At 57.9% G+C, this 115343-nt stretch carries 102 protein-coding genes and 1 pseudogene (2 of these 103 cut by a window edge); 24 read left to right on the forward strand and 79 right to left on the reverse strand.

Annotated features, from left to right (window positions below):
• From lexA to I6J19_RS08860, 5 genes are all read left to right on the forward strand, one after another.
• Positions 1 to 443 carry the 3' portion of a transcriptional repressor LexA gene (gene lexA, locus I6J19_RS08840; RefSeq protein WP_038628778.1) on the forward strand. The gene continues 259 nt to the left of window position 1, outside the view, so the window shows 443 of its 702 coding nt (coding positions 260–702); the start codon falls outside the window, past its left edge; it ends in the stop codon at positions 441 to 443.
• A gap of 93 nt (positions 444 to 536) precedes the next feature.
• Entirely contained in the window at positions 537 to 1316 is a 780-nt protein-coding gene (locus I6J19_RS08845; protein ID WP_016422628.1) for a DeoR/GlpR family DNA-binding transcription regulator, read from the forward strand.
• Positions 1313 to 2284 (forward strand): 1-phosphofructokinase family hexose kinase, encoded by a 972-nt coding sequence (locus tag I6J19_RS08850; RefSeq protein ID WP_038628776.1) that lies wholly within the window; start codon positions 1313 to 1315, stop codon positions 2282 to 2284. Before I6J19_RS08845 ends, I6J19_RS08850 begins: the two co-directional genes overlap by 4 nt.
• Positions 2285 to 2319: 35 nt before the next feature.
• Positions 2320 to 4479 carry a PTS fructose transporter subunit IIABC gene (locus I6J19_RS08855; RefSeq protein WP_052155605.1) on the forward strand — a complete coding sequence of 720 codons (2160 nt, stop codon included), beginning with the start codon at positions 2320 to 2322 and terminating at the stop codon, positions 4477 to 4479.
• Positions 4480 to 4619: 140 nt separating this feature from the next.
• A complete protein-coding gene (locus I6J19_RS08860; protein WP_038628774.1) occupies positions 4620 to 4892 on the forward strand; it encodes an HPr family phosphocarrier protein in 273 nt (90 codons plus the stop codon).
• A 91-nt stretch (positions 4893 to 4983) separates the two neighbouring features.
• Here the strand turns inward: I6J19_RS08860 and I6J19_RS08865 are convergent, their stop codons facing one another.
• From I6J19_RS08865 to I6J19_RS08885, 5 genes are all read right to left on the reverse strand, one after another.
• The gene (locus I6J19_RS08865) at positions 4984 to 6327 is read right to left on the reverse strand and encodes a uracil-xanthine permease family protein (RefSeq protein WP_080972883.1); all 1344 of its coding nucleotides are present in this window, start codon (positions 6325 to 6327) and stop codon (positions 4984 to 4986) included.
• Between the two features lie 36 nt (positions 6328 to 6363).
• Complete coding sequence (gene hflX, locus I6J19_RS08870; protein ID WP_224786652.1) at positions 6364 to 7917, reverse strand: GTPase HflX; 1554 nt, start codon at positions 7915 to 7917, stop codon at positions 6364 to 6366.
• A gap of 75 nt (positions 7918 to 7992) precedes the next feature.
• Positions 7993 to 8310 (reverse strand): hypothetical protein, encoded by a 318-nt coding sequence (locus I6J19_RS08875; protein WP_141737497.1) that lies wholly within the window; start codon positions 8308 to 8310, stop codon positions 7993 to 7995.
• 102 nt (positions 8311 to 8412) lie between these two features.
• Complete coding sequence (gene feoB, locus I6J19_RS08880; protein WP_038628772.1) at positions 8413 to 10398, reverse strand: ferrous iron transport protein B; 1986 nt, start codon at positions 10396 to 10398, stop codon at positions 8413 to 8415.
• 44 nt (positions 10399 to 10442) lie between these two features.
• Complete coding sequence (locus I6J19_RS08885) at positions 10443 to 10700, reverse strand: FeoA family protein (protein ID WP_052155604.1); 258 nt, start codon at positions 10698 to 10700, stop codon at positions 10443 to 10445.
• A gap of 280 nt (positions 10701 to 10980) precedes the next feature.
• Here I6J19_RS08885 and I6J19_RS08890 point away from each other — a divergent pair, with 280 nt between their 5' ends.
• A complete protein-coding gene (locus I6J19_RS08890; protein ID WP_038628770.1) occupies positions 10981 to 11760 on the forward strand; it encodes a hypothetical protein in 780 nt (259 codons plus the stop codon).
• Between the two features lie 60 nt (positions 11761 to 11820).
• On the opposite strand, the gene dapF is transcribed toward I6J19_RS08890, so the two are convergent.
• Genes dapF through I6J19_RS08905 form a run of 3 tightly spaced genes read right to left on the reverse strand, consistent with a single transcriptional unit; the run spans position 11821 to position 14450 of the window.
• A complete protein-coding gene (gene dapF, locus I6J19_RS08895) occupies positions 11821 to 12744 on the reverse strand; it encodes a diaminopimelate epimerase (protein ID WP_038628768.1) in 924 nt (307 codons plus the stop codon).
• Between the two features lie 31 nt (positions 12745 to 12775).
• Positions 12776 to 13702: a tRNA (adenosine(37)-N6)-dimethylallyltransferase MiaA gene (gene miaA, locus I6J19_RS08900; RefSeq protein ID WP_081914046.1), complete on the reverse strand. Its 927-nt coding sequence runs from the start codon at positions 13700 to 13702 to the stop codon at positions 12776 to 12778.
• Between the two features lie 43 nt (positions 13703 to 13745).
• Positions 13746 to 14450: a class III extradiol ring-cleavage dioxygenase family protein gene (locus I6J19_RS08905; protein ID WP_038628766.1), complete on the reverse strand. Its 705-nt coding sequence runs from the start codon at positions 14448 to 14450 to the stop codon at positions 13746 to 13748.
• A 161-nt stretch (positions 14451 to 14611) separates the two neighbouring features.
• On the opposite strand from I6J19_RS08905, the gene I6J19_RS08910 reads away from it, so the two are divergent.
• Positions 14612 to 15976 (forward strand): DUF349 domain-containing protein, encoded by a 1365-nt coding sequence (locus I6J19_RS08910; RefSeq protein WP_038628764.1) that lies wholly within the window; start codon positions 14612 to 14614, stop codon positions 15974 to 15976.
• 169 nt (positions 15977 to 16145) lie between these two features.
• Here I6J19_RS08910 and I6J19_RS08915 read toward each other — a convergent pair whose 3' ends face one another.
• From I6J19_RS08915 to I6J19_RS08935, 5 genes are all read right to left on the reverse strand, one after another.
• The gene (locus I6J19_RS08915) at positions 16146 to 16895 is read right to left on the reverse strand and encodes an Rv2732c family membrane protein (RefSeq protein WP_224786671.1); all 750 of its coding nucleotides are present in this window, start codon (positions 16893 to 16895) and stop codon (positions 16146 to 16148) included.
• Entirely contained in the window at positions 16888 to 18360 is a 1473-nt protein-coding gene (gene miaB, locus I6J19_RS08920; RefSeq protein WP_235191293.1) for a tRNA (N6-isopentenyl adenosine(37)-C2)-methylthiotransferase MiaB, read from the reverse strand. The genes I6J19_RS08915 and miaB overlap by 8 nt, the downstream gene beginning before the upstream one ends.
• A 181-nt stretch (positions 18361 to 18541) precedes the next feature.
• Complete coding sequence (locus tag I6J19_RS08925; protein ID WP_038628760.1) at positions 18542 to 19150, reverse strand: regulatory protein RecX; 609 nt, start codon at positions 19148 to 19150, stop codon at positions 18542 to 18544.
• A 43-nt stretch (positions 19151 to 19193) separates the two neighbouring features.
• Positions 19194 to 20297 (reverse strand): recombinase RecA, encoded by a 1104-nt coding sequence (gene recA / locus I6J19_RS08930; RefSeq protein ID WP_038628758.1) that lies wholly within the window; start codon positions 20295 to 20297, stop codon positions 19194 to 19196.
• A 304-nt stretch (positions 20298 to 20601) separates the two neighbouring features.
• Positions 20602 to 20835 carry a DUF3046 domain-containing protein gene (locus I6J19_RS08935; protein WP_080972864.1) on the reverse strand — a complete coding sequence of 78 codons (234 nt, stop codon included), beginning with the start codon at positions 20833 to 20835 and terminating at the stop codon, positions 20602 to 20604.
• A gap of 79 nt (positions 20836 to 20914) precedes the next feature.
• Between I6J19_RS08935 and I6J19_RS08940 the strand changes: the two genes are divergently transcribed.
• The 3 genes from I6J19_RS08940 to I6J19_RS08950 are packed head-to-tail and all read left to right on the forward strand — an operon-like array spanning position 20915 to position 22884.
• Positions 20915 to 21532 (forward strand): biotin transporter BioY, encoded by a 618-nt coding sequence (locus tag I6J19_RS08940; RefSeq protein ID WP_038628756.1) that lies wholly within the window; start codon positions 20915 to 20917, stop codon positions 21530 to 21532.
• Positions 21533 to 21565: 33 nt separating this feature from the next.
• A complete protein-coding gene (locus tag I6J19_RS08945) occupies positions 21566 to 22267 on the forward strand; it encodes an energy-coupling factor ABC transporter ATP-binding protein (RefSeq protein ID WP_038628754.1) in 702 nt (233 codons plus the stop codon).
• Positions 22264 to 22884 carry an energy-coupling factor transporter transmembrane component T family protein gene (locus I6J19_RS08950; RefSeq protein WP_038628752.1) on the forward strand — a complete coding sequence of 207 codons (621 nt, stop codon included), beginning with the start codon at positions 22264 to 22266 and terminating at the stop codon, positions 22882 to 22884. The genes I6J19_RS08945 and I6J19_RS08950 overlap by 4 nt, the downstream gene beginning before the upstream one ends.
• Before the next feature lie 5 nt (positions 22885 to 22889).
• Here I6J19_RS08950 and I6J19_RS08955 read toward each other — a convergent pair whose 3' ends face one another.
• From I6J19_RS08955 to dapB, 11 genes and pseudogenes are all read right to left on the reverse strand, one after another.
• Positions 22890 to 23717 (reverse strand): PspA/IM30 family protein, encoded by an 828-nt coding sequence (locus I6J19_RS08955; RefSeq protein WP_038628750.1) that lies wholly within the window; start codon positions 23715 to 23717, stop codon positions 22890 to 22892.
• 141 nt (positions 23718 to 23858) lie between these two features.
• Entirely contained in the window at positions 23859 to 24293 is a 435-nt protein-coding gene (locus I6J19_RS08960; RefSeq protein WP_187402602.1) for a helix-turn-helix domain-containing protein, read from the reverse strand.
• A gap of 51 nt (positions 24294 to 24344) precedes the next feature.
• Positions 24345 to 24887: a CinA family protein gene (locus I6J19_RS08965; RefSeq protein ID WP_038629583.1), complete on the reverse strand. Its 543-nt coding sequence runs from the start codon at positions 24885 to 24887 to the stop codon at positions 24345 to 24347.
• Positions 24888 to 24911: 24 nt separating this feature from the next.
• Positions 24912 to 25478: a CDP-diacylglycerol--glycerol-3-phosphate 3-phosphatidyltransferase gene (pgsA, locus tag I6J19_RS08970; RefSeq protein WP_016422605.1), complete on the reverse strand. Its 567-nt coding sequence runs from the start codon at positions 25476 to 25478 to the stop codon at positions 24912 to 24914.
• A gap of 31 nt (positions 25479 to 25509) precedes the next feature.
• The gene (locus I6J19_RS08975) at positions 25510 to 26643 is read right to left on the reverse strand and encodes a TerC family protein (RefSeq protein ID WP_016422604.1); all 1134 of its coding nucleotides are present in this window, start codon (positions 26641 to 26643) and stop codon (positions 25510 to 25512) included.
• Positions 26644 to 26879: 236 nt separating this feature from the next.
• A pseudogene (locus tag I6J19_RS11055) lies at positions 26880 to 28418 on the reverse strand (DNA translocase FtsK); the annotation flags it as partial.
• A gap of 1863 nt (positions 28419 to 30281) precedes the next feature.
• Positions 30282 to 30899, reverse strand: a complete 618-nt coding sequence (locus I6J19_RS08985) for a TIGR03085 family metal-binding protein (RefSeq protein WP_016422602.1) — start codon at positions 30897 to 30899, stop codon at positions 30282 to 30284.
• 89 nt (positions 30900 to 30988) lie between these two features.
• Positions 30989 to 33088, reverse strand: a complete 2100-nt coding sequence (locus I6J19_RS08990; RefSeq protein WP_038628746.1) for a ribonuclease J — start codon at positions 33086 to 33088, stop codon at positions 30989 to 30991.
• On the reverse strand, positions 33088 to 33993 hold the full coding sequence (gene dapA, locus I6J19_RS08995; protein ID WP_038628744.1) for a 4-hydroxy-tetrahydrodipicolinate synthase: 906 nt from the start codon (positions 33991 to 33993) through the stop codon (positions 33088 to 33090). Before dapA ends, I6J19_RS08990 begins: the two co-directional genes overlap by 1 nt.
• A gap of 58 nt (positions 33994 to 34051) precedes the next feature.
• A complete protein-coding gene (gene thyX, locus I6J19_RS09000) occupies positions 34052 to 34804 on the reverse strand; it encodes an FAD-dependent thymidylate synthase (RefSeq protein ID WP_038628740.1) in 753 nt (250 codons plus the stop codon).
• A gap of 20 nt (positions 34805 to 34824) precedes the next feature.
• Positions 34825 to 35577: a 4-hydroxy-tetrahydrodipicolinate reductase gene (gene dapB, locus I6J19_RS09005; RefSeq protein ID WP_038629577.1), complete on the reverse strand. Its 753-nt coding sequence runs from the start codon at positions 35575 to 35577 to the stop codon at positions 34825 to 34827.
• A 266-nt stretch (positions 35578 to 35843) separates the two neighbouring features.
• Between dapB and I6J19_RS09010 the strand changes: the two genes are divergently transcribed.
• The gene (locus I6J19_RS09010; protein ID WP_235191250.1) at positions 35844 to 37232 is read left to right on the forward strand and encodes a DHA2 family efflux MFS transporter permease subunit; all 1389 of its coding nucleotides are present in this window, start codon (positions 35844 to 35846) and stop codon (positions 37230 to 37232) included.
• 27 nt (positions 37233 to 37259) lie between these two features.
• Here the strand turns inward: I6J19_RS09010 and galK are convergent, their stop codons facing one another.
• The 7 genes from galK to I6J19_RS09045 all read right to left on the reverse strand — a co-directional run bounded on the left by galK (position 37260) and on the right by I6J19_RS09045 (position 47217).
• On the reverse strand, positions 37260 to 39671 hold the full coding sequence (galK, locus tag I6J19_RS11060) for a galactokinase (protein WP_081914019.1): 2412 nt from the start codon (positions 39669 to 39671) through the stop codon (positions 37260 to 37262).
• 9 nt (positions 39672 to 39680) lie between these two features.
• A complete protein-coding gene (locus tag I6J19_RS09020; RefSeq protein ID WP_038628733.1) occupies positions 39681 to 39962 on the reverse strand; it encodes a hypothetical protein in 282 nt (93 codons plus the stop codon).
• A 16-nt stretch (positions 39963 to 39978) separates the two neighbouring features.
• The gene (locus I6J19_RS09025; RefSeq protein ID WP_187402601.1) at positions 39979 to 41640 is read right to left on the reverse strand and encodes a sodium:solute symporter family protein; all 1662 of its coding nucleotides are present in this window, start codon (positions 41638 to 41640) and stop codon (positions 39979 to 39981) included.
• 282 nt (positions 41641 to 41922) lie between these two features.
• The gene (locus I6J19_RS09030) at positions 41923 to 42879 is read right to left on the reverse strand and encodes an aldose 1-epimerase family protein (protein ID WP_049181206.1); all 957 of its coding nucleotides are present in this window, start codon (positions 42877 to 42879) and stop codon (positions 41923 to 41925) included.
• Positions 42880 to 43037: 158 nt separating this feature from the next.
• Positions 43038 to 45305: a polyribonucleotide nucleotidyltransferase gene (locus I6J19_RS09035; protein WP_038628721.1), complete on the reverse strand. Its 2268-nt coding sequence runs from the start codon at positions 45303 to 45305 to the stop codon at positions 43038 to 43040.
• 505 nt (positions 45306 to 45810) lie between these two features.
• Complete coding sequence (gene rpsO / locus I6J19_RS09040) at positions 45811 to 46080, reverse strand: 30S ribosomal protein S15 (protein WP_016422594.1); 270 nt, start codon at positions 46078 to 46080, stop codon at positions 45811 to 45813.
• A 141-nt stretch (positions 46081 to 46221) separates the two neighbouring features.
• Entirely contained in the window at positions 46222 to 47217 is a 996-nt protein-coding gene (locus I6J19_RS09045; protein WP_038628719.1) for a bifunctional riboflavin kinase/FAD synthetase, read from the reverse strand.
• A 64-nt stretch (positions 47218 to 47281) separates the two neighbouring features.
• Between I6J19_RS09045 and truB the strand changes: the two genes are divergently transcribed.
• On the forward strand, positions 47282 to 48268 hold the full coding sequence (gene truB, locus I6J19_RS09050) for a tRNA pseudouridine(55) synthase TruB (protein WP_038628717.1): 987 nt from the start codon (positions 47282 to 47284) through the stop codon (positions 48266 to 48268).
• A 16-nt stretch (positions 48269 to 48284) separates the two neighbouring features.
• Here the strand turns inward: truB and I6J19_RS09055 are convergent, their stop codons facing one another.
• From I6J19_RS09055 to rimP, 9 genes are all read right to left on the reverse strand, one after another.
• Positions 48285 to 48998: a 4'-phosphopantetheinyl transferase family protein gene (locus I6J19_RS09055; RefSeq protein WP_038628715.1), complete on the reverse strand. Its 714-nt coding sequence runs from the start codon at positions 48996 to 48998 to the stop codon at positions 48285 to 48287.
• Positions 48977 to 50353, reverse strand: coding sequence for an MATE family efflux transporter (locus tag I6J19_RS09060; RefSeq protein ID WP_080972860.1), 1377 nt, complete (start codon positions 50351 to 50353; stop codon positions 48977 to 48979). The genes I6J19_RS09055 and I6J19_RS09060 overlap by 22 nt, the downstream gene beginning before the upstream one ends.
• A 4-nt stretch (positions 50354 to 50357) precedes the next feature.
• Positions 50358 to 51419: a DHH family phosphoesterase gene (locus I6J19_RS09065; protein WP_038628714.1), complete on the reverse strand. Its 1062-nt coding sequence runs from the start codon at positions 51417 to 51419 to the stop codon at positions 50358 to 50360.
• Between the two features lie 42 nt (positions 51420 to 51461).
• The gene (gene rbfA, locus I6J19_RS09070) at positions 51462 to 51893 is read right to left on the reverse strand and encodes a 30S ribosome-binding factor RbfA (protein WP_016422588.1); all 432 of its coding nucleotides are present in this window, start codon (positions 51891 to 51893) and stop codon (positions 51462 to 51464) included.
• Positions 51894 to 52348: 455 nt separating this feature from the next.
• Positions 52349 to 53077 (reverse strand): hypothetical protein, encoded by a 729-nt coding sequence (locus tag I6J19_RS09075; RefSeq protein WP_049181202.1) that lies wholly within the window; start codon positions 53075 to 53077, stop codon positions 52349 to 52351.
• A gap of 20 nt (positions 53078 to 53097) precedes the next feature.
• Positions 53098 to 55995 carry a translation initiation factor IF-2 gene (gene infB / locus I6J19_RS09080; RefSeq protein ID WP_204086171.1) on the reverse strand — a complete coding sequence of 966 codons (2898 nt, stop codon included), beginning with the start codon at positions 55993 to 55995 and terminating at the stop codon, positions 53098 to 53100.
• 129 nt (positions 55996 to 56124) lie between these two features.
• Entirely contained in the window at positions 56125 to 56517 is a 393-nt protein-coding gene (locus tag I6J19_RS09085; protein WP_038628710.1) for a YlxR family protein, read from the reverse strand.
• Positions 56518 to 56688: 171 nt separating this feature from the next.
• Positions 56689 to 57675: a transcription termination factor NusA gene (gene nusA / locus I6J19_RS09090; protein WP_038628709.1), complete on the reverse strand. Its 987-nt coding sequence runs from the start codon at positions 57673 to 57675 to the stop codon at positions 56689 to 56691.
• Positions 57672 to 58244 (reverse strand): ribosome maturation factor RimP, encoded by a 573-nt coding sequence (gene rimP / locus I6J19_RS09095; RefSeq protein WP_038628707.1) that lies wholly within the window; start codon positions 58242 to 58244, stop codon positions 57672 to 57674. Before rimP ends, nusA begins: the two co-directional genes overlap by 4 nt.
• A 101-nt stretch (positions 58245 to 58345) precedes the next feature.
• Between rimP and I6J19_RS09100 the strand changes: the two genes are divergently transcribed.
• Positions 58346 to 59311 (forward strand): DUF4439 domain-containing protein, encoded by a 966-nt coding sequence (locus I6J19_RS09100; RefSeq protein WP_224786669.1) that lies wholly within the window; start codon positions 58346 to 58348, stop codon positions 59309 to 59311.
• On the opposite strand, the gene I6J19_RS09105 is transcribed toward I6J19_RS09100, so the two are convergent.
• Positions 59308 to 61080 (reverse strand): proline--tRNA ligase, encoded by a 1773-nt coding sequence (locus I6J19_RS09105; protein ID WP_038628703.1) that lies wholly within the window; start codon positions 61078 to 61080, stop codon positions 59308 to 59310. The two genes, I6J19_RS09100 and I6J19_RS09105, sit on opposite strands and share 4 nt — an antisense overlap.
• Positions 61081 to 61140: 60 nt before the next feature.
• Between I6J19_RS09105 and I6J19_RS09110 the strand changes: the two genes are divergently transcribed.
• The gene (locus I6J19_RS09110; RefSeq protein WP_052155635.1) at positions 61141 to 61878 is read left to right on the forward strand and encodes a YaaA family protein; all 738 of its coding nucleotides are present in this window, start codon (positions 61141 to 61143) and stop codon (positions 61876 to 61878) included.
• Here I6J19_RS09110 and I6J19_RS09115 read toward each other — a convergent pair.
• From I6J19_RS09115 to mqo, 7 genes are all read right to left on the reverse strand, one after another.
• Positions 61875 to 62156 (reverse strand): hypothetical protein, encoded by a 282-nt coding sequence (locus I6J19_RS09115; RefSeq protein ID WP_224786668.1) that lies wholly within the window; start codon positions 62154 to 62156, stop codon positions 61875 to 61877. The genes I6J19_RS09110 and I6J19_RS09115 overlap by 4 nt on opposite strands.
• Positions 62149 to 63240, reverse strand: coding sequence for a uroporphyrinogen-III C-methyltransferase (gene cobA / locus I6J19_RS09120; RefSeq protein WP_038628700.1), 1092 nt, complete (start codon positions 63238 to 63240; stop codon positions 62149 to 62151). The genes I6J19_RS09115 and cobA overlap by 8 nt, the downstream gene beginning before the upstream one ends.
• Before the next feature lie 10 nt (positions 63241 to 63250).
• Entirely contained in the window at positions 63251 to 64627 is a 1377-nt protein-coding gene (locus I6J19_RS09125; RefSeq protein ID WP_038628698.1) for a cobyrinic acid a,c-diamide synthase CobB, read from the reverse strand.
• Positions 64621 to 65241 (reverse strand): cob(I)yrinic acid a,c-diamide adenosyltransferase, encoded by a 621-nt coding sequence (gene cobO / locus I6J19_RS09130; protein ID WP_038629567.1) that lies wholly within the window; start codon positions 65239 to 65241, stop codon positions 64621 to 64623. The genes I6J19_RS09125 and cobO overlap by 7 nt, the downstream gene beginning before the upstream one ends.
• Positions 65222 to 65899, reverse strand: coding sequence for a vWA domain-containing protein (locus I6J19_RS09135; RefSeq protein WP_224786679.1), 678 nt, complete (start codon positions 65897 to 65899; stop codon positions 65222 to 65224). Before I6J19_RS09135 ends, cobO begins: the two co-directional genes overlap by 20 nt.
• Before the next feature lie 106 nt (positions 65900 to 66005).
• The gene (locus tag I6J19_RS09140; RefSeq protein WP_038628694.1) at positions 66006 to 67157 is read right to left on the reverse strand and encodes a magnesium chelatase ATPase subunit I; all 1152 of its coding nucleotides are present in this window, start codon (positions 67155 to 67157) and stop codon (positions 66006 to 66008) included.
• Positions 67158 to 67250: 93 nt separating this feature from the next.
• The gene (gene mqo, locus I6J19_RS09145) at positions 67251 to 68747 is read right to left on the reverse strand and encodes a malate dehydrogenase (quinone) (RefSeq protein ID WP_038628692.1); all 1497 of its coding nucleotides are present in this window, start codon (positions 68745 to 68747) and stop codon (positions 67251 to 67253) included.
• A 165-nt stretch (positions 68748 to 68912) separates the two neighbouring features.
• Here mqo and I6J19_RS09150 point away from each other — a divergent pair, with 165 nt between their 5' ends.
• The gene (locus I6J19_RS09150) at positions 68913 to 69953 is read left to right on the forward strand and encodes an alpha/beta hydrolase (RefSeq protein ID WP_187402578.1); all 1041 of its coding nucleotides are present in this window, start codon (positions 68913 to 68915) and stop codon (positions 69951 to 69953) included.
• A gap of 54 nt (positions 69954 to 70007) precedes the next feature.
• Positions 70008 to 71447 carry a mycothione reductase gene (gene mtr, locus I6J19_RS09155; RefSeq protein WP_049181461.1) on the forward strand — a complete coding sequence of 480 codons (1440 nt, stop codon included), beginning with the start codon at positions 70008 to 70010 and terminating at the stop codon, positions 71445 to 71447.
• On the opposite strand, the gene I6J19_RS09160 is transcribed toward mtr, so the two are convergent.
• The 4 genes from I6J19_RS09160 to I6J19_RS09175 form a co-directional block, all read right to left on the reverse strand.
• The gene (locus tag I6J19_RS09160; protein WP_187402577.1) at positions 71444 to 72910 is read right to left on the reverse strand and encodes a cobyric acid synthase; all 1467 of its coding nucleotides are present in this window, start codon (positions 72908 to 72910) and stop codon (positions 71444 to 71446) included. The genes mtr and I6J19_RS09160 overlap by 4 nt on opposite strands.
• Positions 72911 to 72913: 3 nt before the next feature.
• Entirely contained in the window at positions 72914 to 73825 is a 912-nt protein-coding gene (gene map / locus I6J19_RS09165) for a type I methionyl aminopeptidase (RefSeq protein ID WP_038628686.1), read from the reverse strand.
• A 68-nt stretch (positions 73826 to 73893) separates the two neighbouring features.
• Positions 73894 to 75741, reverse strand: a complete 1848-nt coding sequence (locus I6J19_RS09170; RefSeq protein WP_049181465.1) for a penicillin-binding transpeptidase domain-containing protein — start codon at positions 75739 to 75741, stop codon at positions 73894 to 73896.
• Positions 75742 to 75800: 59 nt separating this feature from the next.
• Positions 75801 to 77033, reverse strand: a complete 1233-nt coding sequence (locus I6J19_RS09175) for a M50 family metallopeptidase (protein WP_038628684.1) — start codon at positions 77031 to 77033, stop codon at positions 75801 to 75803.
• Between the two features lie 215 nt (positions 77034 to 77248).
• Here I6J19_RS09175 and I6J19_RS09180 point away from each other — a divergent pair, with 215 nt between their 5' ends.
• On the forward strand, positions 77249 to 77650 hold the full coding sequence (locus tag I6J19_RS09180; RefSeq protein ID WP_038628682.1) for a DUF2631 domain-containing protein: 402 nt from the start codon (positions 77249 to 77251) through the stop codon (positions 77648 to 77650).
• 101 nt (positions 77651 to 77751) lie between these two features.
• On the opposite strand, the gene rlmN is transcribed toward I6J19_RS09180, so the two are convergent.
• Positions 77752 to 78849 carry a dual-specificity RNA methyltransferase RlmN gene (rlmN, locus tag I6J19_RS09185; protein ID WP_038628681.1) on the reverse strand — a complete coding sequence of 366 codons (1098 nt, stop codon included), beginning with the start codon at positions 78847 to 78849 and terminating at the stop codon, positions 77752 to 77754.
• Positions 78850 to 78966: 117 nt separating this feature from the next.
• Between rlmN and I6J19_RS09190 the strand changes: the two genes are divergently transcribed.
• The gene (locus tag I6J19_RS09190) at positions 78967 to 79395 is read left to right on the forward strand and encodes a lipopolysaccharide assembly protein LapA domain-containing protein (protein ID WP_038628679.1); all 429 of its coding nucleotides are present in this window, start codon (positions 78967 to 78969) and stop codon (positions 79393 to 79395) included.
• 21 nt (positions 79396 to 79416) lie between these two features.
• Here the strand turns inward: I6J19_RS09190 and I6J19_RS09195 are convergent, their stop codons facing one another.
• The 5 genes from I6J19_RS09195 to rpsB form a co-directional block, all read right to left on the reverse strand.
• Entirely contained in the window at positions 79417 to 80322 is a 906-nt protein-coding gene (locus I6J19_RS09195; RefSeq protein ID WP_038628677.1) for a phosphatidate cytidylyltransferase, read from the reverse strand.
• Between the two features lie 39 nt (positions 80323 to 80361).
• Complete coding sequence (frr, locus tag I6J19_RS09200) at positions 80362 to 80919, reverse strand: ribosome recycling factor (RefSeq protein ID WP_038628675.1); 558 nt, start codon at positions 80917 to 80919, stop codon at positions 80362 to 80364.
• A gap of 83 nt (positions 80920 to 81002) precedes the next feature.
• Complete coding sequence (gene pyrH, locus I6J19_RS09205) at positions 81003 to 81728, reverse strand: UMP kinase (protein ID WP_005509726.1); 726 nt, start codon at positions 81726 to 81728, stop codon at positions 81003 to 81005.
• Positions 81729 to 81910: 182 nt separating this feature from the next.
• A complete protein-coding gene (tsf, locus tag I6J19_RS09210; protein WP_038628673.1) occupies positions 81911 to 82738 on the reverse strand; it encodes a translation elongation factor Ts in 828 nt (275 codons plus the stop codon).
• Between the two features lie 55 nt (positions 82739 to 82793).
• Complete coding sequence (rpsB, locus tag I6J19_RS09215) at positions 82794 to 83615, reverse strand: 30S ribosomal protein S2 (protein WP_038628671.1); 822 nt, start codon at positions 83613 to 83615, stop codon at positions 82794 to 82796.
• Positions 83616 to 83991: 376 nt separating this feature from the next.
• Between rpsB and I6J19_RS09220 the strand changes: the two genes are divergently transcribed.
• Positions 83992 to 84513 carry a murein hydrolase activator EnvC family protein gene (locus tag I6J19_RS09220; protein ID WP_239122775.1) on the forward strand — a complete coding sequence of 174 codons (522 nt, stop codon included), beginning with the start codon at positions 83992 to 83994 and terminating at the stop codon, positions 84511 to 84513.
• Here I6J19_RS09220 and I6J19_RS09225 read toward each other — a convergent pair.
• The 9 genes from I6J19_RS09225 to I6J19_RS09265 all read right to left on the reverse strand — a co-directional run bounded on the left by I6J19_RS09225 (position 84510) and on the right by I6J19_RS09265 (position 92795).
• A complete protein-coding gene (locus tag I6J19_RS09225; protein ID WP_038629556.1) occupies positions 84510 to 85424 on the reverse strand; it encodes a tyrosine recombinase XerC in 915 nt (304 codons plus the stop codon). The genes I6J19_RS09220 and I6J19_RS09225 overlap by 4 nt on opposite strands.
• Positions 85425 to 85654: 230 nt before the next feature.
• On the reverse strand, positions 85655 to 86791 hold the full coding sequence (dprA, locus tag I6J19_RS09230; RefSeq protein ID WP_038628669.1) for a DNA-processing protein DprA: 1137 nt from the start codon (positions 86789 to 86791) through the stop codon (positions 85655 to 85657).
• A 30-nt stretch (positions 86792 to 86821) separates the two neighbouring features.
• Positions 86822 to 88354, reverse strand: a complete 1533-nt coding sequence (locus tag I6J19_RS09235) for a YifB family Mg chelatase-like AAA ATPase (protein ID WP_038628667.1) — start codon at positions 88352 to 88354, stop codon at positions 86822 to 86824.
• On the reverse strand, positions 88355 to 88777 hold the full coding sequence (locus I6J19_RS09240; protein WP_052155602.1) for a YraN family protein: 423 nt from the start codon (positions 88775 to 88777) through the stop codon (positions 88355 to 88357).
• 210 nt (positions 88778 to 88987) lie between these two features.
• Positions 88988 to 89290: a DUF2469 domain-containing protein gene (locus I6J19_RS09245; RefSeq protein ID WP_005509529.1), complete on the reverse strand. Its 303-nt coding sequence runs from the start codon at positions 89288 to 89290 to the stop codon at positions 88988 to 88990.
• A 54-nt stretch (positions 89291 to 89344) separates the two neighbouring features.
• Complete coding sequence (locus I6J19_RS09250; RefSeq protein WP_080972877.1) at positions 89345 to 90064, reverse strand: ribonuclease HII; 720 nt, start codon at positions 90062 to 90064, stop codon at positions 89345 to 89347.
• Entirely contained in the window at positions 90039 to 90836 is a 798-nt protein-coding gene (lepB, locus tag I6J19_RS09255) for a signal peptidase I (RefSeq protein WP_038628662.1), read from the reverse strand. Before lepB ends, I6J19_RS09250 begins: the two co-directional genes overlap by 26 nt.
• 74 nt (positions 90837 to 90910) lie before the next feature.
• Positions 90911 to 91252, reverse strand: coding sequence for a 50S ribosomal protein L19 (gene rplS / locus I6J19_RS09260; protein ID WP_038628660.1), 342 nt, complete (start codon positions 91250 to 91252; stop codon positions 90911 to 90913).
• Positions 91253 to 91391: 139 nt separating this feature from the next.
• Entirely contained in the window at positions 91392 to 92795 is a 1404-nt protein-coding gene (locus tag I6J19_RS09265) for an HNH endonuclease signature motif containing protein (RefSeq protein ID WP_222867216.1), read from the reverse strand.
• Between the two features lie 227 nt (positions 92796 to 93022).
• On the opposite strand from I6J19_RS09265, the gene I6J19_RS09270 reads away from it, so the two are divergent.
• Positions 93023 to 94003 (forward strand): DUF1648 domain-containing protein, encoded by a 981-nt coding sequence (locus I6J19_RS09270; protein WP_038628658.1) that lies wholly within the window; start codon positions 93023 to 93025, stop codon positions 94001 to 94003.
• A gap of 26 nt (positions 94004 to 94029) precedes the next feature.
• Here I6J19_RS09270 and I6J19_RS09275 read toward each other — a convergent pair whose 3' ends face one another.
• Positions 94030 to 96348, reverse strand: coding sequence for a Tex family protein (locus I6J19_RS09275; protein WP_187402576.1), 2319 nt, complete (start codon positions 96346 to 96348; stop codon positions 94030 to 94032).
• Positions 96349 to 96430: 82 nt separating this feature from the next.
• On the opposite strand from I6J19_RS09275, the gene I6J19_RS09280 reads away from it, so the two are divergent.
• The gene (locus I6J19_RS09280) at positions 96431 to 96925 is read left to right on the forward strand and encodes a DUF1877 family protein (RefSeq protein WP_038628654.1); all 495 of its coding nucleotides are present in this window, start codon (positions 96431 to 96433) and stop codon (positions 96923 to 96925) included.
• Here the strand turns inward: I6J19_RS09280 and I6J19_RS09285 are convergent.
• The 4 genes from I6J19_RS09285 to rpsP all read right to left on the reverse strand — a co-directional run bounded on the left by I6J19_RS09285 (position 96885) and on the right by rpsP (position 99536).
• Entirely contained in the window at positions 96885 to 97532 is a 648-nt protein-coding gene (locus tag I6J19_RS09285; protein WP_038628652.1) for a phosphatase PAP2 family protein, read from the reverse strand. The genes I6J19_RS09280 and I6J19_RS09285 overlap by 41 nt on opposite strands.
• On the reverse strand, positions 97532 to 98419 hold the full coding sequence (gene trmD, locus I6J19_RS09290) for a tRNA (guanosine(37)-N1)-methyltransferase TrmD (protein ID WP_038628650.1): 888 nt from the start codon (positions 98417 to 98419) through the stop codon (positions 97532 to 97534). Before trmD ends, I6J19_RS09285 begins: the two co-directional genes overlap by 1 nt.
• The gene (gene rimM / locus I6J19_RS09295) at positions 98416 to 98910 is read right to left on the reverse strand and encodes a ribosome maturation factor RimM (protein WP_038629546.1); all 495 of its coding nucleotides are present in this window, start codon (positions 98908 to 98910) and stop codon (positions 98416 to 98418) included. The genes trmD and rimM overlap by 4 nt, the downstream gene beginning before the upstream one ends.
• 143 nt (positions 98911 to 99053) lie before the next feature.
• Positions 99054 to 99536 (reverse strand): 30S ribosomal protein S16, encoded by a 483-nt coding sequence (rpsP, locus tag I6J19_RS09300; RefSeq protein ID WP_038628648.1) that lies wholly within the window; start codon positions 99534 to 99536, stop codon positions 99054 to 99056.
• A gap of 298 nt (positions 99537 to 99834) precedes the next feature.
• On the opposite strand from rpsP, the gene I6J19_RS09305 reads away from it, so the two are divergent.
• Positions 99835 to 101985 (forward strand): acyltransferase family protein, encoded by a 2151-nt coding sequence (locus tag I6J19_RS09305; protein WP_038628646.1) that lies wholly within the window; start codon positions 99835 to 99837, stop codon positions 101983 to 101985.
• Between the two features lie 16 nt (positions 101986 to 102001).
• On the opposite strand, the gene ffh is transcribed toward I6J19_RS09305, so the two are convergent.
• Positions 102002 to 103597 carry a signal recognition particle protein gene (gene ffh / locus I6J19_RS09310; protein ID WP_038628644.1) on the reverse strand — a complete coding sequence of 532 codons (1596 nt, stop codon included), beginning with the start codon at positions 103595 to 103597 and terminating at the stop codon, positions 102002 to 102004.
• Positions 103598 to 104202: 605 nt separating this feature from the next.
• Between ffh and I6J19_RS09315 the strand changes: the two genes are divergently transcribed.
• Entirely contained in the window at positions 104203 to 105042 is an 840-nt protein-coding gene (locus tag I6J19_RS09315) for a hypothetical protein (protein WP_187402575.1), read from the forward strand.
• 523 nt (positions 105043 to 105565) lie between these two features.
• On the forward strand, positions 105566 to 106297 hold the full coding sequence (locus I6J19_RS09320) for a hypothetical protein (RefSeq protein ID WP_038628640.1): 732 nt from the start codon (positions 105566 to 105568) through the stop codon (positions 106295 to 106297).
• Between the two features lie 172 nt (positions 106298 to 106469).
• On the opposite strand, the gene ftsY is transcribed toward I6J19_RS09320, so the two are convergent.
• The 6 genes from ftsY to mutM form a co-directional block, all read right to left on the reverse strand.
• A complete protein-coding gene (gene ftsY, locus I6J19_RS09325) occupies positions 106470 to 108038 on the reverse strand; it encodes a signal recognition particle-docking protein FtsY (protein WP_038628638.1) in 1569 nt (522 codons plus the stop codon).
• Between the two features lie 47 nt (positions 108039 to 108085).
• Positions 108086 to 111580 (reverse strand): chromosome segregation protein SMC, encoded by a 3495-nt coding sequence (gene smc / locus I6J19_RS09330; protein ID WP_038628636.1) that lies wholly within the window; start codon positions 111578 to 111580, stop codon positions 108086 to 108088.
• An 88-nt stretch (positions 111581 to 111668) separates the two neighbouring features.
• On the reverse strand, positions 111669 to 112985 hold the full coding sequence (locus tag I6J19_RS09335; RefSeq protein WP_038628634.1) for an ammonium transporter: 1317 nt from the start codon (positions 112983 to 112985) through the stop codon (positions 111669 to 111671).
• Between the two features lie 257 nt (positions 112986 to 113242).
• On the reverse strand, positions 113243 to 113524 hold the full coding sequence (locus tag I6J19_RS09340) for an acylphosphatase (protein WP_081914014.1): 282 nt from the start codon (positions 113522 to 113524) through the stop codon (positions 113243 to 113245).
• A complete protein-coding gene (locus I6J19_RS09345; RefSeq protein WP_038629544.1) occupies positions 113514 to 114974 on the reverse strand; it encodes an alanine/glycine:cation symporter family protein in 1461 nt (486 codons plus the stop codon). Before I6J19_RS09345 ends, I6J19_RS09340 begins: the two co-directional genes overlap by 11 nt.
• An 18-nt stretch (positions 114975 to 114992) precedes the next feature.
• Positions 114993 to 115343: the 3' end of a bifunctional DNA-formamidopyrimidine glycosylase/DNA-(apurinic or apyrimidinic site) lyase gene (gene mutM / locus I6J19_RS09350; protein WP_038628632.1), read on the reverse strand. It continues 513 nt past the right edge of the window; the window shows 351 of its 864 coding nt (coding positions 514–864); its start codon lies off the right edge, out of view; the stop codon is at positions 114993 to 114995.

Below are 115343 nucleotides of genomic sequence, written 5' to 3' on the forward strand. Positions count from 1 at the left end.
CTCCGGTAAAGCCTGGGCCAAAGGCCACTGGCAGCACCCAAACTCCCGAGATACCAGAGGACATGCCAGAGCCAATCTTCGTTCCTATCGTTGGACAGATTGCGGCTGGCAACCCCATTTTGGCGGAACAGCATGTGGAAAGTCATATGGCACTTCCGATGGAGATTACGGGCTCTGGTCAGCTGTACCTACTCAAGGTCGTGGGTGATTCCATGGTTGACGCAGGCATTCTCGACGGAGACTGGGTGGTAGTCCGTTCCCAAGACGTGGTCGAACAGGGCGACTTTGTTGCAGCCCTGTTTGAAGATGAAGCAACAGTCAAGGAATGGCACGAAGACGCTGCTGGCAAGTGGCTAATGCCCCATAATCGCGCATTTGACCCGCTCCCCGCAGAGCACGCCAAGATCCTCGGCAAGATTGTCAGCGTCCTACGCAGTCTCTAATTTCCCACATTTTCGTTGCCCGAAACAGACACAAACGGGCATACTGGAAACAGGTAGTAAAGCTGAGAATTCTTAACAGCTAAGGAGCGGGGAATGTACGCAGAGGAACGCCGCCGGAAGATTGCGTCTTTGACAGCAGTCGAAGGGCGCGTGACGGTCGCTGATCTTGCGGAAGCTTTCGATGTCACAGCAGAGACGATTCGCCGTGACCTAGCTCAGTTGGATGCAGAGGGCGCAGTTCACCGTGTACACGGTGGCGCTGTAGCTACTCGTTCTTTTCAGACTGTTGAGTTTTCAGTTGCCGCTCGAAAGAACGCGCAGAAAGACGCGAAGCTCTCTATTGCCCGCTGTGCTGCCGATTTTCTACCTGACTCTGGTGGTGGAATTTTTCTCGATGCCGGAACTACCACCGAGGCTCTTGCAGAGCTGATGGTCCACTCCCCTGATAACCGCCGTTGGTCGGTTGTCACAAACTCTCTTCCCAACGCCATCACACTCGCAGGATCGAACCGCATTGAGCTTCAACTCCTTGGCGGCCAAGTCCGCGTCATTACTCAGGCGGTTGCTGGCGATACCGCACTCCGTACTCTTGCGGTTATGCGTGCCGATGTCGCTTTCATTGGTTCTAATGCCTTGACAATTGACCACGGTCTTTCTACTGCTGATCCGCAGGAAGCAGCGGTAAAGCGCGCGATGATCACGAATGCGCGCAAGGTCATCGTTATGGCGGACTCGACGAAACTCGGCCGTGACTTCCTTGTCAGTTTTGCGGCATTGGAAGATATCGACGTCGTGATTACAGATTCCTCTGCCCCGGAGCAATTCGTGAACGATCTCAGGGAGCAAGGTGTCGAGGTCGTGGTTGCTTCATGATCCTGACCTTGACTGTAAATCCGTCAATCGATCGACTTGCTCGCCTCGATACGGAGCTCAAGCGAGGTGGAGTGTTCCGCCTACCAATGGCTGAGGACATGGCTGGCGGCAAGGGAATTAATGTGTCCAAGGCGTTGCACTACGCGGGAGAAAAGACGCTCGCGCTCTACCCGGCATCAGACTCCGGAAAATTCACACGTCTGTTGGAAGTCTCTGGCATCCCCCACGAAGCCATCAACACGACTAACGAAGCCCGCGTTAATCTCACACTCGCAGAGCCAGATGGGACGACCACCAAGCTCAATTCCCCTGGCATGACATTGACAAAAGCGCACCGTAGACGTGTCCTGGAGAAGCTTATCCACCATGCTAAACGCGCCACGTGGGTAGTTTTCGCAGGTTCACTGCCCCCTGGCGTCCCCCGGGATTTTTACGTTCAATGCACCGAAGCGGTGTATTCGGTCAACCCGAATATTCGTGTTGCTATGGACACTAGCGACGGCCCACTGACTGAGGTCGTTCGCGCATTTCCGAAGGTGCGGCCTTTTTTGATGAAGCCAAACGCCTACGAACTTGGCCAAATCATTGATCAGGACGGCGAAGAACTTGAGGCCGCTGCAGCCGAAGGGAACTATCTTCCCGTAGCGCAAGCTGCTCGTGCACTGAACGAACTTGGTGTTTCCGAAGTCCTTGCCACTCTCGGCGAGGCAGGGGCGGTACTTTCAGTGAAGTCAGGCGGTTGTTTCGCTGCTACCTCACCCTCGATAGTCGCTCAGTCCACGGTCGGTGCTGGAGACTGTGCTTTGGCCGGCTACGTTATGTCCCGCGAACGCGGTGATAGTCACCAAGATTCACTAACCACCGCCGTGGCTTATGGGGCGGCGGCAACCAGTCTTCCCGGTACGACCATCCCCTATCCAGAACAGGTTCGCCCCGAGGCTGGCCGGTTATGGCAGCTCGACGCTTAGCTTTTCGATGCCTAGATAAGGAACATTAGAAAACCATGTCTTCTTCGGCAGATTCTTCCGCTATTGCATCAGACCTGGCCGATGAGTCGACAGTGTACCTTGACCTAGATGTCGGTCCACAAAAGGAGAAGATCCTTAACTACCTCATCGCTAAAGCCGTAGAGACCGGCCGCGCCACCGACAGCAACGGCATCGTCGCGGCAGCCCTCAAACGCGAAGAGAAGGCCCCGACAGGTCTGCCGGGCGGAATAGCCATCCCCCACTGCCGCCATGAGGACTGGTCGACGCCGACCCTGATGTTTGTCCGCTTAACAAGCGCTACGGAATTCACCACACCAGATGGGCCGGCGGACCTGCTTTTTTTCATTGGTGTCCCAGCCAGCAACAGCGATGTCCACGTCGATATTCTGGCTGCACTCGCAAAAGCACTTCGCGATAAGGGGTTTCGAGCAGCTCTTCGCGGTGCTGAAAGCGATGAAGAGGCCGCCCGGATTATTAGCGAGCACATCACCAAGGCGCCTCGTCGGAAAGCGAAAAAACCTCCGGCGAAGACCAATATTGTCGCCATTACGGCCTGCCCCACGGGCATCGCTCACACTTATTTGGCAGCCGAAGCGCTTACTGGCGCGGCAGAAAGCATGGCTGATGTCACGCTAACTGTAGAGACTCAGGGCTCGGCAGGAACCCAGGAAGCCCCCGCAGAAGCAATTGACCGGGCCGACGTGCTAGTAATCGCAGCCGATATTGGAGTTACGGGGCTTAAGCGCTTCAGCGATAAACCACAGGTCAAAGTGCCAATTCGTAAGGCAGTCAATGAGCCCACTGCGGTTATTGAACAAGCGAAGGCGGTAGCAGAACAATCACGTGTTCGCGCCTACGACCGAAAGGCGCCGCAACCTAAGAATGACCACGACAAAGAGGCCGCTTCGCAAACCGGTAATGCAGGTGCAGGCCCTACATCTGAGAGGGTACGAGCAACTACGAAGGTGGGGGCGCGTAAATCGTCGTTAAGCGGCGATAAAGCCTTCGGACACTGGGTTCGTGACGCCATTATGACCGGTGTCAGCTATATGGTGCCGTTCGTAGCCGCTTCGGGGTTGTTGATTGCGCTGGGATTCCTCGTCGGCGGTCATCAGGTTGGTCTAGTAGCTGACGCCGTGACTAGGGATTTGCGGCTGCCGGAGGTTATCGGACTCGATGCTCCGATTACTGTGCCGACAGAAAATCTCGGCACCGTGCTAGTTGACCGTAGTGGGCTGTGGCTGTATCTCGGCTCGACGCTTTTTGCAATCGGTAACCACGGCATGCAGGTCATTGTGGCTGTAATGAGTGCTTATATCGCCTTTGGCATGGCTGGCAGAGCCGGTATTGCACCCGGCTTCATTGGCGGTGCCATCGCGGTCACGGTTGGCGCCGGCTTCCTTGGGGGCCTGGTGACAGGCATTCTGGCGGGACTAGTTGTAGCCCTACTGTTGAGGATGAAGGTCCCGGACTGGCTGCGACCGCTGATGCCGGTTGTCGTGATTCCTATGCTCGGGGCTATGGCCGTTGGGCTCACCATGTACCTGCTTCTCGGGATGCCGCTGGCATGGCTGATGACGGCCCTGCAGCAGTGGCTGCAATCACTGGATACGACAGCGGCGTTCCTGTTCGGTGGTCTTCTCGGCGCAATGATGTGCGTAGATATGGGCGGAATGATCAACAAGGCTGCTTATCTTTTTGCCGTCGCAAACATCGCCTCGGAAGATCCAGCATCATGGAAGATTATGGCCGCTGTGATGGCGGCGGGCATGGTACCTCCGTTGGCGACATCGCTGGCAGTTGTACTCCGACCAAAGCTGTTCAGTTCAGCTGAGCGTCAAAACGGCAAAGCGGGCTGGGTGCTCGGTGCGGCCTTCATTTCAGAGGGAGTGATTCCCTTCGCCGCCGCAGATCCGCTGCGAGTGATTCCGTCGATTGTGATTGGCGGTGCCGTCACCGGTGGCACTTCAATGGTTTTAGGAGCCGCCACACGCGTTCCACACGGAGGTATTTTCGTGCTGTTTGCAATCGACAATCCTGTCGCATGGCTTGCTGCAATCGTCTTGGGCAGCATAGTGGCAGCAATTCTCGTTGTGGCAGCTAAAAGCCTGTGTCCGCGGCAAGTCAGTACCGATAATCAAAACCTAGAAGCAGACATTTCAGCGGACGCCTAAATTCTTTCGCTAAACCCAGCTGCGTCCGCAGAAGCATTCCTGCAAACTTCACCAAACATGCCCCATCCCAACCTGCCAAGCGATTAAGCTCTGAACAGGTGTCGAGGAAATCGAGAAGCAGAAAGGCAAGGTGCCGCCCCATGGCTACGCAACACGTCCACGTCGGCTCCAAGGTGGGTATTCACGCCCGCCCCGCGTCGGTAATCGCTGAGCGTGCCTCCCGATTTCAGGAAGAAATACTGATCGAACTCATTGATTCACCCGAACCCGACAACGAACCGGCTGATGCTTCCTCAACGTTGATGCTGATGGCACTCGGCGCAGGATATGGCGATGAAGTCACAATCACCAGTACAAACGCGGTTGCGGTGGAGCAGATTGCACAGCTGATCGCCCAAGATTTGAGCGATTAAAAGCAATATGCTTAACGACGGAACATCGTGGCAACGGTCACGGGGTTCCGTCGTAAAGCATTCGTACAAGATCCTGCTCTGGACGGGTGGCCTACGAGCGGTTCTCGCCGATGCGGTTATAGAGCCAGTTTAAAATTGGATAGCCGATAATAATGCCGACCGAACCCCAAGCAATGCCCTCCAGCGTCAGCGAACCGATGTCGAGGGTGAGGTTGCCGATACCCGCAATCAGCGCGGTGGCGGCAGCGGTGAGATTGACCGGGTTGTTGAAGTCGACCTTTTCGTCCATCCAGATGCGCACACCGAGCAGACCAATCAGGCCGTAGAGCACCATCGTTGCCCCACCGAGCACGCCGGTAGGAATGGTCAAAATGAGTGCGCCGAACTTTGGAATGAAAGCCAGTGCAATGGCCGTGAAAGCTGCCACCCAGTAAGCGGCAGTCGAATAGACACGGGTAGCGGCCATAACCCCGATATTCTCAGCGTAGGTAGTGGTACCAGAACCACCAGCTGAACCGGCGATGGTGGTGGCTAGACCGTCTGCAATAAGAGCATCGCCAGCGATGTCATCGAGGTTTCGGCCGGTCATGGCAGCAACAGCCTTGACGTGACCGACATTCTCGGCGATGAGCACTACGATGACGGGCAGACCAATCAGCATCGCATTGAAGTGGAACTCCGGCGCGTGGAATGCGGGCAGACCAATCCAGGCGGCATTGCCGACGGTTTCTGTAGCCTCGGGCGAGAGATTTCCGGTGGCAGCGGCGAAGACCCAGCCGATTAGTACGCCGATGAGAACACCCAGACGGCTGACCATACCGCGGCCAGCGACGGTTGCAAAGACAATGGATACCATCGTGACAAATGCGACCAACGGCTGAGTGGCGAAGTTCTCCGTGGCAGCAGGCGCCAGGTTAAGTCCGATGAGAGCGACGATGCTTCCTGTTACTGCAGGTGGCATCACTGCATCGAGGACACGCTTGCCGGCGAACTTTACTACGAAGCCAACGAGCATGAGCGCGATGCCGGCGCAGAGCACGACACCGAGCTGAACACTAATGCCCTGCGCCTGTGTCGCGGTCAGTGGCGCGATGAAGGCAAACGACGAGCCCAGGTAAGAGGGCAAGCGATTTCGGGTTATCAGCAGGAAGACAATCGTGCCGATACCCGAGAACAGCAGTGTGGTGTTGACTGGAAAGCCGGTCAACAGCGGCACCAGAAGAGTTGCACCGAACATGGCAATGACGTGCTGTGCGCCAATGCCAATCGTGCGAGGCCAATCGAGGCGTTCGTTGGGAGCCACCACGGCTCCCGGTGCAATCTTTCGACCGTCACCGTGAATATCCCAACCGAAAAGACGGCCACGTTCGGCATTTTCAGCAGGCGGATTTGCGGAGGTTCCCTGTTGGGTCTCCGCGTCAGAAGTAGAATTCATGGTTGTAATGCTAGTGGATGCCCACCGCAGTTCCCGCTACGGTTCGATGTGGTATGCCGACAGTTCATCCGCGAGGCTAGTGGGCAAACGCACGTCCATCTGGGTGCCTTGCTCCGTCCATGTTTCCGACAGCACGGTCGCATCTTCGTGGAGCATGGAGACAATATTGCCCTTGTCATAGGGGATCAACATGTGAACGTGAGACTCCAGCTCATTGAGAGCAAGCTCGAGTCGGGTCTCCAGTTCACCAATCCCCTCACCCGTTCGCGCAGAGACAAAGACCGCATCATCGAGCTGGTGGCGTAGCTGGGCCAGAGTGATGCCATCGGCCTTGTCAACCTTGTTGACTACCAACAGTTCGGGCGGAATCTCGGCGTTTTCTTCCTCCGCGATTTCGTTGATGACTTTGTTGACAGCCTTAATCTGCTCCAGCGGGAATGGGTCAGAGGAGTCTACGACGTGCATGATGACGTCGGCTTCGAGTACCTCTTCCAAGGTCGAGCGAAAAGCTTCAATGAGCTGCGTCGGCAAGTGACGCACAAATCCGACCGTATCGGTCATAATCACCGTGCGACCGTCGCGAAGCTTGGTGCGACGAGTCGTCGGATCTAGCGTTGCAAACAGCGCGTCCTCCACCAGCACACCAGCGCCTGTCAGTGCGTTGAGCAACGAAGACTTCCCCGCGTTGGTGTAGCCGACAATTGCCACGCGCGGCAGGTGACCAGCCTTACGACGTGCGCGCTTAATCTCACGCGCAGTTTTCATACCAGCCAATTCCTTGCGAATCCGCGCCATATCTTGGCGTAGTCGCTGACGATCGGTTTCGATCTTAGTTTCACCTGGACCACGCAGACCCACGCCGCCGTTGGAGCCCGCGCGACCACCAGCCTGACGCGACAGGTTGCCACCCCAACCGCGCAGACGCGTGTAGAGGTACTGCATCTGTGCCAGCGAAACCTGCGCCTTGCCCTCCTTGGACTTCGCGTGCTGAGCGAAGATGTCCAGAATCAGCATGGTGCGGTCAATAACCTTGGCGTCAAGCCGGTCCTCCAGCGCCACCAATTGGCCAGGAGACAGCTCACCGTCGCAAATAACTGTATCTGCGCCGGTAGAGGCGACAATATCGCGAAGCTCGTTAAGCTTGCCGGATCCCACGTAAGTACCAGGGTCTGGCTTATCGCGGCGCTGCAGCACCATCTCTAGAACTTCCGAACCTGCAGTCTCCGCCAGCGCAGCGAGCTCCTCCATCGCCACTTCGGCTTCCTGTAGGGTCCCGGATGTCCAGACACCGAGCAGCACAACGCGTTCCAGTCGGAGCTGACGGTACTCGACCATCACCTCTTCAGACTCAGTATGCGCTACTGACCTGGTCAGCCGGCGCAGAGAGGATCGCGCCTCCAGATCCAAGTCACCGACGGTAGGTTCCCTTTGCGTGCCGACGTTCGTCGCGAACGCATCCCCGGAGGCACTATCGGCGTTTTTGTCAGCATCATTAGCGTCGATGAAAAAATCGTCCATCTCGTGCGAGGTGCTGGCTTGCTGCGACATTGCGTCGCTGACCTCATCAAAGTTGTTGGAAAAATTCGTCATACTAGCTGCTATTGTCGCATGACAAGCCAAATTCTCCGCATTGTGCGCGGAGAATACCGAGCCGAAGCTCAAGACTTAGGCTGCAGAAGGTGGCCTGCGAGTCAGAACCAGTGCGACCGGACCACTATTAGAACTACCGCCAGCACACGTACCACTGTCGGACATTCCGCAGTTGGAGCAGCCTCCGCCTGGGCACATGCCGCCGAGGGATTCCCTTCGCAGTTGTCCGGTGTATTCCATTCGGTCAAGGATGAGGTCTACCGTTGTTCGCTGCAGGCCGGTGATTTCGCAGATTTTGCGTCGGGAGCTAATACCCTGCGCAATTGCATCTTGGACAGCTTCTGAAGGCCGACGAGTGACCGTCGTATTCTTCTTGGCTCTAAAGAGTCCCACGGCGATAGCTCCTTTCCGTATCGGGATTCTTGTTGGACCTGATTTCTAGTTCGCAAGTGTGACTTAGTAGCTTGGCCGAAGCTACTAGGAATCTACGAGGCTTTACAGGAACAGTTTCAACCCTTGAAAAACAATCACGGCCAGTGCCCATGCTACGACCAGCTGCGCTAGCAAACCGAAGCCCGTCCACTTCCAGCCGATCTCGCGACGTTGTGCCGCGAGCGTAGCCACGCATGGTGTGTAAGCCAGCAGGAAGATCATGTATGCCCAGACTGCTGCCAATCCGTGTCCATCGGATGCATTGTCAAAATCACGTCGAATATTGTCCGCGAGTGGACTGGAGGCCTGTTCGGTCGAATCCGAGTCGGTGACGTCCTCTACTGCATAGGTCTGTGCCCAGGTAGAAATGACGGCTTCCTTGGCCACAAAGCCCGTCACCAACGGACCTGTCAGGGACCATGTGCCGAAACCTGCCGGGTTAAACACAGGAGCAATAGTTGCGCTGACTGCACCGTATGCGGAGTCCTGCGGTGCCAGATCTTCATCGGCAAAGGAGTGCCCGGAGACAACCGGGATAGACATCAGTAGCCAAACGACGATGACAGTGCTGACGATGATTCCACTAGCGGTCTGCAGGAAGCCCTTCAGGCGCATCCACATCACAGATAGTGCCAGTCGTGCGGTCGGTAACTGATAGGTTGGCAGATCAATGACCAGCGGTTCCGACGGCATGGTGCGCCACAAGGTATTACGCAGTGCAAGGCCGGTCAGAACGATCAACAGAATCGAGATCACGTACATAGCGAAGACAACTGTGCCCGCGTGTTCCGGGAAGAACACCGCACCCAACATGACATAAACGGTTAGGCGCGCCGAGCAGGAGGTAAACGGAACCAGTAGTGCCGTCAATATGCGGTGGCGCGGATTACTCAGCACACGTGTCGCCGAAATCGCTGGCACGTTACAACCAAAGCCGACGATGAGCGGAATAAATGCCTTCCCCGGAAGACCAATTGCTCGCATGACACGATCGGCCACCACGGCTGCACGCGCCATATACCCTGAATCCTCGAGCACCGCAAGGCACAGGAACATGAGTGCCATCAGAGGAACGAAGGTCAGCACCATGCCGACACCGCCGATGATGCCGTTCACAAGCAGCCCCGTGACAATCGGATGGTCCCATCCCATTGCTTCCAATCCACGGGTAACCAGATCTGCGAAATTACCGGTAATAAGGGTTTCCAAACCGTCCTGCAACGGTGCTGCAACCGTCGTCGTGATCTGGAAGACTGTCCACATAACTGCCAGGAACACAATCGGTCCGAGCACCGGATGGAGAACCACGTTATCAATACGGTCGGAGAAAGTCTGGCGATCTTCTACCCCGCCCGTAGATGCCGCAACCGCCGCATCAATCGCGGCAAAGCGTGCGTCGTCCAGGCGTTCAATCGATTCACCATCGGCCTGGCGAATCGGTGACGACACCGAACTGCATCCGTCCAGAGCCGCTGCTACCGCGTCGGCCAATCGTGCCATTCCCGCTTTACGACGGGGATCCAGCGCCACCACTGGCATCCCCATAGCTGACTGCAATGCGTTCGGATTCACATCGATGCCCTTGGCCTTGGCCACATCGAGTTTGGTCAGCGCCAGAACGATGCGCTGAGGCTGCTCCGCCAATTCCGCGGCCATGTAGAGGCCACGCCCCAGTGCCGTGGCATCGACAACAACGACGACGAGATCCGGGCGTTCTTCTTCCGGTTTCTCGATGAGCATCTCGCGAGTGAGCTCTTCGTCCGGGCTCATGGCATCCAACGAGTAGGCGCCCGGGAAGTCGATGACATCGTACTCAGCGGCATCGGTCTTCCACGCGCCACGGCTGACCTCCACGGTCGTACCAGGCCAATTGCCCATCTGCGCTTTCGCGCCAGTCAAACTATTGAACAGTGTTGACTTACCGGAGTTCGGTGCGCCTACGACTGCGACAACAGGTGCACCATCCTTTGCTGGTGCTCCGCCGCTGCATGCATGGCAGCTGGGCGTGGATGCGAATTTTCGCGTTGAGGAATCCGTAGGTGTTGTCATTGTTAACTTTCAGGAGGGAGGTGAGAAAAAGAGTTGTAGGGGACCTAACCCACGACGGACATCTTGTGCAGCGTACTGGCGTCGATGGCGTAGCGCGTTGCGCCTGCATGGACGATTCGCCCACCGCCGCTGGTGCTCCGTCCCACCGTGACACTCATTCCAGGACGAAGCCCCAATTGCGAAAGCCTGCGACACAGGCGCTCATCCACATGCGACACCCCCAGAGTGACGGTTTCCCCCACCGGGACGTCGGCAAGCGACTGAATGTCATCCGACTGTTTTCGCGACCGTAATCCGAGCATGAGAAACCTCGCCTATATAGATAAGAATTAAGCTAAGCAAATGATGTTTACAGGGACGAGCCTACTCTTAGGTATGCCTAAATGGAATAAACCGGGCGCACCTAAGGAAAGTTATTTATGCCACACTTAACATTTGCTTATTTAGCGTGGCAGAATTGTTAGTCCCATCCGAATAGTTGCCGCGGTGTGAAGGAATGGTTTTAGGTACCCCAGAGCACAATGTGCTCACGTGCGATTCGTTAGTTCGCAGATGAAGATATGGGAAGTATCATCGAAAAGTATGACTACTGACTTGCGAAGCATTGGCATGGACTACCCCAGCTGGCGAGACGCGATGGAAGCCGCGATTGCCAGTGAAAATCTGTCGGTCATCGGCGAGGTCCGCGGTGGCCAGCTGGTCCGTTTCGAAGATTCCTCTGGTGCGCGTTTGCACATCCTTGGTGTTGAACCATATTCTACCTACGCTGGCTTCGCGGGCAGCCCGACCGTCACCGCCCATGTATCCAGCGTGGACGACGTCTTGGCACTCGTGGAAATCGTCGAGGATGATCCCTCCTCTGATGACTTTGACAAGGTCATCGAGGTAGCCAGCTGCCTGCTGTCACAGGGGCCAATGATTGTTGATGCCGGAACTCAGACTTTTGAGCATGTCGCGCTGTCAGCTCTGGCAACCGATTTCACCCTCGACGCATCCGCTGAGGAGTACGAAAAGCGCACTGGGGCGACCCCGACATCATTGGACTTCGAAGGTGCTAAGGCGATTGTCGGAGATCAGGTCGGCAAGGCATCGCCTAGCGCAACCGTGAAACTGGCTGGTGTTATCAATAACTCCCGCAAGCATGTCAATGAGCTAACCGGAAAGAAGTTCTGGGTGCTCAACCTTGCTCTGCCGACTCCCATGGACGTACTTGTCCCCGGCGGCGACGAAGCTCCCCAGCCGGGCATGGTCGTCTCCGGCACCTTCTTGCTGACGGGTGAAATTATCCCGCCGCAGGGCTGTGGCGGCGGTTGTGGCGATGGTGGCTGCGGCTGTGGCGATAGTGGCTGCGGCGGACACTAGTCCGCTAACTCCCCACTGCTTCCGCTACCCTGCTAGTTCTCCTGCTGCACTAGCTACCAGTCACAGGGCTTCCAGTTCAATATCGCCGAGAGTGTGAATCACGCTCGGTCCAGTTAACGTTGCTGAGAAGGCCCCATCAGTATTGCTGGCCTTGCGTACATCCACAGTCACCGCTCCACCGGGCACCTTGACTGTCACAGCTCCCTCGGTCCGGCCGGCATCGGCCAGCGCGGCAATAGCTGCCGCAACCGTGCCGGTGCCACACGAGCGGGTTTCACCAACTCCGCGTTCAATTACTCGCATGGACACCGAATCAGAGGCATCCAGCGGGGTGACAATTTCCACGTTGAGGCCGTTCGGGAACATGGCTTCGTCGGCACGCACTGGCTTCGCAGCACTACCCGCCGCTTCCAATTCTAGCTCCGCCAGAGCGGCGGCATTCAGACCAGGAATGACACAGGCCAAATGCGGATTTCCCACGTCGACACCAATCCCGGCGAATTTCTGCGCGTTGTTGCCCGAACCGATGAACGCAGTAGCGAGGCCGAGGACCTCCGGCTGCCCCATGTCCACCCCGACAACCGCATGCCGACCGCTGAGCTCATCAATCGAGACAGCGCGCAGTCCTGCTCGAGTGCCCACCCGCAATGTTCCGTCGACGACACTGTCCGGGCTGTGAATCGCGGCAATATAGTGTGCAAAGACACGCACGCCATTACCGCACATCTCAGCAATAGAACCGTCACTATTGCGGTAGTCCATAAACCAATCGTCGGCTTCAACCCCCTCCGGCAATGCCGTCAAAACACCGGCATCCACGAGTTTCCCCGCACGGGCAACCCGCAGGACGCCGTCAGCGCCAAGACCACGTTGTCGATCGCACACTGCTGCGACCAATGATTCGGTCAATTCGATCGACACCAAATCATCTGGAAAAATCAAAAAATCGTTTTGCGTACCGTGACCTTTGGCAAATGAAACCATGCCCTCGATGCTAGCGGGACAGCCGAACCGGCTAAAGCCCAAGCGCAGAAAAAGCCTGTCCCGGCACGTCGCCGGCAGCGTCTAGCCACGTGATTCGATGATCACGGTTGAACCAAGAGCGCTGACGCCGCACATACCTGCGCGTACCAGTAATCGTGCGTTCACAAGCCGTATCCAGGTCGTAAACCCCATCGAAGTAGTCCAGCACCTGTGCATAGCCGATCGCGCGACTAGCGGTCACACCTTCGCGCAACCCTTGCGCCATCAAACTCTCAGTTTCCTCCACCAGACCAGCGGCAAACATGCCCCGCGTGCGCTGTTCAATCCGCGGATTTAGCCATTCCGCCTGCGTGCGCAATCCCAATATGCGGGTGTTCCACCGCGGCGGATTATCAATTGACGGTTTCGACGCTGCAAACGGCTTGCCTGTCAGCTCGATAACCTCTAAAGCTCGGACGGTGCGTCGCGGGTCGTTGGTCTCAATAATCGCCGCCGCATCCGGATCAATCTCTGCCAGCCGATCATGTAACGCCGCCGGACCGATCTCGTCCTGCACTGCCTCCCATTTCGCACGTACCTCAGGGTCCGTAGGCGGGAACTGCCAGTCGTCCACCAACGCCTGCACATACATCATCGACCCGCCGACAAGGATCGGGACTTTCCCCCGCGCGCGAATGGCCTCAACATCCGCGACCGCCTCACACTGATACGTCGCCACACTCGCCGGCTGCGTCACGTTCAGAACATCGAGTTGGTGGTGCGGAATCCCCCGCCGCTGATCTACCGACAGCTTTGCTGTTCCGATATCCATTCCTCGATACAGCTGCATCGAATCAACATTGACGACCTCACCGCCAAGCTGCTCCGCAAGTACCAGCCCCAAATCCGACTTTCCCGATGCCGTTGGCCCCACCACAGCAATCGGCACCGGCAAGCTCTCACTCTCGAAAGCCGTCACGACCCAGTTCACACTCCTGCACAAAAACTAAAAACGCGAGCTCTTACTCCGCAACACACTGCCAGCTGGCCACGTGGTAACCGATGCCATAAGGCGCTCCGTCATAGTAAGAACGCTTTACGACGGTCATTCCAGACCCCATCCAGCTTTCAGCAGCTTTACTCAGCTGCTGCCATAACTCGGCTGCGTACGCGCCGGGAGCTGGAAACACAATATTTTCCACGTTAACGGTGGAGCAGTCCTGCCCAGCAATCAGACTGCACAGCGCATCAACCTCCGCTGCACCCTCAATTACGCCGACCGGGGAATCGTCTGCAAGGCCGAATGCGCCGTCGACAAGCACAAGCAGACGCGTGTGACCGGCAGCGAGTGCCTCGTCGATAGACTCGAAGCACGTTGCCTGAATGACGCGGCCAGTGTGTCCTTCAGAATTCCGTCGCGCGTAGTCTTCGATAAGCCAGCGCCCCAGCAGCTCAGGTAATTCGGTTCCGCCGGACACCGTGACATCAACCCCATACGGGGAGAAACTGCCGGGTGTGCTGTTCTGATGCGGGGACTTCGCCTGCATTCTGCCAGTGATAATGGCGACCGCGCCGGGCTCCCCGGGTTCGTCATCTGTCCACAGCGTCGCAACAGTTTCACGGGTTTGACGGCGCAATTTCGTGGCGATAGCTGCAAAACCACCCAGCTCCTCGACGATGAGGAGCGCACGCGGAACGATAACAAGCCGAGGCAAACGCGAATTCACGTCCTCAACGCTACCGTGAGGGGCTAGTCGATGCCTTATTCCGGCGGTGTTACGCGCGCTGTGCCAAAATTTTTGGGATACTCGAGCACATACCGTAAGTGTTTGATGGCAGCCGTGTCGCGCGGCAGTTCTGCATGAAGATTGGAAGAGGTTTACCCACTATGACCGGTACCAGCAATTCCCCTAAGCCAGGTCCACGCCCGGGTCCACGTCCCGGACCTCGACCAGGCGCAATGCCGGCTCATCGTAAGGCCCCTGGAACCACTCAAGCGCTTGCGGGGTCGGCCGCTGTGACACATGCCGTCCACAATGATCCAAAGAAGTTTGGCCTCATTGACGAAGACGGCACTGTTTGGTTGGTCACCAACGCCGGAAAGCGCAATATTGGTTCCTGGCAGGCCGGCACCGTAGAAGAGGGTTATGCCCACTACGGCAAGCGCTACGAGGATCTGGCCACCGAGGTCGAGTTACTGGAATCTCGTGTAGTCTCCCACCCGCAGGAGGCAAAGACCATTTCCCACAACGCAGTTGAACTGCGTGAGAGCCTTTCCACCGCCGCAGTCCTCGGCGATATCGATGCGCTGGATAAGCGCCTTGCAGAGGTCATTGCCACCTCCCACGTCGCAGAGGAAAAAGTCGCTCACGACAAGGCAGAGCGCCGTAAGAACGCCATCGCACGTAAGGAAGAGCTCGCCGCAGAGGCCGAGGAGCTCGCAGAGAACTCCACCGAGTGGAAAGTCGCCGGCGACCGTATCCGCGAGATTCTCACGGAGTGGAAGCAGATTCGCGGCATCGACCGCAAAACTGATGATCAACTCTGGCGCCGTTACTCCCGCGCGCGTGATTCTTTCAACCGCCGCCGCGGTGCCCATTTTGCGGAACTGGACCGCAACCGTGCGGCTGCTCGCCGCGTTAAGGAGGACATCATTGAGCGAGCTGAGGCCCTGAAGACCTCCACTGATTGGGGTGGCACCGCTGCTGCCTTCCGCGACCTGATGGCTGAGTGGAAGGCCGCTGGTCGAGCGCCACGCGAGGTCGATGACAAGCTGTGGGCGCATTTCAAGGCCGCTCAGGATGAGTTCTTTGGTGCTCGCAACGCGGTCAACGAAGCTCGAGACAAGGAGTTCGAGGAAAACGCTGCGGCCAAGGACGCACTGCTGGCTGAATATGAAGACCGCATTGATCCGTCCAAGGGCCTCGATCACGCTCGCAACGAACTGCGTCAGTTGCAAGAGAAATGGGAGGCCATCGGCTTTGTGCCGCGTGGTCGTGTGCGTGAGTATGAAAACCGCATTGGTGCACTGGAAAAGCGCGTCTCCGATGCGGCTGATTCGCAGTGGCGCCGCACCGACCCCGAAGCACAGGCTCGCGTCCAGCAGTTCGCCGACCGCGCAGCGGAGTTTGAGCAGAAGGCCGCCGAACTCGAGGCGAAGGGCAAGGCTTCTCAGGCCGCCAAGGCTCGGGAGCAGGCCGAACAGTGGCGACAGTGGGCAGAGCAGGCCGCGGCGACTCTCAAGGAGCTCTAACAGAAGCTTGGCTCAGCTATGCTCTGGCAACGCGTGGATGATTAAAAGAAAGGGGCTCTCTTCCGTGAACTAGCCCCCGAAAGTTGGACTGAGAAATCAGTTACCGACTAGTGGGGAGCAGTGCAGTGGAAGAGAGCCCCTTTCTTACTGCGCTAGTTAAAGAATCTCACTACTCGTCGCTGATCTGCTCGTCCTGTTCGCCAGCCCGTTGAGAGACATTGTCCGCGCTACTGCCCTGCTGGCCACGATTGCGTCGGCGTGCGCGTTCACGGCGGTCGTCGACGACCTCTACATCAGTAGTTGTATTCGGTGTCAGGCCCGCACGCAGGTAAACCTGCTGCGCTCGCAGTACCGGATCGGTGTCAGCGTGCTTGCGACGTTTCGTCGCGATTGCGAGCTGCTCCTTACTGCGTCGGAAAGCGATGAAAGTCACGGAAATGGCCAGTAGAAAACTGCAGAAAATGCCGAGCATCAGGCCAAAGGAAATACCCTCGCCGGCCAGTTCCTGTGGACGAGACTGGCGCATCCAGCCAGCGAAGACTGAGTAGACCATCTGAATGCAGGCAAAAAACCAGGTGACAAACGCGAGAATCGTCGTCCGCGTAATCAGCGTGGCAATAGCCAGCAGTACGCCTACCACCACAAGAATGGAGTAAATTCGTTCCGGGCGCGTCGTGAAGTACTGATGTGCAACATCCGTATCCAGCAGCACATCAAAGCCCAAAACGACGCCCGAATGTGGAAGGAAGAAGCTCGTAATAAGGCCGATGACGGCAACCATCATCGGAATCACCGCACGGCCGAGATCCAGCTCGCCGGCGGCCTTGCGCTCCTGAACCCGCAATGCCTGCGCGGATTCCACGGACTGCTCGCTAGTGGATTCCATATCACTTTCCGGCGAAGCCTTGTCACTACTCACAACCGCATCCCTCACTTACCTTCGTTTTCTCCGGGCGCCCAATCTTTGGCAAGCCCAGACCAACTCCAATCGGAGCGGTCGTCGGAATCTGACCGACCTCCACATTATCCCCCGCTTTAGTGCGACGGTGCGTCAGCACGCCGGAGTCGGCAATCAGGAAGTGGGGTGCAGAGTCGGTCACGCACACTGTCACGTAGTCACCTGGGCGAATCTTTCGGTCAACGACACCAGGTTCGCTTTCCGACGGGCTGAAGTGCACCAGGCGACCATCCCGACTCCGACCTGACATGCGATGAGTCTCCGCATTCTTACGGCCATCGGACTGGCTGACCAGCAGCTCGACTTCCCGGCCGACTAGCTTGGCGTTTTCTTCCTCGGAAATACGCTCCTGAAGCGCTAGCAGCCGACCATAGCGTTCCTTCACTACCTCTGGTGGAACCTGCTCAGTCATGGTCGCCGCCGGAGTTCCCGGGCGGGGCGAGTATTGGAAGGTGAAAGCCGAGCTAAAGCGAGCCTTTTCCACCACGTCGAGAGTTTGCTGGAAGTCCTCTTCAGTCTCGCCAGGGAAACCGACAATGATGTCAGTGGTAATAGCCGCATCCGGCATTTTTTCCCTAACCTTCTCCAGAATTCCCAGGAATTTCTTGGTGCGGTAGGAACGGCGCATGTCTTTCAGCACTCGGTCGGAACCGGACTGTAGCGGCATGTGCAACTGATGAACCACGTTCGGTGTCTCCGCCATGGCGTCGATGACATCATCGGTGAACTCAGCTGGGTGCGGAGATGTAAAGCGCACCCGCTCCAGCCCCTCAATCTGGCCGCAGGCGCGCAGCAACTTGGAAAAAGCCGAGCGGTCGCGTTCCATGTCAGGGTCGGCGAAGTTAACACCATAGGCGTTGACATTCTGGCCGAGGAGGGTGACGTCAGTAACGCCCTGCTCCACGAGTGCCTGGACCTCAGCGAGAATCTCGCCTGGCCGACGATCGCGTTCCTTACCCCGCAAACTGGGGACGATGCAGAAGGTGCACGTGTTGTTGCAGCCTACGGAGATACTCACCCAACCTGCGTAAGTGGATTCACGCTTGGCCGGCAGCACCGAGGGAAATTCTTCCAGCGCGTCCTTAATCTCGACTTCAGCCCGGTCATTATGAGCGGCGCGTTCCAACAATGCTGGCAACGAACCCAAGTTATGCGTACCGAAGACGACGTCCACCCATGGGGCTTTCTTTACAACGACGTCCTTATCCTTCTGGGCCAAGCAGCCACCGACGGCAATCTGCATGCCTGGGTGAGCATCCTTGACCGGTTTGAGCTGTCCCAATGTGCCATAGAGTCGGTTGTCCGCATTCTCTCGAACGGCACAGGTGTTGAAAACGACCAGATCGGGATTCTCGCCTTCTGCAGCCGCTACATAACCGTTTTCTTCCAGCAAGCCAGACAGTCGTTCCGAGTCATGGACGTTCATCTGACAACCGAACGTACGCACCTCATATGTGCGAGGCGAAGACTGCTGCTGAGGGTTCAAAGAAGGGGTAGTCACGGCAGTTTAGGTTAGCTGTTTATGGCCCATTTCCCCAATCAGCGATTCCTTTAAACCTGACCGGTCCGCAGCCGGCGTGCTAATCCAGCGTGAAATGGTACCGGCGCTAATCTGTGTCCTCTTCGAGTTTCCGGTATCGCTCTTCTAACTGATCCCGAGCAATGCTCATGGACAATTCAGAGGGGAAACCGCGCCGCGCCAGCACACCGACAACTTTGCGTAAATCCTTTTGCTTGGAGTTGAAGTCAGGCGCTACTGATTTAATAGTGGCCGCCTTCTTCGCCGCTAGCTTCCGTGCGACTTCTTCTTCCGCGTTGTGCGTGATCTGCTCCAACGCATCAGCACGAAGCGAAGCATCAATACCCTTTTCCTGCAGCTCCCGGTTCAAAACCATCTTCGACTTGCCGCGACTGGCAAAGCGCTGCCGCACCCATTCGGATGCGAAAAGCTCGTCATTAACCAAACCACTTCGGGTCAGGTCATCAACGACTTCTTCAATCATCGAGGTTGGAAACTCCTCGACTGCCTCGAGCCTTTCTACGAGTTCCTTGCGGGAGCGCATTCGCTGATCGAGCAAGCGCAGCGCCTTAGCACGAATCGGAGCCTTGGATTCCTCACGACCCGCATCGTAGAGCGAACTACCGTCAGCTTCCGCAATCTGCTGAGCAAGCTTTTCGATAGTCTCCCGCACATCGCGGCCGTTACGATCCTCCACGGTCCTCACTTTTCATGTGTCCCGGCACTACGCCTCGAGCCAGCTAGTCTTCCAAATCATCGAAGTCGATGTCCGGCACGACATCGACAGGGGCATCGATATCGGTCTCGTCCTCGACCTCAGCGAATTCCCCGACCCCGAGTTTCTTCTTAATCTTGACTTCGATTTCCTGGGCAATTTCTGGATTCTCGCGCAGGTGCATACGAGCCTTTTCCTTGCCCTGGCCCAACTGATCGCCCTCGTAGGTAAACCACGAACCCGACTTCTTGACGATGCCGTTATCAACGCCCATGTCAATCAACGAGCCCTCACGCGAAATGCCCTCGCCGTAGATGATGTCAAACTCTGCCTGCTTGAACGGCGGCGACACCTTGTTCTTGACTACCTTCAAGCGCGTGCGGTTACCCACGGCATCCTGGCCGTCCTTCAACGTCTGAATTCGGCGTACGTCGCAGCGAACGGAAGCGTAGAACTTCAGTGCTTTACCACCCGTGGTGGTCTCAGGAGAGCCGAACATGACGCCAATCTTTTCACGCAGCTGGTTAATGAAGATGGCAGTGGTGCCGGTGTTAGACAGGGCGCCCGTCATCTTTCGCAGCGCCTGACTCATCAACCGCGCCTGCAGACCAACGTGGGAATCGCCCATTTCACCGTCGATTTCAGCCTTCGGAGTCAACGCGGCCACCGAGTCAACCACAATGATGTCAATAGCACCGGAACGCACCAACATATCTGTGATCTCAAGTGCCTGCTCACCGGTATCTGGTTGGGATACCAGAAGGTTGTCCGTATCTACTCCAAGCTTGCGCGCATAAACCGGATCCAGCGCATGCTCCGCATCAATAAATGCGGCAATACCGCCCTGCCGCTGTGCCTCTGCAATAGCATGCAGTGCGACTGTGGTCTTACCTGAGGATTCTGGACCATAGATCTCTACGATACGACCACGTGGGAACCCACCCAGGCCCAAAGCCACGTCGATAGCGATATTGCCGGAGGGAATAACCTGAATTGGAGGACGATTGTCATCCCCCAGGCGCATAACTGCACCTTTACCAAAGTCCTTCTCAATATTCGCCAGAGCTACATCGAGCGCCTTCAGGCGATCATTGCCCTGGTTCGAAGCCGTAGCCTTCTTACGAGCCATAGTTCGTTGTTCTTCCTCATTGTCATTGTCGCGTACGGTATCGGGTTCTGGAGCCGTACTCAGAGAATGTGTGTCCCGATTTTCATCCAAAACAGAAACTTCGCTCACACTTAATTAGGCGCGAAACTAGCCGTTCCGGTTCCAAATTGGTCCGCGACATCTCTACTGCCGGTTACACCCGGAAGTTATACCGAATCAGACGGATTGACTTCATCAGCACTTTCGATAATATGCGAAACCCTGTTCGAATGGCAACGACACGCAAGTGCCGTCGGCAAGCATTCGCCGTTGTCTACGCCGGAACCTATTCGTCAGGGCCGTACCAGCGGTCTTCAGGAATATCGTGTTCCCTACACAGCGCCCACCAGATATCTCGAGGTTCGACCCCGTCCTCAAGCAATTCCGCGGGAGTCTTTCCATATTCCATCAGCACGTGGGAATGCAACAGCCACGGGCCGTGCTGAGGCCCAAATTCGTAATTGACGAAGTTGTGAAAATCGGCCAATCGCATGAGACCAACGTACAAGATACCTGTCACTGATACCTACCTGGCCCCCTCTGTTCATAACCTAATCCCCGCTCCCCTGCCTGAACAGTGCTCAACCCAGGGGATTAAGATGAGAGCTGTGAATAATTCCAAGGTGTATGACCTCACTATTATCGCTGCTTTCGCAGCACTGATCATCGTACTCGGCGGGATTGCCATTCCCGTTGGCGGTCTCGGCGTGCCAATCGTGCTACAGAACATGGGCATCGCACTGGCAGGGATGATTCTCGGATTCAAACGCGGCGGCCTCGCCACTACCCTGTTCCTGGCTGTTGGGCTCGTGGGTGTCCCAAACATGGCGGGCTGGAAACCACTTCTCGCCGCACTCCCCGGCCCTACCGTGGGTTACATTGTCGGCTACTTAATTGCCGGTTTCGCAATCGGCGCGATTGCCCAGCAAGCACCGCGGGCGAAGGTTTCACGAATCAGCGTCTTCATCGGCGCGGGCCTCGTCGGAGTTCTACTGCAGTACTTCTTCGGATCTGTCGGCTTGGCATGGCGTATGGGACTTAGCTTCACCGACGCACTGATTACCAACGTCCCGTTTATCCCGGGCGACGTTGCAAAGGTTGTCGTAGCCGCGCTTATTGCTACTGCCGTACTGCAGGCTTTCCCTGATTTGCTTCCCGACGCTGCCAACCGTAAGCAAAGTCGTTTGGTTAAGGAAGCAGCCACCTCGGGCAATTAACCCACAGACTTAGAAAGGTCCTCGAGTCGCACTATGCCCACCATCGCTTTTGACCGCGCTTCCGCAACCTATTCGGGACGCCAGATATTGAGGCCAACCACGCTAACTCTCACAGAGAACCGTATCGGCATTATCGGCGAAAACGGTGGCGGTAAGTCCACGCTGGTGCGACTTATTAACGGCCTGGGCCCGGTCACTGGCGGCACGGTTACGTATGAGGGCATGAATGTCGCAAAGCAGGCAAAGGCAATTCGCAAGAAGGTCGGCTTCATCTTTTCTGATGCGGATAACCAAATTGTGATGCCGACAGTCGCAGAGGACATTGCCTTTTCACTACGCAAGCGAAAGCTAACAAAGGATGAGCGCAACCAGCTGGTGCAGGAAGCCCTCGAGCGATTTGGGCTCGCCGATCATGCTGACGCCTCGCCGCACGTGCTCTCGGGTGGACAAAAACAGCTTCTGGCGCTGGCGGCAGTGTTAATTCTTAATCCCACGACCATTATTGCCGATGAGCCCACTACGCTCCTCGACTTGCGTAATCGTCTCCACATTCGGAAAATTTTCGCCCAGCTTGAGCAGCAAATTATCGTGGTCACTCATGATCTGGATTTTCTTATGGACTTCGACCGGGTTATCCGTGTAAGCGCAGGAGAAATCGTCGACGACGGTGCGCCCAAGGAAGTTATTGACCGATACGTCAGCGATATGACTCGTGCAGAAGAAGGCCGCTCATGATTCATCCAGCCGATGTCCCGTTAGGGCTTTACCTCAACCATAAGTCGCCTGCGCACAGGCTCCCGACGGCCCCCAAGCTCATCATTGTCATCGCATTTTTATTGCTCACCGGGATCCTCGTGGATACCTGGTTAGGCGGGGCGATTGCCCTGGCAATTGTCACCCTCGCTTATGCGGTGGCCAAGGTGCCACCCATGGTTGCTTTCCGACAGCTCCGTGGAGCCGTAATCATTTTGGCGCTGCTTTCGCTTCTCCTATGGTGGCGCGCCGGGGGTGAGCAAGCGCTGACGACCTTCCTCGCGCTTCTCGCCGCAATCGCAGCGGCAATATTGCTAACGCTGACGACCCGCGTCAGCGACATCATGGATACTTTGACCACTGCGATGCAACCGTTCGCTCGTTTCGGCCTACCAGTCGACACCATCGCGCTCGCACTATCGCTGACGCTGCGTATGATTCCGCTTCAAGTTATGGCCGCTGCCGAGGTACTGGAGGCTCGAAAAGCCCGAGGGGCTGCCGGCTCAATCATCGCCTTCGGCGTACCTGTGGTCATCCGAACCATTAACCGCTCGAAGGCAATGGGTGATTCGCTAATCGCACGTGGCGAAGGTGAGTAGCAGAATTAATTGCCCTCACGCAGCTGGCGCATGCGCTCAGCAACAGCAGGGTCAACGTTGGAGGCAGCATTTCCCTCGATGGACTTCTGAGCCTCGCCACCAGAGAGCTCGTTGCCGCCGTTCATTTCTGCGCGAATCTGCTCCAGGCGAGAGTGCCCAGCAAGCTGAACGCCTGCGGCCTCTACCTCAGCCATACGCCCCTGAACCGAGTTCTGAGCCAGCTCAGCCTGGCCAAGAGCGTTAGCGTAACGACGCTCAATCTTGTCACGAACCTGATCCAGGTTAGGTGTAGCCCCCGAAGAAATCTGATTCATCGACTGCAAGGACTCAGAGACCTTCTCCTGCATCTTTGCTTGCTCCAGCTGGCTGAGGAGCTTTGCGCGCTCCGCGACCTTCTGCTGCAACTGCATGGAATTACGCTCGACGGCCTTCTTAGCCTGAGTTGCCTGCTGCAGCGACTGATCGTGCAGAGCCTTCAAATCTTCTACCGACTGCTCAGCAGTAACCAACTGAGCTGCGAAAGCCTCAGCTGCGTTCTCATACTCCGTAGCCTTGGCGGTATCCCCCTCAGCACGAGCCTTGTCAGCGAGCTGCAATGCCTGACGAGTGTTCCCCTGCAGCTTTTCAATTTCAGCGAGCTGGCGGTTAAGGCGCATTTCCAGCTGGCGCTGATTACCAATCACCGCCGCTGCCTGCTGCGATAGTTCCTGGTGCTGCCGCTGGGCATCCTCGATAGCCTGCTGAATCTGCACCTTCGGATCAGCGTTTTCCTCAATCTTGGAATCAAAAGCGGCCATCAAGTAATTCCACAGCTTTACAAATGGATTAGCCATAGCGTCCCATACACCTTTCTTATTGCAACTACCTCAAAGCAGGTCTGTGCTTATCGCGCACCCAATCTTAACTAAAGCCAAGCATCTTCGGGTGCTAAGTGCCGGAGCAGTGGAGTGAAATTCCACCGCCGCAACCAATTTCTACATCGCTGCCAATTCCGGGCTCGCCGAATGCAGAGCCATCGCTGTGGCCGCCTCCATCATCAAATCTGACACCGTCACACCAAGCGCCGCACATACGGACGCCAGCAGCTCAGATGAGACTTCTTTCCGTCCACGCTCAAGCTCGGACAAATAACCAGGGCTAATAGCCGCATGTTCAGAAAGCTCACGCAGCGTCTGTCCACTGCGCGAACGAATATCACGCAGCGTTTCCCCCAGTGCCTCTCGCAGGAGTGGCTCACGAGATTCTCCCCGTTCCGCCAAATCCTGTGCCGTTAACTTTGCAACCGATTCAGGCTGCTCCGCTACAGCCACCCGTGCCGACGGCGCTGTGGCATCCATGGAAGCCTGCAAAGCAGCAGCGCTATCTACCTCTGGGTAGCAAATGGTCATAAGTGCAGTATTGTTGGTCATCACTTTCTCTAACGCTTTAGAGGGCCGACCTGTTCCCAATTTTCAAAAATTCTACTCACCCTCGAGATTCTGCAACAACAGTTCTAACGCCAATACCACTGCTTGACGACGAATCTCCGCGCGCGACCCCTCTTTATTCACCGGCAACCTAACAGCAGTTACCCCATCAAGGTACGAAACTCCCGGCGGTTTCAGACCACACCAGACTTCACCTACTGGGTGCCCATCCTGCATCGCTGGACCAGCAACGCCAGTTAGCGAAATCCCCCAGTCCGCCACTGCTTTATTTGCCACTCCAAGTGCCATATACCGGGCCGTCAACTCGGACACGGGGCCATATGCGGCCAAAGCATCCTTTGGCACGTCGGCAAGCAATGCCTTCGTGTCAGTGGCGTAAGTGACCACGCCACCGCGGAGAACGGCGGAGGCTCCCGGTACGGAGGCAACTGTAGCGCAGAGAAGACCTGCGGTAAGTGATTCTGCGGCTGCAAAAGTCTCGCCACGAGCCGTAAGCGTTTGGACGAGTTGAAGCGAAACGCCATCGACACCGTCAGCGTTTTCGTCGCTCTGGGCGAGGCGTTCGACTGTGTTCACAGCTTTACCCTCCACTTAATTTCTCTACGAGACCTTTCGCGCATCCACAATGTACTGGATACCAGTACCGACGGTGACGACAATGGCGGCAACCATCACAATCCAGGACGGCCAGAACAACCAGTCCACTGGCATCAGGAAGAGCCCCACTGCTACAGACTGCAGGACCGTCTTTATCTTGCCGCCCCGAGAAGCCGGAACAACACGCCCCTGACGCAGGGCGAACATACGCCAGATGGTGATGCCACCTTCGCGAATCACGATGATGACAGTCACCCACCACGGCAGAATGTCGATGATGTTCATACCAATCAGCGCAGCCAGCATTAGAGCCTTATCGGCAATCGGATCGGCAATCTTGCCAAAGTCGGTAATGAGGTTACGGCTACGTGCGAGGTGCCCGTCCAACTTGTCAGTCGCCATCAGAAGCGCGAATACGACAAACGACCACCAGCGCCAATTGGTGGCTTCGCCGCCCTCCTGAAGAAGTACCCACAGGAACACCGGTACTCCGAGGATGCGAAGCACGGTCAGGAAATTGGGCAAGTTCCAGTTGGAAACACGGCTTGTATCAGCACTTGGAGCAGTCACAGTTGTTACCTTATCTCACAATCGTGTTCGATTAACGCCCAGGCTCGTTCTTACCGGTGTGTGAACCGTTAGTTTCGCTTCCGGCCGACGTTGACCCCTCACTGACAGAAGTAGAGGAGGCGTGAGAGCCGAGGCCATCGCGGCTTCCATCATCATCGTGGTGAACACGCGGAAGGGCAATCGCACCCATGTTTTCATCACGCTTGCTCTTGAGCCACGATGCCAGGACAGTCACCACCAGAACGATGACGATGACCGCCAGCGACGCCCAGGTCGATACTTCAGGCACCGACACGTTCTCACCGCTGTTGATAAACGGCAGGTTGTTTTCATGCAGTGCGTGCAACAGCAACTTCACACCAATAAAGGCCAGGATGACACCCAGGCCATAAGCCAGGTACACCAAGCGATCCAGCAGACCGTCGAGCAGGAAGTACATCTGTCGCAAACCCATGAGAGCAAGGGCATTTGCAGTAAAGACGATGTATGCCTCATCCGTCAGACCGTAGATAGCCGGGATAGAGTCAAACGCAAACATCACATCGATAAAACCGATGGACACCAGCGCGATGGCAAGTGGAGTCAAGTAACGCTTGCCGTTTTCCTTAACGGTCAACTTGTCCTTGTTGTAATGGTCCGAAATTGGGACGATTCGACGCAGCCATTGAATCAGCTTCATATCCGACGGATCGGGTTCCGGCTTATCGACGGCTTCGTCGTACACCGTCTTGATAGCCGTGTAAATCAGGAAGATTGCAAACAGGTAGAAAACGTCAGACCACTTGGCAATAACTGCCGCACCAGCCCAAATGAACAGGCCTCGGAATACCAGCGCCATCGCAATACCAAACAGCAAAACCTTTTGTTGGTACTGGCGCGGAATCTTGAATGCGCCGATGATGAGTGCAAAGACAAATAGGTTGTCTACGCTGAGCGCCTTTTCGGTGATATAGCCCGATAGAAACTCAATGCCTCGGTGGTGATCCCATAACAACCACACCATTCCGCCGAAAATTAATGCCAAGACTACGTAGAAAGCGGTCCAGATGCCGGCTTCCTTCATAGTTGGGTTATGCGGCGTGCGAACGTGTGCATAGAAGTCAAAGGCGATAAAACCCATGACGACCACAATGGTGATAATCCATACCAATGCGGGGACATGCATATTAAAAAAAGACCTCCGGTCGTGCGAACATGAACCGGAGGTCTCTCCTGCTTCTGCCATAGTGGCAAAAGTGACGGTACCGGGATTCGATGTGCACAAGACGAGTCTGTGCGTCCAATCCGTGCTGACGATAACCGTCACGGGCTAGCGGAAAACATCCGCTTTTACCGGGGATACTCCCCTCCACGTGTGCCGACTATACACGCAATCAGAAACGGCGGTAAGGCTGGGTCGTCCTACGCCATAGATTGATTCGGATCCGCGTCGACTACGTTTACTTCTTCCTTAGGAGCATCCTCCGGGTTTGCGCCCTTGATCATCCACTTAATGGTTTCGAGCTCCTCTGGCTTGACCAGCACCTCACGTGCCTTAGATCCCTCTGACGGTCCAACCACTCCGCGAGTTTCCATCAGATCCATCAGTCGACCGGCCTTGGCGAAACCGACTCGCATCTTGCGCTGCAACATCGAGGTCGACCCGTGCTGTGCGGTGACCACCAGCTCGACTGCCTGAAGCAAATCTTCCAGGTCATCTCCGATATCAGGGTCAATGTTGCGCTCAGCCTCAGCGCTCTTATCCTCCGTGACTCCCTCGGTGTAATCCGGCTCGGCCTGCGCCTTAGCTGCATCGACTACTGCCTGAATCTCTTCGTCTGTGACGAAGGCGCCCTGAAGACGTCGCGGCTTGCCTGCACCCTGTGGGATGAACAGGCCATCGCCCATACCAATGAGCTTTTCAGCACCGCCCTGGTCAAGAATGACGCGGGAGTCCGTGAGCGACGAGGTAGCGAATGCCAGTCTCGATGGCACGTTCGTCTTAATCAAGCCGGTGACCACATCCACAGACGGACGCTGCGTAGCCAGCACCAAGTGGATACCGGCGGCACGGGCCTTTTGCGTGATGCGCACAATCGCATCTTCGATATCGCGGGGTGCGGTCATCATCAGGTCTGCCAACTCGTCAACGACACAGACAATGTACGGGTACGGACGGTACTCGCGCTCCGAGCCAAGTGGGGTCGTAATCTCACCGGACTTGACCTTACGGTTGAAGTCCTTGATGTGACGGACGCGGGCGGCCTTCATGTCCATGTAGCGCTGTTCCATCTCTTCAACCAGCCACTGCAGAGCCGCCGCGGCCTTCTTCGGCTGAGTAATGATTGGCGTAATGAGGTGAGGAATCCCCTCATATGGAGTCAGCTCGACCATCTTCGGGTCCACCAGAATCAGGCGGACATCCTCCGGGGTCGCACGAGTCAGCAGTGACACCAACATCGAGTTTACGAATGCGGACTTACCCGAACCGGTCGAACCGGCAACGAGAAGGTGCGGCATTTTCTGGATGGAGTGCGAGATAAACTCGCCCTCAATATCCTTACCGAGACCAATCAGCATCGGGTCATCGTTCGCAACGGTCTTGGGCGCGTTGAGTACGTCGGCAAGCCGAACCATCTCACGGTCGTTGTTCGGCACCTCGATACCAACGGCCGACTTCCCCGGAATCGGAGTCAGTAAGCGGACATTGTCGGTCGCTACCGCGTAGGCAATGTTGGACTGCAGGTTCGTGATCTTCGAGACCTTCACGCCCGGGCCAAGCTCGACCTCGTAGCGAGTCACCGTCGGACCGCGAGAGAAACCAGTCACCGCAGCATCGACCTTGAATTCTGCGAATACTTCAGTAATCGCCTCGATCATGCGGTCGTTCGTCGCCGTACGTGTCTTGGGACGCTCACCTGGAATCAACAAGTTAGTCGATGGCAGGTGATAGTCAGATTCCGGCGTGCGTGCCGACGAACCGGAAGTACCCTCGGCATCCTTTTCCAATTCAGACTTCGGAGTTGTGGCCGGAATCTTAGAGGCATCGATACCAGAACGAGCAGCAATGGCATCCATTGTGCGGCGGGTAGCCTCAGACACTGCATCCCGCGAATCATCGACAGACGACTCGCCCTGCGGCGCGCTCGCCGGCTCTACGACCTCAGGTTGAACAGCGGGCTGTTTCGGAGCTCGGGAATCGGAAACACAATTCCGTTCGCTGTTACTAGCTGCAGCAGCCTCCTGCGTCGGGTACTCGGAGTACTCGTCATAATCCTCGTCGACAGCGTGGTAGTTCGTGCCCCCGACAGCTGGAATAGTCGATTCTGTCTCAGCGGTGTCGCGATGTACTGCATCCGACTGAGTTTCCTCCACGTACTCAGCTGCCGGAAACGCCGGCTCCACTGGGGAAACTCGATTGGAGTGCGGTGCCCCATTCCGGACATCGAACACTGTGGTCTTTGCCGAGTCGTAGTCGACATCCTCAACCTGACGGGCACGTCGCGGAGCCTGTCGGTTCCTCTGCGGCTCTTCGTTCAAAAGATCGTAGAGGTTACCGTCAGTATCCGGTTCGTCGTAAGGCGCGGGTTCGGGTGCGGACATACGGCTATCCGCGCCACGACGAGGCGCTCGGTAAGCAGAGCGATCGGTCGAACGAGACGAGGAATGTTGCGTGCGGCTGCTGTGGCTTGGGCGACGCTCAATTAGCTGCGTCGGCTGGTCAAAGTCCTCATCGGCATATGCGGTATCGGAATCCCAGCTCGCACGACGTTCCAGCATGTCATCGACATTGCCGTAAGGATCGTCCGATTCCGCCTCGTCGCCGGCACGACGCGAAGACCATTCGGAAAAATTGAAGTATTCCTTAGTGGCATCGATAAGCTGGCGCACCGTCGCGCCAGAGAGCACCAGAGCGCCGTAAAAAACGATACCCAGCAACAAAACCACGGCGACCCACGAGGTAAACCCGGCTGCTAGCGGCGAACCGATATAGCCACCAATTGCGCCACCGGCTGCACGTCGCCCCTGCCAGTCCGCAGGACGACCCGAGCCGATATGCACAATTGCGAGCAGCCCCACCACGATCAGCGAAGCTCCAGTGATGGTAGGTGTCAGACGTTCACGGCGTGGCATAGCATCCAGCATCATTAATACGGAAACAACACCGAGCAGCACCGGAAGTACAAAAGCGCCGATACCAATGAGCGTGCGCACTGCCGTTTCAATGAACTCCCCCACTGGCCCTGCCAGGTGGAACCATGTCGAGCCAGCGAGCACAATCGCCAACGCCAGCACGAGTAGTGCGAGGCCATCCTTCGATCCCGGATCGCCACCCTCATCGAAGTCTGCGTCGAACTCGTCAGCTGGCACGGAGGCCTGTGCCGGCGGTTCAATTACATCGTCATAGCCGCTAGCAGCTTTACGACGCTTCCTACGGGGCTTCGTCGAAAAATCGGCGTCACTTTCGCGCCGCGACATATTCTCCTCTTCATCTCGCTTATTTTTGCGACCGCCTACCCGACGGGCAAGACCGGCCACGCCGCGGGCAGTTTCAGTCCAGGCGCTGGCCAAGCTATTGCCCACGAACGACATGGCGCTAGGAGTGCGCTCGAATTCCTCCGTGGCACTGTGCACGGGGTATCGCCGCGTGGCATCTGTCTCCGCAGAGCGGGAAGATCCACGACGATTGTCAGTTCTGGTTCGGCTGGTCGCAGACATGACCATTACCTTACAGCTAACACCGGATCGTTTTCACATTAGTCACACGCATGTCATTGTTTAACAGGTGGGCTGCCACGACCGTCCAGAACTGAGAACGCGATCTTAAAGGCTGTTGCGCTTGATGCCCGATTCGTCGCCGTCGATGGTGACGCGTACCTCGTCACGGCCATAGAGCCACAACACCAGTTCCCCGACGCTACCGCGGACAGTCACAACCGGAGCACCTTTAGCGCTGTTGTCGATTAGGGTCACCGCAACCCCGTCGTCGCGCATTAGCACCACGGTCGAGGTCGACCCGCGCAACATCATACGGCCGGCAGTAGTGACCAGGCGCCACAGGTCTGAAACTCCGGAGGGTGGTAGCTGACGAACGGTCCAACCTTCCTGGGCACGACGGACATCCTCGTGGTGAACGAAGTTCTCCGCAGTGTTGACGTAGCGGTCTGCCCAGTTCATTGGATTCCATCGCGGAGCACCACTGCCCCACTTCCCCACCACTTCGACGTAGGGCATTCGATTGACCTCAGCGGTAACAGCATCGAGGCGTTCCGAAAGCGCCTTGACGAACATCCCGCCAGCGGCATCCAGACGGTTTTCGCGAATGTAAAGGTGGTTGGCCAAATCCCGGGTTGTCCAGCCCTCGCACAAGGTCGGTGCGTCGGGACCGACGCTGAGCAGTAGATTAGCTAGGTCTTCACGTTCCCGTTCAGCAAAAGTCATAGCTCCAGACTAGACCAGGCACGGAGAAGCCCGCATCCACACGGCTTTAGGTGGATGCGGGCTCTTACGCTAAAAGACCCTCTAGAAACTTAGATGCTTTCGCGCGACTCCTTGATTTCCTCATCGGTGACCTCTTCGGCTGCCTCTGAGGACATCGGCACGATGGTCGGAACAACCATCGGGCTGCGACGCCATTTCTGGTTAATGACGCGCTCGGTGCGGCGACGAACTTCCTGAGCCATACGGTATGGATTGTTCTCGCCACTGCCAGCCAGGTCAAAGAGAGTATCGTCAACTACCTGCTCGACGGTTGCGAGCACTTCCTTGGCGTCGTCCGAGTAACCGCGAGCCTGAGCCCGTGGCTTCTCCAACGGACGACCAGTGCGGTTATCAATGACGGCTGTGACGGTGATAAGACCACCTTCACGCATTTCAGCACGGTCTGCCAGCACGTCAGCGTCGACGTCACCCATGGTGACGCCATCAACGTAGAGGTTACCAACCGGAACCTGGCCAACTACACGAGCGCGGCCGTCAACGAGGTCGACAACCACACCGTTCTGAGCGAGGACAACGTTTTCTGGCTTCACACCAGTGGACACAGCCAGTTCCTTGTTGGCACGAATGTGGCGCCACTCACCGTGAATTGGCATGACATTCGACGGACGGGCTGCGTTGTAGAGGAACAGCAGCTCGCCGGCAAACCCGTGACCGGAGGTGTGAACCTTGGCTTCCTTGCCAGTGATAACCGTGGCACCAATCTGGGCCAACATGTTAATAACGCCGAAGACCGCCTCTTCATTACCCGGTACCAGCGAAGAACTGAGGATAATCAGGTCGCCATCACGAACGGTAATCTGACGGTGCTCACGACGGGCCATGCGAGACAGCGCAGCCATTGGCTCACCCTGCGTACCGGTAGTCACCAGCACGACCTTGTGGGGCGCCATGCGAGCGGCCTCGTTCATCTCCACGATGGTGTTCTCTGGCGCGGTCAGCAGACCCAACTCCTGCGCGATACGCATGTTGCGAATCATGGAGCGGCCGTTGAACGCGACCTTTCGTCCAGACTTGACAGCTGCATCGATAACAGCCTGAACGCGGTAGACATTCGACGCGAAGGCCGCGACGATAACGCGCTGCTTTGCGTCCATAATCAGACGACGCAGGGTCGGAGCCAACTCCGCCTCGGAACCGGAGAAGCCCGGGATTGTGGCGTTGGTGGACTCACACAAGAAGAGGTCGATTCCCTCATCACCGTAGCGGCTCAGCGCCGGCAGGTCAGTCGGCTTTCCGTCCGGCGGGGTCTGGTCCATCTTCACGTCACCGGTGTGGACAACCATGCCAGCTCCGGTCTTAATGACGATGCCAAGGCACTCCGGAATCGAGTGGTTGACATTGAAGAAACGCAGATCGAACGGACCACGCTGAATGTGGCTGGTGTCGTTGACCTCGATGACCTTCGGGCGCTGACGGTGCTCCTGTGTCTTGGCCTGAATCAGTGCCAAGGTAAAGCGGGAAGCAATAATCGGGATGTCCGCGCGCTGCTTGAGCAACCAAGGGATAGCACCGATGTGATCCTCGTGACCGTGGGTGACCACGAGAGCTTCCACGCGATCCCACTTGTCTTCCATGTAGGAGAAGTCAGGCAGAATCAGGTCAACACCCGGCTCATCCGAGCTCGGGAACAGCACGCCACAGTCGACGATAATCAGTCGGTTTTTGTACTCCAACACGGTCATATTGCGACCGATTTCGGAAATACCACCCAGCGCGACCACGCGCAGACCGTCCTTGGGGGCCTTTGGCGGCGCGGGCAGACGTTGCGTCAAGTCTGCACCCTGCATCGACTGCACTACGTTACGACGGTTACCGCCACGCCCGCCACGGCCACCCCGCGAATTATTTCCGCGGTTACCGCCACGGCCACCGCGACCACCACGAGAACCGCGGTTGGAAGAATTCGACGAACCTTGGGACTTCTTAGCGTTGCCGGCGTTCTTACGATCACCGGAACGCTCAGAGCGCTCGGAACGCTGCGAGGACTTCGAGCCGTTGGAATTAGCTCCACCCTTGTCGGAGCCCTTGGATGCAGAGTTCTTGGACTGCTCTGCTGCAGCCACGTCAGACTCGGAAGGCGGACCGGCCTTACGAGTTACCTTGCGGGCGCGATTGCGTCCTTCAGCCACTACAGAACACCTGCCTTCCGCATAGCTTCTTCAAGCACCTCAAGCTGCTGGTCATTTGCTGCAATTTGCGGCAAGCGTGGATCTCCTATCTCAATGCCCTGCAGACGCAGAGCGGACTTAGCAAAACTTACACCGCCAAGTGCAGCCTGAGCGGCAAACAGCGGAGTCATCTTTGCGTGGGCAGCCTGCGCACCAGCAAGGTCTCCCTTGTCAAAGCAAGAGCGCACCTCAGCCAGCAGCTGCGGGGCTGCATGTCCAATAACGGAAATGAACCCGGTGGCGCCAATCGACAGCCACGGAAGGTTCAGCACATCGTCACCGGAGTACCACGCCAAATCAGTATTAGCGATAATGCCGGCGGCAGCTCCCAAGTCCCCCTTGGCGTCCTTAACAGCCTGGATTCTCGGGTGCTCCGCCAACCGGTAAATGGTATCAACTTCAATCGGAATAACCGAACGCGGCGGAATGTCATACAGGCACACCGGAGCCTCGGTTGCGTCGGCCACCGCCGTAAAGTGGCGGTACAGGCCCTCCTGGGACGGCTTGGAGTAATACGGCGTGACGACGAGCAGCGCATCCGCGCCCGCCTCCACAGAAGCCTTTGCCAGCTCAATGGACCCGGCCGTGTCATTGGTGCCGGCACCGGCCACAAGCTTGACCTTATCGCCCATCTCTGCGCGGACAGCTCGGAGAAGCTCAAGCTTTTCCTCAACGGTCGTAGTAGGCGACTCGCCAGTAGTACCGGCCAGAATGAGTGCATCGCAGCCGCCGTCTACAAGATGCCCAGCGAGCTGCACACCTGCCTTGACATCGAGGTTTCCGTCCTTATCAAAAGGGGTCACCATAGCTACGGCGACAGTGCCGAAAATGTCAGCACCGCGAGTTGACGCAATTCCTGTGCTCATTGTTGACTACCTTTTCTTAAAAATCTCAATCGACTATATCTTCACACTGTACGTGCGATTACCCCTCGAAGGCGTAAGGACTCGACGCGACGACCGACCCATCCTTCAGAGTGTTGATCTCAAAATCCCCAAAAGCAACAGGAGCGCAGCGCTGCAGCTCCCGCAGACAAGCCACCGCCAACTCCCGAATTTCAGCATCGGCATGCTCGGTCGCACGCATCGAAATGAAGTGGCGCCAAGACCGGAAATTACCAGTAATCACGATTCGAGTTTCGGTGGCATTGGGCAAAACCGCCCGGGCTGCCTGGCGTGCCTGCTTTCGCCGCAAGATAGCGTTGGGCTCATCGGCCCACTTCTCTTCCAGTGCGTCTAATAACTCACCATAGGCGAAACGGGACTGATCAACCGCGCTTTCGAAAACTCGCAATAGATCCGGGTCCTCCGCAATTGCGGGAGGAACCACAACATTGTTGGAACTAGCCGGCACAAACCGCTGCGACAACTGCGAAAAGGAAAAGTGACGGTGCCGTGTGAGTTCATGTGCACACGAGCGCGACAGCCCACGGACATAGATGCTTGCACTTGCGTGTTCAAAAAGTGAGGTGTGGCCTACCTCGAGCACATGCCGCAGATATCCCCTATTCGTCGCAGTTCGCGGATTGGGCTTGTCCCACGTTTCATAACAAGCCCGGCCAGAGAACTCAATTAATGCTTCCCCACCGTCGGCATCGGTATCAAAGTCGATGTCCTCAGGTGGGAAGAAATTGGTCGAGGCAATCAGTTGCGCCTTGAGAGTGACGTTTTCAGACATTTTCAGTGAACTCCTGGCAATTACAGTCCCAGGAACGGCTCCAGTCCCACAGTCAGGCCCGGAAAATCCTCAATTTTACGCACGCCCAGCAGCACACCCGGCACAAAGCTGGTGCGCGAGTAGGAGTCCTGCTTGATGGTGAGCGACTGTCCTTCAGCGCCGAAGATAACGGTCTCGTGAGCCACCGAACCGGTCATGCGTACTGCGTGTACCGGAATGCCCTCCACATCAGAACCGCGAGCGCCCTCGAGCGTCTGTTCAGTGGCATCGGGCTGCTCCCCCATGCCTGCTTCCTTGCGAGCACGGGCAATAGCCTCAGCAGTGTGGATAGCGGTGCCCGAGGGGGCATCCTTTTTAAAAGGATGGTGCATTTCGATAACTTCAGCGGACTCGAAGTACGGAGCGGCTAGCTCTGCCATCTTCATGGTCAATACTGCAGAGATTGCGAAGTTCGGTGCAACAAGGACATTGGCGGCACCGTCGGCGTCGTCAAGCCAGCGCTGCACCTGATCGAGGCGCTCCTTGGTAAAGCCCGTGGTACCCACGACGGCGTTGATGCCATTCTTAATACAGAACTCAAGATTGCCCATCACAGCGTCGGGCTGAGTAAAGTCAACAATGGTCTGCACACCAGCGGTGACAAGTTCATTCAGGTCATCGCCCGAGTCGAGACCCGCTGCCAGCTCCAAATCGTCGGCGGCATCAACTGCCTCGCAGATGGTGGACCCTACCTTGCCCTTGGCGCCAAGTACGCCGACCTTGATATTGCTCACAGCTCTCTTGTCCTTTCCCAACGGGTTCATCTCTATCCCTTACCTTAGAATGTGTTGGGCAACATGTGTGCCAATGCCCCCCGTCGGCTTTGCCGTTTTGTCGGCTTACGATGGGGATTTTCTTGCGCTAAGCCGCAACATCTTTGAAAATTACTTTTTCAGTACCTATATCTAGAAAGTGACTTCTCTTGGTTTCTGAATCTGAAGATTCCGAATTGAGCCCAAGTTCGGAAGCAGCACAGGCCAAAGCGCCGAAAAACGCTTACATGGCCATTTATGTGCTACTAGCTGCGGCATTTATGGCTATCTTGAACGAGACGGTCATGAGTGTCGCAATTCCCGTCGTTAAGGCGGACCTTAACATCAGCGCAGCGACTGCCGGATGGCTGACAACGGCATTCCTGCTGACCATGGCTGTTGTCATTCCAGTCACTGGATTTCTCATTGCCTCAGTGCGCTTCCGCACTCTTTTCGCCATCAGCCAGGGGCTATTTGTCGTAGGCACTCTCATTGGTGCCTTCGCGCCAGGTTTTGCAATCGTGCTGCTCGCACGCGTTGTTCAAGCCTCCGGCACCGCAGTGTTGCTGCCACTACTGATGACCACGGTTCTCAATGTGGTACCGGAACATGAGCGCGGTCGCATGATGGGACGCATGAGCATAGTCATCGCCGTCGCACCTGCTATCGGCCCCACTTTCTCCGGTTTAATTCTGGAGATTGCAAACAACAATTGGCATGCGCTCTTCGACACGATGCTGCCGCTCGGCCTGATTGTGCTCGTGGTCGGTGTCATCCTCGTGCCCAACATCGAGGAAAACTCCGCCAAGCCCATCGATATTCTCTCGGTGTTCCTCAGCGCAGGCGCATTCGGTCCGCTCGTGTATGCGCTCAGCCGTGTGGGTGCCGAATTTTCGCTTATCGACGGAATCCTCTGCGCAGCCGGAATCGTGCTACTGGTGCTCTTCATCATGCGTCAGCGCCGCTTGGCACCACGAAACCGAGCTCTGCTGGACCTTCGGACCTTCCGTACCAAGAGCTTCACACTGTCCACAACCATCCTGACTTTCGGCTTTATGCTGATGTTCGGTGTGATCATCATTCTGCCGCTCTACCTCAACCTGCGCGGTGTTGATGTCAAGACCATTGGACTAATTGTGATGCCCGGCCCGCTGATTATGGGGCTTATGGGTCCGACTGTTGGCCGCCTTTTCGACACCTACGGTCCGCGTCCGCTGGCAATCCCTGGTTCTATTGTTCTCGCCCTCGGTCTCTTCGGGCTCGGCTTTATCTCGGCGTCCACTCCGCTGTGGTGGATTGTCGCCTGCCACATCGTCTTTGAGATCGGTCTGGGCCTGCTGTTTACTCCACTGTTCACATTCGGCCTTGGCGATCTTCCCAAGAACCTCTACCCGGATGGCTCAGCGATCCTGAACACGCTGCAGCAGGTTGCAGGCGCGGTTGGTACTGCACTTTTTGTCGCACTGTCGACTGTCATTGCCGCGGGTCTTTCCGGCGCTGGTGCAGCAGCTCCTGCAACCGCCGACCTGATTCGTGGCTATAGCATTGCGATGTTTACCGCCGCGGGGCTTGGCGTGGTGCTGATATTCCTGACCACGCTGCTCAAGCCGCAGCGGAAGAAGATCGCATTGCAGTAGCCCCCCCGAGACCGGGAGTAATACCGCCTAGACTAGGCGGCTTGCTCCCGGCCCCGGATTTCCAACGAAAAACTCCGGTTCCGGCATTCCTCGGTCACGGAAAGCCGACGCAACTGCATTCGCTGCAGCATTGACACGGTCGTGTGGCAGCAGCGCAATGGCACTGCCACCAAAGCCACCGCCAGTCATTCGGGCACCGAGCGCGCCCTGCTCAAGCGCTACGTCTACAGCAATATCCAGCTCTGGACAGGAAACTTCGTAGTCATCCCTCAGCGAAAGATGGCTTGCCACCATCAAAGTGCCAAAAGCCTCGAAGTCCCCCTCGGAAAGCTTTTCAATCGCCTGTGCCGTCCGGTCAATTTCGGTAACAACGTGACGCACTCGGCGCGCCACCGTATCAACCCACTGATCCCTATCTGCCTCAGCTGGGACGTTCTCCTTCGCCCAATTGATAGCAGCACCAACTGCATCATCCAGGCCGCGGAAATCAGATGCCCCAACACCATTTTTCACGGCATCAATGATTCCGCGACGCGTCGCATACTGACCATCCGAGAGACTATGTCGAACATTGGTGTTGATCACCAAAATTTCTAGATCCTCGTCTGCGAAAGCAGCCTTGACAAGCTGGTCAGAACTCTTCGCAAAGTCAATGGCCAGTGCATGTTTTTCCTTGCCCTTGATGGATATACGCTGATCCAGACCGCCGGTAGAGGCACCAACGACCTCATTTTCTGCGCGGATAGCCGCCTCAACAATTCCCTGCTGCTCTTCATCGTTTGGTGCACGACCGTGGACGAGTTCAAAGGCTGCAACGCCGACAGAACACTCCAGAGCGGCGGAGCTAGACAACCCAGAGCCGACCGGCACATCGGAAGAAATCGCAATGTCAAGGCTTGGGCAATCTGCAGGCAACAGCCCTGCCTCACGCATAGCCCAGATAGTGCCAACTGCGTATCCCGTCCAATTTGCAGGAGAGTTCGGACCGACATCGGACATTGCGATATTAACCGGCCTGTCACCGTCTGCGGCATCGTCCTTGTCCATCAAGTCCGAAACGATTCGCACTGTCCACGAGTCCCTGGCATTCTGAGCACCCACCGCTGCAAAAGTACTCTGCGCCAACGCGAATGGCAGACAGATGCCATCGGCATAATCGACATGTTCGCCAACTAGGTTGACTCTGCCTGGGGCGCGAAAGACACCCTGTGGTTCCGAACCGAAGCTGCGCCGAAATTGCTCTGTTACATCAGATACGGCCTGCTTATGGGGACGAGTGCGCAGCCAGCGAGTCTGGCCAAGCTCCCGGAAGCGGTCAGCGATTGCCTCTGGTGTTGTATCCGAAATCCAGGCTCCTTGCCCGGACTCTGAACCAGCGAGGAATTTCATGCGTCCTGCAGAGCGCATCATGGAATAGAGCTGCAAATGGAGGCGCCCAAACTGGTGATCCTCGCCTACCGGAGCTTGGTTCCAGGCAGCGATGTACGGCGTTTTATCGATGCCGGGGAAGAATCGGTCAATACGTCGCAGCAGGTCAAGATACATTGCTGCCAGTTCGTCCTTTTCCGCATCGGTCAGCTCCTGGAAGTCACCGACAGCGCGATTTGCCATCAGCATGACTTCGACTGGCCACTTAGCTGCAGCTGGGACGAATGCGGTGAAGTACTCCCCTTCTGCGATGATTCGTCGACCTGAAGCCTTTTCGGCCTCCAGGACATCATCAAAAAGGTCGCGGCCGGTGGTTTCAAAGTGAGCCTTCGCGCGTGCAGCGATGGCCGCCGCACGAGATGGCAGATAGGGGTAGGAGTAAATCTGCCCATGGGGATGCTGCAGTGTTACCCCAATTTCCTTGCCCCTGTTTTCAAAGGGGAACACCAACCGCACACCTTCGAGCTTGCTGAGTTCCGCAGTGCGGTGCGCCCACGCTTCAATAACGGTGCGAGCACGAGTGAAAGTCAGATCCCGGAAGGAGTCCGAAACATTCGGGGTAAAGCAGACAACCTCACACCGAGCCAAGGCCGGCTTCCGCGGGAAAATCTCGGCGCCGTCGACAGTCTGAGCAAAGTCATCCGGAACTTCCATGTGCATAGAAAGCGATGGGAATCGGTTTTCAAAAACCACCACGTCGTAGTCGCTGGCAGGCACCTCTGTGGGAAGTTGTCCCGGCAGCGTCGGAGCTAAGGGGTTCTCGCCAGCAGGAGGCATAAAGGTGCGGTTCATGCGGTGTGCCGCGTAGCAGTACCAATCACCTGTCAGCGGATCTTGGCGCAGCTCCGACTCTGTAATCGCCTGTGGCAAATCACGTTCGTCGGTTAATTTTCGGGTCTTCTTGCCCGAGACATAGTCCGGTTCATCGTCGAAGTAGATTAGCTCGCGACCGTCGGCAAGCGTAGTGCGCGTTACCGAAAAAGCGTGAGAGTGCTGGTCGTCGGTTGTCATTTATCCTCCTTATGATTCTTCGACAACCGTTGGGCGTAGTTTTGCCCAGGCATAGAAAACGATTGCAAAGAGGAGCAGGGCTATTCCGCTGTACAGGTTATACGTCGGCTCTTTGGCAACATTGGTCTCAGGGTTGACCCCAGGATCGAGGAACAACCACGATAGCAGCAAAATGATGCCGTAAAGACCAAGCATCGCCCCAATGACGTTGCGAATGTCAAAGGCACCTGCTTTCTTTTTACCGGCGCTGACAGTCGCTTTTACAGTTGAGTTGTTTTGCGTCCGTGACATGATTTCTCACTAGCTCCTATGCGAAAACGATGTTGAGAACTACGGCCATCACCAGGCACAAGATACCCAGCGGAACAGTTCGCTGTAGCAATGGCAGCTCTGCCTCAGCAGCGTCTGTGAAGTGAGCCTTTGGGGTGACGGATTTGACGAAACCGACCAGCTCCTCATCGGGTTTCGGCCTTGTCATGAGAGAAACGACGACGGCCACCACAATATCGACGACGAATGCCACGGAGGCGGCAGCGAACGCAGTGCCCTGCCCCGGTAGCTCAAAGATAGTTGCGCTTGCCGACGTGAACTCGGAGATGTACCAGTACAAGATTGCAGCGCCCGTTCCTGCAAGCAGAGACGTCCAACCTGCTGTCGGCGTCATGCGCTTCCAGAACATACCGATAAGGAAGGTAGCGAACAACGGTGCGTTGAAGAAGCCGAATAGAGTCTGCAAGTAGTCCATGACATTGCCGAAATTATCGGCAATCAGTGCGGTGAACACTGCGATGCCGGTCGCGCCAATGGTAGCGATACGGCCAACCTTGAGGTAGTAATCATCTGCTCGATTCTTCACGACGTAGGTCTGCCAAATGTCGTAGCTAAAGACTGTATTGAACGCGGAAATATTCGCCGCCATACCTGCCATAAAAGCTGCTAGCAGCCCTGCAATAGCGATGCCCAGCAGGCCGTTGGGAAGCAGATCTCTCATTAGGTACAGAATTGCGTCGTTAGGCTTGGCGGTCTGATCCATGATGGGTGCGACGGTGGCGCCGGCGATCATGCCCGGCAGCACGACGATGAACGGGATGAACATCTTCGGGAAAGCACCGATGATTGGAGTCTTGCGGGCGGCCGACAGTGAGTCGGCGGCCATGGAGCGCTGAACTTCCACGAAGTTGGTTGTCCAGTAGCCAAACGACAGCACGAAGCCGAGGCCAAAGACCAGTCCAATGACGGAAATCACGGGGTTATCAAAACCGGAAATATCCGTGCCCGGCCAAGTGTGGAAGTGCGATTCAGTGGCAACTTTTTCCTTCAGCCCGGACCATCCGCCGACGCTGTGCAGGCCGATCAGAGTCAGTGGCAACAGAGCTGCGACAATCACGAAGAACTGAAGTACCTCGTTGTAGATTGCTGCGGACAGTCCGCCCAGCGTGATGTAGGACAGCACGATGACTGCGGCGACTACCAACGTCAGCCACAGCGGCCAGCCGAGTAGCGCATTGACCACTTTGGCCAGAAGCAGAAGGTTAATGCCTGCAATCAGCAGCTGCGCGATAGCGAAAGAGATTGCATTGACCAGGTGTGCACCGGGACCAAAACGACGCAGCATGAACTCCGGAACTGAGCGAACCTTGGAGCCATAGTAGAAGGGCATCATGACAATGCCCAAAAACACCATGGCTGGGACGGCACCAATCCAGAAGTAGTGCATGGTCTGGAAACCGTATTGCACACCATTTGCGGACATGCCCACGATTTCCACGGCACCGAGATTGGCTGAGATGAACGCCAACCCCGTCACCCAAGCCGGCAGTGAGCGCCCCGAGAGGAAAAAGTCAATGGAGCTGGACACTTTGGCTCGTGCAGCCCAGCCAATACCGAGGACGAATAGGAAGTACAGAGCAACGATGGAGTAATCCACCCATGTCGCGTCGAGTCTTAAGGCTGATTGCGCCACTATCACGACGGCCTCCTTGCGGTTAGGCGGTTGATACGTATTCAGAAAATGCACGAATAGGGATTTCCCTTATTTCGGCACCTGATATGGCGCACGCCCAACAATGGCCATGAAAGTGGCTAGACCTACCGCAAACCGTAGGGGCAAATCGCCACTACCCTGCACAAAAGGAAGACCTATTCTTTTACATTCGTCCCCTAGTGTAGTTTCCTTTCTTAATTCAAGGTGAATTAATTAAGACGGATTTAACCCAGTTGAGGGGGCTGCAGTCCTCTGAGCTGAGTAAAACTATTTTCCGCCCGTCTCCGCGCGCAGTCCCATGGCAAGAGTTTTTGTCTCTCCAGCCTGAAGTCGCAGCAACCCGGTTCCGGAGCGGAGCGCATCTGGCGGACATGTCATTGGTTCCACCGCAATCGCATTCCCGTGCCCAGGGAATCCTTCTCGTCGTCCAGCGTCGGCAACATAGACCTGGAAGAACCGGAATTCATCATCGGCCCAGAGCACAGCACCCTTGCCATTTGGTCCAACCAAATGCGCTTCACGACGGCGCGGTGAGCCATTCTCGGCTGTTTCCTCGGCAGCAAGGAAGCAGTGATCCAGCCACAGTCCATCCAGAGATACTCCCTCTCGAAGGCTGGGAATCACTGTCTCCGCTGGCACCGCTGGGCCAGCGGGCAGGTTTCGAATTGGTTCCAGTGGCAGGTTTTTATCAACGGGCAACCGAAGTGTGCAACTGTCGAAATCAGCGCCCAAAGCGCTTAGGTAAGGATGCCAGCCCAGACCAAACGGGCACTCCCTATCGCTGCGATTATGCACTGTGAACTCAGCCGATAGGCCGTCTGTAGCGGTGACTTGCCAACGCACGGTCATACCGAGTTCCCAAGGCCAGCCCGACTGCGGCTCAACTTCCACATGCAAGGTGACGCTGCTGTCATCAGCATCGACCACGGTCCAAATGCGATCTGCAACAAACCCGTGAATAGCATTCGCCCGGGACGGCTCCGAAATATCTAACCGATGGACTTCCCCACCGAAGATAAACACTCCGTCAGCGACCCTGTTCGGCCACGGAGCCAGGAGCGTACCTGCGGACAACGGTGGATTGAATCCCTTGGGATAGTCTGTCAGCAGTGGCAGACCACAGTACTCCAGTGATCTCGGGCCACCACCGAACTGGGAAATACTTGCGACGTAGTCACCGGCGGAAATGTCGATGAATTCATGATCGTGCGCGACAAGTTGCATGCGCAAATCACCTTCCACGTGGGTTCGAAAATTAATCCCTTCGAAACCCGAGATTAACCCAAAACAAAAAGCGCGGTTAGGTCAATTTGTGACCTAACCGCGCCATCGCTACTCGCGTTGTCGGAGGCTACATACAGCACATCCTCCGTCGCCAAGCATTAGTCGTCCTCGACTGGAACCAACGAAATCTTGCCGCGGTTGTCGATATCAGCGATTTCGACCTGAATCTTGTCGCCGACATTGATGACATCCTCAACCTTCTCGATGCGCTTGTCGCCACCGAGCTTGGAAATGTGAATCAGACCGTCACGGCCCGGAGTCAGGGAGACGAAAGCACCGAAAGCGACAGTCTTCACGACAGTTCCCAGGTAGCGCTCGCCCACCTTCGGCAGTTGCGGGTTAGCGATTGCATTAATCTGCTCAATTGCAGCGTCCGCAGCCTTACCGGAAGTTGCCGAGACAAATACGGTGCCATCGTCCTCGATGGAGATATCAGCACCGGTTTCCTCGGTGATGCCGTTGATTGTCTTGCCCTTCGGGCCGATGAGCTCACCGATCTTGGACGCCGGAACCTTAACGGTGGTGATCTTCGGAGCAAGACCGCTCATCTCGTCCGGAGACTCGATGACCTCGGCCATGGTGGACAGGATGGCCAGACGTGCGTCACGAGCCTGGGACAGGGCATCGGCCAGAACCTTCGACGGAATACCGTCGAGCTTGGTGTCCAGCTGCAGTGCGGTAATGAAGTCCGCAGTACCAGCGACCTTGAAGTCCATGTCACCGAATGCGTCCTCGGCACCGAGGATATCGGTCAGCGCGACGAAGCGGTTCTCACCGTCAACCTCGCCGGAAACCAGGCCCATGGCGATACCGGCAACCGGAGCCTTCAGCGGCACACCGGCGTTGTACAGCGACAGAGTCGAAGCACAGACCGAACCCATGGACGTCGAACCATTAGATCCAAGGGCCTCGGAGACCTGGCGAATGGTATACGGGAACTCCTCACGGGACGGCACGACCGGCAGCAGAGCGCGCTCAGCCAGTGCCCCGTGACCAATCTCGCGGCGCTTCGGAGAGCCAACACGACCGGTCTCGCCGGTGGAGTACGGCGGGAAGTTGTAGTGATGGATGTAGCGCTTGGAAGTAACCGGGGTCAGCGAGTCAATCTGCTGTTCCATCTTCAGCATGTCCAAAGTGGTGACACCCAGAATCTGGGTCTCGCCGCGCTCAAACAGCGAAGAGCCGTGGGCACGCGGAATCAAGCCGACCTCAACGCCCAGGTCACGAATGTCGGTAACACCGCGACCATCGATGCGGAAGCCCTCAGCCAGAATCTTCTCACGGACAATCTGCTTCATCACTGCGTTGTATGCAGCGCGAATCTGCTTAGATGCAGCCTGCTCGTCGACATCATCGGAGACGAAGCGCTCCAGCAGCTGCCCCTCGACGTCCTCCATGTACTCGTTGGTGGCGTCATCTCGATCCTGCTTACCCGGGATGGTGAGCAGCTTGGCCAGCTTCTTAGCAGACTTCTTCTCGACTGCATCAAAAATCTCATCGCTGTATGCCGGGAACAGCGGGAACTCCTGCGTTTCCTTCGCTGCGCGCTCAGCCAGCCCCTTCTGTGCCTCACACAGAACCTTGATGTGCGGCTTTGCAGCCTCGAGGCCCGCGGCGACGATGTCCTCAGTCGGTGCCGGTGCGCCGTCAGAAATACGCTTGACGACGGTCTCCCCTGCTCCGGCCTCCACCATCATGATGGCGACATCTTCGACGTTCTTACCGCGACGCTTACGGGTGACGATGCGGCCAGCGACGACCATCTCGAACAGAGCCTGCTCGTGCTGCTCCTCGGTCGGGAAAGCGACCCATGCACCCTCCGGATGCTTGTCATCGGCGACAAGCGCGATGCGGACACCACCGACAGCGCCGGAAACCGGCAGCCCGGAAAGCTGAGTTGCAGCTGACGCGCCGTTGATTGCGACGACGTCGTAGCAATCCTTCGGATCCCAGGACATGACGGTGACGACAACCTGTACCTCGTTGCGCAGGCCCTTGACGAAGGTCGGGCGCAGCGGACGGTCAATCAGACGACATGCCAGGATGGCGTCGGTGGACGGGCGGCCCTCACGGCGGAAGAACGAACCCGGAATCTTGCCCGCAGCGTACATACGCTCTTCAACGTCGACGGTCAGCGGGAAGAAGTCAAAGCCCTCGCGGGGCTGGTTGGAAGCGGTGACGGTGGACAGGAGCATGGTCTCCTCGTCCAGGTAGGTGGTCACCGAACCATCGGCCTGACGAGCCAGCTGACCCGTTTCAAAGCGAATGGTGCGGGTGCCGAAATCACCATTGTCGATGGTAGCAACGGCCTCGGTAATACCGAAATCCTCATCAAAGAAAAATTCAACAGCCTTGCTGTTGGCCATAGGTTTCTTACTCCTAGAAATAGCGGCGATCATCGATGTCGCCTGTAAAAGATCGAATGAACTTCGTTTGCGTCACGCATTCTACCAGCTAACGCAGAAAGTTCTCGTATTGGACGGATCGGAGATCTCTCACTGCCATCTGGGTTCTTGCACCTACGCGGGGTTCTAGGAGTTTGCGGAGCGGGGGCACTTATCGATGACTTCTCTTCACTCATCGATGGATTACCGTGTCTTGTCGACGAATTACCGTGTCTTATCGATGGTGCCCCGACACTTATGCGCACGCTGTCGATCAGCCCCCTCCACATGTCGATGAGGTATTCACTTGTGGCCACGCTACAGCGCATCGATGAGTGAATACCACAACGACAAGTGACCAAAAAGACCCGCCGTGAGCTTCCATTCAATGGAAATCCAAACGGCGGGTCTAAAAGCTTAAAAGCCTTGAATTAACAGAGCAACTTACACCAATGACGCTCTGACAAACAGGACCTTAAGGGAAACCTTAGCGGCGCAGACCAAGGCGCTCGATCAGCTTACGGTAGCGCTCAACGTCATTGTCCTGCAGGTACTGCAGCAGGCCCTTGCGGCGACCGACCAGCAGCAGCAGACCACGACGAGAGTGGTGATCGTGCTTGTGGAACTTCAGGTGCTCGGTCAGCTGACGAATACGAGCGGTCAGCAGTGCAACCTGAGCCTCCGGGGAACCGGTGTCGGTCTCGTGCAGGCCGAACTCCTTGAGAATCTCAGCCTTTTCTGCAGTGTTCAAAGCCATGTAAATCTAACTCCTTGAATCAAATTATGGTCGTTTTTTCAGTCCACATTCTCGGCTTTCCCGGAACCAAACAGCGTCTGGCAGCTGGTTCCTCGCAACTACTTGTGGACCGCAGTCACAGCCGACGTTTTACTTTAACAGCTAATCGGTCTTTGCCAAAATGGCCTCGGTGTCTACTACGTCCTGGTTCATCCGGTCAATGAGCTCCTCGACCGAGTCGAACTTCTCCATTCCGCGAATCCGATCGACAAACTCAACCTGCCCGGCGATGCCGTAGAGGTCCGCGTGACGGTCAATCACGTAGGCCTCGACCGTTCGATCAGTGTCTCCAAAGGTCACATTAGTGCCCACCGACACGGCTGCTGGGTAGCGCACCCCAAACTCGATATCGCCCTTCGGGTCCGGCTCCGGGCGGGCTGCCGTCGGCTGAGCCGTAAACCATGCCGCGTAGACACCATCAGCCGGGACTGCCAAGCCCTCAGCGAAGTCAATATTGGCGGTCGGAAAACCCAGCTGCGCTCCCCCACGCCCCTGACCGGGAATAACGTCACCATCGACACGGTAGAAGTACCCGAGACACGAGGCGGCTGCGGACACCGCTCCGTCGGCAAGCAAACCGCGAATACGTGTCGACGAAACGCGTTCGGTCGAATCCGCGGCAGTGACGTCGAGGAGGTCGACGATGGTGACGTCGACCCCACACTTACGGCCGTGCTCCGGCATAGTCTCGGCAGTACCTGCGGCCTTCTGCCCATAGGTGAAGTTCTGGCCAACAAAGACGGCCTGTGCATTCAGCTTGTCGCGGATAACGGTGCGTACAAAGTCTTCTGGGGGGATGCTGGAGAAGTTCTTGTCGAAGGGCACGACGAGCATGGCATCAATTCCCTCCGCTTCTGCCAGCTCGGCACGACGGGACACGGTGGACAGTGCCGGCGGCACCTTATCCGGGGCAAACAGCGCTACGGGGTTGGGGTCGAAAGTCATCAACAGCGACTTCACGCCACGAGCGCGAGCGTCACTGACCGCAGCAGCTATCAGGCGCTTATGCCCTAGATGAATACCATCGAACACTCCGATGGTTACGACCGTGTCCCCCAGGTCTTCGGGTGCATTGTCCAAGCCATACCAAATCTCCACAAAGAGCTAGTGTAACTGGTCACCGTTTAACACACCGCATATAGCGCAACATAGGATTGCGTCTATGACCGACTTCGATCCGATTGCAGACTCCGGCATTGTCATCGTCGACAAGCCCCAAGGCTGGACAAGCCACGATGTAGTGGGCAAACTCCGTCGAATCTTCCGCACCAAGAAGGTCGGCCACTCCGGCACCCTCGACCCAATGGCCACCGGTGTGCTCGTCCTCGGCATCGGCCGCGGCACGCGTTTCCTACCCCATGTCCACGCGGACACGAAGTCCTACCAAGCCACCATTCGGCTCGGCGCTGCCACACTTACCGACGACGCCGAAGGCGAGTTGCTCTCCGAATCGTCAGCGGCATCGGTGACCGATGAAATGGTTCGAGAGGAAATTGCGAAGTTCACCGGCACGATCATGCAAAAACCTGCGGCGGCATCCGCAGTGAAGATTGACGGTGTCCGCGCCTACGAGCGCATCCGCCGTGGCGAGAAGGTCGATATCCCAGCGCGCCCGGTGACAATCACCCGCTATGAGGTTCTGGACATCCGCCACGACTCCAATCCTTCCCGTCCCGGGGAGTGCATCGATATCGACGTGGAGGTCGACTGCTCTGCTGGCACTTTCATCCGCGCCTTAGCTCGTGACTTGGGGGATGCACTGGGAGTCGGTGGTCATCTCACCGCTCTGCGACGTACTGCCGCCGGCGTTTTCACTATTGAAGAAGCATTGACTATCGACGAGCTCACAGCGAAAGCCGAGCAATTCGACACCGCCAATCCAGAAATTGCTGAGATGCGACGCCCCCTTCCGGAGCGCGCCGCTTCCTTGCTGCCGATGAGTCTGGACGCGGCCTGCCTGCGTTGCTTTGATTCCCGCGAAATAACTGAACAGCAGGCGGCTGATTTGGCTCAGGGCAAGTGGCTGGAGCCAATCGGAAAACCTGGAGTCTATGCGGCGGTGTCTCCGACGGGAAAGGTCCCGGCGCTGCTCACAGAATCCGGCAAACGGGCCAAGACGGTCTTCGTGGTACGCCCGGCCACGCTGTAACTACTTCTCAAGGCTTTTAACACTGCTCGAGCCACACCGCGGTGGCAACGACGCCTGCGCCGCGGGCCCAGAAGCCCTTTACTCCGCGGAAGGCGTCGGGAATCTCACGGTGAAATGTTAGCTGTAGAGGTCCGCCTGCGAGTCCTCGGGAAAAACCTCGCGCTGCTATCCGTCTCTTCCTCGGTTGCACGGAAACTTCGTCGAAGTCTAGCCACTGCCCGACTATCGGCTCCCAGAGTTTGTACACTGATTCCTTGGCGCTAAATTGCACCAGCGGATCCAGGCGAGCTTCGTCAGTGCGCAAGACTGCATCGATGATTCCTAACTCTAGAGTCTGCTCGACCTCGACATCGATGCCAATCCCCTGCAGCTGTTCAGCGCTCGCGGACACAGCTGCCACGGCCCCGTCGCAGTGGCTAATTGACCCCACGACTCCTCGCGGCCACAGCGGCGCTCCAGTGGTCGACACGCCAATCCCACCTGGGGCAGACTCTCCTAGCCGTTGCAACGCCTCATGTGCAGCGAGGCGTCCTCGGGTGAAATCACGGATTCGAGCAGGTGCTGCACTATCAGACAGCCTCAATTCAGCACTACGGAGCTGCTGCAATTCCGCATCACTAAAAGGACGCTCGGCATTGGAGTCAATGACCAGCCGGCTACCGGCGGGTAAATGCCCGGCCAGGTACTCCTGAACGTCGGCAAGCACACTCATGCGCTGATGCCGTACCATTTCTCTCCACGGAAACGGGTAGCGACAAAGATGAGTCGCAGAATCATGAATGCCAAGAGACCACACCATACGCCGGTCAGCCCCCAACCAAATGCCTGAGCCAGCCAGACCGGCGGGAGGAATCCGCACAGGACCGCGCTAACGGTGGCGTTACGGAGGAAGGCTGCATCGCCGGCGCCGAGCAACACGCCATCGAGCGCGAAGACGACACCGCCGATAGGAATCATTGCGACAAGAATCCACCATGGTCCGGCGGTGACTGCGTCAATCACGCCTATGGAGTCGGTAAAAATGCGGACGATATTGGCATTACCCACTGCGAAGACGGCCGCTAGGCCGAGAGCAATGACGCTTGACCAGACAGTAACTCGCTTGCCAGTCCAGCGGGCAACGGCCGTGGAGCTACCGCCCAACGCTGCACCGACGAGCGTCTGTGCAGCAATCGCTAGCGAGTCGAGCACCAACGAGATCAGATTCCACAGTTGCAGCATGACCTGGTGCCCACCTAGCGTGGTCGGCCCAACGCGGCCAGCAACCGCGGCGGCAGAGAGGAACGCTACCTGGAAGGACAAGGAGCGAACGATGAGATCGCGACCGAGGACCAGCTGGCTTTTGATAATGGCGCCATTCGGGCGCATGGAGAGCTTGCGGTTAGAGCACTCCTTGAAAAGACTGCGGAGGAACAGCCCGCCGGTAATCAATTCGCCGAAAAGGACGGCCATTGCAGAGCCCTCGAGACCGAAGGCGCGGACTAGAGGCACAATCACAATGGCGGCCGGAACAAGGCCTGAGAGCACAAATAGCAGCGGCGAGCGGGTGTTTTGGATACCTCGTAACCAACCATTTCCAGCCTGCGCAATCAACGTCAGCGGAATGGCGAAAGCAGCAACTCGCAACCATTGCCCGGCATCATGAGCGACCTCCGGATGAGGAGCTAACCAACCGGTAAATACCGGTGCCAACCCCACGATGATGGCAAAGAGGCTAAGGCCCACAAAGATGGCGACCCACGTCGCTTGCACCCCCTCTTCGACCGCCTCGTCCACGTTGCCCCTGCCAAAGGCTCGCGCTGATCGGGCAGTCGTGCCGTAAGCCAAGAAAGTAAGCTGCGTAGTTACCACGGAAAATACCGTCGAACCAGCAGCAAGCGCCGCAAGCTGGACGGCTCCGAGCCGACCGATGACAGCCGTATCCAGCAGCACATAGAGTGCGGGCGCAGCAAGAACGCCCAACGCTGGCAGCGCCAGCGAAACGATTGCGCGAAGGCTGACATCTGACTTCGCACTGTGCCCGGTTCGCTCTATGCCAGTTTGCTCAATCTCAGTGCGCTCCTGAGTTTCTCGCGAGTCCGACAATCCCCTAGGCCTCGCTTGTGCCTCGGCGTGCCTGGGCTGCGACATCGCTGGTGTCCAGGATGGCTTGCAACAGCTCATCCTTGCTGCACTCGCGAGTCAGGCCGGCTGCGCGCTCGTGGCCACCGCCGCCAATTTCCAGGGCGACCTGGGAGACATCGACAAGCTCGCGAGAACGCAGCGAGACCGCCCACTGGCCTGGCTCATACTCCTTAAGTACCGCACAGACATCGGCCGCATTGGTCGTACGCACAATGTCCACGACGGATTCAATCTCATCGTGGCCAACTTCGGCGGTCTGGTCGTACTCAATGACGACGTGGATTAGGCCTGCGCCGTCGCCCCACTCGGGCACCAATGTCGCGGTGGAAAGCACCGTGCCCAGGAACGGCAGGTAGGCAAACGGATGCTCTTCCAGCAGCTGTGCACCAATCGTGCGCGGATCGAGCCCCTTATCCAGCAGGCGCGCCGCTGCAGTGTGCATGCGAGAACGGCCGAACTGGAACGACGCGGTATCCGTCAACAGCCCGGCGTAGAGAGCATGAGCCATCGGCGTGGTCAGCTTGATACCCCAGACCCCAAAGAAGTCCAGGAGCACCATGGTCGAGGACTCTGCGAGTTCATCAATCATGTTGACGGACCCAAAGCGAGTGTTGGTCGCGTGATGGTCAACATTGATAACGCGATCGGAGGCCATCACGCGATCTTCGAGCGCACCGAGACGCCCCGGGCTTGCGCAGTCGACAGTCACCCACGTGTCAATGTCTTCATCCAGGTCCGTGTACTCGACGAAGCGTTCCCATCCGGGGATGGTCAGCAGCGACTTGGCAGGCAAATCGCTCTCACCGTAGCTGGCGACAGCCGAAATGCCACGCTGTACAAGTGCCATGACCATCGCAGATGCGGCACCAATCGCATCCGCATCAGGGTGAACATGGGCAATGACGCCGACTTTCTTAGCGTCGGCAAGCATATCCTGCATCTGCTGAATCGGCTTGGACATGCGGCGATTAATCGCCTGGGAAAGCTGGTGAGCTGCCTGCTCCTGAGCCTGCGGAGAAGTGGTCACGTGGGTGCCCCTTTCATCGATAGATGTGGCCGGTGGAGAGTTTTACTCCTCGTCGCGGTATGGGTTGGCATCGCCTGCGGGCTTTGCGTTTCTGGCCTGCTCAGCCAATTCCGCGTCGCGCGCGCGAGTCTTATCAAGCAGCTCCTCAAGGTGCGCGGAGATCTCCGGCACCGTGTCAACCTCAAAAGCCAGCGTCGGTGTGTAGCGCACACCGGTGCCACGACCGACTAGGGAACGCAGCTGCCCCTTTGCCTTTTCCAGCGCTGCTGCTGCCGACTCGTAGTCCGGTTCCTCGTCGAGTGTACGTCCGCGCACAGTGTAAAAGACTGTGGCGTCGTGCAAATCGCCGGTGACGCGGCAGTCGGTGATAGTCACAAACTCCAGACGCCGGTCCTTAATCTCACGCTCGATTGCGCTGGCGACAATCTCCTGAATACGCTTGGACAGCCTGCGCGCGCGTGCTGGATCTGCCATTTTCGGCTACTCCCTATCTATCTATATCTGTGCGCAACCATTCGTAGCTAGACCCCATATAGCGTGAGGCCTGAAGTGCCCCTTCGCTGACAAAGACCCATTTGGGATCCGGCAAAAACGGTTCAATACAAAGGACTGCTAATACTAACACGCAAAACACTACTCAACTTCGAACCGCATTTTTCGCGACTTCGCCTAAGCCCGTCTACCGGGTGCAGCCACTTGCTTCGCCGCACGCTCGCCCTTTGTTAATAGCCTATTAATCATCACGACAACACTGCCGCCATCATCGATGTCATCGACGGCTTGGGGTCGCTACCACGGAATTGCGCAGCTGAAACGTGGTCTCCTCAAAAGCAAAGCCCGCTGCCCCACACCAATTCAACGGTCGGAAAAGTCACGCCAGGGAGCAGCTCAGAATCTTTGCCTACAGCTAACGGCCTACCCGTATGCTCTTAACGGCGCTCCACGAAGTTGTACATCGGTAACCCATTAACATGAGAACAGTCAGGCAGTGAATCCATCACGCTGTCCTGCAATGGTGTTTCTCCCTCGATACCGAAAATCCATTTAACCGCAGCATTACCTAGCTCCAGCGGATGAAAAAGATAACTTACCTCACCGTTTTTATCCTTGGGCGCTACGCTGCCATGGGTTTGTTCCCATTCAGCCACATCCGTCGGATGTAGTACCTCGACGTGTTCACCGTTAGCGAACGGTACCTCGAAATCCAACAATCTTCCCGAGCTGAAAAACCGCTGCATGTCAAAATCATAGTCTTCGCAGCTTGCCCCTAATTCTCTGGTGGGAGTCGTATAGTGGCACGAATCGACAACACTATTGATGCATAGTGACCAACTTGCACGCGGATCATTCGCCAACGCTGCGTCCTCAATTAGGTCGTATACGTCGTCGGTCCCGAAAAGCAGCGTTGGCCCAAACGCTACCGCGTGGAAGTACCAATTATGACCATCCTCAATGGTTACTTCGGAATCAAAGGCGAACTTCCCTGGCCAAATCTTGTCCAATTGCGCAAGAGTCTCCTCTGCGCTCGCAGGAGGATAACTCAAAATATTCGTTCGCGGCAGCTCATCCGAGAGCGCAAAGAGATTAGTTTTTAAGCCCATAACGAGCACCATACGCAAAAAGGCGCTCCCCGAAGGGAGCGCCTTATCAAAGTTCACGCAGTGTTTAGCCTACGTTGCTACGTGCGCGGAACCTCGACCATCTCGTAGACCTCGATAACGTCGTCCACCTGGATGTCCGGGTAAGACAGCACCATACCGCACTCGTAACCGGCTGCCACCTCGGTAGCATCGTCCTTCTCTCGCTTCAGCGACTCGATAGTCGCCGAATCCGTAATGACGTTGCCGTCACGAACCAGGCGAGCCTTCGCGTTGCGGCGGACCTTGCCGGACTCGACCATACAGCCGGCGATGAGGCCAACTGCGGAGGACTTGAAGATGGCGCGAATCTCTGCACGACCAATCTCCTTCTCCTCGTAGACCGGCTTGAGCATGCCCTTCAGAGCAGCCTCGACATCCTCGATAGCACGGTAAATCACCGTGTAGTAGCGGATGTCAACGCCCTCAGCGTTGGCAACCTCGGTGGCCTTGCCCTCGGAGCGAACGTTGAAGCCGATGATGACGGCGTCAGACGCAGCAGCCAGCGTGACGTTGGTCTGAGTAACAGCACCGACACCACGGTCGATGATGTTCAGTGCGACCTCGTCGTCGACCTCAATCTTGAGCAAGGCTTCTTCCAGTGCCTCGACGGTACCGGCGTTGTCGCCCTTCAGGATCAGGTTGAGGGTGTTGGTCTCCTTCAGGATCTCGTCCAGGTTCTCCAGGGAGACGCGCTTGCGACGACGTGCCTGCAGTGCATTACGACGACGTGCGTCGCGGCGGTCTGCAATCTGGCGGGCCGTACGATCCTCGTCAACAACCAGGAGGTTGTCACCAGCACCCGGCACGGAGGTCAGGCCGAGCACCTGAACCGGACGGGAGGGACCGGCCTCATCGACGTCGTTGCCGTACTCATCGACCATGCGGCGAACACGACCATATGCGTCACCGACAACGATGGAGTCACCGACGCGCAACGTACCGCGCTGAACGATAACGGTTGCCACCGGACCACGGCCGCGGTCAAGGTGAGCCTCGATGGCGACACCCTGAGCGTCCATATCCGGGTTGGCGCGCAAATCCAACGAAGCGTCGGCAGTCAACAGCACTGCTTCGAGAAGCTGATCGATGTTGAGGCCCTGCTTAGCGGAAATATCGACGAACATAGTGTCGCCGCCCCACTCTTCGTCAGTGAGACCGTATTCAGTCAGCTGACCACGAATCTTCTGCGGATCTGCAGTTTCCTTATCAATCTTGTTGACTGCAACGACAATCGGCACATCAGCGGCCTTGGCGTGGTTAATAGCCTCAACCGTCTGCGGCATGACGCCGTCATCAGCTGCAACAACCAGAATCGCGATATCGGTCGACTTGGCACCACGAGCACGCATGGCGGTAAACGCCTCGTGACCAGGGGTATCCAAGAAGGTAACCTTGCGCTTCTCGCCGTCGAGCTCCACCGGCACCTGGTAGGCACCGATGTGCTGGGTAATACCACCGGACTCGTGGCCACCAACGTTGGCCTTACGAATCGTGTCCAACAGGCGCGTCTTACCGTGGTCGACGTGACCCATCACAGTTACCACTGGCGGGCGTTGTTCCAGGTCCTCATCGTCGCCTTCATCCTCACCGAATTGGAGGTCGAAGGATTCAAGCAGTTCGCGGTCCTCATCCTCTGGCGAAACAACCTGGACCTTGTAGTCCATCTCGTCGCCGAGCAGCTGCAGGGTCTCGTCGGATACCGATGCAGTTGCCGTAACCATTTCACCGAGGTTGAACAATGCCTGAACCAGTGCTGCGGCATCGGCATTGATCTTCTCAGCGAAGTCAGACAACGATGCGCCGCGTGCGAGGCGAATGGTCTTGCCCTTACCGTTAGGCAGCTTGACGCCACCCACCACGGATGGTGCCTGCATCGCCTCGTACTCGTTGCGCTTCTGACGCTTCGACTTGCGTCCGCGACGCGGGGCGCCTCCTGGCCGCCCGAATGCACCTGCAGTTCCACCGCGACGTCCGCCGCGACCACCGCGCGGTCCACCACCCGGACCACCCGGGCCGCGACCACGGCCGCCGAAGCCGCCGCCGCCACCGCGGCTTGCCTTTGCAGGCATCTGTCCCGGGTTCGGGTGCGAAGGCATCATCGCCGGAGTCGGGCGATTGCCGCCCGGCTTATTACCGCGGCCCTGTCCACCTTGTGGACGCGGGCCACCCTGACGTGCTCCTGGCTTCGGCCCCGGACGGCCGTTTCCGCCCTGCGGGCGAGGACCACCCTGGCGTCCACCCGGCTTCGGCCCCGGACGGCCAGGACCGCCCTGCGGACGCGGCATGTTGGACGGCCGCGGTGCCGGACGGGAAGATCCGCCGGTCGAGAATGGGTTGTTCGCCACACGCGGTGCGCGTGCGCCTGGCTTCGGCCCCGGCTTCGGGCCAGCAGGCTTCGGCGGGCGTGGCATTTCCTGTCCCGGCTTCGGCGAACGGGACGGTGCTGCTGGCTTGGCACCTGGCTTTGCCGCCGCTGGTGCAGCCGGCTTAGCGCCTGGCTTTGCTGCTGGCTTGGCACCTGGCTTTGCCGCCGCTGGTGCAGCCGGCTTAGCGCCTGGCTTTGCTGCTGGCTTGGCACCTGGCTTTGCCGCCGCTGGTGCAGCCGGCTTAGCGCCTGGCTTTGCTGCTGGCTTGGCACCCGGCTTTGCCGCCGCTGGTGCAGCCGGCTTAGCGCCTGGCTTAGCTGCTGGCTTGGCACCCGACTTAGCAGCAGGCTTAGCTGCAGCCTTCGTAGCTGGGGTCTGTGCAGACGCGTCAGCACCTGCACCAGCATTCTTCTCTTCGTAGACCTTCTTCATCTTCCTGACGACGGGTGGTTCCACCGTCGAAGAAGCGGTCTTAACAAACTCGCCCTGAGCCTTCAGCTCGGCGAGTAGTTCCTTGCTGGTGACCCCGAGCTGCTTAGCGAGCTCATGGACACGTAGCTTTCCGGACACTGCTCTCCTCACTAGTGGGGGCCGAGCAGCGCCCGATGGCGGATTCGTCCACGCACCGAGAGCGCCTGCAGGGCTCCCTCTTATCTATTGCCGTTCATCGCTGATGCTTCATCGTGTGCTCATCAGTGTTCAGGTCTTTCTGTTGTCATTTTTCCTGCCTCCCTGCTTAGCGACACGCACATCGCCAGCGGGGGCGAAAACCTCCGCCGCTTCGTAGTGCGTGGCGATAAACTGTTTAACCGGAAACGCATCTACCTGCGTAGATACCTTCAGTGCGCGGCCAAATGCACGGCGCTTGTCGGCGATCTCCCAAGCTTTTAGTGTTGGGGTAATCCAGGCACCTCGTCCCTGCATCCGACGACGCGGATCAGCAACGACGGCTACTGAGCCATCTGAACGGGTGGTAGCGACAATGCGCAGCAGCTCCGAGCAATTGCGACGCTGCTTAGTTGCAATACAGGTACGTGTGGGTGCAGGTGTATGAGTTGTCGAATTCGGGTTTGTCACCCGCGAAGCCGTCATACTCCTGACGCACCCACCTTCCTGCTAAGAAATTCAGCGCGAAAATTCGCATAGAAAAATCACGCCTTGTCGTTTGGCCACTTCCCAGCATAACCCGAAAAGGCGGAAAAGTGCCAACCCCCTAGGCACTTTCCCGCCACTTTCGCAACCGCTGGGACGCTGACGTTGCGTCTACTCCGCGTCGGAGTGGATATCGATTCGCCAGCCGGTCAGACGAGCCGCCAGACGGGCATTCTGTCCCTCCTTGCCGATAGCAAGCGAGAGCTGGTAGTCGGGCACCACAACATGTGCACGGCGCTCATCCATGTCTAAAATCTTGACACTAACGACCTTGGCTGGCGCCAGCGAGTTACCAACGAACTTCGCCGGATCCTCGTCGTAGTCGATGATGTCAATCTTCTCGCCCTTGAGCTCATTCATAATCGAGCTCACACGCTGACCGCGCGGCCCAATGCAGGCGCCCTTAGCGTTGAGCCCCTTGACCGTGGGACGTACAGCAACCTTGGTGCGGTGACCAGCCTCGCGTGCAATCGAAATCAATTCCACTGCCCCATCGGCAACTTCCGGAACTTCAAGTTCGAAGAGCTTACGAATGAGCTCCGGGTGCGTGCGTGACAGGTGAATCGCGACACCCCGCGGTGTCTTGTTCACACCGACGACGTAGCACTTGATGCGGTCACCGTGCTTGAGTTCCTCACCTGGCAGCTGCTCAGCCGGCATCAGAATACCGTCGCGACCATTGGCCTCCGAACCGATGTGGACGACGACAATGCCCTTTTCATTGGCATAGACATCGCGCTGGACCACGCCGGAAATGACCTGGTTAGACAGGTCTGCGTATTCGTCGAGAACCTTGTCGCTTTCCGCATCCCGCAGACGCGAAAGGATGGTCTGACGAACAGCGAATGCAGCGGTACGCTCAAAGTCCTCCGGAGTATCGTCCCATTCGGAGATGAGATTGCCCTCGTCGTCTCGCTCCTGAGCAAAGACTATGACGTCACCGGTCTCACGGTCGATTTCGACGCGCGCATACTGTGCCGGTGCGGTGGTATTACGGTAACTTTCACGCAATGCCCGGGCGACCAGTCCCAGCATTTCGTCGACAGGAATACCCTTTTCCCTTTCCAAGGTTCGCAGGGCAGCTAATTCAATCTTCACTTGTTATCCTCCAGCCTGGTCAAGGCATCGTCATAGTCTAGTCCCGCAAAATCTTTCTCGGCTGCGGGCGGATTAGAGAATTCAACTTGTACCACTGCACGGGCCACATTGGTTAATTGGACACGCTGACCAACAGCCTTCAACCGCCCCTTTGGCCCTTTAGAGGTAACGAGAATGATGGATTCTTCATCCGGCGACAGCGCACCAATGCGGGCTGCAATCGCGGAACCGTCGGCAAGCGAAATTTCCGCAATGCGACCACGGTTACGGCGCCAGTGTCGTGGCTGCGTCAGCGGTGCGTCAATACCAGGAGTGGAAACTTCCAAGGTGTAGCCCTGAGCGCCGAAGTCGGCTTCGCCACGTGCCTCCGCGGCATCCAGAGCGGAAGATACTTCATGCGTGGCCTGTTCCAGAACATCGAGGTCAGGACGCTCATCTGCGTCAACCAACACAATGACCTGTGACTTTGCGCCGGCGCGAACGACCTTGACATCTTCCACAGCCAGGCCGATTTGTGCGAGCGCCGGGCTCACAAACTGTTCAATTTTCTCGGGTGCGGGTATCGCCATAGTCGTAGAGTCTACAGGTCAAGTGCTAGGAATTGCGCACCTGGGCACTTGCCACGCACCGCATTGATACAAAGTGCCGCCCGCCGTGGCACCATAGTGAGGTGATTGTTGAACCTCCCGCCCCCAGTTTTGCTTCCGCATCGCGTCGCACTCGCACTCTCTCGCGCCGTGGCTTCCTCGCTGCTGCCCTCGCCGTGGGATCACTTCCCGCGCTCTCCGCGTGCTCGCATCTGGTGGCACCACGCCCGGATTACGCCATTGAGGTTCTCCACGCACTGGCGGCGCGCGATGCACATTCGCTTACCGACGCCGATCCTGACCTCGCAGCTGTGCGCTCCGCGCAGGTCACCGAACTGGATAAGGAAATCACACGCGCCTGCGGTACCCGCAAGGACGGTAAACCTGTCGATGAATGCGGCTCGGACGTCGCAGTCCCAGGATCCCTGGCTGCCGGTGTCGATGCGAAGTTACTGCTCACGGACTCGCGAAATAGTCCAGTACTGACGAAGGCTCTGGATTCACGCACTGCATTGCGGGAGGAGCACACTGCGCGCCTTGCCACGGCTGTCGATGGCGGTATAGTCCTCGCTCTGCGTGCTGCGGGCGCTAAGTGGGAGGAGATTGTCCCATTGATTCCCAGTGACAGGGATGAAATCTCGGGTGCCGGAGAACAGATGACTAAGGCACTGCAAGCCGAATACATGATGATTTACGGTGTTGGCGTCGCCGCACCACGTGTCGGAGGCGATACCACTACTGCTCTTTTGGCTCGTGGCGAGCGCCACCGTATTTTGCGCGATCGTGCCCGGCTAATTTTGGAGGATTCCGACGTTGAGGTGCCGAAGAGCGCACCTGGCTATATGCCGGAAGATGCTCCTTCACCGGACACGGCACCCGTCGATTACATGATTGCGTTGGAGCGCTATTGCGCCCAGGCGTGGGAAGACGTATTGCTCGCTGCCAATAACCCTCGGATACGTATGTTCGCACTGCAGGCAGCTGGCGTGGCTGCCGCCGGAGTGGCAGCGCTAGGTGGCAACAACTTGGAGCCGCTGCCGGGACTCTAAGCCTTGCGAACCAACTCCGCGACGTGATCTGCAATGCCGTCAGCGGCGACCTCGTCGGTCTCGTTGGTCAGGCGGTTACGCAGCTCCACCTTGCCGTCCGCGTAGCCACGGCCAAAGATGACCACAAACGGCGTACCCAGCAACTCAGCGTCCTTGAACTTCACACCGGGGCTGACCTTCGGACGGTCGTCGAAAAGCACCTCAATGCCCTGCTGACTGAGGTCTTCCGCCAGACGTTCAGCGGCCTCAGCTGCTTCGGCGTTCTTACCGGCCACAGCGATGTGAACCTTGTACGGTGCTGCGGCAACTGGCCACTTGAGGCCCTTTTCATCCAACTGCTGTTCTGCGAGGACAGCAACCAGACGGGACACACCAATGCCGTAGGACCCCATCGTCGGACGAGCACGCTTACCGTTGACATCGAGGATGTCAATTTCAAAGGCGTTGGTGTACTTGCGGCCCAACTGGAAGATGTGGCCAATCTCAATGCCTCGCTCAATCTTCAGTGTGCCGTGTTCCTCCGGTGCCGGATCGCCGTCGCGAACCTCGGCGACATCGCAAATGCCGTCGATCTGGAAGTCGCGACCGGCGACCACACCGACGATGTGCTTACCCTCCTCGTTGGCGCCCACAATCCAATTCGTGCCCTCCGCTACGCGTGGGTCAGCTAGGACCTTCACGCCGTGATCAGCGAGCCCCTGCGGGCCGACGTAGCCCTTAATCAGGAAGTCATTGGCTGCGAAGTCCTTGTCCTCCAGCAAGCGCACCTCACCCGGTTCAAATGCGACTTCGAGACGCTTTTCATCGACCTCACGGTCACCGGGAACCAGGATTGCGGTGAGCTGTTCCGGCAGGGCGTTGCCCTCCTTATCGACCTTCTTCGGGTCGACGGCGACGAGAACGCACTTCAAAGTATCGGCAGCGGTGACCTCGCATCCGAGGTCCGCGCCATTGGCCCAATCAACAAGCGCTGCAATGGTGGTGCAGTTCGGAGACTCGTAAACCTTCGCCTCCGGCTGCCCCTCAATCGGCTGCGGTTCGACTGCCGGGATTCTCACGGCTTCAACGTTGGCGGCGTACTCACCGTCGGTGGAGACTACGAAGGAGTCTTCGCCATTTTCGCTAACAGCCAGGAACTCCTCGGAGGCCGAACCGCCCATAGCGCCGGAGGTGGCGTGGCAGATTTCGTACTTAATGCCCAGCCGGTCAAAAATTCGCTGGTACGCACCGCGGTGCAGCTGATAAGAATTCGCCAGCCCCTCGTCGTCCATGTCGAAGGAGTAGGAGTCCTTCATCACGAACTCGCGGCCACGCAGAATACCCGCGCGCGGGCGGGCCTCGTCGCGGTACTTGGTCTGAATCTGGAACAGCGTTGTCGGGAAATCCTTGTAGGAGCTGAAAAGATCCTTGACAGCCAGCGCGAACATCTCTTCGTGCGTCGGCCCCAGCAGGTAGTCCGCGCCCTTGCGATCCTTCAGACGGAACAGCTCGGGGCCATATTCGGTCCACCGATTCGTCGCCTCGTACGGTTCACGCGGGAGCAGTGCAGGGAATGCCAGCTCCTGTGCGCCAATGCCTTCCATCTCCTCGCGCACAACCTTCTCTACGTTGCGCAGAACCTTCAAGCCCAGGGGCAGCCAGGAGTACACACCAGGGGCAGTTCGCCGGATGTAGCCGGCACGGACGAGCAGCTTGTGGCTAGGGACCTCGGCGTCAGCAGGATCCTCGCGCAGTGTGCGTAGGAACAGCTGGGACATTCGCGTAATCATGAATGCTGATTTTACCCGTCGATCATTCTTCGCAACATGCGGGGCATTACTATGGTGCCCATGCTCGTAGTCCTACCCCCATCTGAAACCAAAGCCACTGGTGGCAGCCATCCCGCAGTGGACTTTTCCTCGCTGAGCTTCGGCTCCCTCAACTCCATCCGCGAGCACATTGCAGCCGATCTCGTGGCGTTAAGTGCGAACAGGGAAGCCGCGATGGAAACACTGAAACTGGGGCCACGTCTCGCTGACGAAGTCACAGCTAATGCTGCACTCCTAGAGTCGCCGACCATGCCGGCTCTCGAGCGCTATACGGGGGTTCTCTACGACGCACTCTCCCCCAGCGACCTGCCGGAAACCGGCCGTGCTCGACTCGCCATCGGATCAGCGCTCTTCGGCGTCATTGGCGGGGACGACCTCATCCCCCGCTACCGTCTCTCTGGCACGGTCAAGCTCCCCTTCGCGGATCAGCCTGCCGACGCAGCTCCCACGATGAAGCGCCGCTGGGGCACCGCCATCACCGAGGCTCTCAATGATGTCGACTTCCTCATCGACCTTCGTTCCGGCACCTACGCCAATTTGGGCAAAGTCAAGACCGCGACAACGATGACCGTGCTCACCGCCGAGGGCAAAATCGTCAGCCACTTCAACAAGCACTACAAGGGCCTATTTGCCCGTGCCATCGCCCTTTCCGACACAGCACCGACCGCCCCCACAGAGGCCGTCGACATCGCGCGCGCCGCAGGATACAACGTCTCGCTTGACGACGGCGCCCTCATCTTCCGCGTCCCGGAAAACTAAATGTCGTCGTTGTAGCGCTTCCGGCCTGCCACAATGGCAGCAATGAGCGCAATGACGGCGATGAAAATGCTGTCGTATCGCGAGCCTTCTCCGCCGAGGAGAAGGAGGCGGAAGATGATCATGGCTCCGAGGTAGAACACGAGGAAGGTCGCAGCGCCCATCCAGATGGCGCTACGCAGCTGGTCGTCGGCAAGCAGTCGGGTAACAAGCCCTGCCTTTTGCTGCTCTGGCTCACGCTTCTTCGACTTGTTGTTGCTCGACTTGTTGCTCTTACTCATCGCCCTCATCCAGACCGGCGACTTCACCGATGACGATAACTGCGGGCGGCTTGATTCCTTCTTCGACCATCTTTTCACCCAGTTCACCGAGCGTGCAGCGTAGCGACTTCTGATTCGGCAGCGTGCCGTCCTGGATGACTGCAGCCGGAGTCTTCGGGCTGCGGCCGGCCTTCATCAGAGCCTCGGCAATCTTCGGCCCGTTCTTAACTCCCATAATGATGGCAATAGTGCCGTGCATGCGGCCAAGCGCATCCCAATTGACTAGCGAAGTCTTGTGCCCCGGTGGGACGTGACCGGACACGACAGTGAATTCGTGGTTGACGCCACGCATGGTAACTGGGATGCCAATCGTCCCCGGTACCGCCAGTGCCGAGGTGATACCCGGCACAACTCGAACCGGTACCCCTGCCTTCTGCAGCTCGTGAAGCTCTTCAAAACCGCGGCCGAAGATGTACGGATCGCCACCTTTGAGCCGGACCACAAAGTAGCCCTCGCGGGCACGATGAACTAGCAGTTCATTGATGCGCTCCTGAGCCATGGCGCGACCGTAAGGAAGCTTGCCGGCATCAATGATCTCGACATCCGGCTCCAAGTCACCGAGCAGCGACAGTGGACCGAGGTGGTCTGCGACGACGACGTCGGCAAGCCGGAGCAGGCGACGCCCCTCAACGGTAATCAGACCAGGATCGCCCGGGCCACCGCCTACGAGTGCGACCTGACCTGCCAGGTCACCTGCGCGCGACGCGCGACGGCCGGTCAGCGCCGCAGGAGTAAGCGGGCTGGATGTCCCGGTTTCATCGTCGACGAGAATACCTCGGCGGTGTCCCTCGAGTGTCACCTCACGCAGCAACGACTCGTCACAGCAGACCATGAGAGCCTTGCCCCAGCTCATCGCCTCGGTAAAACCAGTGCGGGTCAAAGTAATACGGCCGTCTGCAGCCCAGGCCTCAATCGCAGTTGTTACTTCCCCACCCTCACACACAGTGACGTCAGCGCCAGAGTCCAACAACCGAGGAATCACGCGCTCTGCAGCCGTGGAACCGCCAATCACCAACACACCGTAGTCTTTGAGAAGCAAACTCATAGCTAATACTTTACCCGGCGCACGAAGCAACAAAGCGACTGACGTTGCCCGGCGCACCCGCCGGATGAACATGCAGGTAACCGGCATGAATCCGCCCAGACTCGGAAACGAAGCCGTCGCGAACTGTCTCGCCTTGATATCCACGCCAACCCCAGGCGGGTTGCCACCCGGCCGCAGCAGCGACACTTGCGGTGTCATCAGTGAGCGCTGTCTTGTGGAACTCGTGACCGCGTACGCGCGTACCTACCGGGCACAATGCAGAATCAGTCAGAGCCACAGCCTCGCGGTACCCCAACTTCAACCGTGCCATGTGCGCTCGCCCCGGGATGATGCCGCACATACGGCGCCCACCGAGATCTTCAAGCAGCCAGAGCAGCCCCGCGCATTCGCCGTGAATCAGCGCACCATCGTCGGCAGCCTGACGTAAATCGCGGCGAATGTCATCGCGAATAGATAGCGCGTCGGCATGCTCTTCCGGGAATCCACCGGGCACGATGTAGCCTTCGGCTTCCGGCAGTTCGTCAACCAATGGGTCAAAATCCACGACCTCGGCTCCAGCAGCCCGCAATAGCTCACGGTGCTCTGCATAGGTAAACGAGAACGCAGGACCCGCCGCGACCGCCACGCGCACGCGGCGCTGAGTAGCCAGCGGTGCAACGAACTGTGCGGGGTCCCATGGCTCAGCTGGATAGGGCTGCCGGGCAAGCTGGACAATCCGGTCGATGTCGATGTACGTCTCCACCAAGTTGGCCATCGATTCAATGACCGCTTCTAGCTGCTCACCCTGCTCGACTGCAGTGACCAGCCCCAAATGCCTACTGGGCACCTCAATATCAGTCACTCGCGGAATCGCGCCGAGCACCTCGACACCCATGGCCTCCACAGAACGGGTAATGATGTCCGCATGCCGCGGGCTGCCCACCTGATTAATAATCACGCCACTGACACGGACATCAGTGCGAAGCGTGGAGAAACCGTGAACAACAGCCGCCGCCGACTGCGACATATGCCGGGCATCAATAACCAACACCACCGGCAGTCCCAGCAGCGAGGCAATCTCGGCCGTCGACCCCTCCACCGATAGCGGGTCGTCACCAATGCGGCCGTCGAAAAGCCCCATAACACCTTCGACCACCGCAATATCGCTGTCGGCAGCTCCGTGTGCGTAGAGCGGCCCAATCATCTCAGGCGAGCACATGAAGGAATCCAGATTGCGCCCGGGACGACCAGCCGCTACCCCGTGATAGCCGGGGTCAATATAATCCGGCCCGACTTTGAATGGTGCCACCGCGTGGCGGCGCGACAGTGCACGCATAAGACCAGTGGAAATTGTGGTCTTGCCCGTGCCCGAGGCCGTCGCCGCAACGACAATTCCAGGCGCTACCACTCGATGCCCTTTTGTCCCTTACGCCCGACATCCATCGGATGCTTAATCTTGGTCATCTCCGTCACCAGATCCGCGACCTCCACCAGCTTCGAATCCGCATCGCGGCCAGTCATCACCACATGCTGGCGGCCGGGACGATTCCTCAATGTCTCCACCACATCGTCGACATCAATCCAACCCCACTTGATTGGGTAGGTGAACTCGTCGAGGACGTAGAAATCGTGCACCTCATTTTCCAGGCGCCGCTTGATCTCCTGCCATCCCTCGGCAGCAGCTGCGGCATGATCCTCCTCGGTGCCCTGCTTACGCGACCAGGACCAGCCTTCGCCCATCTTGTGCCATTCGACCGGGCCGCCCTCCCCCGTGTCGTCGTGCAGCTCGCCGAGCCGACGCATGACAGCTTCCTCGCCAACCTTCCACTTTGCCGATTTCACAAACTGGAAGACACCAATATTCATCCCCTGATTCCACGCGCGCATCGCCATCCCGAATGCCGCGGTGGACTTGCCTTTACCTGGGCCCGTATGCACGGCGGTAATCGGAATCATGCGACGCTGCCTGGTGGTCAGTCCATCATTGGGAATTGATTTGGGGTCAAGCTTTCCTTGTGCCATGGTCTCGATGATAGGCATGGACCACACCCGCCACGGCTTCGGCATTGAGTTCTGAGAGGTTTATGCAGGTGGCACCCAACTCCACACTCATTTCCTGTGCCAACCCCAGCCGCACGCGAGCGCGCTCACAGTCGATAACCACCGTCGCCGCCAACGCTTGACGACGGATCTTTGCGGCCACGGCCCTCGCCTGCTGCAGCCCATTTTTACCTGTTGCTCGGCCATCGGAGAGCAACACCATAATTGCGCGGCGCGTGGGCTCCCGGTGCGCTTCCCGCACCACCACTTCGTGTGCCTTCAGCAATCCTTCAGCCAATGGGGTTCGGCCCCCAGTGCGGACATCTGCGAGGCGACGTACTGCGGTGTCAATAGACTTGGTCGGTGGTAAAACCAATTCGGCACTGTTCCCGCGGAAAGTAATGACAGCGACTTTGTCGCGGCTCTGGTAGGCATCACGCAGCAGCGAAGTGACGGCGCCGGTGACGGCTGCCAGACGGTCGCGCGCGGCCATAGAACCCGAGGTGTCCACAACGAAGACGACCAGATTGGACTCAGTTCCCTGTCGGATGGCGCCGTGAACGTCTTCCGGTTTCAGAGGGATCATGGAGTTGCCCATGCGGGCACCACGATTGGCCGCGGCCAGCACTGTCGCCGGCACGTGGAGACCATGACCGCCACGTTCGGCGCCAATGGTGCTGCCCCGGGGACCAATGGCCTTGGAGCGACGGCCGGAATCTCCTTGGCCGACGCCGTCGACACTGATTTTACGAACGGCGAAAGGGGGCGCCTTCAGCGGCGCGACCTCCCTTCAATCCCGCGGAATTCGACTGTTGTGGCTCCTGAGGTTCGGAGTTGGAGTCGAACTGGGAGACCTGATCAGCCTCGGGCTCTGGATACGATTCCGGATCCGACTCTGACTGATTCTGGTCATCTCGGAACTGCTCCTCTGCATCCTGCAGAGCATCATCGAGCTGCTCCTGGTCCAATCCTGGTTCATCAAAGGGGTCACGGCGACGACGGTGCGGCAGTGCCATTTCTGCAGCTACCTTAATGTCTTCCGCAGTGATCTCAATTGGATTGCCCGGTTGTGGCTGCGCTGACTCGTCCCCAGCTACTCGCCATGCAGCGTGAGCGCGGGCGGTACGTGCAATGACGATGTCGGCTCGCATCCCGTCCACATCAAAAGCAGCGCACACGGTGGCAATTTGACCGAGAATGCTGGGAGTCAATTCGACGTCGTCAAGCAGTGTGCGTGCGCGATCGATGCGAGCGTGTAGTGCCTCGTCGTCGGTGGCGAACCGCGTGACAAAGCTCTCCGGATTGGCGTCAAAGTCGAGTCGACGGGCGACGATCTCCGCGCGGACGGCCGGATCCTTGGAGGCGGTGACGTCGATGGCGAGACCAAAGCGGTCGAGAAGTTGGGGACGCAATTCGCCCTCTTCCGGGTTCATCGTGCCGACCAACACGAACCTGGAGGTGGCGGAGTGCGAGATGCCGTCGCGTTCAACAACCACGCGACCGGTGGCTGCGGCATCGAGCACTGAGTCAACGAGGTGATCCGGCAGCAGATTAATCTCGTCGACATAGAGAATGCCACCGTCAGCAGCGCTGAGTAGGCCCGGATTGAACTGCGCGTGTCCGGTCGTCAGGACGGTCTCCACATCGATGGAGCCCACGACTCGATCTTCCGTAGCGCCGAGTGGCAGGTTCACCAACGATCCGCTGAGAAATGGTGCCAACGCGCGGACCGTAGTGGTCTTGGCTGTGCCCTTCTCACCGCGGATTACCACGCCACCTATCTCCGGGGATAGAGCGGTCAGAATCAACGCAAGCTGTAGTCGCTGCTGCCCGACAATCGCAGTAAAAGGAAAAGTGGGCTCTGTTTGTGCAGTGGTAGCTGACGTGATTTTTTCCATAAACACAGTTCTACCCCACTGCGAGCGGATGGCTCACAGCGGGGTAGAAAATGTTGGCTTAATTGAACTCTTTGAAGCTCTTCAGCGGAGTGCTTAGCGCTCCAACTTCAGGGTCTTCTGGGAAGCCTCCCAGACCTCCTTGAACAGAGCCGGGTCATCAGCCAGGTGCGTGCCGTAGGACGGGACGAGCTCCTTTAGCTTCGGAGCCCACTTGCCCATGTGGCGACCGAAGCAGCGCTCAATCAGGCTGATCATCACGGCCGGGGCGATGGACGCACCCGGGGAGGCACCCATCAGGCCGGCAATGGTGCCGTCCCACGAGTTGATGACCGCGGTACCGAACTCGAGGGTACCGAAGACCGGAGCCTTCATCGGCTTAATGACCTGAACTCGCTGACCAGCGACAATCAGCTCCCAGTCCTCTGGGCGAGCGTTCGGGACGTACTCACGCAGGGACTCGATACGTGCGTCGAAGTCCTTCAGAACCTCAGTAATCAGGTACTTGGTCAGCCCCATCTCCTGGACACCAACACCCATCATGGACGGCAGGTTGGCCGGACGCAGAGACTTAATCAGGTCCAGGTTGTTACCGTTCTTCAGGAACTTCATGTTCCAACCGGCGTACGGACCAAAGAGCAGGCCACGCTTGCCGTCGATAACACGGGTGTCCAGGTGCGGAACCGACATCGGCGGCGTGCCGACGGAAGCCTTACCGTAGACCTTGGCGTCATGCTGGGCAATAACTTCCTCGTTGGTGCAGCGCAGCCACTGGCCGGAGACTGGGAAGCCACCGAAACCACGAATCTCGTTAATACGAGCCTTCTGCAGCAGCGGCAGCGCGTCACCGCCGGCACCGACGAAGACGAAGTTGGCAACCAGGGTGCGAACGTCCTTGGTGTGCAGGTTCTTCACCGTGACAATCCACTTGGAACCGTCGCGCTTCAGACCGGTGACCTCGTGTCCGTAGCGAATCTCAGTACCCATATCGGACAGTGCGGCCAGGTACTGCTTGGTCAGTGCACCGAAGTTAACGTCCGTACCATTCGGGTTACGAATAGCGGAAACCGGCTTGGAGAAGTCACGCCCCTCCGACATCAGCGGAAGGTACTCAGCGAAACGGTCCGGATCCTCAATGAGCTCCTGACCGTGGAACAACGGCTCCTTCTCAAGTGCCTCGTAGCGACGACGCATGAACGCCATCTGCTCCGGTCCCTGAGCGAAGGTGGTGTGGTCAACCGGGTTGATGAACTCCTTCGGGTCAGTCAGGGTGCCGTTTTCAATCAGCGAGGTCCACAGCTGGCGGGAAACCTGGAACTGCTCATTAATGGTCTTAGCCTTGGTGACATCGACCTTGCCGTTCTTCTCCGGCGTGTAGTTCAGCTCGCACAGAGCAGAGTGGCCGGTACCAGCGTTGTTCCACGGGGAGGAAGACTCCTTGGCGGGCTGATCGAGACGCTCGAACAGAACCTGTGACCAGGATGGCTCGAGCTCCTTGAGCAGCACACCCAGCGTCGCACTCATTACACCTGCACCGATGAGGACGACATCTACCTCGTCGCCACTGGAAGCAGGAAGCTTGTTATCAGCCATTTTGCTGTCAACATCCTTACTAACTTGATTAGTGATTCAAACTAGCGCTCGCTCACATGCGCGCACACACAACTAAAGACGCAAAAGAGAGCTACCGTCTCAGTCCATAATCTATTGTGGCACACATTCCCACTACCCCCGGTAATCGGCGCTAGGCTTGACCCTGTGACTACCGATATTCCCGATTTCACTACCCCCGCCTTTAACCCCGATAACCTAGGCGAGGGCTACAGCCAACATGTCATCGAACTCGGCCAGGACCCCGACGGCGAGGGGTCGATACGCGCGGTTTTGGTGCGCTACTGCCCCGACTCGTCGGCAAGCGACTTCCAAGCGCGTCCGGCAGTTCTTTGGATCCACGGGATGTCGGACTACTTCTTCCAAAGGCACGTGGCAGAGCGTTACCACTCCGAAGGGTACGCATTTTACGCCATTGACCTGCGCAAGTGCGGGCGCGCTCACCAACCGGGGCAGACTTGGCATGGCTGCAGCGATTTAACGAATTACTTCGAGGATCTCAACGGCGCACTCGCGGTGTTAGACCACGCTGGTCATACAACTGTCACTGTTAATGCGCACTCCACCGGCGGTCTCATTGCCGTTCTCTGGCTCGATTGGCTACGAAGCACAGGCGGCCATTGCTCGCAAGCACTCAATATTTCCGTCACGGCTGCCGTCTTGAACTCACCGTGGCTGACTCTGCACGTTTCCCGGGCAAAGGCTCCCGTGTACTCGCTAGTGGCTCGCGTTATGTCGCGGATTCGCCCCAACAATCTTATTCCGGTGCAGTCTGCGGGCGGCTATGGCAAATCCATTAGCGCCGACCACCAGGGACGCTGGGAGTACAACCGCACTTTCAAGCCGCTGGCTGGCCATGACAAGAACTGGCGTTGGCTCAATGCCATCATCGTCGGCCAGCAACGTGTTAGCCACGGTATCGACACCGGCGTGCCGACGCTCGTCCTCCACTCGGACAACTACCTTCTCGGTTCCGACTACATCCCGGAGCTCAGTCGCGTTGACTCTGTTCTCAACACTGAACAAATTGCCGATGCCACTGCCCACCTGGGCCCGCAGGCTCGCAACGTCGCGATTCCGGGTGCGCTCCATGACGTGTATCTCTCGGAACCCGAAGCACTAGATCGCGCTTTTGATGAGACCTTCCAGTTCCTCGCCACGGTCAAGCCGGGAGGCAGCTCAAAATAGGAGCTCGGAATAAATCAGCATTCAGTACGGTTGAACCAAACTAGTTTGACCAGAATGCTAGGAGTACTTGTGACCACTGAGAATTCGCCTGAGACTACCCCACGCCACTACGACGTCATCATTATCGGAACAGGGTCCGGCAATTCCATTCCAGCCCCGGACTACGACAATGTCCGTATCGCTCTGGTGGAGGAAGGACGTTTCGGCGGTACTTGCCTCAACGTTGGGTGCATTCCCACCAAGATGTTCGTTCTGGCCGCTGATGCCGCCCGCAACATCCGCGAGGCCAGCCGCCTGGGCGTGCACGGCACCTTCAGCTCCGTTGATCTCAAGCAAATCCAGGATCGCGTTTTCGCCCAGCGAGTCGACCAGATTGCCGACGGCGGCGAGGCATACCGCCGCGGGGACGAGACTCCCAATATCGATGTCTACGACCGCCACGCAACGTTCGTCGGCCCCCGCACTATTCGCACTGGCATCGGCGAGGAAATTGTCGACATCACAGCCGACAACATCATCATCGCTGCAGGATCCCGCCCGCATGTCCCGAGCCTCATCACACAGTCCGGGGTGGATTACTACACCAACGAGAACATCATGCGCGTCGACAAGCTTCCGCGCGAAATGATTGTCGTCGGCGGTGGCTACATCGCTAGCGAGTTCGCGCACGTCTTCGCATCCTTCGGTACGAAGGTGCACATGCTGGTGCGCTCCGATGTCATGCTGCGTGGCTCCGATGCCGCTATCTCCGAGCGTTTCCACGAGGTTGCCGCCCGCGACATTGACATCCGTATGAACACCTCCATCACTGAACTCTCCCAGGAGGGCGAGATCGTCACGGCCACGCTTGACGACGGCACGGAGCTCGCAGCCGATGCCCTGCTAGTGGCAACCGGACGCATCCCCAACGGTGACCGTATGGATCTTGCAGCCGGTGGTGTGGAGATGCACGACGATGGTCGCATCAAGGTTGACCAGTACGGTCGCACCTCAGCCGAAGGTGTGTGGGCGCTGGGCGATGTCTCTAGCCCGTACCAGCTGAAGCATATCGCCAACCATGAGGCCAAGGTGGTCTTCCACAACGTGCTGAACCCGTCCGACCTGCGTGAATTTGACCACCGCTACATTCCGTCGGCAGTCTTCTCACATCCGCAGATCGGTCAGGTCGGTATGACCGAGGACGAAGCTTGCGCCTGGGCTGCGGAAAATGGCACGGACATTACCGTGAAGGTACAGAATTACGGCGACGTTGCCTACGGCTGGGCACTGGAGGATCGCGACGGCTTTGCCAAACTGATTGCGGACCGCGCCACCGGCCGCCTGCTGGGTGCGCACTTCATCGGCGAGCAGGCTGCCACTCTAGTGCAGCAGTGCATCCAGATGATGAGCTTCGAGATGGATGTGCGCGAAGTTGTCACAGGCCAGCACTGGATTCACCCAGCGCTGCCCGAGCTGATTGAAAACGCGATTCTGGGCCTGGAGTTCGATAACTAGCCTAGCTGCTCAATACCTGTGGCCTGGGCCAATGCCGGCCCAGCCAGGTACTCCTCGACTGCATCGGCCAACATGTCGACCTGCCACAGCCGTTCTGCGGCAAACGAAGTAGTAGAGCTGACCTCGAAGCCGTCCCGACCGACGGCAACTGCCACTTCCATCAGCAACTCACGGCGCGCCTGATCATTTTCCAGGTAGCCGTGGCGGTGCGTACCCATCACCATGCCACGCCGCGCCCCTTCTTCTTCAGGCTCAGTGATAAAAGGATGTTCACTGCTTCGCACAACCTGTCCATTGTGCACTTCGTACGAGCCATCCGGGTGACTCACCAGTGTCTTCGTCCCCGCGAATTCAATGTCGGTATCGAACACGCCAAGCCCGTTCACGGTCCCGGCTGCCGACTCCACCGAGTCAGTGATGGTGGTGCAGAGCATTTGGAACCCACCGCAGATGCCAATCAGCGGTAGCCCCCGGGCGGCTCGGTTCTCAAGTACGTCGTCAAGCCCACGCTCGCGCAACCACTTGAGATCGGCGACCGTCGACTTCGTCCCGGGCAACACGACCAGGTCGGCGCGAGCAACGACCGACGGATCGACCGTCCACTGCACGTGTACCCCTGGTTCACAGGCAAGCGCCTCGATATCGGTGGCGTTGGACACGCGCGGCAAGCGAATGGCGGCCACGGACAACGTTTCCGTGCCCAGCGGTGCGTTCGCCGGCCCTACCGACGCACCAGCGACTGTGCCGAGCGAATCCTCCGCATCGATCCACAGCCCCGGAATAAACGGCACCACGCCGAGTACGGGCACACCGGTGTACTCACGCACTACGTCCAATCCCGGCATCAACAGCGAAACATCGCCCCGGAACTTGTTGACAATAAAACCGGTAATTCGCGCGCGGTCTTCGGGGCTCAAAATTACATGCGTGCCGACGAAATGTGCAAGCACCCCACCGCGGTCAATGTCACCGGCGACCACAACCGGCAAATCAGCGAGCTCTGCCAACCCCATGTTGGCAATGTCTGACTCCCGCAGATTGACCTCGGCAGGACTACCAGCGCCTTCACACAGGACGACATCGAACTGCCCCCGCAGCTCTTCCAATGTCTCCGCAACTACTCCGCGCAGCGCTTTTCTCCGCGACCGGTACGTCAGGGCGCTCGCATGCCCATCAGCCTTGCCCTTCACCACCACCTGACTGGTGTGGTCCGAGCCCGGCTTGAGAAGCACCGGGTTAAAGGAGACATCCGGCTCCAGCCCACAGGCCAACGCCTGCAGAGCCTGCGCGCGCCCAATCTCGCCGCCGTCGAGCGTGACAGCGCAATTGTTGGACATGTTTTGCGCCTTGAAGGGCGCGACGCGCACTCCGCGTCGCGCGAGCAACCGACACATGCCGGCGACCAGAACCGACTTACCGGCATCTGAGGTGCAGCCGGCAATCAGAGCTGCAGGAGCCTGCACTGCTTAGGCCTCGGGCTTCCAACCAGTCTGGAACTGGCCTGGCACGTTCTGCTCATCCGGCAGGGTGAGGATTTCATAGCCGTCGGAGGTCACCAGCACCGTGTGCTCGAACTGAGCGGTGAACTTGAAGTCATCATTCTGCACAGTCCAGCCGTTATCCCAGATGTGGTAAGGCAGCTCACCGAGGTTAATCATCGGCTCGACAGTCAAGGTCATGCCCGGCTCGAAAATGGTATCCTGGCTCGGCTCATCGTAGTGCAACACAATCAAACCATTATGGAACGTGGTCCCGACACCGTGACCGGTGAAGTCCCGAACAGTGTTGTATCCAAAACGCTTAGCGTAGGACTCAATCACGCGGCCGATGACATTAATCTCACGGCCCGGCTTGATGACCTTAATGCCGCGCATGGTGGCATTGTAAGTGCGCTCCACCAGCTGGCTGTGCTCCTCCGAGACATTGCCGGCGAGGAAAGTCGCGTTGGTGTCGCCGTGGACGCCGTTCTTGTATCCGGTGACGTCGACATTGACGATATCGCCGTCTTCAATAACCTGAGTATCCGGAATACCGTGGCAGACAATCTCATTGAGAGACACGCAGCACGACTTCTCAAAACCGCGGTACCCCAGCGTGGACGGGTAGGTGTCGTGATCCAACAGGTACTCGTGCACCACCCGGTCAATCTCATCCGTGGTCACGCCCGGAGCTACGGCCTTGCCGGCCTCCACCAACGCGTTGGCAGCAATGCGAGAGACCTCTCGCATATTTTCAATATCTTCCGGAGTCTGTACCAGCGGCTCGCCGACGCCTTCCTGAACCTCGTCCTTCCAGGCGTACTCCGGCCGTTCAATATGTGCCGGAACGGTACGAATTGGAGTGGATTTTTGCTGAGTAAGTGGAGAACGCTGAGTCATGGAACATACTCTACCCCTACCCCCGGATTAGCCTTTCGGCCTGTGCCGGTTTCAAAGCCAGAAATGCTCTAGCCCTCGTCCCCCGAACCTTCATCGATATTGGCGAAGAAGGCATCGGTAATCGCCACGGCATGCTCCGAACCACCACCGCCAACGATAAGCGTGGCAAAGGCCAAATCATCGCGGTAGCCAGTAAACCAAGCGTGGGAGCCGCCAGCGTACTCGGCCTCACCGGTCTTTGCATAGACTTCACCTCGACCGGCAATGGCCGAACCAGTACCAGAGGTGACCACCGCCCGCATGAGTGTGCGAACCTCATTCAAAACCTCAGGCGGCAGTGGCTTTGATACCTGCGACTGCCAGGTTCCCGCGCTTGGCACGAGTGACGGTGTCGGAGTGCGTCCGGCCGCCACCGTCGCGGAAACCAGCGCCATGCCAAACGGGCTGGCCAAGTCATTGCCCTGCCCATAGCCCGCATCGATACGCTCGACTTCATCACTGCCATCAGACACGCTGCCGGTAATAGTGTCGAGGCCCGCGATGTGATAGTTGATGCCGATGCCGAAGTTCTTGGACTCCTCCTTGAACTGCCCTGGCTCCAACTTGTGAGAGATGTTGCCAAACGTGGTGTTACAAGACCGCGCGAACGCATCGCTCAGCGAGGTATTCCCGACGCCACTTCCGTTGTAGTTGGTGACAATACGCGGCCCGATCTCCATCGAACCTGGGCACGGCACAGTCGATCCCGCATTTAGCCCCTCGTGCTGCACACCTGCGGCGGCAGTGACAATCTTGTACGTCGATCCCGGCGGGAACTGTCCCATCAGCGCAAGGTCGCCGTCCTTATCTGCTTCCGCCGTCTGGGCTACCGCCAGAATCTTGCCGGTCGACGGCTGCACAGCCACCAGCATTGCCTTAGCATCTTGCCGAGTATCGACGGCCTTTTGCGCTGCGTCCTGCACCTTTTTACTAATTGATGCCTGCACCGCCGGCGCTACATCCGGAGACACCTCATAGAGGGTGTCGACGACGGCTCCGCCCTCGTTGGCCGCCACGATATTCCAGCCATCGGCACCGTGATCACCGGTGTCCACTAGTCTTTCCACGCGACTCATCAAATCGGGCGCGAACCCCGGGTCGGGTCGCACCATAGCGGCTTCATCGTTAACCGAAATTCCATCAATGTCAGCGAGATCATCTTTGACACGCTGTGGCGTGGATGCCGGCAACACGATCAGCGAAAAATTACCCTTTCCGCCGCTCGCCTGCTCCCCCACAGCGCGTGCGTCAAGCTTCGGACCGTCTTCCGGCATTTCATTATTGATGACCGTCGCCGCCCGATTAATCGACGACTGCACATTCTCCGCCCCATCACGATGGAGAATTACCCGGTGCACAGTCCCTGGCTCGAGCAAGGCCGCACCGTCCGAGCCAACCACAGACGGACGTGGAGCTGCGATAGTGCGCAATTCTGGGTGTTGGTTACGCCCCAGCTGTGGATGCAGGGATGCTGGCGACCAGCGCAATGCCCAATCCCGTTGCCCAGTCTCAGTCTTGGTCAATGTGAAAGTGGTGTCATATCCCCAGCGTCGCTGATGCGGTAGCTGCCAATTCATGGCGACTTCCGCCGAGGACTGGTTCGAGCTGGAATCGATACCCGCAATCTCATACTCAAGCCCCTCCGGCTGGAGTCCGGCAGTGGCCGCCTTCAGATCTCCTTCAGCGGAGTCCGGGTGATCAGTCAGTGCCGCAGCCTTAGCAATGTCCCCTCCCGCCAGCGCCCCCAGGAATTCCTCTAGCACCTCGCGCCCGGTGTCAGGCCGCGGCGTACACGCGGCGGATGACAACACCAGACCCGTAATTGCCACAGCCGAGATACTGCGAAGCAGGGGCTTGCGGCGCGAAGTTTGTTCCATGTGGGCTGACGTTAGCACCGCTTTGCTTTACGACGATGCTGGCACGCCGCAACCTGCTATCAGCGGTTCAGCACAATTGGATTGACCACGTCAGCGGCCATGACCAGAACGCCGAAGACCAGCAAAACCGCGGTAAAGGCCATAGTAATTGGCATGAGTTTGGTGTAATCGGCAGGCCCAAGCGATGGCTTACCGAATGCCTTGCGAATCACGTCCCGAATGCGTTCATAAATAACAACGGCGATGTGGCCACCGTCGAGTGGCGGCAACGGCACGAGGTTGAACACGGCCAGGAAGTAATTGAGGTTGGCCAGCAATAGGAAAAATGAAGGCCACTGGTTCATCTCCACCAATTCACCGCCGGCACGCGAAGCACCGACGACGCTCATTGGGCTGGCCGGGTCACGCTGAGCACCGAAGATGGACGCAACCACACCGGGAACCTTCTCCGGGATGGAGAGCAGCCCGTTCCAAACCGCCCCAAAAAGACTGCCTGTGAAGCTGGCCGCACCGCCGATGGCGGTCACTGCGTTGTACTCGTGGAGGATAGTCTCTGGTCGCTGGAAGGCGATACCAATCGCTGGCTGGTCGATGTCCTGGCCGTCGTTAGTCTTGCGTTTGACGACTTCCGGGGTGACCGTGACCGTCTGGGTGCTGCCATTGCGGTCGATGGTCATTTTGATGTCGCCACCTGCAGAGCTGCCGATAAGAGACACAGCCTCGGGGTAGGACGTAATCTTGGTGCCATTGATCTTCTCAATCACATCTCCGGCACGTAGCCCTGCGCGCTCTGCAGGACCGGAACCAGTGCAGGGTTCCAGAGTGCCGTCGGCCCGCTGTGCCGGCGAGACGCACTGTACCGCCTGAATGCGCGGGGCCATTTCCTTACCCATATTGGGCAAACCCCACGTCACTGCGATGAAGTAAAGAATGATGAATCCCACGATGAGGTTCATCGCCACCCCACCGAGCATCACGATAATGCGCTGCCACCACGGCTTCTTGTACATAGCGTAGGGCTCTTCGGCAGGATCGATTGGATCCATAGCGGTCATACCTGCGATGTCGCAGAATCCGCCAAACGGAACTGCCTTTACTCCATACTCGGTGTCATGCCCTCCTGCCGCAGCGTGATGCCGCTTGAAGGAAAACAGCGTTGGGCCGAAGCCAATGAAGTACCGACGCACTTGCATTCCACACAGTCGAGCTGCGGTGAGATGGCCCCATTCGTGAAGGGCGATTGTCACCGCGATGCCGATTGCGAAGAGTAAAACTCCAAGAAGAAATGTCACGAGTGCTCACCCTACCCCCACTTTGGGCAAACCAGAACACCGCCGGAGAGTTTCCAGCCGGGCGAAGTCCCAATTTCAGCAAGTTCTAAGGTATCCTTACACCCGATACTCAAGATTGTCTGAAAATGCGCTCAGTCGCTTTCAGCAAAATCGCAGATAGACTGAAGTGCATATAGAGTGCAATTCGCCGAAAGTGTTAACAGGAGGACTTTCAAGTGAGCAACCACGAGCCAAAGGAAGAGATTTACCGCGGCGTCAGCACCCTCGACGAGCCGTCGGCGAAGTGGGGCTGGCACGGCATTAGCAAGAGCGCTATGCAGAAGGCCGGCTGGATTTCTGTGATCTTCCTGCTGGGCATGACCATCGGTAACCACAAGGGCAACGTCGAGAACTGGTGGCTGGTCGCCATTGCTGCCCTTATTGCCATTGGGCTGCTGCTGCAGCTGTTCGCCCCGCAGGGTTCCCAGGTCCGCACCGTTACCGGTCACAACAAGCCGGAAGGCCACATTGAGCCGGAGTGGGCACGTGACCAGGTTAATGGCACTGGTGTCTACGCTAACCTGACCGACTCCCAGCTGCGCTCCTGGAACCGCCTGCCGGAAGGACAGAACCAGTAGAGTTAGCCACTTTTGCAGAAAGTCTGGCCTAACAGCTCTATAGCGACAGCGCACAAAAGGATCTGCACCGAATTCGGTGCGGATCTTTTGCTATTCAGCGACTAAACCTCTTCAGCCGCCAGCTGACCACACGCTGCCGCAATCTCGTTGCCACGGGTATCGCGGACCGTGCACGGCACCCCCTGCGCCTGCACGCGACGGACGAATTCCTCCTGCTGCTTCTTCGGGGAGGCATCCCACTTCGAACCCGGAGTTGGGTTAAGCGGAATGAGGTTGACGTGGACACGTGAGCCCAGAGCGTTGTGGAGCTTCTTGCCCAACAGGTCTGCACGCCAGTCCTGGTCATTAATATCGCGAATCAAAGCGTACTCAATAGATACGCGACGGCCAGTCTTGTCTGCGTAATAGCGAGCTGCATCAAGTACCTCCGCCACTGTAAAGCGATTGTTAATCGGTACCAGCTCATCGCGAAGCTCATCGTCCGGAGTGTGCAGAGACACCGCGAGGGTCACTGACAGGTCCTCGTCGGCAAGCCGTCGGATGTTCGGCGCGAAACCGACCGTAGAAACAGTGACATTGCGCATCGAGATGCCGAATCCCTGCGGCGACGGCCGCGTGATGCGATGGACCGCGGCGAGAACGCGATTGTAGTTCGCGAGCGGCTCGCCCATGCCCATAAATACGATGTTGGTCAGACGACCGCCCTCAGCTGCCATAGTAGCAGCGGCCTCACGAACCTGGTCGACAATCTCCGCGGTGGAAAGATTACGCTGCAGACCGCCTTGACCCGTCGCACAGAATGGGCATGCCATACCGCAACCGGCCTGTGAGGAGATACAGAGGGTCGCACGCCCCGGATACTTCATCAGCACGGATTCCAGCAGCGTACCGTCACCTGCACGCCACAGAGTCTTACGGGTCTCGCCGTCGTCACAGGTGATGTGGCGAACGGGAGTCAACAGAGGTGGGAAGAGACTGTCCTTGACCTTTTGACGATCTGCTTCCGGCAGATCAGTCATCGTCATAGGGTCAGCCTCGAGCCGACCGTAATAGTGCCGGGCAATCTGATCGGCACGGAAGGCCGGCAGGCCCAGTTCCTTGACCGCAGCTTTCCGTTCCTCAACATCGAGGTCCGCAAAATGGGTCGCGGGCATGCCGCGACGTGGAGCTTTAAGAACGATTGGAAGTGAAGATGCCATGATAGCACCCATTTTCGCATGTAATGACGGTTTTGGTCTAATGAGTGACTCGGCAGCCGCAACTAAGTGGACCTTTATAAGTGGTACATACCTGCCAAAACGTGTTGAATGATAGGTATGACTAACGCTAATCAGCCGAATAACGACAGTCCGCTTTTCGATGATGCTCCGTCGCACTCCCCAAATGATTCCGTGGCTCCTGCACCTGAGCAGGACAACCTTCCAGAGCCAGTCGTTGACGCACCGACAGAGAAGGACTCCGCACCGGAGCCAGCGCCCGCCCCTGGCCGGCGCAAGGTGAAAAAGACTACCGCGGGCTCGATGTGGGTTGGCCTGGTCATCAGTGCAGTTTTGCTGATCGTACTGCTGGTGTTCATTCTGCAGAATCAGCAGGAGACCGCACTAAACCTGTTCGGCTGGACCTGGAACTTCCCAGTCGGCGTCGGAATGCTGTTCGCTGCCATCCTCGGCGCCCTCATCACCGCACTCATCGGTGGCTGGCGAATGTTTGATCTGCGCCGCCAGATTCGTAAGGGCGGCAACTAAAGGCCGATTGAACCAGCCAAATTAAACTAGGCTGAATAGCTGCAATATCAGCCACGTCATCGCGGCTGATGGCAGCATGCCATCCAGGCGGTCCATCAGACCGCCGTGGCCCGGCAAAATCGAGGACATATCTTTAATCCCCAGATCTCGTTTGAACTGGGACTCCATCAGGTCACCAAGCGTAGCCGAGATAACCAGGGCGATGCCCAGCACGATGCCCTGCCACCACGGCGCGTGCAACATAAAGATCGCACAGAGCGCTCCAGTAATGGTGGCGAGTACAAGAGAGCCGCCGAACCCTTCCCAGGATTTTTTAGGGCTTACCTTTGGGGCCATCGGATGCTTTCCGAACATTACACCAGCGGCATAGCCTCCGACGTCATTTGAAATAACGCCAATCATGAAGGTCACAATGACCAGACGCGGATCAACCCCCCAGGGATTGTCCATGCGTACCAGCTGCACAGCTAGCGCGGCAAAGAACGGAATCCACATCACCACGAAAACTCCGACTGCGACATCTCGCAGCCAGTTCCGTGGTGCTTCGGCCATCCCGTGTAAGAACAGGCGGACGACCAGCAAGAGCATCAGGGTCGCGGCCAGGCCCATCACCAAACCGTCAATCCCCCAGTAGGCGGACAACCACACCATCAGCTGTCCGCCGAGAATCAGAACCGGGCGAGGGACCTGCCAATCGGACTCACGGAGCCGCTCGCAGACCTCCCAGGTTGCGAGACCAACCGCCCCGGCGACCAGAACGGTCCATGCGAGCGACCCCAGCAACAAGCTGATGATGACGACTGCACCAAGTGCTACGCCCACCGTGATTGCAACCGACAGGTTCCGGCCTGCTGAGTTGCGTGGCTTAATAAGCCGTAGTTCGTCTAGAACACGTTCCTTATTGGACGCTGGCTTCGACGTTGGCATTGGCGCCTCAAATCCCCTCTCCCGGTTGAATATGAAGGCCTAAACCTCCATCAGTTCCGCTTCCTTGCGTTCAACCAAGGAGTCCACCTGCTCGACGTAGTTCTTGGTGACCTGGTCCAGCTCCTTTTCGCCTGCCTGCACCTCATCCTCGCCAGCATCGCCGTCCTTCTGAATCTTCTTCAGAGTTTCCATGCCCTTACGACGGACATTGCGAATCGCGATCTTGGCGTCTTCGCCCTTCGAGCGGGCAACTTTAACCATCTCACGACGGCGCTCCTCGGTCAGCTGCGGGATAGTTACGCGCAGGACCTGGCCATCATTAGTCGGGTTCACCCCCAGGTCGGAGTTGCGAATCGCGTTTTCGATGTCGCCCATGACGCTCAGCTCATACGGCTTAATCAGCAGCATGCGCGGCTCTGGAACCGAAATGGTAGCCATCTGGGTAATCGGAGTCGGAACACCGTAGTACTCCGCAATAACGCCGTTGAACATCGCCGGGTTCGCACGGCCAGTGCGAATGTGGGTCAGCTCCTCGCGGCAGTGTTCTACGGAGCTACCGTACTTTTCTTCACAGTCAAGCAGGACTTCATCAATCATTGTGTTTTTAACCTCGGGTTTCTACGCGGGTTCTAGATAGTTCTAGAGCGCTCTGTGGAAAGAACGTATTACGAACAAATTTATCAGCTGTGGACGAGAGTACCGATTTGCTCACCGGCTACCGCGCGCGCAATGTTTCCGTCGGTAAGCAGATTAAACACGAGAATCGGCATGTTGTTGTCCATGCACAGGGAGAAAGCGGTGGCATCCGCAACGCGCAGGTCGCGTTCCAGAACCTCACGGTGGGTGATGTCGTCGAACAGCTCTGCGTCCGGCACCTCACGTGGGTCGGCCGAGTAGACACCGTCAACGGCCTTGGCCATCAGCAGCACCTCGCAGCCAATCTCCAGGGCGCGCTGGGCGGCGGTGGTGTCGGTGGAGAAGTACGGCATACCCATACCTGCACCAAAGATGACCACGCGGCCCTTCTCCAGGTGGCGCTTAGCACGCAACGGCAGGTACGGCTCCGAGACCTGTGCCATATTGATTGCAGTTTGAACGCGGCAGTCCACGCCCTCCTGCTCGAGGAAGTCCTGCAGAGCCAGGCAGTTCATGACCGTGCCCAGCATGCCCATGTAGTCAGAGCGTGCGCGGTCCATGCCGCGCTGCTGAAGCTGTGCGCCACGGAAGAAGTTACCTCCGCCGATGACGACACAGACCTCGACGCCCTTTCGGGAAACTTCCGCAATCTGTCGGGCAACGTTTTGCACCACGTCCGGGTCAACGCCAACCTTGCCGCCACCGAACATTTCACCACCCAGCTTGAGCATCACACGTTTGAAGCCATTGCGCTCGACAGATTCTGCCATGACCATGCACCTTTCTCACACCGTTTAAAAAGTCGCAGACGAGTCTACCCGGTCACGACAGCAAGGCACACTTGACGCTCCGCATTGTCTGCAACATGGCAGCAAAATGCCCCACCCGAAGCAATCGGATGGGGCATTCACACTAGCTAGCAGCTAGAGGTTAGAGCACAAATTACAGCGAATTAGTGCTGACCAACCTCGAAGCGGACGAAACCGGTCAGGGTAACGCCAGCCTCTTCCATGAGCTGCTTAACGGTCTTCTTGCTGTCAGCGACGGAAGGCTGCTCCAGCAGAACAACGTCCTTGTAGAAGCCGTTCAGACGGCCCTCGACGATCTTGGCGATAGCCTGCTCCGGCTTGCCCTCTTCGCGAGTAATCTTCTCGTAGACAGCGCGCTCTGCCTCGACGCGGTCAGCCGGGACATCCTCGCGGGACAGGTACTGAGCCTTCAGAGCGGCAACCTGCATAGCTGCTGCGTGAGCAGTCTCTGCAGCGCCCTCTCCCTCACCGGTGTAAGCAACCAGAACACCGACAGCTGCCGGCAGGTCTGCTGCACGGCGGTGCAGGTAGACAGCGATGTTGTCGCCCTCGAGAGTAGCAGCGCGACGCAGCTCCAGCTTCTCACCGATCTTTGCGGAGAGCTCCTGGGTAGCCTCAGCTGCGGTCTGACCGTCGAGGTCAGCTGCTGCGAGCTCTTCCGGGGAGTTTGCCTTGACTGCTGCGGCAGCGTCGGCGACCTTGTTGGCGAAGTCGATGAACTCCTGGTTCTTGGCAACGAAGTCGGTCTCGGAGTTGACCTCGACCATGGTGCTACCAGAAACAGCAATCAGGCCCTCGGCAGCGGTGCGCTCTGCACGCTTGCCGACGTCCTTTGCGCCCTTAATGCGCAGGATCTCGACAGCCTTGTCGAAATCGCCGTCGGTCTCGACGAGTGCGTCCTTACAAGCCTTCATGCCGGAGCCGGTCAGCTCACGGAGCTTCTTGACGTCAGCAGCAGTGAAATTCGCCATGCTGGGCGTTCCTCCTTGTGGTGGTTAGAACTTGTGGTGGTTAGAAAGTTCAGCTTTACTCAGCGGATGCCGTCTCAGTTGCAGCGGAGCCCTCGGCGTCCATCTCTGCAGCCTGGTCGGTGTTCTCAGCGGCGGACTCAATCGGAGCGTCGCCTGCTGCTTCGCGAGCAGCGTTGGCCTCGCGCTCAGCGCGAGCCTTGCGGCCCTCTTCAACAGCGGTGGAGATGATGCGGGTCAGCACGGAAGCAGCGCGGATTGCGTCGTCGTTGCCCGGGATCGGGAAATCAACGTCATCCGGGTCGCAGTTGGTGTCCAGGATGGCAACAACCGGAATGCCCAGCTTCTTAGCCTCGGAGACAGCGATGTGCTCCTTGTTGGTGTCAACAATCCACAGTGCGGACGGAACCTTGGACATGTCGCGAATGCCACCCAGGGTGCGCTCCAGCTTGGTGCGCTCACGGGTCAGCATCAGGATTTCCTTCTTGCCGCGACCCTCGTATCCGTTTTCAGCAGCGTCCATTGCCTGAAGCTCCTTCAGGCGAGCCAGGCGCTTGGAAACGGTGGCGAAGTTGGTCAACATACCGCCGAGCCAGCGGTGGTTGACGTACGGCATGTCAACGCGCTCCGCCTCGTTCTGAACGGCTTCCTGAGCCTGCTTCTTGGTACCGACGAACAGGATGTTGCCACCGTGAGCGACAGTCTCCTTGACGAACTCGAAAGCCTCGTCGATGTAGGTCAGGGTCTGCTGCAGGTCGATGATGTAGATACCATTGCGCTCGGTGAAGATGAAACGCTTCATCTTCGGGTTCCAACGACGGGTCTGGTGACCGAAGTGGACACCTGCATCGAGCAGTTCTCGCATGGATACAACAGCCATGTCATATTCAGGGAAGATTCTCACGTCCAGCCTGACTAGGGCTGCGGCTGCTTCCCTTCCTTTCTTATCCGATATAGGTGGTTACAGTTCACGCACAGGCTTTCCCTGTGCCCTAGCGCTCCCCCGCTGCCTCACACCCGACAGATATCCTGCCGAGCACCCGTGAACCAGCCGGAATGGGTCGCGCGCGTAGTCTTTGTGCTAATGACCGCCCATTAAGGCAGACACCGCGAGCGTAATCTTATCTGATACATCGCGCAGGTCGCAATATCTGACACACCCTACTATCCACAGGGCAAAAAGTCATCCACAGCTAGAACCGTTTGCAATGCACTGCCGCTTGTCGACGAGTGCAGCGTCCGCCACACTATCGCGCATGACGACCAAGCAGAGTTTCAGGCGCTCGCTAATGCGCACATTAGCGCTATTCGTGCTCGCTGTCGCGCTAACAACACCCCCAAGCCCACCTGCAGCTACCGGCGAACCAATATCCACTATTGCACATACCTTCCCTGTCCACGGCAAAGTTCTACGCGACTACGCCCCACCGGAAAAACGCTGGCAGCCTGGACACCGCGGAGTTGACCTGAACGCCTCCCCGGGCCAGCCAATCCGCGCCTCAGCGCCCGGTGTGGTGCATTTCGCCGGTTCTATTGCCGGAATGACTTCCGTGTCGATCATGCACGCCGATGGCATCCGCACAACCTATCAGCCCATAGATACCGCACTAGAAAAGGGAGACCGCGTGGCCGCAGGCCAGGTGATTGGCCATCTTGTGGCCAGCGCCAATCATCCCGAACCGGGCCTGCATTGGGGTGCGCTGCGTGGCAAGGACTATCTCAATCCGCTGGATTTGATACAGCGGAGGCCAATCGTGCTCAAGTCCGTGCGCAGTTAAGCGCGCGGATGTGCCCGCTTATGTACTTCACGGAGGCGGTCCGCTGAGACGTGGGTATAAATCTGTGTGGTCGCCAGACTCGAATGGCCGAGCATCTCCTGCACCACACGCAAGTCAGCGCCACCTTCCACCATGGCCGTGGCCGCAGAGTGCCGAAGCGCATGCGGTGAAACATCAGCCCATTTATGAATAACTCGGCGCGCCTGCCGCGGATTCAACCTACCTCCACGCACACCGAGAAAAAGCGCATGTTCAGCCTGTGCGGAAGCATGAAAGTTTCCACGCACCTGGAGCCAGCCTTTGAGCACCGCCTCCGCTGGCATCCCAAAGGGCACGATGCGCTGCTTGTTACCCTTACCCACTACCGAGATGATGTGGCGGGAGAAGTCCACATCAGAGACGTCGGCCTTGCACAGCTCCTCTACACGCATCCCAGTGGCATACAACAATTCCACGATGGCCAAGTCGCGTGCCGCTACTGCACTGTCCTCAGAAGAGACTTTCTCGATTGCTGCCTCAACCTTCTCCGGCGAGAGCACTTCCGGGAGATGCTGATGCTTCTTCGGTGTTGACAGCCGCAGCGACGGATCAGCATCGAGAAGTTTCCGAGCTACAAGCCAACTACAGAACTGCCGAATAGACGTCGTTAAGCGAGCCAGCGATGACCGCGCAGCCCCCTCCGCATGCTTCGCGCCGAGGTGCGCACGGATGACCGGGGTGGAGAGTTCACTGATGTGGTTCAGGCCGGCGAGGAGGGGGATGAGATCGGCTCGATAGGCGCGGACGGTTGCACCGGAGAGCCTGCGGGAATAAGTCAGCTCATCGAGAAAATCCATGAGTACGGCCTCAATATTGGCGGATAGCCCGAAATCCGGATCAGCCGTGTCGTCTTTATCGGTTGCGCGCTTCACGGTTCTGACCTTAGTCGATGCACGCCGCAAGGCCTCACCAGACAGCGAAAAAGGCAGTGACTCCGACTTTCGCCAGAGCCACTGCCCTATTGCCTCACCCATGTCACAAGCCCGTTTCCGTAACAGTTACTTAGGCTTGCCTTGCCTATATTACTGAGTGTACAGAGAATTGCAATACCTAATTCAAGATTTTTTCGAGATTCTTTGCAGAAGGTTTTACTAATACTTCACTAACGCCTCTGTTCCTGGCGCAACCACCCACCCTCCACTCGATTGGTCAGCCCCTGTCCCTGCAGCTCTAACAACAAATGTGTCGTAAGCGCTATGGCTAATCCCGCCTGTGCCGCGACTTTTCCCACTGGTGTTGGCTCCGCAGAATTCAGGGAGTCGTAGACAGCGAGCTCGTTTCGAGAAAGCTTCTGCACCGCCGACTTTTCCCACAACAATTCGAGCTGAGCATCCTCATTCACTGTGCCAACTGACCGATACAGCGACCGCACATTGTCGGCACTACACACCAGTACAGCCTCGCCACTGCGGATTAGGTCATGACAGCCAGAGGTTGTTTGCAGCGTCACCGGTCCCGGCACTGCTCCCAAGGGCTTGTTTAGCCTCACTGCCCAGTTCGCTGTGTTGCGCGCCCCTGAACGCCAGCCCGCCTCGACGATTGTGGTTGCTCGTGATAGGGCCGCTACCAGCCGATTCCTAGTCAAGAACCGATGTCGCGCAGGTCGCACTCCCGGTGGATACTCCGTGACCAGCGCACCCCGCTCTGCAATCCGGTCGAAGAGTTCTGCATGCGCCCGCGGATAGTCAACCCCTACACCACCCGCTCCGACCACAACCGTAGTGCCGCCAGCGTCGAGCGCAGCACGATGCGCCGCGGCATCAATCCCCAACGCACCACCACTGATGACACTAACTCCCGCATTCGCGAACTGCCCCGCGAATTGGGCCGCCACTTGTGTCCCGTAGCTGCTGGCCATCCGCGTTCCGACAATCGCCACCGCTTCACTGAGCATCTCCCGCAAGTCACGGCCACGAACCCACAGCGCAAGTGGTGGCGCATCGGCGCGGTCACGGACTTCGAGCGTCGTAAAGCAGGACAGCAGCTCCCCCGGCCACTCTGGGTGTCGCGGATAAATAAGGCGCCAACCCATCGCTGCCGCCAGCTCTAGATCGTGGCCACTCTGGTCAACCTCGGCTCGTGCCTGCGTCGTATTGAGTAGACCTTCCGGCAGCCCGGCGCGAACCTTGATCCTCTCCGCTACCTCTACCGGCCCAAACTCCGTCACGAGTCGCACAATCTGCGGATGCGTCGCCTCTACCACACGATTCAGATAGGCCCACGCGTGAATTTCGTCCATTTTCTCCCCCTTGATAATGGTTCGGTTGTATTAGCCGCCCTCGCGGTCGTGCAGCTTGCAGGCACGTTGCACGTGCTCGAAGGTAAACGCGTCTATCCCCTCGAGATCTGCAAGTGTCCACGCCACTGCGATTACTTTGTCCACTCCCCGCTGGGTAATCTCTCCTTTTCTCAGTTGGAAGTCCAATAGCGCCATCGCCTCCTCGTCCAGGCCCGCGTGACGACGGAGAAGCGAACGTGGCACGCTCGCGTTGGTGACGGCCACTTCGTCGGCAAGACCCAAGCCCTGCCATCGGCGGCAGGCACGGTCACGTGCGGCCTGTACCCGCTCACGAACGGCCGCCGAGGGCTCATTGTCTGCTTTGTTTCTGATGCCCAGATTGGCCCCGGCAGGACTCAGCGTCACGTTGAGATCCATGCGATCGCGAAGCGGCCCCGATAATGCACGACCGTGTTTGGCTCGCTCAGCACTAGAACAGGTGCATTCGCTGGCATATGCCGCCCCACACCGACATGGATTAGTCGCCATGACTAGCTGCGCTCTAGCCGGAAAGGTCATTCGATGGTGCGTACGCAGGTGGACGACCACCCCGTTTTCCAGCGGCATCCGCAACGCATCCAATACTGCCGGGCGCATGAGAGTAATTTCGTCCAAAAAGAGCACCCCATGGTGGGCAAGGCTAAGCGCGCCGGGCTTGGGCACGGCACCACCTCCGACTAGCGCTGCCACAGTGGCGCTGTGATGTGGAGCCACAAAAGGCGGATGCTGGACAAGCGTGTCCCTATTATCGAGCGCTCCGGCCACCGAATGCAGCGCGGTAACCTCCAGCTGCTGCCACTTCTGCAATGGTGGCAGAATTGTGGGCAAACGCTCAGCAAGCATGGACTTGCCAGTTCCCGGAGAACCCTGCATGAACAGATTGTGCCCACCTGCTGCGGCTACCTCGAGAGCGAAGCGCGCTTCAGATTGACCATCGACATCGGCTAGGTCTACCGAAAAGGTTTGTTCGCTGGGGTCGTCGTTAAGCGCGGTCCTCAAACCCGATCCGGTGAGCACCCAACCCCATAGCTGTGTGAGGTCAGCTGCGGTACAGACTGCGATGCCGTCGACAAGCGCGGCTTCGGCGGCGTTGGCGGCGGGGACGATAACCCAACGGGCTCCAGCTTCGCGGGCGGCAAGGACCTGCGGTAGCACCCCTAGCACCGGCCGAATGGAACCGTCGAGCCCGAGTTCGCCAATGAGAACCGTCTGACGGAGGCGACCGCGTGCCTCCATGTCATCGTTGGTTGCGATAAGGATGGCGCAGACGATGGCGAGATCAAAGCTGGTGCCGTGCTTGCGGATATGCGCCGGCGACAAACTCACAACGACTTTTGTCTTCGGCCAGAGCAGTTGTGAGTTGGCAACTGCCGTGCGCACGCGATGCTTGGCTTCTCCGACGGCGGCATCGCCGAGCCCACCGATATACATTCCTGGCAAGCCACGCCCAACGTCAGCTTCGACCTGCACAATTGTTCCCTCAATGCCACTGAGGCTGACCGCAAGGGCTGTACCGACAGTCATCTAGCAGTCCCACATGATTCCGTCGCAGATTGCGGGAATGTACGTAACCGCTACGACCGGAGGACTGGATGAAGGGCTGGATACGGTGACTTCTGCGCAGTCGATAATTACGGCATCTAACCAGTAGGTGGAGCTTTCTGACAGCCACCGTGCCGCTGCTTTGCGCAAATGACGAATCTTGGCTGCTGTGATTGCCTCTCTGCCGTCCCCAAACTGACTACTTCGCGAACTGCGCCGCGTTTTTACTTCCACAAAATGCAGCCGGCCGTCGACGTCTTCAGCAATAAGATCGAGCTCATAGCGCCCGACGCGTTCATTCCGAGCAATAACTTCCCACCCCTGATCCTCCAACATCTCAGCGACGAAATCCTCCCCGAACGCGCCGAGCTGTCTTGTAGTCAGTTCTTCGAAGTCCTGTGTCATAGCCCCGGTCCCCCTGGTTCCCCATTGAATTCTTCTTTGGCTATTTGCTGCCTAGACTTTTGCCGCCTTGGCGGTTCGGAAACACTCTTGCACAGCGGGCATGACAAAGGCCTTCCGATAGATGCTCGGAAGGCCCTAACTGTGGATAATTTTTCGACTGTGGATAACTGTTAGCAGCTAGCTATACCAAGAGATGAGAAGCTATAAAAGCTACGGCAGTCGTAGGTCAGGCTTATCCAGTTCCTCGATATTGACGTCCTTGAAAGTGATGACGCGCACGTAGCGGACAAATCGTGCCGGGCGGTGGACATCCCACACCCAGGCGTCCGACATCCGCAGCTCGAAGTAGACCTCGTTTTCGCTGTTGTGCGGGATTAGCTCCACAGCGTTGGCAAGGTAGAACCTACGCTCCGTCTCAACAACGTAGGAAAACTGACTAACGACATCGCGGAACTCCTTGTACAGAGATAGTTCAACGTCGGCCTCGTAGTTTTCTAGATCTTCTGCGCTCACGACCGCGACGGCTCCTTCGAGTGTTTACATGTTGCTCTTTTTGTACATGTTGGTCTATTCGGGGTGCTCAAGATACTCCGCGTGCGCCAAGCGCACATTGCGGTATGACCACCGATGTTCCGGGGTCGCGCCATGGCGCGAAATCGCTTCCATATGCGATGCCGTGCCGTAGCCCTTATGCCCCGCCAGACCATAGTCCGGATACTTCTCCGATAGGTCAACCATAATGCGGTCGCGGGTGACTTTGGCTAAGACACTCGCAGCAGCAATACATCGGCAAGCGGAATCACCGCCAATCACGGGCAAATAGGGTGCCGTGAAGCCGGACACCTTGAGTGCGTCGGTAAGCACGTAGCCAGGACGCTGCCCCAACCCGGCTACCGCGCGGCGCATTCCAGTGACATTCGCGTCCTGGATGCCGAATTGGTCGATGTAGGACGCGGGGATCGTCGTCACGCAAAAAGCGGTGGCGAAGCGTTGGATGAGCGGAAAGAGCCGTTCGCGTGCGGCCGGCGTGAGCTTTTTAGAATCGGTGAGCTTATCCAGTTCTGCGATAGGGCGTTCGGGAAGGCAGCAGGCGGCGATAACTATCGGGCCTGCACAGGCGCCGCGGCCAGCTTCGTCGACCCCAGCTACAGGTCCAAAGCCGCGCTTTGCCAGCGCGACTTCCATCGTGCGCGCCTGCTTCAACCTCCGTAGTTTCGGCGCCGGCAGCGCCAGCAGACTGGGCAGGCTAGTTGTGCTGGATTTAGTTGTGCTGGATGTCCGGATCATCGACGCCACCGATTCGGTTAAACGGCAGAATGATTGCCTGCACCTTGCCGACGACGTTATCCAGCGGCACAGTACCCTGCAGCTCGTCACCCATGTGATAGCGAGAGTCCGCAGAGTTGGTGCGGTTGTCGCCCATGACCCACAGATGCCCCTCCGGCACTGTTATCGGCCCGAAGTACGGGCCACCACACTGCTCTGAGCCAAGATTATCCACCACCGGCTTGTCTGCCGGAGTTTTAATGAAATCCTGGTCTGTCATCTTGCCGTCTACCATGATGCCGGGATCTCCTGGGCGGCACTGCACAGTCTGACCACCCGTGGCAATCACACGCTTGACCAACGCATTTTCATCCGGTGCAACAAGGCCAATCCAGGACCCAACCGTCTGCAGCGAGTTCGCCACCAGGTTAGTTGAACGCTGTGACACGTAGTTACTATTCCAGGACTCCGGGCCATTAAAGACAACAACATCGCCGGGCTTGGGATCTGAGAACTGGTAGGAAACCTTATCCACCCAAATGCGGTCACCAGTGCACCCCGCACAACCGTTGAGCGTCGGCTGCATCGACTCAGATGGGATCACGTAGACGCGGCCGATAAAGGACTGCACACCGGCACTGATGAGCAGGGCAATCACGATAATGATTGGAATCTCGATGTACCACGGAGTGTGCTTTTCAGGCTCCTCGCCAAGTTTCCGGAAGCCTTTCAAGCCATCAGTACGGTCTTCTTTTTGGCCGTCAGCCTGTTCGCGCGAATCGTCGTCGGTCATGGAAAAAGACTATACGCGATAGAAAAATCCCCACCGAGCTCAACACTCGATGGGGATTATTTTGCGCCAAAAGACTAGCGGCGCTCCTTGATGCGTGCAGCCTTACCGCGCAGGTTGCGCAGGTAGTACAGCTTCGCACGGCGAACGTCGCCCTTGAAGACAACGCGAATCTCATCGATATTCGGGGAGTGCACCGGGAAGGTACGCTCAACGCCGATACCGAAGGACATCTTGCGGACGGTGAAGGTCTCACGGATGCCGCCGCCCTGGCGACGGATAACGACGCCCTTGAAGACCTGAATACGCTCGGTCTTACCTTCAACAATCTTTACGTCGACCTCGACGGTGTCACCAGCGCGGAACTCCGGAATGTCGTCGCGCAGGTATGCTGCATCAACCTTGTCAAGAATGTTCATGGAAACTTATTCCTTTACTTTTTGCATAGACAGAGGACCCTGGCGGCGCTTTCCCACAGAGGGACGCTCGGCCGGTTCATGCCCGAAACAGGTAAAGCTGCCTATAAAGACAACCTGGAAATTATTACACACCCCCTGGTCAGAAACCAAACTCATCCATGCTCGGCGGGTCTTGCGGGTTGGGTGAATCAGTGTCGGGCGAGTCAGTGTCGGGCGAGTCAGTGTCTTCGCCCTTGCGTGCTTCCTCGACCAATTTCTGTGATTGCTCAATCAGCTCTTGGCGGTACTGGTTATATTCTTCCAGTGCCTGCGTCATCCGCAGACCGCGCTTGTCAAAGGTGTAGCGCCCATGTCCGGCGAGCGGCCCATCTTCCATGCTCACCGTCTTTTTGCCCGTGCTTGACGACGTCCAAAGTTCCACACCATCTCGATCCCGTGCAACATTCCACAGCCCAGCCGTTTTCATGTTGTGGTGTCGGCGACAGAGGCAGTGGAGGTTAGGAGTTTCTGTTGCCCCACCCTCGGCTGGGTTTTCCTTGTTGTAGGGCTCGATATGGTCAATGTCGCAGAATTCCGCTGGGACATCGCAGCCGGGGAAGCGGCATGTCCCGTCAAGGCCTTGGATGTACGCCCGCTGACTTTCGGTTGGGGTGTAGCCCTCCGCAGATTCGTCGGCAAGCAAGCGGATATGCGTAACCTTGTCAATCCACGCCTGCGTTGCCAACTGCGAAATCCACCCCACACCACCAAGCCAAGCCGTGCGCGGGCGTTCCTCGGTGGCGGGACAGTACAGGTTGAGAACGACCTTCGCCTCCGCGGTGCCACGGATGAGATGCGTTAGAGCTTCGACACGGGTACAGCCCGCCGAGGTTGAGATAGCTTGGAGAGTGGTCTTGAATTCGAGAGCGCGGGTCTTTTCCAGCTCCATGAAAACTTCCGCGAAGTTGTCGCCTTCTTCAAAACCGATGCTCTCCCCCACTATCTCGCGCTCACCGGCGGGAAGTAGCGGGTCAACGTCCCCCGGAAGATTTTTCGGACGCAGCTGGGGTTCAATTTGCTCGATTACCTGTTGCAAGAACTTGTGCAGACTACGAATTCCTCGGAGAACTTCACCTTGTCTGCGAGGAATAACAAAGCGCGCAATCTCTTCCTCTACGACCTCGCGCACCTCTGGGTTTTGCAGCGGCGCCGTTGCGCGGGCGATGGTGAGCAGATGCCGAAAAGGCAAGTGAGCACGAGCCTTGACGAAAGCACCCAGGCGAGGCATGAGGGCTAGCTGGATGCCGACCTCCACATACTCCAACGCTTTACCGCGGGCAATCCCCAGCTCAGGTGCAATCTCAGCAATGTAGGCATCCACATCTATTTCAAGCGACTGAGGCGCACAGCTCAAAGAAATATCCAGCTCTAGGCGATTGCGTTGAATCCCCGCTACGGCCAACGGATTAGTGGATGCCTCATGGAAAAACTGCGGCGCTTCAGGCAGCAAAGCCGCTTCGTACACATCGGACGGTCGGTTGGCTGGACTAATTTGATTAGACATTGTTCCCCCAAAAGCCCCAACACCGAGAAAACATGCTCAAACACTTCATGTTCTTGCTACCCCTATTTTAGCACTCCCGTTCGATTACGCAACCCTTTTTTGACAACTTTTATCGCACTTCTTTTCGGCCTTATTGTTCGAGGCGAACCATGCATTACCAAGGCGCACGAGCAACGTGCATCACCAACGTGCAATACCGCCCCACCTCAACTGCTAAAATTGTCTCCATGCCGCAGATTCCACGCTTTGACCCCTGGATTGTTCGAGGAACAATCATCGCCCCGTGTGTACTGGCCATTGCACAGCTTCTGTGGGTGATTGCTATTTCCGAGCGACTACCGGAACAAATAGCAACGCATTGGAGCGGTAACGACGCTCCCGACGGTTTCATGCCGCCAATTCAAAGCACCTTGATTACGGCCATCATCGTCATCGCATGTGCACAGATCGGTTGGCTCGGTGCCAAGACCAGTACGCCGCTTGTCGTACGCAAGCCAATTGCAATAACCAATCTCGCCCTCTGCGGCTTCTTAATCGGTGTTGAATTCGCGATTATCATCCCGCAAATCGGCACGACGGACCCTATGACCGCCCGAATCGGCTGGTTTTATGCAATCGCCGGTGTCGTCATCGGTCTAGCAGCTGCCCTGTTCGTGGCGCGCCGCCTCAAGGACTACTCTTCGCTTACCGACGCCACGGTCACCGAACCTGCATCGCCAGAGTTGCCCCATCGAGAAGGAGACCCGACTCCCATCGATGTCAGCGTGACTATCTCTAATGGCGTCAAGGCTGCCCTCGCAGTCTGGTGCACAGTGTCTATAGTGCTCGCAATATTCCTTCCGATCCTTGGCATCATTTTTCTCCTGTGCACGCCGCTATTCCTCATTGCATATGAGACCGGCATGACACTAGATACCGACCCAAAGACAGATTCCATCACTATTTTTAACGGTTGCGGACCATTGAAGATGAAGCACCGCATCGAGCTTCGAACCGTTAAGTACGCGGCACCGGCGAAATATAACTGGGCCGACGGTGGCGGTATTGGGCTTCGACTTGGCAATGATGGCCGCATCACCGTGGCGGCACGGTCAGGCGAGGCAGTCAAGATTGAGACCTCAGGGTCCGATTACACCATCGTCGTACCGGATGGAATGGCTGCGACTGTCGCGGGAGAGATCAACAGCCGCATCGACGCTATGCGCTAATAGGCTATGCGCTAACAGCTCAAGCGCTAAAAGCCTGCCCTGCGCAGCGCGTCAGCCATGGAACCGCCCTGCTTCTTGTTCTGGGAACCGCGCTTGCGCCCCTTACCGTGACCATCACCACGACGACCATCTCCATGACCTTCACGGCGACCGTCGCCACGCTTTGGCTTGGCATCCGAGGTGTCGTCGTCAAGCCTGAGCGATAGACCGATACGGTTGCGTTCAACGTCAACGTCGAGAACCTTCACTTTGACCACCTCGCCCGAGCGGACGACCTCATGTGGGTCGGAGACGAAACCGCGCGCCATGTTGGAGACGTGAACGAGGCCGTCCTGATGGACTCCGACGTCGACGAAGGCGCCGAAGGCCGCGACGTTGGTGACCGTGCCCTCGAGGATCATGCCGGGCTTAAGGTCGGAGACCTTCTCCACGCCCTCCTTAAAGGTGGCGGTGACAAACTCGGGACGTGGATCGCGGCCAGGCTTGTCCAACTCAGCCAAGATGTCCTGGACGGTGGGCAGACCGATGCCGGCGGAGTCGTCGACGAAGTCTTCGGCACGCAGCTTGGACAGGACGCGGGAGTTGCCGATGAGCTCCTGGACGCTGACGCCAGCCGACGCTGCGATAGCGTCGACGACGCGGTAGGACTCGGGGTGAACTGCAGAGGCATCCAGCGGGTTGGTAGCGCCGTGAATGCGCAGGAAGCCGGCGCATTGTTCGAAGGCCTTGGGGCCGAGACGCGGAACCTTCAACAGTTCCTTTCGGGAGGTAAAGGCGCCGTTTTCGTCTCGGTATGCGACGATATTGTCCGCAACGGTCGAGGACACGCCAGCAACGCGACCGAGGAGCGGCGCGGAGGCGGTATTGACCTCCACGCCGACAGCATTCACGGCATCTTCAACCACGGCATCGAGAGAGTGCTCGAGCTTGGTCTGGGAAACGTCGTGCTGGTACTGACCGACACCGATGGACTTCGGATCGATTTTGACGAGCTCGGCAAGCGGATCCTGCAGGCGGCGGGCAATCGACACGGCACCGCGCAACGAAACATCCATGTCCGGGAACTCGGCTGCTGCCAGGGACGATGCGGAGTACACGGAAGCACCGGCCTCAGAGACCACCACTGGGGTCGGCTTCTTGCCGCCGGCCTGAGCGATCAGGTCGGCGATTTCCCGGGCCAGGGTTTCGGTCTCGCGGGAAGCGGTGCCGTTGCCGATGGCCATGAGCTCCACGCGGTGAGTGGCGCAGACAGTGGCCAGCTGCTCCTTGGCGCCAGACCAGTCATTGCGCGGCTGGTGCGGGTAGACGATGGCAGTGTCGAGCACCTTGCCGGTGGAGTCGACAACGGCGCACTTCACACCATTGCGGTATCCCGGATCCAGGCCGAGAGTGGCGCGCTGACCAGCAGGGGCAGCCAGCAGCAGGTCGCGCAGGTTACGGGCGAAGACATCCACAGCTTCAGCCTCGGCGCGCTCCTTCAGTCGAGTGCGGGCATCGAGGGCAGCGGAAACCTCCAACTTGGTACGCCAGCCGAAACGAACGGCCTGGTCAATCCACTTGGAGGCACCGCCGTCGGGAAGCTCAAAGGCCTCACGAATCATGTGTTCGTAGGTCTCATCTTCACCCGCATCGATGTTGAGAGTCAGGATGCCCTCGGCCTCTCCACGCAGCACGGCCAGCACACGGTGGCTGGGCATGGTCTCCAGCGGTTCGTTGTGCTCGAAGTAGTCGCGGTACTTCGCGCCCTCAGTCTCCTTGCCCTCCACCACGGCAGCGGCGGCGGAACCGGAAGACCACACCTGCTCACGGACAGAGCCCACCAAATCAGCATCAGTAGCGAAGCGATCGACCAAAATGGCACGGGCACCGGTCAGAGCGTCCTTCGCATCCTTACCAGCTGCCTCGCCATATTTAGTGGCCAGAGCCTCAGGGTCCGCGGCGGGGTCGGCCAGTAGCTCCTCCACCAGCGGTTCGTACCCGGCCTCACGCGCAATATCGGCCTTGGTCTTGCGCTTCTTCTTGTACGGCAGGTAGAGATCCTCCAACCGTGCCTTGGTGTCGCAGGCGAGGATGGCGGCCTTGAGGTCGTCGTTAAGCTTTCCCTGCTCTTCGATGGCGGCGAGAATCGTCTGCTTGCGCTCTTCTAGTTCGCGCAGGTAGACGACGCGTTCCTCGATGAAACGCAGCTGTGTGTCATCGAGCCCGCCGGTTACTTCTTTGCGATAGCGGGCGATGAAAGGCACGGTGTTGCCTTCGTCGAGAAGCTTGATAGCGGCGGCGACGGCACTTTCGGCAATGTCCGCACCAGTGGCGGCGAGTTCTCGGGCAATTACTGATGAAATCACCCGGGCAACTTTACTATCGTGGAAGTACCAATTGGCGAACGCCCCACAGAAGGCTCGCAGTTAACACCGGAAAAGGAGCCCCATGAAGCAGAAACTCTGTGCCGAATACCTGCGCATTTCCGATGAGGAGGCAGCACGGTTAGTTGAGGTCGCAGCACCTGCGGCGACCAGCGACGGCGGCACGGCGGGGCTTGTTAACGACGGCGCGGAGAAGATTATCCTGCAGCACTTCGTCGACGTTCCGGACGAAGATGCCCTGGACATCGACACCGACTGGGAGTCCCTGCTTCGCACGTTGACCGGTAATCCCATCGACGGCCAGGCGCTCGGCGACCCGCTGGCGGAGGCCATCCTCGGCGCCGACCGCGTCTGCCGCAAGCCGCTGTCCGCGGTCATCCGCGCCGATCGCGTCGGCGACGTGCACCAGACGCTGGCAAGCATCGACTTAGACGCCCGTATCACGGACAATGGTTCGCTTATCGACGAAGCCACTGCGACGCAGCGCTACCGCGAACTCTTAGCTTTCTATGAGGAGACTAAAGCAGCGCGTAGCGCCGTGCTCGTGGCCATCTCCTAAGAACCAACAACGCAACTGCCAAGCCGATAACTCCGGCGATAAGTCCGCCGATAACATCGGTGAGCCAGTGCGCCCCGACCCACACGCGTGATAGTGCCACGGCACCGATAAGCGCGACGATGGCCAGGTCAAGCAGCTTGCGGGCTGTGCGCCGCAATACGGGGATGGCAAGCTGCATCGCGGCCATGCCGCTGGAGGTAACCGCTGCCACATGTGCAGAAGGAAACGCTGCATCGTGCAGGTTGACCAGCGAGAACTCCTCGCCCGGTCGGTCGCGGTCCAAAAACCACTTCATGGCATAAGTCACCGCAATCGACGAACCGAATGACGCTGGCAGTAGCAACGCCCACGCACGGAAGCGGAACCACAGGAGTGCCGCAGCAACAAGCGTGACCGGCGCGACGTAAATCGGCCGGATAATCTCGCTCAAAGTCAGCATCAAACTATCGACGCGGCCATTCCGTGCCCCATGCAGGTCACTGACCCAGCCTGCAAACGACTGATCTACGCTCCCCGCCAGCTGCGTTTGAGTGAACCACGCCAGTGCCCCTAGGACAGCTAACCAACCAATGACGTGCCGGGGTCGCGCAATTCGAACACGTGCCACTAGCAGTTCTCCTCGGTTACTTCCCCAATGACCTCTTGAATTATTTCCTGGTCACGGACGCTGAGGTCGACGTCGGCAAGCAAATCCGGACGACGTTCGGCCGTACGAATGAGTGACTGATCGCGCCGCCAACGGTCCACCAGCGCGTGATTGCCGCTGAGGAGAACGTCCGGCACTTCTAGTCCACGCCACTCGCGCGGCTTTGTGTAGGACGGCCCTTCGAGCAGACCGTCAGAGAAAGAGTCCTCCTCGTGGCTCTTGCGGTTGCCCAACACACCTGGGATTAACCGCACGACGGACTCCGCAATCACCAGCACCGCCACCTCCCCGCCGATCAGCACATAGTCCCCAATAGAGACCTCACGCACGCGATAACGATTAGCGGCATCATCAATAACGCGCTGGTCAATGCCCTCGTAGCGCCCGCACGCGAACACAATGTGCTCCTCGTGTGAGAACTCCTGCGCCATCTGCTGCGTAAACGGCTCGCCCGCCGGGGTCGGGACAATCAGCAGGGGCTTCGCTGAATCTTCTTCACTTAACGACGGCACTTCCGCTGCAGCATAGGAAGATTCCTCGGCCAGACCCAGTTTCTGATCATGGCGGACATTGTCCGAATGCGGCACAGCGGATGTCAACGACTGCTCCACTTTCAGCGTCGCGATCTCGTCGAGGGCGGGACCCCAGACATCCGGCTTCATAACCATGCCGGGGCCACCGCCGTAGGGCGAGTCATCCACGGCTTGGTGTACACCTGGCGCCCAGTCGCGCAGGTTGTGCACTCCGACGCTCAAAATGCCCTGTTCGATTGCCTTGCCCAGCAGCGCATGACGCAGTGGCTCGAGGTACTCCGGGAAGATTGTGACTACATCGAGACGTAAGCTCACAGCTCCAACAGTCCTTCCGGCGGCGTGATGGTGACGGTTGAGTTCTCAAGGTCTACTTCCGGAACGATTTCCTCTACCAGAGGAATAAGTACCTCCCGGCCGCCTCCGTCAAGCGTGACTTCAAGGAGACGGTGAGCGGGAGCACGGACGATAGAAGTGACCTCGCCGATATCGGTGCCGTTGCGGACAACGCGCAGGCCTTCGAGTTCAAAGTCATAAAAACCCTCGTCTTCGAAGACGGGTTCGGCATAAAACTTCATGCCCCGATAACGCTCGGCCTCATTGCGGCCCGGAATCTCCTCGAAGCGAACCAGCAGACGGCCCTGGTGCGGACGCGCCGTTTTCACAGTCAGCTGTTCTTCACGGCCCGCCTGTACACCCAACAGCGTGGTTCCGACTGCGAAACGCCCTTCCGGGTCATCCGTTGTTGCATCAACGACGACTTCCCCGCGCACACCGTGGGGCTTAATCACTCGGCCAATAAGCACCATGTCAGCTACCGACACGCGCACACTCCCTCTCTTATAAAGGCTCTGTAAAACACCCGCATAAAGCAAAAAGGCGCCACCCAACACTTCGTCTTGAAGTATAAGGTAGCGCCCGGATTAGCTAAGCGGCGTACTCAGCGTCCTTATTACTCGGCGTCCTCGGAAGCCTCGGACTCAGCAGCCTCAGCCTCGGCAGCCTTTGCGGCCTCCTCAGCTTCCTTAGCAGCCTTAGCTGCTTCCTTGGCCTCGCGGCGCTTAGCGGTGATGGCCTCCGCGGACGGGCCGTTGTTGGCCTCTTCCAGAGCCTTGTTGAACAGCTCGAGCTTGGTCGGCTTCGGCTCAGCAACCTTCAGAGTGCCCTCAGCACCCTCGAGGCCCTTGAACTTCTGCCAGTCGCCGGTGACCTTCAGAAGAGCCAGAACCGGCTCGGTCGGCTGTGCACCGACGCCCAGCCAGTACTGAACGCGCTCGGAGTCAATCTTGATGATCGACGGCTCTTCCTTCGGCTGGTAGATACCCAGGTTCTCGATGACCGCACCGTTGCGGCGGGTACGAGCATCAGCAACGACAACGCGGTATTGAGCAGTACGAATCTTACCCAGGCGCTGCAGCTTAATCTTGACTGCCATGAGGAGTTCCTCTTTCTTCTATGTCACTGGACAATACTTATGCATCCAAGCTCACCAGTAATTACTAACGAGGTGCCTTGAACCGGTTTTGCCCTTGGGATATTTACACTGCGCGTGACCACCGGGCGGCCGTGGCCGGATCCGATGAATTCGCAGTCGTGCCTCAGCTGAGGATTCTCATTGAGGCAACTCGAGGTATGTTACCAGCAGTTTTTGGAAATTAACAAAACTGCGCACTCGAAACTCTGCATACCCACTAAAGCTGAACGTCGTTGACAGTGCGGTAACGTAACATTCTATGAAAACCACCGGCACCCAGTATAGGTATGACTTGGACGGACTACGGGGCATTTCAATTGCCCTCGTAGTCCTTTTCCACGTTTACGTCGGTCGCGTTTCCGGTGGTGTGGACGTATTCCTCTTGCTCTCCGGGTTTTTCTTCTTCGGCGCGCAGTACCGCAATGCCATCAATCCCCGGCAGTCCATCAATCCGTGGTGGAGCATCTGGCGCACGCTGCGTCGCCTAATCCCGACACTGGTGCTGGTCCTCTTCGCGACAACCCTGTTTGTCATTTACTTCATTCCATCGCTTCGCACCATTGACATTGCCCAGCAACTCCGCGCCAGCCTGCTCTACTACCAAAATTATGAACTGGCACTCCAGGGCTCGGACTACGCTGCCGCAGAGAGCGAAACTTCCCCACTGCAGCACCTGTGGTCAATGTCGGTGCAGGGTCAGTTTTACCTCGGCTCAATCTTGCTCATCTCCCTACTCGCCTGGATGACGCGCTCATCCCGGATTGTCGGGACTGTCACCTCACCAGTGGAGGCGAAGCGTACCGACGCTACTGGCGGTAGACTCCGCCGAATCCTCACCCCGTTGCTGGCAGTTATCACTCTCGGCTCGCTTGCCTATGCCTTCTATATGCACTCCGAGAACCAGGGGTGGAACTACTACTCCACTGTCAGCCGCCTCTGGGAACTCTGCCTCGGCGCACTACTCGGACTGATTCTTGTCCGGGGCTCCATCCCCATGCCCACGCCTCTACGAGTGCTGTTAGCAGGCATCGGCCTCGCACTGGTGGTCTCCACCGGTTTCATCTTCGACGGTGCCGCACAGTTCCCAGGCCCTTGGACACTATGGCCCCTCGGAGGTGCTGCGCTGATTATTATCGCTGGCCCCGAGGCGGGTTGGATCTCCAAGTTCCTGGCCAGCCGCCCAATGCGCGAGATAGGCCAGAGCGCCTACGCGCTCTACCTGTGGCACTGGCCTCTTCTCATCCTGGCCATAAACTACCTCAACCGCGATACTCCGGGGTTGAAGCTTGGCACCGCAGTGATTGTCGTTTCCTTCATTTTGGCCAAGCTCACCAACAAGTATGTCGAGCTGCCACTGGCTCAATCGACTCGCCGACCGACCCGGACTCAGCCCGTCGTCGGCGATGCAATCCACGCAATTAAGCATCGTCACCCGGCTCGTCGCCAAGCGGTAGCCGGCGCTGTTGTAATCATTGCGTTGGTTGGCATGACCAGCCTTGTCAACGTGCAGCAGCTGCGCGTCAATCGTGCCTCTGCCACCAGCCTAGATCCAATGGTCTATCCAGGTGCGCTCGCGCTTACCGACGGGTACGAGGTGCCGAAGGCAGCCACAAAGCCGAATACCGATTTCATCACTGACCTCTGGCCGGAACCCGCCCTCGATGGTTGCCTTGTGACAGGCGGCGAAGACGTCGGGTATTTCCCGCCGAATCGCCGTTGGCGCGATGAGACCCAACCGTGTGTTTACGGTGACCCGGATGCTAGTGAATCGATTGTCATCATCGGGGGCTCGCACATGGAACACTGGTTCGCCCCAATTGATGCCTACGGCAAGAAGCACGGTTACCGAGTGGTCGTTCTCCTTCGACAGGGCTGTCCAGCGACTTTAGAACCAATCCACGGAGTCGGCGACATCTGCGTGCCCTGGACTTTCGAGGCACTGCAGAAAATTGACGAGGTTCAGCCAGAGATGGTTTTCACCACCTCGACCAGGCCCTTATTCCAGGCGGACCCACCGCAGCCCGGCGACTATACGCCGGATGGCTATGTCTCGTTTTTCACTGCTCTACAAGAACGCGAAATTGATTTCTTCGCAATCCGCGATAACCCGTGGGCGCTACGGGAGGACTTGAGTCAGTTCTCCCCAAGCGTGTGCGACGAAGCGAACGAAGATTGCACCATCCACCGCAAAACTGCTCTAAATGCAGAAAATCCCGCTGAGGAAATTCTTGCAAACTTCCCCAACGGGCACAGTCTAGATTTTTCCGACATCTTCTGTGGCCCGACTACCTGCCGCAATGTTATCGGTAATATCTACGTCTACCGCGACAGCAATCACATCACCGATGAACTAGCGGCCACCTTCAGTGCCGAAATGGGCCGCCAGATCCAGGAGAGCCTGCGGGGCTAGCTACTTCTTGCCCCAGCTACTTCTTGCCCTGCCCGAAGTCGAGATTATTGAGGTCAAAGCCCTCCATGCCTTCTGGCAGCTGGTTGCCCATCTGCTTCTGTAGCTTCTGCAGCTCGGCCATGCTAGGCATCCCCGGCATGCCCTGCATACCGGGCATTCCGCCACCGCGCATTGCCTTCGGCGGCGTCGGGCCGCGGTTAGCGCCCTTGCGCTTATTCTTGCCCTTGCCCTTTCGGCCACGCTTGGCCTTGCGGTTCGATGGGCGGCCACCGCCCATACCGAAACGACCGGCCATCTGAGCCATCATCTTGCGTGCCTCATTGAAGCGCTCGATGAGCTGGTTAACCTCCGAAACAGACACACCGGAACCGTTGGCGATACGACGACGTCGTGAAGCGTTCAGAATCTTCGGATTCTCGCGCTCTTCCGGAGTCATACCGCGGATAATCGCCTCGATGCGGTCAAGCTGCTTTTCATCGACCATTTCCGCGGCCTTGGACATTTCCGCGCCGCCGGGGAGCATCTTGAGGATGTTGCCGATTGGGCCCATCTTGCGGACCATCATCATCTGCTCGAGGAAGTCCTCGAGAGTCAACTCGCCCGAACCAATCTTCTGGGCAGACTTTGCAGCCTGCTCATGATCAATTTCCTTGGAAGCGACCTCAACCAACGTCTTCAGGTCACCCATGCCCAGGATGCGGCTGGCCATGCGGTCTGGGTGGAAGACGTCAAAGTCCTCCAACTTCTCGCCCGTGGAGGCGAACAGAATCGGCTTACCTGTGACCTCACGGATAGACAGTGCAGCGCCACCGCGCGCGTCGCCATCGAGCTTGGTCAGTACAACACCGGTGAAGTCAACGCCATCTCGGAAGGCCTTGGCGGTCTCTACCGCGTCCTGACCAATCATGGAGTCGATGACAAACAGAACTTCATGCGGGTTGATGGCATCGCGAATATCGCGGGCTTGCTTCATCAGAACCTCATCGATACCCAGGCGACCTGCGGTATCGATAATCACCACATCGTGGCGATGCTGGCGAGCATAAGCGAGGCCACGGAACGCGGCGTCAACTGGGTTGTCCTCGCTGGTGCCCATTTCATGGGTGGAATCGAGGCTGGTGCCCGGGAACGGTGCGAAGCACGGCACGCCTGCACGCTCAGCCACGATTTCCAGCTGCTGCACCGCACCTGGGCGCTGCAGGTCGCAGGCGACGAGAACTGGGGTGTGCCCCTGATCCGTGAGGTACCTGGCCAATTTACCGGCCAAGGTGGTCTTACCAGCACCCTGCAGACCGGCCAGCATGATAACCGTTGGCGGCTGCTTCGACATATTGAGACGTCGAGTCTCGCCACCGAGGATGTTGATCAGTTCCTCATTGACAACCTCAATGATTTGGTTGGCCGGGTTGACCGTCTGGCTGCCAATAATTTCGTTAGCGCGTTCCTTGATGCGCTTGATGAAGGTACGGACAACCTCAAGGGAGACATCGGCTTCCAGAAGAGCCAGCCGAATCTCGCGGGCGGTGGCGTTAATATCCGCCTCAGTCAGGCGACCCTTCCCGCCCAGCCCCCGCAGGGCACCCGTCAAACGATCGGAAAGAGACTCAAACAAGTTTCCAGCTCCCCTTTTGCCTTATCTTTTCTTAACTGTTCTACCGTACCCGCTGGCTACTCCGTTTGGCACATATCTACAGCTTCGCCTATCGACAACAATTGCATCCCATCCACCCTAAACACCCCGATTCGGGTGTAACCAATAGGAAGTAGAAATCGGCAATAGAGTGAAGCTCTTTTATTCTCGGGAACGTTAAATTACTATTCATTATTTTAACGTGACAATTAAACACGACCTAAGACAGGGTTGTCCCACTGCATAAAGAACGTTTACACAACCTATCTACCGCCAGGTAGATAACAGACAAGTAACGCCAATAGCCAACTTTTACTAAGGACGATCCTAGTGCACGCCTCCCCCGAAATGGTGCAAACTAAATTGCAAACCGGCAGCATTACAGCAGGTCAAAGTGTGCCACTACACACCTAGAGTTATCCCTATAACTACTTCCAATGCCATGCATATATCAACCAGTTTATGGTTAGCCATGAACCTAGTTAACCGCAGTTGGCCTGGTTTTATTTTCCGCCGTGCACGATGAGGGATGAACGGCGAAATCATATTCATCGGTCTCTGACCGTTTGACTCCTTGGGAGGTTTTCATGAAGAAGTTCACTACGGCTATCGCCGCCACCTTCTCCGCCAGCATGATTGCAAGCGCAGGCATCGCTACTGCACAGATTCCGGCCCCAATGCCGACCGAGTGCCCCGCCGGCCAGCACTTTGAAAACGTCGACGGCACTTTCCAGTGCGTTGCAGACCAGCCTGAGCAGGATTCCGCTGACGGAATTCCGGCCCCAATGCCGGACAAGTGCCCAGACGGCCAGCACTTTGAAAACGTCGGCGGAACCTTCCAGTGCGTCGCGGACAAGGAAGCCCCTAAGCCTGAAACGCCGGGCAACAATGAGTCCCAGCCCGGCAACCTCGGAAACCCAGGTATTTCTGATAAGCAGTGCCCGGAGGGCGAGCACTTCGACATGAGCAAGCCAGTTCCGGGCAACCCGAACGTCTTCGGTGCCTGCGTCAAGGACGAGACGAAGCCGGATACTGACAAGCCAGGCAAGGACAAGCCGGATACTGACAAGCCAGGCAAGGACGGCAAACCGGGCAAAGACGGCAAGGATGTCAAGGTAAACGTTGACATCAAGATCTCTGCTGAGTGCAAGAACGAAAACAAGTGCACGAAGGAAGAGAAGAAGGCCAAGGAAAAGGCTGAGAAGAAGGCGTCCGAGTCCAAGAAGACGACCTATTCCGAGAACGTAAAGAAGGTTTCAGACTCCAAGAAGTCTGAGCAGAATAACTCTGAGTCCAAGAAGGCTTCTTCCACTCAGAGCACTGGCCTAGCAGCCACCGGCGTTGACGCCACCACCCTGGGCGGAGCCGCTCTGGTTCTTCTGGTCGGCGGTGTCGCTGCTACCCGCATCGCCCGCAAGAACCGCTAAGAAGCTTAGGGTTCTACCCCGCTAGCGAAACGTAAACTGCTCCTGATGCCAATTCAGCATCGGGAGCATTTTTGCGTGTCATATCTTCGAAACGTTATAACTCCTATAGCTCGAACCATAAACCGCACAGATACCGATTTTTTACCAAACCGCTACGCCCCACCCGCCTTTCGCCACCCCGACACGATTAGGAAGCACCATTCGCCAGCAAAGATGAGCGAAAGCTATAAGACATTAGAAGACTCGGCTCCATTAGCGAAGACAGAAAAGCCCTATGCCGAGTCGACAGTGGCAAGTTCTATAAACGCTCCAACCACAACGGGTGTACACACTCAGCGTTGTAAATATAAGTTCCCACTTTCCTCTACTGAGGTTTGGACGAGTCAACAATTTTGCTTTACCCCCTCCCCAAACCCATGCCACTAAAGACTTTAATTAGTTATTAGAATCAAATGTGTGAACAGTGTTCCCCCTTAAGCCCATTGATTGCAGGGCTTTCCTATAGACATTGTGAGGTTTCCAAATGAAGAAGCTCTCTTCGACCATGGTGGCCGCTGCCGCTTCAGCCGGCATGCTCATCGGCGTTGGCGCCGCCACCGCACAGATTCCTGACCCCGCCCCATCGGAATGCCCCGCCGGTCAACATTTTGAAAATGTTGGCGGTACTTTCCAGTGTGTAGATGACGCGGCAAACCCGGATCCAGGAGGTTCATCGAACGATGGCATCCCACCGGGCGTTGAGGACACCCAGACCTGTCCCGACGGTTCCCCGCGGGATATGAGCAAGATTGACCCGGCAACCGGAGCTTACGGCGCGTGTGGCACTTCAGATGATTCCGGCCCAACTCCGGAGCCTGACGAAGATGCCCCAGAGAATGACGGAATTCCGCCGGGAGTCGATGACACCGCAACGTGCCCCGATGGTTCCCCGCGGGATATGAGCAAGATCGACCCGGCAACCGGAGTCTACGGCTACTGTCCAACTTCCGACGATGAAAACCCAGACGATGACGCACCGGGGGATGATGAAAACCCAGGTGACGAACGGCCTGGGGACGACAAGAATCCTGGGGAGGAAAATCCAGGAGACAAGCCCGACAACCCTAAGAATGACGGTAAGCAAACCGGGACCAAGAACACTGGTCTAGCAGTCACTGGTGTTCAGGCGACTGCCCTCGGCGGTGCGGCTCTCGCACTCCTGGTCGGTGGCGTGGCAGCTACCCGCCTCGCACGCAAGAATTCTAAGGATTCCTAGCACAACTCTCCGCTAGATTCCTAGCCCCTCAACAGTAAAAGCCCCGGAGCCCCGCGTATCCTCTACAGAAATCTACGCGGTGGCTCCGAGGCCTTTACTTTTTGCCGGGAGGGGGCAACGACCGACGCTGTACTCACCAATCAATGGAAAATTCACTCATCGATGTTAGTTACTATTTGCGGCCGCCGAGCAGTGCGTCTACAAAGCTCTCCGGCTCAAACGGCGCCAGGTGGTCAGCACCTTCACCAAGGCCAACCAACTTCACCGGTACACCGAGCTCGTTTTGCACCTGGAATACAATGCCGCCCTTCGCGGTACCGTCCAGCTTGGTCAGAGCAACGCCGGTGATGTCTACAACATCCCGGAAAGTACGAGCCTGCAGCAGACCATTTTGGCCAACCGTCGCGTCCAAAACCAGGATGACTTCATCAACCTGAGCCTTCTTCTCCACCACGCGCTTAATCTTGTCCAGTTGGTCCATCAGTCCGACCTTGGTGTGCAGGCGGCCGGCGGTGTCGATGAGCACCACATCAGCGCCGGACTCGATACCGTGAGCAACTGCCTCAAATGCAATAGAAGCAGGATCCGCGCCTTCAGCGCCACGAACGGTCTCGGCACCGACACGACGGCCCCAGGTTTCCAGCTGATCTGCAGCAGCGGCACGGAAAGTGTCCGCTGCACCGAGAACAACATGGTGGCCACCGGCCACCAGCACACGAGCCAGTTTGCCCGTCGTCGTGGTCTTACCAGTGCCGTTGACACCGACCACCAGAATCACTGCGGGCTTGCCCTCGTGCGGAAGTGCGCGAATGGAGCGATCCATCTCAGGCTTGCACTCCTCAATCAGCACCTCACGCAGCAGGGCGCGTGCCTGTTCTTCCGTGCTCACCTTCTGGCTGGCAATACGCTCACGCAGCTTATCGACGACACGCTGCGTCGCAGCCGCACCGAGGTCAGCCATCACCAGGATGTCCTCGACCTCTTCCCACGCGTCCTCATCAAGGTCACCCGCGCCCAAGATGCCGAGCACAGACTGGCCAATTGCATTCTGCGACCGGGACAGACGACCGCGCAGGCGACCCAGACGTCCCTCAGCCGGGTCAATGGAGTCAATCTGCTGTTCCGCTTCTGGCTCCGGCGTCGGCTCCGGCTCTGGCGTCGGTTCTGGCGTCGGCTCTGGCGTCGGTTCTGGTTCGGGAGTCGGCTCCGGCTCCGGCACCGGTTCAGGAGCAGAAACTACCTCTACCTCAGGCTCTGCTTGGGGCTCTGGTTGTGGTTCCGGCTCGGGCTCTGATTCCTCTTCTCCGGCCGTAGGCAAATCGATTGGGATTTCCCGCATTACGCGGTCGTGATCCCCCTCCATTTCGGTGGGGTTATCGGGAATAGGCAGTTGGCCTTCCGGCTTCAGCAGGGAGCCATCCGTCGACTTATCAACGGGCTCATCTGCCCGCTTTTCAACTGGTTCCGGGACCTGCTTTTCAATGGGCTTTTCCACCGGCTTGGGCATCGGTTTTTCAACCGGCTGCTTCTCACGGGTATCAGTTCCACTACCGGCCGGAGCGAAGTTAAAACCACTAGTGGCCTGGTAATTTCCAGACTTCTCCTGCTGGGTGAGTTCCTTAGTATCTTCCTTCGCAAAGGAAATGCGCTGGTTTTTCCTGCGGACATAGCCCACAACAAAAAGCAGCGCGATAATAACGACAATCGCGACGACAAGGAGTATCCACTGAGTTGGAGTCATAACTCTCATTATGCAGTATCAACGACTCTTCCTCACTTACTCCGCGCCTACTCCGCTCCTGTCGACGGAGTTGCGGATGCCGGTGACATTCGCTGCGAGATTACTCGAGTCACACCATCGCCCCGCATGGTCACACCGTAGAGCACATTCGCAACGTCCATTGTTGGCTTCTGGTGCGTAATGACAATCAGCTGACTGGTCGCGCGGAGTTCCTCGAGCAACGCAATAAGGCGACGCAGGTTAACGTCGTCAAGCGCTGCCTCCACCTCGTCGAGCACGTAAAACGGACTCGGGCGAGCGCGGAAAATAGCAACGAGCATTGCCAGCGCCGTCAGCGACTTCTCGCCGCCGGAGAGCAACGAGAGTCGCTTGACCTTTTTGCCCGGTGGGCGAGCTTCAACCTCGATACCTGTGGTTAGCAGGTTGTCAGGCTCAGTGAGAACCAGTCGTCCGTCACCGCCCGGGAAAAGCGTTTGGAAGACCGCGGGGAATTCTGCCTCGACATCGTTCCACGCGTCTGTGAAGAGCTGCAGAATCGTGGCATCGACTTCCTCGACAACATCGGTGAGGTCCTGGCGGGCCTTGAGGACATCATCGAGCTGCGTGGATAGGAAAGAGTAGCGCTCCTCCATCGCCTTATACTCCTCCAGCGCCAACGGGTTGACGCGGCCGAGCACACGCAGATCCTTCTCCGCCTGTTTGAGCTGCTTCGTCACGGCTGCGCGGTCAAAGTTCTCATCAGGAGCAAAGTCCGCGAGCAGGTCATCGACAGACAGCCCCAACTGGTCGACGATGCGCTCTGCAGCCTCGGTCACGCGGACCTGCGCCTGTGCACGGGCGATGTCTCCCTGGTGCGCGGAATCCGTTAGCTGTGCCAGCTCACGTTGCGCCCCATTTGCCTCCGTCCGTGCCGCCGATAGTGCCTGCGACACCGTCTTCTTCTGCGCCTCGGCATCGTCGCGATCGGCCTCTGCCCGCGCCAACGACACGTTGACCTTCGCATGCAAATCCTCAGCCAGCTCCGCGACGACTTCTGCCAATTCGCGCTGGGCAACCTTAGCCATCTGCGCCTGCTCATGGCGCGCCTTCGCTACGCGCTCCGACGCAGCCTGGCGACGAAGCCGCTCGGCCTTACCTCGTACACTCGACAGCCTCTCCTCTGCCGTACGCAGCGACAGACGCGCCTCTGTCTCCATGGCGCGCACTGCCGTCAGAGCCTCCGAGGCACGGTCACGTTCGCTTGTCGACGGTTCCCCCTCCTCGGGGTCACGGTCAACGCGAGCCAAGCGGTCCGCAACCTCCGCCAATTCCTTCTGGAGCTTCGTTACTCGGTCCACGGCTTCGGCTCCGCGCTGCTCAGCACGTTCGGCATCATGCACCACGCCGGACAGCTGCGCCGTGGCCCGAGTTCGGGCATCCGTGAGGACCTTCATACGACTCTGATGCTCACGCAGCGCAGCACGGGCGGCCGCAGCGTCAGTGCGGCGGTCCTCTTCTTCGGCCTGTGCACCGGAGAGCACACCACCGAGGTCACTCAAACGCACCTGCGCCTCCGCCAGCTCTTCGCGGGCCTTGGCAATGTCGGCGGCGATTTCCACACCTGATGCAGTGCCACCAGCACCGCCAGCTACCCAACCAGAGCCACGCAGCACACCATCGCGGTCAACAACGCGCAGTCGAGTATCCTGCGTCACCAGCTCACGGGCAACGAGTTCGTCGTCGCAGGCCACGACATCAACGAGCAGAGAGGTCAACGAACCCGAAAGCTTCGCGGGCACTGTCACATGGTCGAGCAGCCAGGATGCCTGTGCGGGCAAAGTGATGTCCAAGCGCCAGGAGTCGGATGCATCCGCAGAACTGATAACGACGGCACTGCCTTTGCCTGCAGCCACCAGCTCGTCGATAAGCGAATCTCCACTGCCCTCGCTGACTAGTGCTTCGGCGGCCGCGCCGAGGGCTGCGGTGAGCGCTTTTTCCCAGCCAGCGTCGACATCGATGACTTCAGAGAGAACGCCGAGCTCGTGCTTTTCGCGTAGCCACGCGGTGCCGTCGTTGGCAGCAGCGGTGCGGGCGGTCTCTAGAGCTTCGATGCGAGCGGACAAACCTGAGACGCTGCGCTCGAGGTCGCGCTCGTCAGCACGGAGTTCTTTCAACCGTGTAGAGGCCAGCTCTGCTTCCCGGTTAGCCTGTTCATAAACGCTCTGCAGCTCGGGACCTTCGAATTCGGCCTCGGCTAGTTCCTGTGCGGCGTTTTCCACGGCTTCGGTGGCATCGGCCCGGCGTTCGTCGGCCTCATTGGTTTGCTCGGCAAGGCGTGCAGCTTCGGCTTCGGCGGCTTCCAAGCGAGTGCGCAGAGATTCTTCGGCGGAAATGAGGCGAACCACTCCTTCGCGACGGTCGGCGATTGCGCGAACGGCCGCGAGGTGCTCGGCCTCTGCTTCGCGGAACGTTTCCTCGGCATCGAAAAGCGTTTCGCCGATTTCCTCCAGCTTTTCGCGAGCCTCTGCCTCTGCCTCTGCAAGCGTGGCTTCTTCGGTGGCGGCATCGTCGGCACGCTGCTCCAGGAAGTCCGGGTCCGGGCCTACCCACGGAGCGACGGAATGGTCGGCCGCGCGATCGGCGGCGATGCGGGCCGTCGCTTGAATACGCTCACCGAGTGCGGAGAGACGGAACCATAGGTCACGGGCAGCATCGGCAGCTGGAGTAATGTCCTCCAATTCGGCTTCGAGTTCTGCAGTGCGCTCAGCGGCAATCTCAGCACGCTCCGTGGCAGCTTCTACTTTTTCCTCAATGAGCTTGGCTTGACCAGCAATGTCATTGAGGCTGTCCTGCAAGTCCACGAAGTCCGCGGCAGCCAAACGCAACTTGGCATCGCGCAGGTCTGCCTGCACAGTCTGAGCGCGAGAGGCAGCCTCAGCCTGACGTTTTAGCGGCTTGAGTTGACGGGAAAGCTCACCTGTCAGGTCCTGCAGCCGGTCGAGATTGGCCTGCATCGACTGCAGTTTACGCTGCGCCTTTTCTTTGCGACGACGGTGTTTGAGCACGCCTGCGGCTTCTTCAATAAACGCACGACGCTCCTCTGGCCGAGACTCCAGAATCTGAGAAAGCCGGCCCTGGCCGACGATGATGTGCATCTCACGGCCAATGCCGGTGTCGCTGAGGAGTTCTTGGACGTCCATGAGGCGGACGCGAGAACCGTTGATTTCGTATTCGCTGGCGCCGTCGCGGTACATGCGACGCGTGACAGAGACTTCTTTATATTGAATGGGAAGTGCCCCATCGGAATTGTCGATGGTAAGAGTAACCTCCGCGCGCCCCAAGGGCTTTCGCCCGGAAGTACCCGCGAAGATGACATCTTCCATTTTGCCGCCACGGAGGGTCTTGGCGGAGTGCTCGCCCATAACCCACGCGAGGGCGTCGACAACATTCGACTTACCAGATCCATTCGGGCCGACAACTGCGCAGATGCCGGGCTCGAATTTCATCGTCGTCGCCGAAGCGAAGGATTTAAAGCCCTTCAGAGTCAGCGATTTCAAATACATGGGGCAATATCTTACCTGCAGTTGTGGACTGGAGCTGAATTAACCCAAGGACCCACTTGTTTTCACAGCCTCATTTACACAGCCTGGATTACACAGCCGCCTGCTTGGCCGACGTGTAGGCCGACTCACCGTGCTGAGCAACGTCGATACCAGAATGTTCCTGCTCGCCGTGGATACGCCAGCCGACGGTTACCTTCAGAACTCGGGCAATGATGTACGTCAGCACGCCCGAGAACACCGCTGCGATGACCGCAATAATGATCTGGATGGCGAACAATTTCAGGCCGTCGATGCCACCGCCGGTAAGCAGTCCGCGGTCGTTAGCCAGCAGGCCAACACCAATCGTTCCCCACATGGCTGCAACCAGATGCAGACCAACCACATCCAGGGTGTCATCGAAGTTGAACTTGTACTTTAAACCAACGCCCGAGCAAGCCAGCACACCGCCGATATAGCCCAGAATGATTGAAGTCACCGGGTTCATATCTCCTGCGGCCGGAGTAATAGTCACAAGCCCTGCGATGACCCCCGAAGCAGCACCCAGCGAGGTGGGATGTCCATCACGAAAACGCTCGAGTGAAATCCAGCCGAGCATGCCTAGGCACGCTGCCACCGTCGTATTTAGCCATGCCAGACCAGCGACACCGTCGGCAGCAAATGCCGAACCGCCGTTGAAGCCGAACCAGCCGAACCACAGCAGTGCAGCACCCAGCATGACGAGTGGCAGGTTATGCGGGCGATGCTGGCTGCCATCGATAGACTTGCGCTTGCCGACGATAATCGCCAGCACCAAAGCGGCGGTACCAGCAGCAATGTGCACAACCGTACCGCCAGCGAAGTCAATTGGAGCGATGGCAGCCTCGCCGTCAGCGGCCCCAAACAGTTTTGCCGAAAGGCTCTCTGCAGAGTGGCTCAGCAGACCACCACCCCAGACCATGTATGCCATTGGGAAGTACACCAGCGTTGTCCAGATACCGACGAAAATCAACCAGGTGGAGAACTTCACGCGTTCGGCCAGCGCGCCAGAAATCAGCGCTACAGAAATAGAGCAGAACGTGAGCTGAAATCCGATGTCGATGATGTTCGGGTAACCGTTTGCACCCGTAATATAGTTGCCGTCATCGTCCGTGATTGAGTTACGCAGTCCAAAGAACTCGAACGGGTTGGCAAATACACCACCGATTGGCTGCGACCCGTAGGACATCGACCAGCCCCACAGGACGTAAATGGCACCGACAACGCCGACAGCGCCAAAGCTCATCATCATCATGTTGAGTACCGACTTCTGTCGCGACATGCCGCCATAGAACAGCGCGAGCGCCGGTGTCATGAGCAAGACCAACGAAGCCGAGATCAGCATCCACGCTGAGTTTCCCGACTGTGCAATCACTTCTTCAGGCGTCATTTGTGCCTCCCCTGTCTGTCAGTAGGTAGTTATTAACTTAAACCACCCTGATTCCGTATTTGCGTAGTCTTTTTCTCACTTGCGTATTTTTCTAGCGCTCCGGGAGCTCTTTAGCGCCCCAATCAACTACCCCAAGACACGAAAAAATCCCCCGCCAACTGCGCAAAATCAATCACACAGAGCGAGGGATAAAACGTATTCGAATTTTTCGGTTTCCTACACCGACATGGGGGGGGAGGAAGACAGTTAGCACCCGCTTAACGACGGTCAAACGTGCTAAATGCCCCCTTCGGTTCCTGCCATAGGGGCACCACTGCCGTCACATTGCCTGGAGTATTCGGCCCCTCCAGCCAAGCGAGCAAACTCTCACAGTCTGCCCGTGGCCCTTCGGCAACAACTAACACCCGACCATCCGGATAGTTCTGGGCGTAACCAACCAACCCCAACTCCAGTGCCGTCGCGCGGGTGTACCAGCGAAAACCGACACCTTGAACGCGTCCGTGTACCCATGCGGTGAGGCGGACGTCGTTAAGCGGCATCGGACTCACGCACCGTCATCGGGTCGGAACCATCCCAGCACTCGATCTTGTCGTGACCGCGGAGGTTAGGCAGATCATCGCGGTGGAATACTGGATTAAGTCCCTTGGCCTTCTGCTCGGAATAGTTCTTCAACAGGGCGACTGCGACACCGCCTAGCGGCAGAATCGCGATGATATTGATGGTGGCCATGAGTGCGGAGAACGTATCTGCAAGCGACCAGACTAGCGGCACGGAACCGACAGCTCCGCCAATCACGCACAGGATAACCAGGACGCGCACGGTGTTCAAGACAGCCTTGCTCTTTGACAGGAACGGGATATTCGCCTCGGCGTAGTAGTAGTTACCCACCAGCGAGGAGAACGCGAGGAAGAAGATGATAACCGTGACCGCGTGGATGGCCCACGTACCCACCTGCGCCGACAGCGCAGCCTGAGTCAACGCGGTGCCCTCCGCATCGCCGCCGAAGGTCGGATCGGACAACAGGATGATAACTGCGGTGATGGTACAGACGACCCAGGTGTCGAAGTAGACACCCATCGTCTGGATTAGGCCCTGTTTGACCGGGTGCGACACCGACGCCGTAGCCGCCGCATTTGGTGTGGAACCCATACCGGCCTCGTTGGAGAACAGACCACGGCGAATACCCTGCATCATGGCGGTACCGACAGCGGCACCAGCAATCTCACGGATACCGAAGGCGTGCTCAAAAATCAGCTTGATCAGGCCCGGCACCTCGGTGATGTTGAGAGCCAAGACAATCAGGCCGAGGATAATGTAAGCCACGGCCATAATCGGCACGATGATCTGTGTCACCGCCGAAATACGCTGCACACCACCGAAGATGATGACGCCGACCAAGATTGCCAGCACAATGCCGACGCAGAATTTAAAGATCGGCGTTTCCTGACCAGTCGACTCAGCCACAGCCGCCGTGATTGAGTTGGACTGCACCGCATTGAACACAAAACCGTAGGTCACCGTGATCGCGATGACGAACAGCGACGCCATCCAGCGCCAGTTCTCTCCCAGCCCCTTGGTGATGTAGTACGCGGGCCCTCCTCGGTAAGAGTCCTTATCCCGCACCTTGTACAGCTGCGCCAGCGTCGACTCCACGAAGCTGGTAGCACCGCCAATCGCAGCGAGTAGCCACATCCAAAACACGGCACCTGGCCCACCCGTAGTGATTGCCACCGCCACACCTGCGACGTTACCGGTACCGACACGCGAGGCAGCAGAGATTGTGAAGGCCTTAAAGGCCGAGATGCCCTTGACCCCCTCGGAGATGTCAGACGGCTTTTCGGTAATTGCCTTGAACATCTCCGGGATGTACCGGAGCTGCACCACAATGGTCCGCCAACAGAAGTACAGGCCTGCACCGCTGAGTAGCAGAATCATGAACAGCCAGTACTTGTCATTCCAGGCGTTGACCCAATCGGTCGCTTGTTCCATGAAGCTCATAAGGAAATTCTAGCGCTGACAGGTGGGACACAGATAACTCGATCTATTCCCAAATGGCAGACGTACAATTGCGCGCCCACACCTCGAGCACGGCTCCCCCGCTTGGCCATAGGCGTTCAAGCTCCGCTCGAAATAGCCACTTTCGCCGTTGACATGTACATATAGTGCGTCAAAGCTCGTGCCGCCGGCCGCTAGCGCCCGCTGAAGTACCGCTTGGCCCTCCCGCAGAAGTTTCGCTAATCGACGGACCGAAAGGTCGCACGCCGGCACGCGACCATCAACCTTCGCCGCCCAAAGCATTTCGTCGGCATAAATGTTGCCGATGCCGGACACGATGTTCTGATTGAGCAATACCGCCTT

Origin of the sequence: Corynebacterium amycolatum, assembly GCF_016889425.1 — a bacterium.
Classification (GTDB): domain Bacteria; phylum Actinomycetota; class Actinomycetes; order Mycobacteriales; family Mycobacteriaceae; genus Corynebacterium; species Corynebacterium amycolatum.

Excerpts from the sequence above, each read along its gene's own strand:
- I6J19_RS09315 (WP_187402575.1), top strand. The coding sequence starts at position 104,203 with ATGAAGAAGTTCACTACGGCTATCGCCGCCACCTTCTCCGCCAGCATG.
- I6J19_RS09105 (WP_038628703.1), bottom strand. The coding sequence starts at position 61,080 with ATGATTACGCGAATGTCCCAGCTGTTCCTACGCACACTGCGCGAGGAT.
- I6J19_RS09320 (WP_038628640.1), top strand. The coding sequence starts at position 105,566 with ATGAAGAAGCTCTCTTCGACCATGGTGGCCGCTGCCGCTTCAGCCGGC.
- I6J19_RS08945 (WP_038628754.1), top strand. The coding sequence starts at position 21,566 with ATGCCCACCATCGCTTTTGACCGCGCTTCCGCAACCTATTCGGGACGC.
- feoB (WP_038628772.1), bottom strand. The coding sequence starts at position 10,398 with ATGACAACACCTACGGATTCCTCAACGCGAAAATTCGCATCCACGCCC.
- rplS (WP_038628660.1), bottom strand. The coding sequence starts at position 91,252 with ATGAACATTCTTGACAAGGTTGATGCAGCATACCTGCGCGACGACATT.
- I6J19_RS09270 (WP_038628658.1), top strand. The coding sequence starts at position 93,023 with ATGCCGCAGATTCCACGCTTTGACCCCTGGATTGTTCGAGGAACAATC.
- I6J19_RS08850 (WP_038628776.1), top strand. The coding sequence starts at position 1,313 with ATGATCCTGACCTTGACTGTAAATCCGTCAATCGATCGACTTGCTCGC.
- rpsB (WP_038628671.1), bottom strand. The coding sequence starts at position 83,615 with ATGGCTGTTGTATCCATGCGAGAACTGCTCGATGCAGGTGTCCACTTC.
- I6J19_RS08890 (WP_038628770.1), top strand. The coding sequence starts at position 10,981 with ATGACTACTGACTTGCGAAGCATTGGCATGGACTACCCCAGCTGGCGA.
- galK (WP_081914019.1), bottom strand. The coding sequence starts at position 39,671 with ATGACAACCGACGACCAGCACTCTCACGCTTTTTCGGTAACGCGCACT.
- miaB (WP_235191293.1), bottom strand. The coding sequence starts at position 18,360 with ATGAACGTCCATGACTCGGAACGACTGTCTGGCTTGCTGGAAGAAAAC.
- truB (WP_038628717.1), top strand. The coding sequence starts at position 47,282 with ATGACCGACTTCGATCCGATTGCAGACTCCGGCATTGTCATCGTCGAC.
- I6J19_RS09085 (WP_038628710.1), bottom strand. The coding sequence starts at position 56,517 with ATGACGGCTTCGCGGGTGACAAACCCGAATTCGACAACTCATACACCT.
- I6J19_RS09220 (WP_239122775.1), top strand. The coding sequence starts at position 83,992 with ATGACGACCAAGCAGAGTTTCAGGCGCTCGCTAATGCGCACATTAGCG.
- I6J19_RS08865 (WP_080972883.1), bottom strand. The coding sequence starts at position 6,327 with ATGAATTCTACTTCTGACGCGGAGACCCAACAGGGAACCTCCGCAAAT.
- rimM (WP_038629546.1), bottom strand. The coding sequence starts at position 98,910 with ATGGTGCTTATTGGCCGAGTGATTAAGCCCCACGGTGTGCGCGGGGAA.
- I6J19_RS09240 (WP_052155602.1), bottom strand. The coding sequence starts at position 88,777 with ATGACACAGGACTTCGAAGAACTGACTACAAGACAGCTCGGCGCGTTC.
- I6J19_RS08950 (WP_038628752.1), top strand. The coding sequence starts at position 22,264 with ATGATTCATCCAGCCGATGTCCCGTTAGGGCTTTACCTCAACCATAAG.
- rimP (WP_038628707.1), bottom strand. The coding sequence starts at position 58,244 with ATGGCGATACCCGCACCCGAGAAAATTGAACAGTTTGTGAGCCCGGCG.
- I6J19_RS09250 (WP_080972877.1), bottom strand. The coding sequence starts at position 90,064 with ATGATCCGGACATCCAGCACAACTAAATCCAGCACAACTAGCCTGCCC.
- mqo (WP_038628692.1), bottom strand. The coding sequence starts at position 68,747 with ATGGCTGATAACAAGCTTCCTGCTTCCAGTGGCGACGAGGTAGATGTC.
- I6J19_RS08940 (WP_038628756.1), top strand. The coding sequence starts at position 20,915 with ATGAGAGCTGTGAATAATTCCAAGGTGTATGACCTCACTATTATCGCT.
- I6J19_RS09195 (WP_038628677.1), bottom strand. The coding sequence starts at position 80,322 with ATGCCAACGTCGAAGCCAGCGTCCAATAAGGAACGTGTTCTAGACGAA.
- dprA (WP_038628669.1), bottom strand. The coding sequence starts at position 86,791 with ATGGACGAAATTCACGCGTGGGCCTATCTGAATCGTGTGGTAGAGGCG.
- cobO (WP_038629567.1), bottom strand. The coding sequence starts at position 65,241 with ATGGCACAAGGAAAGCTTGACCCCAAATCAATTCCCAATGATGGACTG.
- I6J19_RS08845 (WP_016422628.1), top strand. The coding sequence starts at position 537 with ATGTACGCAGAGGAACGCCGCCGGAAGATTGCGTCTTTGACAGCAGTC.
- rpsP (WP_038628648.1), bottom strand. The coding sequence starts at position 99,536 with ATGGCAGTCAAGATTAAGCTGCAGCGCCTGGGTAAGATTCGTACTGCT.
- I6J19_RS09035 (WP_038628721.1), bottom strand. The coding sequence starts at position 45,305 with ATGGCCAACAGCAAGGCTGTTGAATTTTTCTTTGATGAGGATTTCGGT.
- map (WP_038628686.1), bottom strand. The coding sequence starts at position 73,825 with ATGACTCAGCGTTCTCCACTTACTCAGCAAAAATCCACTCCAATTCGT.
- hflX (WP_224786652.1), bottom strand. The coding sequence starts at position 7,917 with ATGACGAATTTTTCCAACAACTTTGATGAGGTCAGCGACGCAATGTCG.
- I6J19_RS09170 (WP_049181465.1), bottom strand. The coding sequence starts at position 75,741 with ATGGAACAAACTTCGCGCCGCAAGCCCCTGCTTCGCAGTATCTCGGCT.
- I6J19_RS09305 (WP_038628646.1), top strand. The coding sequence starts at position 99,835 with ATGAAAACCACCGGCACCCAGTATAGGTATGACTTGGACGGACTACGG.
- I6J19_RS08975 (WP_016422604.1), bottom strand. The coding sequence starts at position 26,643 with ATGCATGTCCCCGCATTGGTATGGATTATCACCATTGTGGTCGTCATG.
- I6J19_RS09110 (WP_052155635.1), top strand. The coding sequence starts at position 61,141 with ATGCTCGTAGTCCTACCCCCATCTGAAACCAAAGCCACTGGTGGCAGC.
- I6J19_RS08910 (WP_038628764.1), top strand. The coding sequence starts at position 14,612 with ATGACCGGTACCAGCAATTCCCCTAAGCCAGGTCCACGCCCGGGTCCA.
- thyX (WP_038628740.1), bottom strand. The coding sequence starts at position 34,804 with ATGTCTGAAAACGTCACTCTCAAGGCGCAACTGATTGCCTCGACCAAT.
- rbfA (WP_016422588.1), bottom strand. The coding sequence starts at position 51,893 with ATGGCAGATCCAGCACGCGCGCGCAGGCTGTCCAAGCGTATTCAGGAG.
- I6J19_RS09030 (WP_049181206.1), bottom strand. The coding sequence starts at position 42,879 with ATGCAACTTGTCGCGCACGATCATGAATTCATCGACATTTCCGCCGGT.
- I6J19_RS09190 (WP_038628679.1), top strand. The coding sequence starts at position 78,967 with ATGACTAACGCTAATCAGCCGAATAACGACAGTCCGCTTTTCGATGAT.
- I6J19_RS09055 (WP_038628715.1), bottom strand. The coding sequence starts at position 48,998 with ATGGTACGGCATCAGCGCATGAGTGTGCTTGCCGACGTTCAGGAGTAC.
- I6J19_RS09235 (WP_038628667.1), bottom strand. The coding sequence starts at position 88,354 with ATGACTGTCGGTACAGCCCTTGCGGTCAGCCTCAGTGGCATTGAGGGA.
- I6J19_RS09115 (WP_224786668.1), bottom strand. The coding sequence starts at position 62,156 with ATGAGTAAGAGCAACAAGTCGAGCAACAACAAGTCGAAGAAGCGTGAG.
- I6J19_RS09265 (WP_222867216.1), bottom strand. The coding sequence starts at position 92,795 with ATGTCTAATCAAATTAGTCCAGCCAACCGACCGTCCGATGTGTACGAA.
- smc (WP_038628636.1), bottom strand. The coding sequence starts at position 111,580 with ATGTATTTGAAATCGCTGACTCTGAAGGGCTTTAAATCCTTCGCTTCG.
- I6J19_RS08855 (WP_052155605.1), top strand. The coding sequence starts at position 2,320 with ATGTCTTCTTCGGCAGATTCTTCCGCTATTGCATCAGACCTGGCCGAT.
- I6J19_RS09335 (WP_038628634.1), bottom strand. The coding sequence starts at position 112,985 with ATGACGCCTGAAGAAGTGATTGCACAGTCGGGAAACTCAGCGTGGATG.
- rlmN (WP_038628681.1), bottom strand. The coding sequence starts at position 78,849 with ATGGCATCTTCACTTCCAATCGTTCTTAAAGCTCCACGTCGCGGCATG.
- I6J19_RS09020 (WP_038628733.1), bottom strand. The coding sequence starts at position 39,962 with ATGTCACGGACGCAAAACAACTCAACTGTAAAAGCGACTGTCAGCGCC.
- dapA (WP_038628744.1), bottom strand. The coding sequence starts at position 33,993 with ATGAGCACAGGAATTGCGTCAACTCGCGGTGCTGACATTTTCGGCACT.
- I6J19_RS09340 (WP_081914014.1), bottom strand. The coding sequence starts at position 113,524 with ATGCCGCTTAACGACGTCCGCCTCACCGCATGGGTACACGGACGCGTT.
- tsf (WP_038628673.1), bottom strand. The coding sequence starts at position 82,738 with ATGGCGAATTTCACTGCTGCTGACGTCAAGAAGCTCCGTGAGCTGACC.
- I6J19_RS09280 (WP_038628654.1), top strand. The coding sequence starts at position 96,431 with ATGAAGCAGAAACTCTGTGCCGAATACCTGCGCATTTCCGATGAGGAG.
- I6J19_RS08860 (WP_038628774.1), top strand. The coding sequence starts at position 4,620 with ATGGCTACGCAACACGTCCACGTCGGCTCCAAGGTGGGTATTCACGCC.
- I6J19_RS08985 (WP_016422602.1), bottom strand. The coding sequence starts at position 30,899 with ATGACTTTTGCTGAACGGGAACGTGAAGACCTAGCTAATCTACTGCTC.
- recA (WP_038628758.1), bottom strand. The coding sequence starts at position 20,297 with ATGGCTCGTAAGAAGGCTACGGCTTCGAACCAGGGCAATGATCGCCTG.
- I6J19_RS09140 (WP_038628694.1), bottom strand. The coding sequence starts at position 67,157 with ATGGAAAAAATCACGTCAGCTACCACTGCACAAACAGAGCCCACTTTT.
- I6J19_RS08960 (WP_187402602.1), bottom strand. The coding sequence starts at position 24,293 with ATGACCAACAATACTGCACTTATGACCATTTGCTACCCAGAGGTAGAT.
- mtr (WP_049181461.1), top strand. The coding sequence starts at position 70,008 with ATGCTAGGAGTACTTGTGACCACTGAGAATTCGCCTGAGACTACCCCA.
- I6J19_RS09010 (WP_235191250.1), top strand. The coding sequence starts at position 35,844 with ATGGCCATTTATGTGCTACTAGCTGCGGCATTTATGGCTATCTTGAAC.
- I6J19_RS09345 (WP_038629544.1), bottom strand. The coding sequence starts at position 114,974 with ATGGAACAAGCGACCGATTGGGTCAACGCCTGGAATGACAAGTACTGG.
- lepB (WP_038628662.1), bottom strand. The coding sequence starts at position 90,836 with ATGACCGACGACGATTCGCGCGAACAGGCTGACGGCCAAAAAGAAGAC.
- frr (WP_038628675.1), bottom strand. The coding sequence starts at position 80,919 with ATGATTGATGAAGTCCTGCTTGACTGTGAAGAAAAGTACGGTAGCTCC.
- I6J19_RS08885 (WP_052155604.1), bottom strand. The coding sequence starts at position 10,700 with ATGCTCGGATTACGGTCGCGAAAACAGTCGGATGACATTCAGTCGCTT.
- cobA (WP_038628700.1), bottom strand. The coding sequence starts at position 63,240 with ATGAGTTTGCTTCTCAAAGACTACGGTGTGTTGGTGATTGGCGGTTCC.
- ftsY (WP_038628638.1), bottom strand. The coding sequence starts at position 108,038 with ATGACTCCAACTCAGTGGATACTCCTTGTCGTCGCGATTGTCGTTATT.
- rpsO (WP_016422594.1), bottom strand. The coding sequence starts at position 46,080 with ATGGCTTTGAACACTGCAGAAAAGGCTGAGATTCTCAAGGAGTTCGGC.
- dapF (WP_038628768.1), bottom strand. The coding sequence starts at position 12,744 with ATGGTTTCATTTGCCAAAGGTCACGGTACGCAAAACGATTTTTTGATT.
- I6J19_RS08955 (WP_038628750.1), bottom strand. The coding sequence starts at position 23,717 with ATGGCTAATCCATTTGTAAAGCTGTGGAATTACTTGATGGCCGCTTTT.
- pyrH (WP_005509726.1), bottom strand. The coding sequence starts at position 81,728 with ATGGCAGAATCTGTCGAGCGCAATGGCTTCAAACGTGTGATGCTCAAG.